Genomic DNA, 113,855 nt, shown 5'->3' with positions numbered 1-113,855 from the left:
TTGCAAGCGCCGAAAAGCGTGAGTCCTCGATTAAGGCGGAGCGGCCGATTGCGTGGCAGAAGCGCGGCCAATCGCGTTCCTCCTGCACCAGACTGATCATGAACCAGCGGTCGTCAGCGCACCGATAGAAGCACGTCAAAGCGTTCCGGGTGGCCTTTCGGGGGAGGCGGTACTGGATCTCGCCACCGCACAGGACCGCCTGGATCGATGCCGCATTCGACCAGACTCCGTTGGCGAGCAGCGATGACGTGACGCAGCTCCCCCGGCCCGTGCGCTCCCGGTAAAGGAGCGCCGTGACAATCCCGGCGTAGAGGGTGACCGCTGTCGGCTGATCGCCCATCCCCATAGTGGGTGCCGCAGGAGAGCTCTCGGGGTCGGGGCGTACGCTATCGGCCAATCCCGATCGAGCCCAATAGGCATGGGCATCGAAGCCCGGTCTTTCAGCTTCGGGGCCTGTCTCCCCGTAGCCGGTGAGCGCCGCATAGACGAGACGCGGATTGATTTCCGAAAGCTGCTCATAGCTGATCCCGAGCCGAGTGCGTGAAGCCGGAGACTGGTTGGTAACGAAAACATCGGCGGAACGCACGAGCTGCCCCAGGATGGTTCGACCAGTCTCGGTCTTGAGGTCCAACCCCAGCGTACGCTTGTTGCGCGCGGCAACTGTCCACGCGTAGTTATGGTCGGCTTTTGGCAGGTTAGGAAGACGACCGAGGACCCGCTGCGGATCGCCGGCGCCGACCGGCTCGATCTTGACGACGTCCGCACCGAAGTCCGCGAGGATCACGGCCGCCGCCGGGCCGGCGACAAAGGTGGCGCTGTCAATGACTTTCAGACCCTGGAACACGCCAGCCACCAGATCCTCCCTGCCGCCAAGCAGACTTGTTGCCGGCCATCCAGATGACAGCCAGATCTTTTGATTGGCATCTACCTAACACTCTTGACGCAAAGGTTCAACCATTCATAATTGGGACCTGGAGAGCAGAATGCCCTACGGCCCCGTCCATTCGATTTCCGCGATGCACCGGCGCTTCACGTCGCCGGACGAATGGCACTCCGCTATCGAGCCGCACTTCGCGGGAAGCTGCTACACGAGGCGGGCGCATTCGTTCTCTGTGTGGGGACGACTTGAGCGACTGGGCGATGCACTGCTGGTTGACAACTATGTTGCCGCATCTGGACTGGGCCGCGCCAACGACACGTACGGATTTTCGATCGATCCGACCGAGACGGGAAGCTGCTTTATTTTGCTGCAGCGATTCGGAAGCGCATTCGTGAAGCAGTCTGATCGTGCGACGGAACTCCGGGCCGGCGAATGGGCCATCTTTGACGCTTCCGTGCCGACTTCATTTCTGATTCCGGACGGCAGTCGAACGATCGGGGTGACCGTTAGTCATCGATACTGCGAACATTGGCCGCGCTCTCAGCTTGGCGGAACCCGCCTCGCGAGGTCGGCTGAGAGCCGGGTTGCACTCTCAATGATTTCCGAGGCCCTGGGGTCTCCCGAATGGCCGAATTTGCGGGTTCAGGCTTCGATGGAAGTTCTGTTTATGGATGCTGTGGAAGCAAGTCTGCCTGCGAGCGCTGCCAAACGGAGCGCCTTCATCCCGAACGCTGCGAAAATCGACCAAGTGAGACAGGCCATTGAGGTTCAGTTGAGTAATCCCGATCTCAGCCCCGACGGCATCGGCCGATCTGTCGGCCTGTCCCGCCGCTCGCTGTACCGGCTCGTCCGCCGGATCAATCAGACGCCTATGGGGTTGGTCCAAGAGCTACGTCTCGCGCGAGCTGCGCGATTGTTGCGAGATCGCGCGGAGGAACCTCAGAGCATCACCGACGTGTCGTACGTCGTCGGCTTCGTCGACCCCGCGCATTTCAGCCGGGTGTTTCGGGCACGGTACGGTCAATCGCCCAGGCAATGGTCGTCGTCCCGCACCGACGGGCAGGCCGCTGCGAGATAAACTTGGCACCGTGCGTCACGTGCCTGGCGCTGTGAGGCAGGTTTGATTTTCGTGCCGATGTTAGGGTGTCAGAAAATAATCAAACATCTGGAGGAGACCGATGGTCGAACGGATCGATGACCAGGTCGTAGACCCTGTCACATACGGAACGCCCCGCAAGTACGACGAAATCTTCGCCGAACTGCGGCGAAGCGACCCCGTGCGATGGACAGAACCTGCCGGCTATCGGCCATTCTGGACCATCGCGAAGCACAGCGACATCCTCGAAATCGAGCGGCAGAACGACAAATTCATCAACGATCCGCGTAATAGCCTCGTGCCGATCGAGGAGGAAGAAAGACGAGTCCGCGCGGGGAACGCGAAATTAGTCAGGACGCTCATCACCATGGACGAGCCCGACCATCGTGCTTACCGCGGCATCACACAGGCGTGGTTCATGCCGGTGAACCTGCGCAAGATCGAGGGGGAGATCAAGAATCTTGCCGGAGAGTTTGTCGCTTTGATGGACGAGCGCGGTGGCCGGTGCGATTTCGTCAACGACGTCGCGCTTTGGTACCCGCTGCGGATCATCATGACGATCCTCGGCGTTCCGCGCGAAGACGACGCCAAGATGCTCAAGTTCACGCAAGCTCTGCTCGCTTCGTCTGACAAGGATTTGTCGGGAGGAAGCAACAACTTCCAAAGCCGCCAAGTCGCGGCTCAGGAGTTTTTTGCTTACTTCGGCGCTATCGCGGAGGACCGTCGCAGGAACCCGAAGGACGATCTCGCCTCGGTAATCGCCAATGCGTCGGTCGGCGGCAATCCGGCCGGAGTCTTCGAGAGCCTCTCGTACTACCTGGTCATTGCGACCGCGGGCCATGATACGACAAGTTCGGCGATGGCCGGTGGATTGCATGCGTTGATCGAGCATCCGGCGGAGTTCCGTCGGTTGCGCGAGTCGCCGGAGCTGCTGAATTCCGCAGTCGAAGAGATGTTGCGCTGGACCTCGCCGGTGAAGCACTTCTTCCGCACGGCGACTCAGGACTATCAGCTTCGGGGCAAGCAGATCCGTGCCGGCGATTCGCTCATGATGTGCTTTCCATCCGGCAATCGCGACGAGGAGGTTTTCGTCGATCCTTTCGCGTTCCGTGTCGATCGGACGCCCAACCGCCATATCGCTTTCGGGCACGGCGTGCACCAGTGCCTTGGCCTCAACCTTGCGCGGATGGAGATGAAAGCGCTGTTCACGGAAATTGTTGCTCGGGTGGACTCGATCGAACTGGCGGGGGAGCCCGCGTGGATTGAGGCCAATCTGGTCAGTGGCCCGAAGCGGTTGCCGATCACGTACCGTATGAAGAGCTGCCCGGTGCAGTGATCAAGCCATCGCGTGCCGGATGGTCGAGGTGCCGTGCGTTGCCGCGGGGGCGCTCCGACATCATCTTTCAGACCGACTTCAGGAATCAGAAATGAGTGAAGCGATTATCTTCGATGCGATCCGCACGCCGCGAGGCAAGGGAAGGAGGGACGGCGCGCTGTACGAAGTGGGGCCGGTTCAACTCCTGGCCGGGCTGATGCAAGAGCTGGAGCGGCGGACTGAAATCGACACCGCGCTGATCAACGATGTTCTGATCGGCTGCGTGCAGCCGTATGGCGAGCAGGGTGGCGTGATCGCCAAGACCGCCGCGCTCGCCGCTGGATGGTCCTGGACGGGGCCGGGCCTTCAGCTCAACCGTTATTGCGGCTCGGGCCTCGATGCTGTGAATCTGGCAGCGCAGAAGATCCGTTCCGGGTGGGACGACTTGATCGTCGCCGGCGGCGTCGAATCGATGTCGCGCATGGGCATCGGCGCAGCACCGAGTGTGCGTGATCATCAGCCGCGGTTGTCGTTCGAGCTAAAGATGATTCCGCAGGGTGTGAGCGCGGACTTGCTGGCCACGCTCGATGGTCGGACGCGCGAGGATGTCGATGCCTACGCGCTGCGCTCGCAACAACTGGCGGCGCAAGCGCGCGCCGAAGGCCGCTTCGATGGATCTCTTGTGCCGGTGCGCGATATCAATGGCGTCGTCCTGCTTGCGGCGGACGAGGCAATCAGGGCAGATGCGACCGTGGAGGGGCTGGCGAAGCTCATGCCGTCCTTTGCCGAGATGGGCGAGTTCGGCGGTTTCGACGCCATCGCAATGTCGAAATATCCTCAGGTCGAGGAGATCAGGCACGTTCATACGGCCGGGAATTCCTCGGGCATCGTCGACGGCGCTGCGCTCATGCTGATCGGCAGCGCCGAAAAGGGGAGCGAACTCGGCCTGAGGCAACGCGCGCGGATCATCGCGACGGCCGCGCTCGGCGTCGAACCGACGATCATGCTCACTGGGCCTGCACCGGTCGCGGAAGCGGCGCTCCGCAAGGCGGGGTTGAGCTTCGAAGACATTGATCTCTACGAGGTCAACGAGGCGTTTGCGAGCGTAGTGTTGCGCTTCCTGGATGAAACGAAGGTGCCGCTGGCGAAAGTCAACGTCAACGGCGGCGCGATCGCGCTTGGGCATCCGTTGGGCGCAAGCGGATGCGTGCTGGTTGGGACGTTGCTCGACGAGTTGGAGCGGCGCGAGCTGAAGCGGGGCCTTGTCACATTGTGCGCAGCTGACGGCATGGGCGTCGCAACTGTCATTGAACGTGTTTGATTGGGGATTCGGAATGACCGCCATCGACTATGCCAGGGATGATCAGGGCATCGTCACGCTGACCATGGACATGCCAGGTCAGGCCGTGAACACCATGACCCAGGCGTTCCGTGATGCTTACCGCGGGACGGTTGAGCGGATCGAGCAGGAACGCGAGATGATCATCGGGGTCATCCTCACCTCGAACAAGCCGACGTTCTTTGCCGGCGGAGATCTCAAGGGGCTGCTCGCCGCCGATGACGCCGCGGCGCTCTTTGCCCGTGCCGAAGCCACCAAGGCGACGATGCGTCGGCTGGAGAAGCTGGGAAAGCCCGTGGTCGCGGCCATCAATGGTGCTGCGCTCGGCGGCGGTTTCGAGCTCGGCCTCGCCTGTCATGCGCGGTTCGCCATCAACGACGGAGGCCTTCAACTCGGTCTTCCGGAGACCACTCTCGGGCTCATTCCGGGTGCCGGAGGTATCGTGCGCCTGGTCTGCATGCTGGGGCTCGAAGCTGCGATGCCGCTCGTCCTCGACGGCGTAGTCTTCGGTGCGGAACGCGCCCTTGAACTGAAATTGCTGAATGGGCTCGCGCGGGACAAAGACGAGTTGCTCGCGCAGGCGCGCAGTTGGATCTTGGACAATCCCGAGGCGAGCCAGCCGTGGGATAGCAAAGGCTTTCGCATTCCAGGATCGACGCCCAATGCCGCGGCGCCGCTGGCTTGGCTGCGAACCGCGCCCACGCTGCTGATGAAGAAGCACCGCCTGCGTTACCCGGCCCTGGAAGCCGCGATGTCTGCGGCGGTCGAAGGGGCTGCCCTCGATTTTGACACGGCATCTCGGATCGAGAGCCGTTACCTCGCGAACGTCGCGGTTGGTAGCGTTGCCAAGAACATGATCCGGACGTCCTTCTTCCAGATGAACGAAATCAAGGCCAGGAAGAGCCGGCCGGAAGGCATTCCCGACGCCAGTTTCGCGCGAATCGGAGTGTTGGGTGCCGGACTGATGGGCCGTGGCATCGCCCAGGTCGCCGCTCAACGGGACATCTCCGTCGTGTTGAAGGACGTTACCCGGGAGCAGGCGGAAAAGGCAAAATCGCAGATCCAGAGCGGACTTGAGAGACAGGTCGAGAAAGGCCGACTGTCCGCGGATCGCATGAGCGCTGCGCTGGCCTTGATCAAGCCGACCGGGAGCCCGAGCGATCTCGCAGGATCGGAATTGATCATCGAGGCGGTGTTAGAAGATCGTGACCTCAAGCGAAGCGTCACTCAGGAGGCCGAGCCATATTTGGCGCACGGGGGAATTTTTGCGTCCAACACGTCGACGCTTCCGATCACGGGGCTCGCACAAGCCTCGGCTAGACCGGCGAACTACGTCGGATTGCATTTCTTCTCGCCGGTCGATCGGATGCCGCTCGTCGAGATCATCAAGGGAGCAGCGACCTCGGCGGAGACCTTGGCCCGGGCCTACGACTTCGTGCGGCAGATCAACAAGACGCCGATCGTGGTGAATGACAGCCGCGGCTTCTTCACGAGCCGCGTGTTCGGAACCTTCACACGCGAGGCAGGCGCGATGCTGGCCGAGGGCGTGGATCCTGCAGCAATCGAAAACGCGGCGATCTGGGCCGGAATGCCCGTCGGCCCTCTCGCCGTCATGGATGAAACCTCTCTTGCGCTGGCTTGGAGTGTTCGCCTCCAGACCGTCGCTGACCTCCAGGCCGCGGGTAAGTCTGCGCCTGCCCATCCACATTGGGCCGTTGTCGACAGAATGGTCAACGGGTTGAAGCGGCCCGGTCGAGCCGGTGGCGGCGGCTTCTATGAATATCCCGCCGGTGGCAAGAAACGAATCTGGCCCGGCTTGCGTGACCACTTTCCGCCGCGTTCGGCACAAATTCCTCTCGAAGAGTTGTCCGACCGTTTTCTCTTTATCCAAGCCGTCGAAGCCGTGCGCTGCCTCGAGGAAAACGTCATCGAATCTTCCCGGGACGCAAACATCGGTGCGGTGCTAGGCATCGGTTATCCACGGTGGACCGGCGGACCTCTTCAATACATCGACATGATTGGCCCGAAGGCGTTCGCTCTACGTGCCTCCGAACTCGCTACGAAATACGGCGACCGCTTTCTTCCACCGCGCATGCTGGTTCAGATGGCCGACGGTGACCGCCGATTCTGCGCCTGACGAGGGCGGGCCGGGAGCGGAGAACCTTGCGTCGTATCGATTGTGGGTGCGGCCTGCCCAAAGGCCGGGAATAGGCCGATTGCGAGCGAGTCTCTCTTCCCTTCTCGTCCGGCGGAGGCTGGCAAAGGACTCGTTGGACCGAACAGGGCTTGCGGCCATCACAGTCACAATGTATCAATGGTCCAACCAATAAAGGGGAGGGCAGTGGTCATGGCAGGACGAGTTGTCGCCGCGGTACTGTGCTTGTTCCTGTGCAGCGGTTTGGCGGTTGGCGAGCCGCTGAAGATCGGTGTCTTGACTGACATGTCGGGCGTCATCGCCGATACGGTCGGTCGCGGCTCGGTCCTTGCCGCGGAGCTGGCGGTCAGCGACGCCGGCGGCACCGTCCTTGGCCGACCGATCGAGATCGTTTCGGCCGACCACCAATTGAAGCCGGACGTTGGCCTGACCATCGCCCGACGGTGGTTCGACGAGGAGCATGTTGACGCGATTGCCGACGTTCCCGTGTCCACCATCGCTCTCGGAATCCAGAATCTCGCCCATGCGAAGGGAAAGATCGCCCTCATCTCGGGCGCCGGGACAATCGATCTCTATGGCAAATCGTGCTCGCCGACAGGCTTCGTGTGGACATTCGATACCAGCGTTTTGCCGCGCGCCACCGTTCTGAGCGCAGCCGAGTCCGGCGTGAAGAAGTGGTTCGTAGTCGGGCCCGACTATTCCTTCGGACACCAGATGGAGCGGGCGGTTGCCGACGTCGTGAAGGAGACCGGGGGACAACTGGTCGGCACGCGGCGCGCGGCGATAGGTACGTCGGATTATGCCTCGCTCCTCCTGGCGGCGCAGGAAGCGCGACCGGACGCGATTGCCTCGTCCTTTGCCGGCCACGACGGCGTCCTTCTCATCGAGAACGCTGTTGAATTCGGCCTGCTGCAGAAGGGAATGCGCATAGCGAGCCTGATGTTGTTCGACTCCGACGTGCACAGCCTCGGCTTGGACCGCATGAAAGGCATCTATACGACGACAGCATTTTACTGGGATACGGACGACAACACCCGCAGCTTTGCGAAGCGGTTCAGCGAGAAAATGGGACGACCGCCGTCCGCCCTTCAGGCCGGAGTCTATAGCTCGGTCACGCACTACCTGAAGGCCGTCAAGGCTGCGGGCTCGACATCCGGACCGGAGGTCGCAAAGAAGATGCACGAGCTGCCGATCTCGGACCTCACGACCCCTTCGGCCAGGATCCGGGCAGATGGCCGCGTGATGCGCGACATGCTGCTGGTCCAGGTCAAATCGCCGGAGGAATCAAAGGCCCCGTGGGACTATTTCAAGATCGTCCGGCGCATGAAAGCCGAAGAGTTGATGCCGGAGGCGCCCAATCCGGACTGCAAACTGGCAACGCAGTAGCCGATCGGTTTCCAGAACGATCGGGCAGGCGGCCGCGAGAAGTCGAGCGCTTCACCAAACGTGCTCCCACGCCCCGGACAGAACATTGTTAGAGGGATGATGACATCGCCACTGATTTTTCTCGATGGAACGGCTCGCGCGCGCGAAGAGGTGCTGAGCAATGCCGCACGTGCGGCCAGCGGGCTGCATGCTTGCGGAGTCTCCGAGGGCGACACTGTTGCGGTCCTGCTGCGCAACGACTTCGCTTTTGTCGAGGCGACCCACGCCGCTGCGTTGATCGGCGCCTATTGCGTGCCGATCAATTGGCACGGCCGGGCGCAGGAGGTCGGTTATATCCTCAGGGATGCGAAGCCCAAGGTCCTGGTGGCTCATGCCGATCTGCTCGCGGCGGTGCGCAGCGAACTCGGGGAGGCCTTGCGCGGCATTCTGGTGCTGAGCGTACCGACGCCGCCCGAGCTCGTTCGGCAATTCGGCGTTCCACCAGGTGCCGAGGAGCCGGTGGGATCGGACCGCTGCTGGCCGGCTTGGCTGGCGGATTTCCAGCCCTGGAGCGGTGCCCCGCCGCGCAGCCGCGCGACGCTGATCTACACGTCCGGTACGACGGGGAACCCGAAAGGCGTGAAGCGCGAGCCTGCGACGGTTGAGCAGGCCAAGGCGTATGGAGAGCTGATGCGCGCCGTCTACGGCATCGCGCCCGGCGTGCGCGTGTTGATCGGGGGTCCACTCTACCATGCGTCACCGAACGCCTGTTTGCGTCAGGCCATCGCACAGGCCGAGATCATCGCGTTCCAATCCAAATTCGAGCCGGAAGAAACGCTGGCGCTGATCGAGCGGGAAAGGATCACGCATGCGGTGATGGTTCCCACCATGTTCGTCCGCCTGATGCGTCTGCCGGAACAGACCCGCCGCCGATACGATGTGAGCTCTCTGCGATGGGTGATCCACACGGGCGCGCCCTGTGCGCCGGAGATCAAGCAGGCCCTGATGGACTGGTGGGGGCCGGTCATCTACGAGACCTATGGCGGAACGGAGGTCGGAGCGGTGATGCTGAGCACGCCGGACGATTGGCTGGCTCACCCCGGCAGCGTCGGGCGGCTCACGCCGGGCGCCCGGATTGCGCTGTACGGAGAAAACGGTAAGCCGGTCGCGCCGGGCGAGGTGGGCGAGATCTACGTTCGTCAGGACTCGCTGGCGGATTTCGTCTACCTCAACGACGAGGCCAAGCGAAAATCGGTCGAGCGCGACGGGCTGATCAGTGTCGGCGACGTCGGCTATCTCAAGAACGATCGGCTGTATCTGTGCGATCGGCGGTCGGACATGGTGATTTCGGCGGGCGTCAATATCTATCCGGCGGAGATCGAATCGGCTCTGATTCAGTGTCCTGGAGTGCGCGATTGTGCTGTGTTCGGCATTCCCGACGATGAGTTCGGCGAGTCGCTGGCTGCCGCGATCGAGCCTGAACCGGGAAGCGAACTCACGACCGAGCAGGTTCGCGCCTATTTGGCCGAACGTATCGCGAAATACAAGGTGCCGCGCCGGATCGATTTCCATGGAGCGCTTCCGCGCGAGGAAAGCGGGAAGATCTTCAAGCGTCGGCTCAAGGAGCCCTTCTGGAAGGACACGGGCCGGCGCATCTGACCGCTATTTTTCCGTCGCGCGCGGGGGCGCAGCACGCTGCGGCGGCAATCCCTTTCTTGGATATTGACGTTTCGGCCGGATGTGAGCGGACGTCATCGCGCGTCGGCGAGAGCGGGTCAGCCTGACGATCCGAATGCGCCCGCCGTTCTCAGTTCAGCAATGCGTTCGGGCCCATAACCGAGAACGTGCTCCAGCACCTCGGTCGTATGCTGCCCGAGAGTCGGGGCAGCGATCGGGTCGAGAACAGGCGTTTCGCTGAAACGCAATGGGGATCCGATGTTCGGTATGTCGCCTGCTGTCGGATGCGGAATGGACGACGCGAGCGCACGCTCGGCCATTTCGAAAGAGCTGAAAGCGTCTTCGATCGTTCTGACGACGCCGGCCGGCACGCCCGCGGCCTGCATCTTGGCAGCCCACCGTTCGCTGGAGTGGCCGGCAAGAATCCCTTCGATGATGGCGGTCAACTCGTCGCGATGCGCCATCCGGTCGCGGTTGCTTACGAAGCGAGGATCCTCGGCCAGGTCAGGCCGCTCCAGCACGTTCGTGACAAGGCGACGAAAGGTTCGATCATTCGCGCAGGTGACATAGAGCGGGCCGTCTGCCGTCTGGAAGGTGCCCGTCGGCGTGCTATCGGCGCTGCGGTTGCCGGCGCGAGTCGGATTGCGACCCGTCGCAAGATAGTTCATCGCGTGAAAGCCCAGCATCAGCGCAGCGGTATCGAACAACGCTGTCTCGACACGCTGCCCCAGCCCAGTGTTCTGGCGTGCGGTCAAGGCGCCGAGCACGGCAATCGCGGCCGTCATGCCAGTGGAGATGTCCATGATCGCGGGGCCGGTGCGGACACCTGGCTGGTCCGAAAAACCGTTCATCGACATGAAGCCGGTCTCGGCCTGGATCACCGGATCGAAGCCCAGACGATCAGCCATTGCGCCGTCGCGGCCATAGGCCGAGACGCTGCAATAAATCAGGCGAGGGTTGAGCTGATGCATCGCATCGTAGCCGAGGCCGAACCGTTCCATCACCCCGCACGAGAAATTCTCCACCAGGATATCGGCTGATGCGACGAGTTCAATTGCGATTTTTTGCGCAGCTTGGCTCGCAAGATCGAGCGCAATGCCTTTCTTGTTCCGATTGACCCAGAGGAACGGCACGCCTTCACCGCCGAGGTGAGGTTGGAAACGACGAAAATCGTCCCCGTTCGCCGCGTTCTCGATCTTGATCACGTCGGCGCCCATATCCGCTAGAAAGAGCGTGCACATGGGTCCCGCGATGAAGTGCGAGAAGTCGATGACACGCAATCCTTGAAGCGCGGAGGGCGCGCCAGGCGTTCTCGGGCGCGGCGGCGGAAGCTGCGGACGGCCTGTCGTGGTCATGTCACCTCCCGGGGCAAACAGCTATCGCGGCAGTCCCAGCCCGCGTTGGGCGATCAGGCTGCGCTGGATTTCGTTGGTGCCGATGCTGATGACCCACATCAGCGAATGCCGGAGCATCTGTTCAATGCGCCCGCGCAGGACCGCGCCTGGGCTGTGTTCGCTGAGCAGCGCCTCCGGCCCCAGCAGGTCCAGCGCGGTCTCGCCGAAACGCTCCATCAGTTCGCCGGAATAGACCTTGCTAACGGCAGCCTCGTCCGGGGGCGTCTCGCCCTTGTCCACCTGCTCGGCACAATAGACCATCATGCGCCGCCCGGCTTCGATCTCGGCCGCGAGCGCGCCGATCCTGGCGCGCACGAGCGGATCGTGCCGCATCGGGATGCCGTGGCGCTTGGCGGTCCGGAGATGCTCGCACAGCAGTTCGAACATGTGGGCGACCTTCAAGACGATGCCGCCGCCGATGAAGCCGCGTTCGGTCGCCAATGCCCCGGTCAGGACCTTCCATCCTTCCCCCTCGGCACCGATCCGATTTTCGGCAGGTACCCGCACGTCGTCATAGAAGATGTTGGCGAAGGTGCCGCCATACATCGTCTCTGAGGGGCGGATCGCAATCCCGGGCGTCGTCATCGGAACGATGAACATCGTGATGCCCGCATGAGGCGGGGTCGCGTTCGGATCGGTCCGGGTCGCGAGCAGCATATACTCGCCCCAATAGGTCGTGGTCCAGATCTTCTGTCCGTTGATCACATAGTGCTCGCCGTCGCGGACCGCGCGCGTCTTCAGCGACGCGAGATCGGAGCCAGCCTGGGGCTCGCTGTAGCCCATGCCGTAGATGGCCTCCCCGCGCAGGATTTCCGGCAGGTAGCGCTGCTGCTGCTCCGGCGTGCCGTAGACCTGAAGCATGGCCGCCTGCACGGGCGCGCCGGCACGCGGGGCTTCGGCGTGCTCCATCTCCTCCATGAAGGCGATCTGCTCGAAGGCGCCACGCTCCTGTCCGCCGAACCGCTTCGGCCAATTCAGTCCGATCCAGCCGGTCATGCCGAGCGCCCTGGCGAACTCGCGGTCATATTCGCGTTCGCGAAAGGAGAGCTGCTCGTGCCGCGCACGGCGCTCGCCCGACCAATACGCGTCGAGCCAGGCTCGCACCTCACGGCGGAAGGCATTGCCGGCCGGTCCCAGATCGTAGTCCGGAAACCGGATTTTCCCGTCCCCGTCGAGAAAATGGCTCGCGAGTCGTTCGGCCGGCGGGCGTTGGCCGCCATGGCGAAGCATGCTGACATGGACCTGTCGGAAGTGCCGCGGAGCCTCATGCTCCTCGCTATAGCCAATCGCGCCGAAGGCGTGCTGGGTCTCGAGCGACACCTGGCGAAGAGAACCGCTAGCCGTCGCCAGGGCTGCGGCTGCGAACCAGCGCCATTGCGCGGCTTCCAAGTCATATTGAGCTGCGGCATTCGCGATCGTGAGCTGAACCGCGCGCAAGGCGATGTGGCAGTTCGCGAGCTTGTGCTGAATGGCCTGGAAGCGCCCGATGGGTTGCCCGAACTGCCGACGTTCGCCGGCATAGGCAACGGCCTGCTCGAATGCGCGCTGGGCTGCACCGAACGCCCGCGCGGTCTCCGCCACGGCCGCGACTGTGAGCAGGTCTCGGACCTCGGCAGCCGTGGACGGCACCAGGACGACTGGAACCGCATCGATCCGTACCCGCCACCAACCAGCCTTTCCCATCATCGGGCTCGGCTCAGCGGCGACACCTTCGCTGGTGTTGATGATGGCCAGAGCTGGGCCGGGCACGAATATGGCCAGATGCGTAACGATGTCGGCGGATTCGACGAAGCCCAAGTCCGCAATCAGGCGGCCTGCTTCCATTTTCGCCCAACCTGCGGCTCCCTCATGATCGAAGCCTGCGAAAGACACGGCGACTACCGCGTCACCGCTACGGAGGTCATCTACAAGCGAACTGAGAGCGTGGGCATCGCCGCGGGCTCGAAGCTGCATGAGGTTGATCAAGGCTGCATCCGCGAGCGGTGCACGGCAGCTGGCACGGCCGGCCTCTTCCTGGACCAGCACGATCTCGCGCAAGCCGCCTTCGGCGGGAGAGGCCGCAATCTGGGTCAAGCCCTGAGCGGCCAGTTGCTTCCAGAGCCTTGGGGGCACCTGAGCAGCCTTGTCCCACAAGTCCTCGAAGAATCCCCGGACGGCTTCTTGCAGGATCCGGCGATCCTCGTCCGACGGCAACTCCCGCAGCATTCTGGTGGCTACTCCCCGTTTGGTCCTACCATTCTACATTTGTGAGAAGTCTGGGTCAACGCCAACGCGCTATGGCGAGAATCGTCAGCTTCGCCTATATTTCCTTGCAGCTTCGAACCATCGGGTGGATATGAGCGCTTCACAATTGCCGGCCAAATCCAACGCAGAGGCTGCGCCGATTGCGCAGTTCCAACGAATTAAATCGTCCCGCGCGTTCGATGAGATTGCCGCTCAGATCCGAACGGAGCTTTCCTCCGGCAGACTTACGGTCGGCAACCGTCTGCCTTCCGAGCGTGCGCTGTCGGAGCAATTTGGCGTCTCTCGCAATACCCTTCGTGAGGCCTTGCGTTCGCTCGAGCATGCCGGTCTCATCCGCCTGCAGAAGGGCGCCCGCGGGGGCGCATTCATCAGCCAGCACAGCGGCGAAGCCATCGCGACCGGGTTGATGGACATGTACCACGTCGGTACCATCCAGCCCGCACAGTTGACCGAGGCCCGCATCTGGCTCGAATCGGTCGTTGTCCGAGAAGCGTGCCGGCGCGCAACGGCCGCAGACATCGAGATGCTGAACCGTAATATCGATGAAGCGCAGGAAGCGCGCCGCCGGGGCGACTTCGCAGGCCGCGCGGAGAGGCACATCGAATTCCACAGAATGCTAGCGCGTCTCACGGACAATCCGATCATGGTCATCGTCATGAACGGGGTGCTCGATGTGCTCACTCATTTCGTGCAGCGGATCGGCGAGTATGACAACAGCTTCGTGTTGCCGTCGCGGCGCCGCTTCATGGATCATTTTGCTGCAGGCGACGCTGAAGCTGCCGTGGCCGAGATGGAATCCTGCCTGAAGCGGCTGCAGCGAAGCTATATGTCGCGCATTCAGGCCGCGGAAGGTGTGTCAGGTGTGTCGGCTACCAAGGCCGCTCCACGCGCCCGCCGGTCTCCGCCGGCCGCCCAGCGCTAAATCCACTTACTGCGCAACGCGACCCTCGTCTGTCGAGCAGCCGATGCGTCCACTCCGGATGGCATGCGGACACGCGTGGCTGGCCGACCCCCGATCACGTCCGAATTGTCCGGCACGAATCCGCGCGGTCTCGTCGCCGCCGGCCGTGGGTCCGTTGACACGGCATCCGACCCTCGCTAAATTGCCAATGGTTCAACCAATAGGTCGCGGACAAATGGCTGCAAATCCCTCCCTCGGAGAGACGCTGGCGGTGTTGCTGGCGCGCGATATCGCCGATGGCGAGAAGGTCATCATCGGAACCAATTCCGACATTCAGCTTGCCGCCTGCAATCTCGCGCGCCGCCTGCAGGCGCCGCGCTTGTGGTGGATCTCCGGTCCGGGCGGAATGGTCAATCCGACGCGCGATCATCTGCTGTCGACGGCCGACTACGAGAACCTCGAGTCGGCGGAGTCCTGGATGGATCTGCCGGTCATGATCGACTTCATCGACTGGAAGATCCACTTCTTCGATTTCGCCATCCTGTCGGCGCTGCAGGTCGACCGCTTCGGCAACATCAACACGGTGGTGGTCGGTGATCAGCGTAAGCCGCGCGTACGCGGGCCGGGAACCGTCGGCATCAGTGCGCTTTGCGGTCTCGCCAAGCGGTTCTATGTGTGCCTGACGCGTCACGACCGCAGCGCGTTCGTGCCGCGGGTCGATTTCCTGTGCGGAGCCGGTCACATGGAAGGCGGTGATTCCCGCGAGCGCACGGGATTGCCGCCTGGCGGCCCCAGACTGGTGCTGTCCCCGCTTGGAGTTTTCGATTTCGTGCCGGACAGCAAGGCCATGCGCGTGAGGTCGATCAGCCCCGGCGTGACGCTCGAGCAGATCCGCGACTCCACGGCCTTCGACATCGTCGTCGAGGGCATGCCCCCTGTGACGACCATGCCCACCGATCAGGAGCTCGCGCTGCTGCGCGAACATGTCGATCGGCGCGGCGATCTCCGGCGCAAGTTTCCCTGACCGTGCGGCGGATCTCCTTCCATCAGACTGACAGGCAAGCCGAAGTCCCATGACAAAGAGCAAGATCGTTTCCGTCGATGAGGCCGTAGCCGAGATCCCGGACGGAGCCAAAGTTGCCCTTGGCGGTTGGATATTCAATTCGCAGCCGATGGCGCTCGTACGCGCGTTGATCCGCAAAGGAGCTCGCGACCTGCATTTGATCCCTGCGCCCGGCTCGATCGCGCCGGACATGCTGATCGGTGCGGGATGTGTTGCCTCCACCGTCTGCGTCTTCATCAGCTTTGAGCAGTTCGGTCTGGCGCCGCATTTCCGTCGTCAATCGGAGAACGGCACGCTCAAGGTCTACGATCTGGACGGTCCTGCTATTGCGGGCGGATTGCGCGCGGGAATTTGCGATTTGCCCTACATGCCCGTGCCGGACCTCTGCACCGACCTGCCGAAATTTGCGCCGGAGCATTATTGGCCGCTCCCGTCCAAGCCTGGCGAGCGCAGGATGCTCGCCGTCGCGGCCGTCAAGCCGGATGTCTGCCTGCTGCACGCGCAGCAAGCCGACGAGCACGGCAACGTTCAGCACCTTGGGCCGCCGTTCTTCGACGCGATGATCGCCCAGGCGTCCCGGCGGGTCATCGTCTCGGTCGATCGCATCGTGTCGACCGACACGATCAGGCGCAGCAATCATCTGACCAAGCTGCCGAGCGCCATGGTCGACGCGGTCGTCGAGGCGCCATTCGGCGCGCATCCGACCGCTTCACCTTCGCTCTATCGCTCCGATGAAGCGCATCTGAAGGACTATGTGAAGAGCAGCGCCAGTGCCGAGACATTCAGCGCCTATCTCGATCGCTACGTGCGGAGCGCCTCGTCCAGCGTTTATCTCGATACGATCGGTGGCAGCCGGCTGGCGGCGCTTGCCGTATCAGAAACCAATCTGAAATGAGCGTCGATATGGCAATCGGACCGGCCCGGCCAGGAATCCTCGACGGAATCCGCGTCCTCGACTTCACCGCGATGATGTCCGGCCCTTATTGCACGCGGTTGATGGCGGACATGGGCGCAGAAGTAATCAAGGTGGAGCCCCCGGAGGGCGATCACATCCGGTTGCGTCCGCCGCTGCGGGATGGGCGAAGCGCCTATTTCTCCCAGCTCAATGCCGGCAAGAGCAGCATCGCCCTGGATCTCAAGCAGCCCGCGGCCCGCAAGCTGATCTACGATCTGGTGCCCCGGTGCGATGTGCTCGTGGAGAACTACCGCCCCGGCGTCATGCAGCGGCTCGCGCTGGACTACGAAACCCTTGCGAAGATCAATCCCAAGCTCGTGTACTGCTCGATCTCGGGGTTCGGCCAGGAGGGCTCGTGGTCCGGACGGAGCGCGTATGCGCCGGTGCTGCACGCAACCTCGGGCTACGACATGGCGAACCTCGACTATCAGGAGGGGAATGTCGAGCGTCCGCTGAAGAACGGAATCTTCATCGCTGATGTTCTCGGTGGCTCGACGGCATTCGGAGCCATTCAAGCCGCACTGTTTCGGACGCTCAAGACCGGGCAGGGCGACTATATCGACGTATCGCTGCTCGACGCCATGGTCGGCATGCTGGTGTACGAGTGCCAGGAAGCGCAATTCCCGGCCGAGCGCCGCCGGCCGGTCTATCGACCCACGCAGGCGAGCGATGGCTTCCTGCTCGTCGCCCCCGTGAGCCAGAACAACTTCGAGGCTTTGGCGCGCGGCGTCGGTCATCCGGAATGGATCACCGATGCGCGCTTCGCAACCAGCAGCGCCCGCGAGCATCACTGGTCCGAATTGATGAACCTGCTCGACGGCTGGGCGGCATCGCGAGCTTCAGCGGAATGCGAGGCGACCCTAACCGAAGCCGGCGTGCCGTGTTCTCAATACCGGACCATCCGTGAGACGATGGCGCTGCCGCCTATCCAGGAGCGCGGCGTCTTTGAGGAGATCGATGACGGCGCCGGGCCGCTGCTCATTCCAAACCCCGCATTCCGGTTCGCGCAGAGCGCGGCCAATGTCCGGAACAAGGTGCCTGCGCTCGGCGAGGATGGGCCAAGGTTGTTGCAGAGCCTTTTGGGACTGAGCCCGCAGGAGATCGCGGCGCTGCGCGAGGGCAAAGTTCTTCGAGGCGCGGAAGAGAGGATCGTCGCGGCAGCCGAGTAGCCGCGACGGCGCATCAGGAATGTCGAAGTCGTCGATCGCCTGCCGCTGGGCTTCCTTCCTGAACCCGCGAGCACTGCGACATGAAGGAGGGACCGGGGTTGAGCGCTGCGAATTTTCCAATCCCCGACAACATCGTCGCCGTGCTGACGGACCCTTCAGCCTACGGCACTCAACGCATCTTCGATGCCTATCGCTGGCTGCGCGTCAATCAACCGCTCGGGAAGGCCAGTCCGCGCGGGTTCAACCCTTTCTGGGTCGTGACGCGCCACGCGGACATTCAGACCATTAGCCAGCAGAGCCAGCTGTTTCGCAGCAGTGATCGCCCGGTGGCGTTGCTGAGCAGCAAAGCCGAAGCCAAGATCGAGGCGGCGACGGGGGGCAACGGCCTCCTCCGCACCCTGGTGCAGATGGATGCTCCCGATCATCCCAAGTTCCGTGCATTGACGCAGAAATGGTTCACGCCGGGTAATCTGCGTTCGATCGAAGGCAGGATTCGCGACATCGCAAGAAGCTATGCGGACCGCCTCACCGCGTCCGGCCAGCATTGCGACTTCGTGTCCGAAATCGCGCTCGGGTTTCCGCTGCGGGTGGTCATGGCGATTCTGGGCGTCGATCCGGATCATGAGCCCAAGATGTTGCGCTTGACGCAGGAGTTCTTCGGCACCAAGGACCCGGATAACGCGCGCAAGGGTCGAAACGACGGTGCCACGGCTCTATCGGATGTCGTATTGGAGTTCGGCGAGTTCTTCTCGTCTGTGGTTGCGGACCGGCGCGCCAACCCGTCCGATGATCTTGCAAGCGTCATCGCCAACGCGCAGATCGACGGCGAATCGATCTCGGACCTGGATGCGCTCAGCTATTTCGTGACCATCGCGACCGCCGGCCACGACACCACATCGTCCTCGAGTGCAGGCGGGATGTGGGCGCTTTGCGAACATCCGCAGCAGTTCGAAAGGCTGAAAGCCGATCCTGGCCTGATCCCCGGCTTCGTCGACGAGGCGATCCGCTGGACCACGCCGGTCAAGCATTTCATGCGCACGGCCGCCGAGGACACCGAACTGGACGGCCGCTCCATCAGGCGCGGCGATTGGCTCATGCTGTGCTACGCCTCTGCGAATCGCGACGAGGCCGTCTTCCAGGATCCCGACACGTTTCGGATCGATCGCTCGCCGAACCGCCATCTCGCCTTCGGCTACGGAGCCCATCTGTGTCTGGGGCAATATCTTGCCAAGCTCGAGATGCGGATCCTCTTCGAAGAATTGTTGCAGCGGATTTCCTGCGTTGAGCTCGACGGCGAAGGAGCAACGACCGTGTCCTGGTTCGTCAACGGGCCCAAGCGCCTCCCGATCCGCTTCCAACTCCGTTGATCCATCCCCTACATCTCGCTTCCGCATGATTTGACGGCACTGCGCAATCTGTAACGGAGAAGACGAGCATGAAGATCACAGCCGCAGTTGCAGTTGCGCCGGAGCGACCGTTCGAACTGATCAGCTGCGATCTGTCGGATGATCTTGCGCCCGGAGAGCTGCTCGTACGGGTCGAGGCTTGCGGCATCTGCCATACCGATCTCGCGGTGAAACTGCAGCACCTCCCCGTGCCGCTCCCCAAAATTCTCGGTCATGAGGGCGCGGGCGTGATCGAACGCGTCGGTCCGGGCGTGGTCGGGCTGGCCGAGGGCGATCACGTGCTGATGAGCTTTGGCTCGTGCGGCGCATGCGGACAGTGCCAACTCGGCGCGCCCGGCTATTGTGATGAGTTCGGGATGATCAACCTGTTCGGTCAGCGGCGCGGTGGCTCAGGCCTCCGCTACCGCGGCGCTGAGCTTAGCGGCTACTTCTTTGCGCAATCGGCGTTCGCAACCCATGCCATTGCCACGGCCCGAAACGTGGTGAAGGTCGGCAACGATCTGCCGCTCGCGCTGCTCGCGCCGATGGGCTGCGGGATCCAGACCGGCGCGGGTGCGGTAATGAACGTGCTGACCCCTCGGGCTGGTGCGTCGATCGCCGTGTTCGGCGTCGGCGCGGTCGGGATGGCGGCGATCATGGCCGCCAAGCTGGCGGGCTGCGGCACGATCGTTGCCGTCGACATCCGCGATGAACGTCTTGCCCGTGCGCGTGACATCGGAGCAACCCACATCGTGGATGGCCGGACACCCGATCTGGCCAAGGCCGTTGCCGCGCTCGGCCGTGGCCGCGGCGTCGATCACTCGCTCGACACCACGGGCGTGCCCGAGGTGGTCGCCGCTTCGATCGCGTGCCTGCGGCAGCGGGGCTCATCCGCCCAGGTGGCCGCGCCGCCGCGCGGGACGCGGTTTCCCGTGGAGGCAAGCGTTCTGGTCGGCGGAGGTCTGACGGTCCGGGGCGTCGTCGAGGGTGATGCCGTGCCCACGATCTTCCTGCCGAGGCTCGTTGATTTTTTCCGCCAGGGGCGGCTGCCGCTCGACAGGATCGTCAGCTTCTATCCGTTCGAAAAGATAAACCAGGCGGTCGAAGACATGGAAGCCGGCGCAACCGTCAAGCCAGTGCTGCGGATGAACTGAACAAGAAGCGAGGGGAGGACGCGATGCAAGAAACGAGTTTAGACCAAGCGATCGTCGACCACGAAACCTACGGGGCTCTCGACAGGCAGCATGCCCTGTTCTCGACCCTTCGCAAGCAGGATCCCGTACATTGGACTGAACCTCCGGGCTTCCGTCCGTTCTGGACCATCAGCAAGCATCAGGACGTCATCGAGATCGAACGGCAGAACGAGAAGTTCATCAACGCGCCCCGCACCAAGCTGTTGTCCATCGATTTCGAGACAAAGGTCCGGGACGCGATGGCAGGCCGACCAATGCTGGTCCGCGCGATCAATCAGATGGATAATCCGGACCATGCCAAGTACAAGAAGATTACGCATGCCTGGTTTCAGCCGCGTGAAGTGCGCCATCTGGAAGACAGGATCGCCGTGATCGCACGGACCAGTGTCGACCAGATGCTTGGAAAGGGGACCGAGTGCGACTTCTATAAAGATGTCGCAGGGTGGTATCCGCTCAGGGTCATCATGCTGATTCTCGGAATCCCGGATGAGCATGGCCCGCGATTGCTCGATATCACTCGAGCTTATTTCGGCGGTGGCGATGCGGAGGTGCAGCGCGGCAACGACCTGATCGATGCCACCTTCGCCTATGTGAACTTCTTCAAGGAAGTGGCGCGGGAACGACGGCGGAACCCCACCGACGACCTCGCGAGCATCATTGCGACGGCCGAGGTCGACGGCGAGCCGATAGGCGAGTTCGAGACCTCGTCCTATTATGTGGCGCTCGCCAGTGCTGGTCACGACACGATCAGCGCAACTCTCTCCGGCGGTCTGCTCGCCTTGATCGAGAATCCCGGAGAAATGCGAAAGCTGAAGCAAAATCCCGATCTTATTCCTGCCGCTGTCGAGGAAATGGTGCGCTGGGTATCTCCGGTGAAGCATTTCTTCCGGACCGCGACGGAGACCTATACGTTGCGCGGCAGGACCATCAAACAAGGCGATCATCTGCTGCTGGCCTATCCCTCTGCAAATCGGGATGAGGATGCCTTCGAGTCTCCCTTCGCATTCGTCGCCGACCGGACCCCGAACCGCCACGTCGGCTTCGGTTTCGGCATTCACGCCTGCCTCGGACTATATCTCGCCAAGGTCGAAATGATCGCCTTCATGCGCGAACTGCTCTCGCGCGTCGACGGGATCGAACTTGCTGGCGAGCCGGCCTGGACCGAGACATCCTTCGTCGGCGGTTTGAAGCGGCTTCCGATCCGCTTCTCGCGACTTTATTAGGCGATGGTCGATCTGCGCGCCCGGAAACCGAGATTGGCGGGCGACATGAATGGAGCTCAAGGATGGATCTGACGCCGAGCGAAGCGCAGCAGATGCTGCGCCATAGCGCCGAGCGGTTTATCGCTGAACAGTACGACCAGGCGGCACGTCGCTATGCGATGCAGGATCCTATGGGATTCAAGCGCGAGAACTGGCGCAAGTTCGCCGATCTGGGCTGGCTCGGGCTTCCGTTTGCGGAGGAGGTTGGCGGCTTTGGCGCAGGACCCGTCGAGGTCGCGATCCTGATGGAGGAGTTCGGCCGCGGGCTTGCGACCGAGCCTTATCTCTCGACGGTGCTGCTGGCTGGGACCCTGATTGCGGAATGCGGCACGGACGGGCAGCGGACAAGCCTGCTGCCGTCCATCATCAACGGCGAGCGTCTGCTATCGTTCGCTCACTACGAGTCGGATGCAAGGGCAGGCCTTTCCGAGGTCCACACTGTGGCGCAGACCGACAAGCAGGGTTGGATGCTCCACGGCCGCAAGATCGCCGTGCTCGACGCAGCGTCTGCGGACGCCCATATCGTGTCGGCGCGCTTGCCCGATGCGCAGGGGGCTGGAATTGTTCTGTTCCTGGTGCCGAAGGATGCCGCGGGGCTGAGGCTGCGCGATGCACCACGGCTAGGTGGGGGCCGCGTCGCGGAGCTGACATTCGAACAGGCTCGGCTTCCGCCGGATGCGCGGCTTGGAGGGGGCGGGGATGCGCTGCCGGCGATCGAAGGTGTCGTCGATCGGGCGATTGCCGCACTCTGCGCCGAGGCCGTCGGCATGATGCGAAGCATGTTCGACGCCACGCTCGACTACACGAAGGTGCGCAAGCAATTCGGTCGGCCGCTCGGGGCCAACCAGGTGATCCGTCACAGGCTGGCCGACATGTATGTGCAATGCGAGGAAGCCCGAGCGATGGCGTCGCGCGCGGCTCTTTTCGTGGGTGCCGATGCCGGTCCGACGCAGCGATCGCTCGCCGCATCCGGAGCCAAGGCCAAAATCGGCCGCTGCGCACGGAGTGTCGCGGAGCAGGCGGTGCAACTTCACGGTGCGATGGGCGTCACGGACGAGCTCGACCTCGGACTCTATTTCAAACGGCTGTTGGCGTTCGAAGCGCTTTTTGGCAGCGTGGACTACCATCTGCAGCGTCACGCCAAGCTGTTTGGCAACTCCCGATCTGAATGAGATCAGTCATGTCGATATTGCTCAAGCCCGATGAGTTGTGCTTCAGAGATGAGGTGCGGGCATTCATCGCGGCCCGTCTTTCGCCCGAACTGCGGCGGGCCAGTTCTCTCAATGTCTCCTTCTTCTCCGATCCCGACATCGTCGCGCCATGGCAAACGGCTTTGCACGAGCGGGGCTGGGTCGCACCCGGTTGGCCTAAGGAGCATGGCGGCCCCGGCTGGACCGCGAGGCAGCGATGGATCTTCGAATCCGAGTGTGCCGCAGCAGGCGCGCCGCAGCTATCTCCCATGGGCATCAAGATGGTCGGACCCGTCTTGATGCGCTTCGGGACCCCGGAGCAAAAGAAGTTCTACCTGCCCCGCATCCTCAGCGGCGAAGATCGATGGTGCCAGGGCTATTCGGAGCCTGGCTCGGGATCTGACCTTGCCTCGCTGACGACACGCGCCGTTCGCCATGGCGATCATTACATCGTCAACGGCACCAAGATTTGGACAACGCACGCGCACTTCGCAAACCGCATGTTCGCGCTGGTTCGAACCAGCGATGAACCGCGGCAACAGGACGGCATCAGCTTCCTGCTCATCGACATGGCGTCGCCCGACATCACGATTCGCCCGATCACGATGATCAGCGGCGACCATGACGTCAATCAGGTGTTCTTCGACGGTGTGGAAGTTCCGGTGACCAATCTCGTCGGCGAGGAGGGACGGGGCTGGACGTGCGGCAAGTATCTGCTGGAATTCGAGCGGGGCGGCGGAATCAACTCGCCGAAACTGAGACATGCGCTTGAGAAGGTGCGGGAACTGGCCAACTCCGACCTGTCTTGCAAGGCGATATCGCACCCGGAGATCGCGACCAAACTGTCGGACATCGAACTCGACGTCCAGACATTGGAGTTCCTCGAGCTGCGGGTGTTGTCAGCCTTGCAGAGAGGCGAAAATCCAGGACCGGTGTCGTCGGTCCTCAAGCTGCGTGCGAGCGAGATCCACCAGGCCATCTCGCGCGTGGGAGTTGAAATGATCGGGCAAAATGCACTGGTGGAGGAAAGGCGCCGTCCTCTCCATGCTCTCAATGACGAGCCGATCATCCCAGAAGAATTGCTAAGCGTGGTGGCACGTCATCTCAACGGCCGCGCCAACACGATCTTCGGCGGGAGTTCGGAAATCCAGCGCGACATCATCGCCAAGCAGGTGCTCGGGCTTTGAGGAAATCACCATAAGAGGTGATGCGGCCGCCCGGAGATCGTCCTGCAAGGTACCTCAGACCATGGCGGGGATCTGGCAAGCTTCCGCATATTCCCGCTTCAGCTTCACAATCAGATCCGCGACGGTCGGAATCTCGTCGATCAAATCGATTCCTTGACCTGCGCTCCACAGGTTCTTCCAGGGCTTTGCGCTCTCAGGCAGATGGTCGTGCCGCATGCCCTTGCCCATCGGGTCGGGCAAGGCGTCCGGATCGAGGCCCGCAGCGCGCAACGACGCGGCCAGCCAGTTCGCGGCGACGCCGGCAACCTTCTCCGTATAAATCAGGTCTGCGGACGTCTGCGATACGATCATGCGCTTGTATTCGTCGGGCGCCAGCGACTCCTTCGTAGCGATGAACCTGGTCCCGAGATAAGCTAGGTCGGCACCGAGCACTTCTGCCGCGCGTATGGTGGCGCCGTCGGAAATGGCGCCGGCCATGACGATCGTTCCGTTGAAGATCGAGCGGACCTTGCGGACCAATGCGAGGTGGCTGATCGTGCCGGAGTGGCCACCGCCTCCAGCGCCGATGCAGATCAGGCCATCGACGCCGGCGGCCATGGCGCGCTCGGCGAACGGGATGCTGGTGATGTCGTGGAAGACCTTTATCCCACGATCATGCGCCTGTTGCACGATGATCTTGGGATTGCCGCCGACGGTGATGACGATGTCGACATTTTGTTCGACGCACAGATCGAGGTGACTCCCGATCTGGTCTTCCGGCGTCTTTGCAGACAGGTTCACGGCGAGCGGACCGACCGGTCCCGGCGCCTGCGCGGCGTGTTCGCGCAAATCCGCGGAGATCGTGCGCAGCCACTCAGCGAATTCGTCGAACGAGCGGGCGTTTTGGCGTGGCAGGGCGCCAATCACGCCCGCCTTGCAGGCCTCGCGGACGAGATCAGGGCCGCTGACAAGGAACATCGGTGCGCAAACGGCGGGCAACGAAAGCGTTCGCCGAAGCTTTGGGTCAAGCGCCATGAAGCTGCTCCTGGGCCGTTCGTCAGCCCTGTTCCGGGGCGAACATCGGGATCATCGTCCCGTCCTCCGCGGGCTTGAATACGACGTGGACACGTTGCCCGATGCGCAGCGAATCGAGATTGCAATCGACGATATTGCTCAACATCGTGATGCCCTCGTCGAGCCGCACATAGGCGATCGCGTAGGGTGTGGGGCCGGCACGGCGGGTGACGCTGACGCTATAGATCTCACCCTTGCCGGTGACATCGCTCCATTCGGTGTCTCCGAGACAATAGGGACAAAGCGGCCGCGGATACCAATGCGGCTTGCGGCAGGAAACGCAGACCTTCACGCGGAACGCCCCGACTGCCGTTGCGGCAAAGAATGGCGCGGTTGCGGGGTCGTGCACCGCTAGGCCGAGCGGGCGGTCCTGATACATCGTCGTCATCTCACGCGCGCTCCATGATCAGGGTGGCACTGCCATGGCGCGAGCCGAGCAAGCCGCCTGTGCCTTGGGCGAGGGCAAGGTTGCAATCCGGGACCTGCACTTTGGCGTGGGTTTCGCCGCGCAGTTGGCGGACGGCCTCGATGACCTTGGTGATGCCCCCGCGATTGGCGGGATGGTTGTTGCAAAGTCCGCCGCCGTCGGTGTTGAACGGCAGCTTGCCTACTCCGGAAATCAGATTGCCATCCGCAACGAAAGCTCCGCCCTTGCCTTTCTCACAGAACCCGAGATCTTCGATCTGCATCAGCACGGTGATGGTGAAGCTGTCGTAGATCGAGGCATAGTCGATGTCGGAAGGCTTGACACCGGCTTCCTCGAACGCGCGAGGACCGGACCATGCTGCTCCCGAAAACGTCAAGTCGACCTGCCCGTTCAACTGACCCTTGATCGCTTCGCCAGCGCCGAGAATATTGACGACGGGTCGCTTGAGCGAGCGCGCGATCTCCGGGCGGACGACGACCAGGGCACCACCGCCGTCACTGACGACGCAGCAGTCGAGGCGATGCAAGGGATCGGAAATCATCGGCGAGGCGAGGACATCGTCGACCGAGACCTGATCGCGCAACATCGCATTCGGATTATACTGCGCGTGGGTTGCGGCCGCGACCTTGATCCATGCCAGCTGTTCGCTGGTCGTGCCGTACTCGTACATGTGCCGGGCCGCCGCCAGCGCATACATGTTGACCGTCACGGGAGCATAAGGCGCCTCCCAGGGCACGTCGGGTGTTCCCGCGCCGACGAGTCGTGGCGCTACGCCGCTTGATCCCTCGCTTCGCGGCCGCCCCGCGAGCGTGATCAGAGCCACGTTACACTTGCCCATGGCAATCGCCTGGGCGGCATGCGAGACGTGAATCAAATAGGCGGACCCGCCGGTGTCGGTGCTGTCCACATGGCGGGGCCGCAGTCCCAGATAATCCGCCATGCTGTTCGCGCCGAGTCCTGGCGCGTCGCCTGCGCAGAAATAGCCATCGACATCCTCGAGGCGCAGGCCAGCATCTTCCAGGGCTCCGCGCGCACATTCAGCGTGCAACTGGGCGACCGTCTTATCCGGTGCTTTTCGGGTCGGGTGCTCATAGGCGCCTGCTATGCAGGCCTTTCTTCGAATACTCATCAGGTCTCTCGCGCTCGCGTCAGCCCGTGGCCGCTCATCTGCATAGGGCATCGTTGACCACGACCGGCGGGCTGTATATCATTGGTTCAACCAAAGACCAAGGCTGTATCTGTTTCTTGGCGGGGGACCAGACCCGGGGGAGCGATGGTTGATTATGCAAAGACGCGGGCTTGGCGTTCCAGCGAGGTCCGCCACGTCTACACGGCGAGAGACACCATTCTCTACGCGCTCGGTGTCGGTGCCGCGAGCGGCCCATTGGACGAGCGGCAACTGCGCCTCGTCTACGAGAAGGATCTCGTGCCACTTCCGACCATGGCGACCGTTCTAGCCTCGCCGGGTGCCTGGATGAGGGACAATGCGGAGCTCGGAATCAATTTCGCGAAAATGGTGCATGGCGAGCAATCCGTGCAGATGCATGCTGCGCTTCCTTCGAGCGGAATTCTGGTCGGCAAGAGTCGTGTCGCGCGGCTCGTCGACAAGGGCGAGGGCAAGGGCGCCATCATGTACGTCGAGAAGGAACTGTGGGACGAAACGGACAAACGATTGGTGGCCGTCAGTGAGCAGGTGCTCTTGCTGCGCGGCGATGGCGGCTTCTCACAAGTTTCCGGCGGCGATGAACCCGCCGCCGCTCCGCCGCCCGTCCCGGATCGTACGCCGGACCGCGTCGTCACCTTGCCTACGCGCCCGGACCAGGCGGTACTTTATCGTCTGTCGGGAGACCTCAACCCTCTGCATATAGACCCCGCGGTTGCCAGCAAGGCCGGTTTCCAGAAGCCCATCCTGCACGGGCTTGCGAGCTATGGATTTGCCTGTCGCGGCCTGGTGGAGAGCTTCTGCGACGGAGATCCCGCACGGCTGAAGACGATCCGGGCGCGCATGTCTGCGCCGGTCTTTCCTGGGGACACGATCCGGCTCGAATGCTGGCGCCTCGACGACCGCATCGCATTTCAGGCGCGGGTCGTCGAGCGCGACGCGCTGGTCCTCAGCCATGGCTGGGCCACGACCTGATACGGCCGGACGGCACGTACAAGATGATGGACTTCACCGGAGACTAAGGAACTGCGAATGACGAAGAACATGGTGTCGCTACAAGGCCGGACGATCGTCGTCACCGGCGCCGCGCAGGGGATCGGCAAGGCAACGACAGACTTGGCCATCGAACTTGGGGCAAATGTCGTGGCCGTCGATCTCAACGGCGAGGCGCTAGGGCCGGCTTTGGCGGGCTTTCCTGCGGAGCGGGTGATGAAGGTCGTCGGCAGCGTCACCGACGCTGAGCTGGCGGCAAGCACCGTCGCAGATGCCGTCGACAGGTTCGGTTCGGTGAACGGACTGGTCAACAATGCCGGCATCATTCGCCCCGCGCTGATCGAAAAGATGAGCATGCATCAATGGCAGGAGGTCATCGACGTTCATCTCACCGGCGCGTTCCTCTGGTTGCAGGCGGTGGGACGCCATCTGGTGCAGCGCGCGAAGGACGGCGACGCCTCGGGAGGAGCCATCGTCAACGTCTCGTCTGACGCGGGGCGAAAGGGATCGGTGGGCCAGATCAACTATGCCGCCGCCAAGGCCGGACTGCTCGCCATGACCATGACCGCAGCCCGGGAGTGGGGCAAATACAACATCCGGGCCAATTCGATCTGCTTTGGCGTGGTCGAAACGCCGATGACCGAGGTCGTGCGCGGCGAGAAATTCCGCGATGGTATCTTGGGGCAGATCCCGCTTGCACGCTGGGCAACACCGGACGAAGTGGTGCGGACCGTATGCTTCCTGCTCTCCGATGCGTCCTCGTACACGACAGGCCAGCACATCGGAGTCAACGGCGGCTTCCACATCAGTCTTTGACCTTACGCCTTCGTCGCTCCCTTGGCGTCTCTGCATTCAGGGGGGCCGAAAGACGAAGGCGAAACTTGCGGTGGGGCGCGCACGAGACGCGACCCACCGGCTTTTAATCCGCCGTCATCGGCTCGCCGGACAAGGTCCAACTGGTCCCATCGAAAACGGCGATGCGCAGAGTCCTGAACGGCGTGTAGTCGCCGGGCTTGGTGCCGATGGTGATGCCCGGCAGCATCATCGGCAACCGTTCGCCGTGCAGGGATGTTGCCTGCCTGATCAGATTTTCCCGGGTCAACTGGTCGCCGCATGCCTTCAGGACGGCCTCTAGCGCGTTGACGTTCATGTAGGCGACGAGCACCGAGTAATCGTCGGGATTGACGGACGGCGCATACTTCTTCAGGAAATTCTTATAGGCCTTGACCTCATCGTCGTCTGTCCAAGCCGGATCGCCCGGCTGCTTGAGAAATTGCGTGGTGACCAGACCGCGGGAGGCGTCGAGGCCGGCCGGCTTCAGCACGGTCTCGACTGAGGCTGTCGAGCCACCGATGATGTGCAGCGGATGCCAGTCCAGTTCATGCACCTTGCGGATCGACTGCGCCGCGGCCTTGGCCGACGACTGTTCGATCAGCGTGTCGACGCCGGCGGATTTCAACTGAACGACCTGGGAATCGATGGTTGGGTCGGAAACTTCGTAGGACACCTGGGTAACGATCAGAGACGCCTTTGCGCCGAGTCCCGCGCGCAGACCCTTGAGATAGTCCCTCCCGAAATCGTCGTTCTGGTAGAGAACGCCGATCTTTGCCTCCGGCTTCGCTGTGAGGATGTATTTGGCCATGACGCGGCCTTCGGTCTCGAAGTCTGGATAGAGCGGAACGGTCCAGGGAAATTGATTCGGATCGTTGAAGCGGCGTCCGCCCGCCGTGATGAAGAGTTGCGGCACCTTCTTGGAGTTGAGATATTTCTGGATGGCGACGTTCGGCGCGGTCCCGATCGTACCGACCTCGGCAAGGACGCCGATATCCTCGATCAACTTTCGGGATTGCTCGACGGCTTTCGGCGCACTGTAGGCGTTGTCGAGTTGGGTGAAGCTGATCTTGCGTCCATTGATCCCGCCACGCTCATTGAGCATCTCGAAATAGCCGAGCACCGCCCGTCCAGCCCCTGCGCCAAACGCGGAGGCCGGGCCGCTGAGCGGCGTCGATTGACCGAGCTTGATCTCGGTGTCGCTGGCTCCCGGATCATAAGTCTTCTGGGCATGCGCGGCAGAGAGCGACAGGAGAGTGACTACGATCAGAGAGCACGATGTCAGGACCGATGCGCGGCTCAAGGGTGTTCCTCCAGGTCTGCGTTTCCTAATTTGGCGGCTATCGAAGCAGTTCGCGCGCGATCACGAGGCGCTGGATCTGGTTCGTTCCCTCGAAGATCTGGGTCAGCTTGGCATCACGCATCATCCGTTCGACCGGATAATCCATGGTGTAGCCATAGCCGCCGAAGACCTGCACCGCGTCGGTCGTCACCTTCATCGCCATGTCGCTGCTGAAGCACTTGGCCATGCTCGCGAGCACGTTGAGGCGTTTCCAGTCGCCGGCGTCTCCGGCGCGGGCGCATTCGTAGACCAGCGCACGCGCCGCCTCGATCTGCATGGCCATGTCTGCCAGGATGAACTGGACGCCCTGGAATTCGGAGATGCTCTTCTTGAACTGCTTTCGTTCCTTGGCGTAGGCGAGGCTCGCTTCGAATGCGCCTTGCGCAAGGCCGACGCATTGGGCGCCGATCGTCGGCCGATTGAGGTCGAGCGCGCGCATCGAGGCCTTGAAGCCCTTGCCTTCCTCGCCGACGAGGTTTTCGACGGGTACGCGGACGTTGTCCAGGAAGATCGGCGTATTTGGCGCCCCGCGGAAACCCATCTTGCGTTCATGGCGACCGAAGCTGATGCCCGGCATTTTCTTCGGCTCGAGAATGAATGCGCTGATGCCGTCCGAGCCGGGGCTGTCGCTGGTGCGCGCCATCAGCACGATGTAGTCGGCGGCAACGCCGTAGCTACACCACTGTTTCCTGCCGTTAATGACGTAGCTGTCGCCGTCCTTGCGAGCCCGCGTATTGAGGGCGGAGACGTCCGATCCCGCCTGGGGCTCGGAAATGGCGATGGCCGTGACGACGCCGCCCTCCGCAATGATGGGGAGGAATCGCTTGCGCTGCTCTTCTGAGCCGAAGTGCAGCAACGGCATGATGAACATCGTGTTGAGGCCGGCAATCGACGCGCAGGCCGGCGAGACTTTCGCGATCTCCTCCCGTGCGATGCACATCATGGTGAGATTGCCGTTGGGACCGCCATACTGCTCGGGCACCCAGAGCTGCATCAGCCCCATTTCACCAAAAATCTTGACGATCTCCTCGGGGAAGCGATCGGTCTCGTCGATCTCGGCCGCGATCGGGGCCACATGCCTGGCAACGACTTTCTGCACGCTGTCGCGAAAGGCGACCTGCTCCTCGGTGAAGGTCACGATAGCGGTTCTCCCTCAGGTTAAACTCAATGGTTGGACCAATATATCCACCAGACGTCATTATGACAAGTCGGACCGTGGAGCGGACGCTTGGGGCTCGGCAGGTTGTGCCGTAGCGACGCGTCCCCGCCCGCAAGAAGCTCAGGAGACCCGAGTCACCACAAACGGCGCCAGACCCATGCCGGCGATTGTCGCGGGGGCACGTCAATATCCTAAGCCGAGCGTACACATCAGCGCGGAGAGGCGCAGCCACCGCAATCTGAGCAGCCGGCACGGCAATGGTCGCTCCGAAAGTGATCTGCGGCTCAGCGGCTCAGGGTGGCAACCACTGCTTTGGAGCCCTGTATTGCGGAGCGCCTGTGGTAGAAGTTGAGCGCACGCGCGCCGCCGAGCTCTTCGCCGCCTCCAGCGCGCCCTGGGCCGCCATGCAGGGATTGAGGCATGACGTTTCCGTGGCCTGTGTGAGCCTCGGCGACGTCCGGACTGACGACGTGAACACGGCCGTGGCTGTCTGCGAGCTCGGTCGCAAGACACGACAGTCTGGTCACGTCGGAGCCATACAAAGAAACGACCAGGGAGCCTTGCCCTCTCCGCACGAGGCTCAAGGCGTGAGCCTCGTCTCGGTAAGGTATCAAGGTCGCCACCGGTCCGAACACCTCGAGCTCATGCACGAGATTGGCCGCGTCCGCATCGCCTGAGCCTAGCAAGGTCGGGCCGACGCAGCATGCCACGGCCGGATCGACATCGATCAGCTCGTGAGTCTCCCCGTCGTACAGCACCTTGGCTTCCTGGCGCAAACGATCAAGCCCGTGCCGCACAGCAGCAAGTTGGGTTCGGCTGACAAGCGCGCCCATCCGTACCGAAGCGTTGCGGGGATTGCCAACAGTAATCTTGCTCAATCGTTGCGAAATGGCGTCAGCCGCGGGCTTATATTGCCGCTCTGGCACAAAAATGCGACGAATCGCCGTGCATTTCTGTCCCGACTTCTGGGTCATCTCCCGAACGACCTCCTTGACCAGAAGATCGAATGCGGCATCTCCGCATGCGCCTCCTTCGGCGAGGACGGCGGAATTGACGCTGTCCGCCTCGACGTTGATCCGGACCGACCGCTCTGAGATTGCCGGATGCAAGCGAATGACAGACGCAGTCTCCGCCGATCCCGTGAAAGAGACGATATCGAACGGATCGACTGCGTCCAGGAGCCCTGTAGATCCACCGCAAATGATCGAGAGCGCTCCCGGCGGGAGGATATTGGCTTCAACGACGTCCTTCACCATCACCTGTGCGAGCCATGCCGTCGCGGTGGCCGGCTTCACGACGACGGGGACGCCTGAGAGAAGGGCGGGAGCAGCCTTCTCCCACATACCCCAGGCCGGAAAGTTGAACGCATTGATGAGGAGAGCGAGTCCCCGTGTTGGCACGAGGATGTGACGGCTCTGGAAGGTCGCATCTTTGGCGAGCGAGGCAGCGTCCCCATCAAGCAGAAATCTTTCATCACCGAGGGATGCTGCCAGCTTCGCATAGGTCGAGACCGTGTAGATCGCTCCATCGATGTCAATTGCCGAATCGCTTCTTACCGTGCCGCTGTTGGCTTGTGCGATCTCGTAATATGCGTCTCGATTGCGCTGAAGCGTATTGACGATGCCTTCGAGCAATCCGCCGCGTTCGCGATAGGTGAGGCTGCGCAGTGCGGCGGCACCGGTGTCGCGGGCAAATTGAAAGCCGTCAGCGACGTCAAGTCCAGTATTGCCGACCCGCGCAAGCTCGGTACCCCGGATCGGATCGTACAGTGACGCTCCGCCTTGGCTGCCGCTCCGCCAACGTCCGCCGAGGTAACTCTGGAGATTTTCAGTCATCATTGCTCCTTGCTGCTCGAACAGAGCAGGCCAACTAATAGGTCTCGACGTGATAACGCCCCTCGGTACGCATCGCGTCGCGCAACTCGCGCCAGCGCAGATTGGCGGTGCGGCAGATGTCGTCGAGCGCGGCATCGACGCCCTGTTCCATGCCCTTGAGACCGCAGACATAGATATGGGTCGCGGTTGAGCAGAGCAGGGCTACCAGAGACGCTCCTTCCTGCCGGATGAGATCCTGCACATAGACCTTCTCTTCACTCGGAATGCGCGAATATGCGAAGCGCTTGCCTAGCAGGCTCTCCGGCACGTTCTGCAATGGGCCGAAATACGGCAGGTCCTGCGGCCGCCGCGCTCCGAAGAACAGCAGCATGCGGCCAGGAGCGCTGGGCATGGATCGGCGCCGCCACTCCGTGAAGCCGCGAAACGGGGCCGAGCCGGTGCCGGTGCAGATCATGATGATGTTGGCGGAGGGATCGTTCGGCATGAGGAAGGTTGCGCCGAACGGTCCAGTCACGTTGACCTGATCGCCCTTCTTGAGATCGCTGATGTAATTCGAGCAGAGCCCATTCGGCTCGCGCTTGACGGTCAGCGCGAGATTGTTGGTGTTCGGCCGCTCGCCGTGCCGCGGGCTCGCGATGGAATAGAGCCGCACGCGATGTGGCTTGCCTTCTTCATCCACGCCTGGAGGCACGATACCGATCGATTGACCTTCCAGAACCGGAAACGCCACCTCGCCGAAGTCGAGGATCACGTGATGGACGTCGACATCGGAATCCTGGTGCGTAAGGCGAAAATTGCCCGTGACGGTCGCAACAGCAGCGTGGTTCCTCTGGTAAAGATTGACCGCGGGCTTGGCTGCGCTTGCGGGAGGGACGGACTTGCCGCCAACGCCAGTATGGGCCTGGTCGAGCAGGGCCAACACCTCGGAGTCGATTGCCTCGCCGTCGTCGCCGCCGGTCAGCTCCCCTTGCTTCGGCAGCTCGCCCCATGAATATTGCTCATCGAGCGAGTAGGGCGACCTGACGATGCGCCAATTGTCGATCGAGCCGGTCGGACACGGCTGGATGCAATCCATGCACAAATTGCACTTCGTCGCATCAACCACGTAGTTGTTGTTGTCATGAGTGATCGCGTCTTCCGGACAGGTCTCTTCGCAGGTGTTGCAGCGAATGCAGATTTCCGGATCGATCAAATGCTGTTTGAGCGGCGCATTCATGGTGGCCCGAGCAGGAAATAGGACCGTCCGCATGGCGCGGGACGGCCGGGTTGAACGGATCAAGCGGCGATCTGGACGTATTCGAAGTCGCCCGGCTTGTTGTCGATGCCAACCTTCGGCGGCGCGATCCAGCTTGCGAACTGGCCTGGCTCAAAGGCAGGCTCCATCAGCGACGCGATGAACGCGCCGTCTGAGTCCGAGGGCAGATACTCCTTGTGTGCCTTCGCCCAATCTGCGTCCGACATGATCACCCCTCTGGGCGAGACATGGACGTCGCGGAACTCGCCGATCTTGCGATGGAATGCCACGTGCGGCAGTTCGAGACGGAACTTGATGCCTTCCTTCTCCATGATCTTGTTCCAGCGCCCGACGCCGCCGGCGCAATCCCGGCTGTAGTCGTCACGCAGCCGCATGTTGAGCGCGGTGAGCGCGGCCTCGTCCACGTTGGAGATCCGCCCGTCGACCAGCTTCAGCACCGGGTAGGTTGCGTTCGTGAGCTGGTGATCGTCGTCAATCCTCGTCTCCTGGAAGCGGCCCTTCAGCCCGGCATTGTAGAAATTGGCCGAATTAGTCGATATCTCGGCGCCGAACAGATCCAGCGTAAGCGAGTAGTGCAGGTTGAGCTTCTTCTGGATCGTGGGCAGGTCGATGACGCCGAGCCTCCGAATCTTGGTGATGTCATGGGGATCTTGGATGCCGGCACTCTTCATGGCTTCGCAGGTGCGCTGGATCGTGCGGCCGACACCTGTCTCGCCGACGAACATGTGATGGGCCTCTTCCGTGAGCATGAAGCGGCAGGTGCGGGACAGCGGATCGAAGCCGGATTGCGCGAGGCTTTCGAGCTGCATCTTGCCGTCACGATCAGTGAAGAAGGTGAACATGAAGAACGACAGCCAGTCGGGTGTTGTCTCATTGAATGCACCCAGCATGCGCGGACTGTTGTCGTCGCCGGAGCGGCGGCGCAGCAACTCATCGGCCTCCTCGCGCCCGTCGCGGCCGAAATATTTGTGCAGAAGGTAGACCATCGCCCAGAGGTGTCGGCCCTCTTCGACGTTGACTTGAAACAGATTGCGCATGTCGTAGAGCGAGGGAGCGGTTGCGCCCAGGTGACGCTGCTGCTCGACGGAAGCCGGCTCGGTGTCACCCTGAATCACGATGAGGCGCCGCAGCATCGCTCGGTATTCCCCAGGCACCTCCTGCCAGGCCGATTCCCCCTTATGCTGGCCGAAGTTGACCTGCCGCCCCTCCTCCTTCGGCGCGAGCAGGATGCCCCAACGATATTCCGGCATTTTTACATAGTCGAACTTGGCCCAGCCTTTCGGGTCGACCGAGATCGCGGTCCGGAGATAGACCAGCGACTCCTGGAAGCCGGTCGGACCCATATCTTTCCACCAATCGATATAGCCAGGATGCCAGCCTTCGAGGGCGCGCAGCACAGTCCTGTCCTCGACAAGTCCGACGTTGTTGGGAATACGGGTGGAATAGTCCACGTTGAGGTTTTCGAGCACGAACGTCTCCTTTTTGGTTGATGAAAGCGGGCGGGTCAGACGCGCTGCATGCTGAAGGCCGGCCGGATCCCGGTGCCGTAACGCGCAAGTGCACCGTCTTCGCCGACCGCGTTGGGGCGTTGGAAGATCCAGTTCTGCCAAGCGGTCAGGCGAGCGAAGATCTTCGATTCCATCGTCTCTGGACCGGCAAAGCGCAGGTTCGCTTCCAGCCCGGTGAGCGCGTCCGGCGAAAAGCTCGCGCGTTCTTCCCGGAACACGCGCAGTTCGTCGCTCCAGTCGATGTCGTCGAGCGCAAAGGTTACGAGCCCGAGTGCTTCAGCCTCGTCTGCCTCGATTGGGCAGCCGGACTTCTGCTTGAGTTCGCAGATCTTGCCCGGCTCGGAGAGGAAGCGCGATTGCAGGCGTGTCAGACCGTGCGACATCGGATAGCAGCCGAAATTCGCGGCGGTGAGCTCTACCTTGGCGGACGTCCGGTTGTTGCCTTGAACCCGGCCCGCCAGCATGTATGAGCGATCAGCCGCGAAGACCAGTTCGGCCAGCGTGCCGACGAAGCAGGATCCAGGCTCGATCAGCGTGACCAACGTGCGCGAGGTCAGATCGATCCGCTTGAGCACGCGCTTCCAGTAGTGGCGTATCTCGTGAGCGTACCAATGCTCGTGGTATGCGTTGAGAAGGGCGTCATACGCGCGGACCGCGGCGGGATCACCTTCCGTCTTAAAGATGATCGTGCCGACCTCATAGGCGTTGTTGCGCAAGTGCAGGATCGCATCATCCAGCTCGCGCGCGATCTGCATTGGCCAGAAGCGCGCGCCGAGCTCGACCGTCTCCTCGGCCGCGGACGGCGGCGTCCCGTCGGGCGCGCGGATCGTGATGGTCGCGATTCGCTGGGCAGCGTCGATGTCGAGCTTGATGTGACCGTAGTCGATGCCGTCGGCGCGAAACTTACGCTCCAGCGCGACCAGCTTCACGCCGCCCTGAGTGGGGTTTGGCCGGGGCGATTGCGCGGCGAGCTCCATGGCCGCCGCTTGCACGCGTTCTTCGAGCTTCGACGGCGAGACAAGCTCATCGATGAGTCGCCATTGTACCGCGCGGCGGCCCTTGATGCCTTCTTCGATGGTGCAAAAGACATCTGCGTGGTCGCGGCGAACCATGCGCTTGTCGATGACACGGGTGAGCCCGCCGGTGCCCGGCAATACCGCCAGCAGCGGCACCTCCGGCAGCGACACCGCGGTCGAGCCGTCGTCGACCATAATGATGCGGTCGGTCGCCAGTGCGAGCTCGTAGCCGCCCCCTGCCGCCGTGCCATTGATGACGGTGATGAAGCGCTGGCCCGAGTGCTCGCTCGCATCCTCCATTGCGTTGCGGGTCTCGTTCGTGAACTTGCAGAAATTGACCTTGTGCGCGTGCTCCGAGCCGGCCAGCATCCGGATGTTTGCGCCGGCGCAGAAAACCCGGTCCTTGGCCGAGCGAAGCAGCACGACCCTGACATTGGGATGCTCGAACCGCAGCCGTGTCAGAGCGTCGGCCAACTCGATATCGACCCCGAGATCATAGGAGTTCAGCTTGAGTTGATAGCCCTCGTAGAGGCCCGCATTCTCATCGACATCCATCGCAAGCGTCGCGACTTCGCCGTCCACCGAAAGCTTCCAATGGCGGTACCGGGACGGCTCCGTCTGGAAATCGATGAAATCCTTTCCGTTCGCAAGCTTTCGGGTGATGGCCGCCATAGACGCTCCCTACGCATTGAATCAATGGTTGGACCATAATAGCTGCACAATGATGCATTGTCTAGGAGGAGGTGGGCCGCTGGTTAGGCGCCAAGCTCACATAACGTGCATTATATTGCCAACTTGCAGCCTGCAGACCGGGAGCCAAAGCCGGAACGTCGGCGGCTCTGCGCTCTCCAAAGTTTTCCGAATGCGCACGCATTGCCCGGAAAAGGCTCACCTGCGGTGCTTCTCCTGATCACTCGCAGCGGCACGGCCACCGTTGACACCTGCTGGAGCGCGAGACCATCACACGCGCTGCGGACGACGGGCAGCCGTACGGCGCGCCCTGTCGAGCGGACGTCCGGCGATGCTCGATGTCGGCCCGGATCCGGCATGCACCCAACCACGCATAAACGTCATGCTCAAAGCCGGAGCAGCGGGTGGTGAGTCATCCTTGTTACGTGAGCAGACCGGTTTGCCGATCATCGCAGGCGGGCCTCCTCGCGAACGCGTCGCTGTAGCCTGACGCACGCGGTGTATGCGTGCAAAACTCAATCATCCGACGTCGACGAACAGGCAGGCGCCTGAACTTTGGCAATGGCCAGCATGCATTTCAGGAAGTGTGCGCGGTCTTTCTTGCTCAGAGGCGCAAGCACGATGTCCTGCAGCTCGGCCGCCGCCGGGACGACCGCAAGCAAAGCTTCCTCACCCTTGGCGGTAATCTGGATCTGAATAGAACGGCGATCTTCCGGATTGGTCTTCTTCGAGACCAGCCGCCGCCCGGCCATGCGCTTGAGCATCTCGCTGAGGGTATTCCGGTCGCAACTGATGCGGTCGGCGAGAACCGACGCCGTCATCGGCCCCTGTTGATAGAGCGCCATGAGCACGCCGAACTGCCGCGGCGTGATGTCGCTCTGCCGGGTCAGGCTCTGATAAAGACCGTCATACCGGGCCTCAAGCAGCCGCAACAGAAAGCCGATGCCGCCTTCCAATTGCCAGGTGCGCGCAAGCTCCCCCGCCGAATCCTTTTCCATGCGTTTGCCTACGCTCATCCGGTTTCGATCTCGCTATGGCACCCGGCCGTGATCCAGCGGTTAACAGCTTGTTCCAATGAGCTCAACCCTGCCGCAATGCAGCGCAGGTTTTGAAATTCACACCATTGCAGAGAGATCGGATATTTAGTACGTATACGTATCAATTGAAAGGCGCGTGGCCGCAAACCAGGGAGGTCACTTTGCATCTGCGCGAATTGCTGGCGATCCCTTATCTCCTCGAAGCGGAAGCCGTGGAGAGGGAGCCCGGACAATGGCTGATCCGCCTCGCTTACCCGGAACTTCCGGGCTGCGCGGCGGAAGGCGCGGTGGTCGAACATGCGCTCCGGGATCTCGAACGGCGACGGATCGAAATCATCGTCAGCCTGGTCGAGCAGGGCCAGCAACCTCCGATACCGCGCCAACCGCTCGCGACATGCGATCCACTCTGGACCGTACACGATCTTGGCCTGTTGGAGCGCGTGACTCCGTTGCTCACCGCGGCAAACCCATAACGGCGACCTGATGCCATCGATTCGAATGGAGAACTGTCATGCTCTCACAAGAAGACAATGAGCGGCTGGTGAGAGTCGGAAAGGGCACGCCGCTTGGCGAACTCTTCCGTCTCTACTGGATTCCGTTTCTGCCTTCGGCCGATCTGACGCAGGACGGCCAGCCGCGGCGGATCCGGTTGCTCGGCGAGGATCTGGTCGCTTTCAGGGATTCCGAGGGGCGCGTGGGCCTTGTCGACCAGGCCTGCCCGCATCGGGGCGCTCCCCTGATCTTCGGCCGCAACGAGGATTGCGGGCTGCGATGCGTCTATCACGGCTGGAAGTTCGACGTGACGGGGGCCGTCACGGACATGCCGGCAGAGCCGGTGCGTAGCCGTCTCAAGGAGCGGGTGCGCATCAAGGCGTACCAATGCCGCGAGCGCAACGGCATGATCTGGACCTATATGGGCCCCGACCAGGCCGATCCGCCGCCGCTTCCGAACGTGGAATGGAACCTCCTGCCGCAGGAGCAGGTGCATGTCAGCCTGCGCGTCCAGGAGTGCAACTGGCTGCAGGCCGTGGAAGGCGAGATCGATTCGGCGCACGCGCCGTTGCTCCATGGCCGCCTGGACGCCCAAGGCACGACGAGTGCGTGGATCCAGAAGCGGGACCTTCGCCCAACCTTCGAATGCATCAAGCAGGATTTCGGGATGAGCATCGCTGCGCGTCGCAACTACGACGCCAACACGCTCTACTGGCGCGTGAACCAGTTCATGCTCCCGTTCTACACGCTTGTCCCGCCGCTGTCTCCGTTCCCGGATCTCAGCGGGCATGCCTGGGTGCCGATCGACGACGAGAACACGCTCTGCATCATGTTCTCATACCATCCTTCCGAGCCGCTCCGCCCCAAGACACGGCAGATCTTCACGGAAGGGCACAATGGCCGCGAAAGCGGACACGCCAGTCGCAACGCGCTCGTTCAGCATCCCGTGACGGTCCCCTATGCCGGATACTGGACCAGGTACAATCCGCAGAACGGCTTCCAATTCGACTACGAGTCCCAGCGCTCGACCTGGTTCTCGGGCTTGCCCGGGCTGTGGGTGCAGGACGGTGCCTGCCAGAGCGGCGTTTCACCGATCTTCGACCGGACAAAAGAAAATCTTTGCTCGAGCGATACCGGCATCGCGATGACGCGCCGCTTCATCCTCGAAGCGTTGGGCGCCTATCGCGATCATGGCACCAAGCCAAAGGGCGTGGCTGACCCCGACGTGTTCATGGTGCGAGCCGTGTCCTTGCGACTTCCTCCGGAGGATTCCTGGGTCGACGTCGGCGCGCCGTTCATGCAGGCCAGGCTCGGCGCCGATTTCGGATACGAGATGTGAGTAGGACGTCCTCTCAACTGGCGGAGGATGACGCCATGACCGAGCGTGTCATCCCGGTTCGCGTCAAGCGGATCACCTACGAGGCCGAACGCATCAATTCCTACGAGCTGGTGCCGCCGGACGGCGGCGAGCTCGATCCGTTCACGGCCGGCAGTCACATCGATCTGCACCTGCCGGACAAGATGATCCGGAGCTATTCGCTGTTGAACGACCAGCGCGAGCGGCATCGTTACGTGATCGCGGTCAACAAGGACGCCGCGAGCAGGGGCGGGTCGAGCTTCCTCCACGATCATGTCAGGGTCGGAGACGTTTTGACGGTTTCGGTTCCCAAGAACAATTTTCCGCTCCACGAAGATGCGGATTCATCGGTCCTGATCGCCGGGGGCATCGGCATCACGCCGTTGCTGTCGATGGTCCGCCGGCTCGAATGTCTGGGACGCCGCTGGGACCTGTTCTATGCCGCGAGGACGCGTGCTGCCGCGGCGTTTCTCGATGAAATCGGCAGCTTGCGGCCCAACGTCCATCTCAATCTGCATGTCGACGTCGACGACGAGCGATCGGGGCGGATGTTCGACCTAGCGTCGATCGTCGAACGAGTCCCCGCGCAAGCTCATCTGTACTGCTGTGGCCCCGCGCCGATGCTGAAGGCGTTCGAGGCCGCCGCTGCCGACCGTCCCCAAAATAGCGTCCACGTCGAGTATTTCCAGGCCAGGGAGACCCCGGTGCTCGAGGGTGGCTTCGAGGTCAGATTGGCCAGAAGCAATCGCACCATCGCAGTGGAAGCGGGTAAAACCATTCTGGATTCGCTCCTCGAAGCCGGCCTTGCACCCAACTACGCCTGCCGCGAGGGTGTCTGTGGCACCTGCGAGACGCGGGTGCTGGAAGGAATACCGGACCATCGCGACCAATATCTGAGCGAGGAAGAGCAGGCCTCCAACAAGGCGATCATGATCTGCTGCTCAGGCTCCAGGACGCGCACGCTCGTTCTGGACCTCTAGCCGCACTCGCAGTTGGAATTCTTCCCGTAAGCTATTGATCTGCAATGGCCGGAAACTGGCGCAGTTGGAAAAAATCTCTTGAGAAATCAATCGCGATAGCGTGTCTCTTAATCAGCGGGTCCTAGGTTCGAGCCCTAGTGCGCCCACCAAGCCTTTCAAGGACTTATGATAGAGTCGGCCAAGTCATTCCGACAAGCGGTCAGCGGCTATTCCGACAAACCGGCTGCTTTTGTTCGCTCCTCCCGGCGCTTTTTTGACCCCGAGATCAACTGTTTGCGGGTCCGCTTCGCATAGGTTGGCAGTTGTCGACTCGACCTGTGTCGGCCTGCGGCACGCAACTCAGCGTCTGTCAGGTCGCTGTCTGCCCCTTCCGTGAAGCCGCCGTGGCGGAATGAAGTGAAGGACAATTCGCTTCGCAGAGACGCGGCTCTGATGATCTTTTTGACCACGGCCCGCAGATACCGCAGATCTCGCCGCTGGGTGATCCAGGGCACGAGCGCGCTCCCTCGGCGACTTTGGTGATCGCGCCGAAACATCAGGCCCGCCGCCATTCTCGATTTGATCTCATCGAGCTCGGCCATCAACTCGGGGAACAGCGTCTCGCCTGCGTCGTCGAACAGAGGCCACCAAGCCTCCTCCCCATTCTTGGGGTGGACGACCTTGACACTGTTCGGACGCTCCTTTGGCCGGTAGTGGGAAATCTCGAACGCGCCGAAGACGTGCTCCTCGCGTTGCAGCCATTCCCAGCTGAGAAGAGCGGCGGTCGCAACCGAACGATAACCCATCTCGTTCGCCTTTCGACGAAAGGCGACGAGTTCTTCCCATGTGGCGGTTGGCGTCTCTCGTGCTGCTTGGTTTGGCGCACGAGCTTTCAGGCCCATGCGAGAGAACGGGTTGATGGCTGGGACGTCCTTCTCCCTGGCGCGGTGGCCAACGAACCAGGCTCGCCGACAAGCGACCATGGCGGCGTTCGCAAAACGCCGACGTTCGCGATGAATGATATTGCCGTCCTTGTCTCTTTCTTCAACAACGAGCAGCTTTGCATAGACAGCGTCCACGAAGCCCTTCGTGAATTGACCGATCTGCTTTGAGCCCGCTCGAGTCCCATCCTTGAGCATATGGTTGGCGAAGAGCGACAAGCCTTGATCATAAAGTCGTTGGGTCTTGTGATCGATCTCTTTCCATTTCTGGTGCGACTTGAAGATGCTCACCAGCCAATCAAACGTCCCTGGGACAAGCGAAGGCGGACCAAGGTCGGTCAGTCCTCGCGAGCGCCAGCTGTCGAATGCTGGAAGCAAGACCGTTTCGGCTCGCTCTACTGCAGCCGTGTAATCCTCGCCTAATGCCTCAGCTTTGATCTCGCAGCCCTGCTTGCGCGACCAGGTCGGTGGCTCGAAAAAGTAAGCCCATCGCCCATTCTTCAACGGCTTGCGCCGGCAATAGCGCGGCAACTTCAACGTGGTGCGAGGTGGTTTCATACAAGGGATGCCAAGTCTTCTCGACTAGGCGAATCGGAATCCGGCTTGATGAAATTGTCAATAGCTGTCTTTGACCAGATTGGCTCGCGAGCTCTTCCAGTGCCGTGGTAGCCCGTCGGACGAGGGGCTTCTCCTCGGAGCACAGCACGTGCGAGCTCTTTCGTGTCACCGTAGTCCAAGTACGCCGCCGTCATGTCCGCTCGCATGATTGCACGTCGAGCAGAACGTCTTCGCGTGGCAGATGATCGGGCAGCGGACGGCGTCGCGGCGAAGAGTTGGCTTCCGGTGTGACCTTCGGTTGCGCTTCTTCGACGCGGCCTCGACGATCCATCCCTGGGCCGACTCGCGGAGATGTAAGCATAGGGCTCGACGTCGTTCAGCTTGCACGTCGTGATCAGCGAGCTGACCACTGCCCATCGTTGGCCGCCACCATCGCTACCGGCGAACAGGTGGTTCTTGCGGCCGAGGGTGACGGGGCGGATGGCGCGCTCGACCGGATTGGTGTCGAGCTCGACGCGGCCATCGTTCAGGAAGCGAGTCAGGCCGTGCCAGCGCGAGAGCGCATAGCGGATCGCTTCAGCGAGCGTGCTGCGGCCGGAGACCAGGCGGAGCTGCGCATCGAGCCAGACGTTCAGCGCGTCGACGATCGGTTTGGAGAAGGTCCTGCGTTCGGCAAGACGGTAGTCAGGCGATTGGCCGCGGATGCGCGCCTCGATCGCATAGAGCTCGCCGATCCGGCGCAGGGCTTCTGTTGCCACGGGAGACGCGGTGGCTTCGGCCACATCGTAGAACTTGCGTCGCGAATGGCTCCAACACGCCGCGAGCGTGATGCCCTCCTTGTCGGCCAATTGCTCGAAGCCGGCATATCCGTCGACATGCAGGATGCCCTTGAAGGCGGCAAGATGTGCGACCGGTCGCTCGGCCTTGCGGTCGGGTGCGAACAGGTAGATGGCCGCCGGAGGTTCGGGTCCGCTCCACGGCCGTTGCTCGCGCGCGTACACCCAGAGCCGTCCCGTCTTGGTTCGCCCACGGCCAGGATCGAGTACCGGGATCGGCGTGTCATCGGCAAAGAGATGGTTGGAGGCGAACACGTTCTTGCACAACCGTTCGTGCAAGGCTTCGAGCCACCAGCATGCGCCGCCAACCCAGCCTGCAAGCGTCGAGCGGCAGAGATCGGCGCCATGACGGTCGAAGATCTGCGACTGCCGATAGAGCGGAAGGTGATCGCAGTACTTGCTAATCAACACCTGCGCGAGCAACGCCGGCGTCGCCAGACCGCCAGCGATCAACCGCTCCGGCGCGCCGGCTTGCACGACCTTGTTGCAGGCTCGGCAGGCGTATTTGGGTCTGGTTGTGCGCACGACGCGAAGCTGCGCCGGTACCCAATCCAGCATCTCGCTGACGCTCTCGCCGATCAGATGGAGAGCTCCACCACAGCAGCCACAAACCCGGTCTTGCACGTCGAGCAGAACGTCCTCGCGTGGCAGATGATCGGGCAGCGGACGGCGTCGCGGCGAAGAGTTGGCTTCCGGTGTGAACTTCGGCTGCGCTGCCTCGACGCGGCCAACGTCGCTGTCGAGATCCTCCAGACCGAGTGCAAGCTGGTCGGGGTCGATGCGCTCGGAGCTGCGGCCGAACTGCATTCGCTGCAGCTGTTTGATGATGGACTTGAGACGATCGATCTCGGTGTCGCGGTGATCGATGGCTGCCGCGATGTCACGCACCAGGCGCTGCAGAAGCTCAGGATCGGATGGGAGATTGGTGAGATCGAGCTGCATGTCCGATGGTACTCGAACATGCTGATTCGTAGAAGAATCGTAGCTCAGTTCATCACCAGTTTTTGTCGATCATCCTGCAATCGCAGGTTTCCAGATGCGCTCTGGCGCGCGCCAGTCGATGCCTTCGATCAGCATCGCGAGCTGCGCCGGCGTGAGCGTGATCGAGCCATCATAACCCGCCATCACCGGCCACACGAAGCCGCCCTGGTCGATGCGTTTGGTGAACAGACAAAGCCCGTTGCCGTCCCAGAACAGGACCTTCAGGATCGATGCCTTTTTGCCGCGGAAGGCAAACAGATGACCGGAGAACGGATCCTTCTTCAGCGTGTCCTGCACCAGCATTGCGAGGCCGTCCATGCCCTTCCGCATGTCGGTGTAGCCGAGGGCCAGGTGCACCTTCACGCCTGCAGGAACGAACATCATGATGCTGTCTCTCCGCTTTCGATCCGCGCCCGCACCGCATCCGGATCGCTGCCGGCGGGAGCGAAGACACGCCGTCCGTCAGCGAGGTCGACGGCCATCATGCCCTCCGGTGGACGCACGAGATCGCGCAGGGCGCGTGCGGCGGGCATGTCGTCGGGCAGCACAACACGGGCGAGCTTGGAGCGCTTCTTTTGCGCGATGCCGAACTGCGCGCGCCAGCGGAACAGCAGCCCGGTGACAATCCCATGCTTGCGAGCGACGGCAGAGACTTTGGCGCCTGGTAGCTCGGTTTCCCTGGCGATCGCGAGCTTCTCTTCGTCGCTGAAGAAGCGGCGGGCCGGCGTTTTGGTCGCGGCCGGATCGCCGATTTCAGCGGCTGTCAAGCGGCGTTCGGGCTGTGAGTTCCTAGCACTAGTGCTAACGGGCGGACGGGCGGAGGGATGAAGATGGGCGCGCCAGTCGATCGTGACCTCGCCGGTGGCCAGTCGGTCGCGCCATTTGTGCAGCGAATGCGGCGACAGCTGCATCGCCGCGGCGTAGGCGCGGAGTTCCATCCCGCTCCAGTTCAGCGCCTCGACATGCATCGCCCAGAACGCCGGGGACGCTCGATTGCGTACATCCGAGGTGATCGTGAACCTGCGCTGCTTCTGCTTTCGGAGCGCCTTTTCGCGCTCTTCCCGGGCGCGCTCGCGGCGCAATTCCGTCTGATATTTCTCAAGCTTAAGCGCAGTCTCGTTGCCGGCCAGCCGCTTCAGCCAACGCCGCAACGTGTTCTCGGTCAGACGTTGTTGCTGGCAGTATTTGCGGATCCCGAGACCGCTCCGACGCCACGCTTCGATGTGCAGCGACCACCATTCGCGGCGAGCTCTGTTCTCGAAATGTTTGGATCCCACCGGAGATTCTCCACAGCAGCAGAGAACTCGAAATGGAACGACAACACACGAGGGGGAAGGTGTGCAGACCGGACGGTTACATCCGGCCGATTAAAGCTGCAAGATAAAAGCGGCTCGCCGGTTGAACACCAAGCCATTGACATGGCTTACGTTCAACCGTGCCGGTCAGTCGAGCTGAGTGCCGCAATCGAGCTTTTTGTCAGCAAAGTCAAAGGCGATTTCGGCACTGATCGTAGTCTAGCGAACTCCGGCGAAGAACTCGGTTGAGCTACGCGCGAGTGCAGGATCTGCGACTCGGAGTGTGGGTTGACCGATCAATCGTGTTGCGCCGTCGTATCTCGGAGCCTTGGCCGATGCAGCCTGCATCAGCCCGGCATAGCCGGCAAGATGCGTCTCGGGATGTGCGCCGGTACGGTAGAGTACAGCTGCTGGCGGCGCGTGCCCGGCAAAGGGACGATCGTCGCGGACATAGGTCCACACCCAGCCGGTGCGCGTCTTGTCCTTGGCGAGAACTGGCACCGTGGTGTCGTCGGCATGGATGCGCTCACCTGCGAGCAGGTGCACCTTGATCGCATCGACCAGCGGCATCAAGGTCGCAGCCGCTGCACCGAGCCAGTCGGCGAGCGTGGAGACGTCGAGCGCCACACCCTCATGCGCAAAGGTCGTGCTCTGTCGGGTGAGCGGCAGGTGCGGCCCGTATTTGGCGAACAGGATGTGCGCCAGCAGGCGCGGTCCCGCGCGTCCGCGCGCGATCGGATGGAACGGTGCCGGCGGCTGCGTGATCGCCTCGCAGGCGCGGCAGGAGAACTTCTCACGGACATGCTGGATCACCTTCCACTGCCGTGGCACGAGCTCCAGCGTCTCGCTCACGTCCTCGCGGATCTTGCGCAGCCTGTCGCCGCCGCAGCACGGGCAATAGGCCGGCGCAGGATGCACGATGCGCTCGCGCGGCAAGTGCTCGGGCAACGGCCGCCGTGCCGGGCGCCGCCGCTCGAACGGACGTACGTCGACCCTCTCGGCCTTGGCCCGCTCGGCTGCCATCTGCGCCGCAGCCTCATCCTCGGCCTCCTCGAGATCGGCGAGTTCGAGCTCGAGCTGCTCGAGCACCGACGCGCGCTCCGACGACGGCCCGTACAGCTCGTGCCTGAGCTTGGCGATCGTGAACTTCATCTGCTCGATCAGCAGCGCCCGGGCACGGACCTCGGCTTCCAGATTGCGCGCCTTGGCTTCTGCCGCGAGTTGGGCCGTCGTCGCCTCGGTGAGCGCGGCCTGGCCAGCGAGCACCAGCGCCTTCAGCGTCGCGACATCATCGGGGAGTGAATCGGCTGTGATCATCGCAGGAGATGGAATCACAGCTCCGTCCTGCGTGCATCAGCCTCGTCACGTTCAAGCGCTCAGCCAACGGCTTCCGGCCGCCACGTCCGCTGCGGATGACGCCAGTCGATACCTTCGAGCAGATAGCCGAGCTGTGCCGGCGTGATCGCCACCGCTCCATCCACGGGCTGTGGCCAGATGAATCGGCCGCGCTCCAGCCGCTTGGCGAACAGGCACATGCCCTGGCCGTCGTGCCACAGCATCTTGATCAGCCCGCCGCTGCGGCCACGGAACACGAACAGATGGCCGCCATGCGGATCGCGATTCAGCGTCTCCTGGACCAGCAGCGCAAGACCGTCGAAGCTCTTGCGCATGTCGGTATGGCCGGTCGCCAGCCAGACCTGGGTGCCGGAGAGGATCGGGATCGTCATCGCGAGCCCGCCCGAAGCGCCGCGATCACCGCCGTCACCGTCGCGGCATCCGCCGCGTCGCTGATCCGGATCTTCGCCTCCGCCCCGATCTCGACCTCGATCAGCCCCTGCGTACGGGCAGCCGGCGCGTGCGGATCGGCAGTGATCGTCACGGCGGCAAAGCCGGGCGGCGGCGTCTCCTTCCCGCACAGCTGCTGGCGCCAGCGGAACACTTGGCTGGAATGCACCCCGAACGCTCGCGCCACTCGTAGGATCGTCGCGCCCGGCTGAAGCGCTGCAGCAACGACACGCTCCTTGTCGGCCCGCGACCAATGCCGCCGTCGCCGCTCCGACGTGATCACTTCCACTTCCGCTTTGGCCATAGGACTAGTTCCGGGACTAGTCCTATGGCTTCAACAAGCGTCAGCTCCGGCGCAAGGCGGCCGTCGCCGGGGACTCACGATGAACTCACAGATTCAAATGCGGAGACGTGCCCCTTCGCAGACAGCCGGCACCTTGACCTGAGTTGCCGGCAGCGGCTGATATCGCCCATCTGTGCGGAGCGCGCTTGTTTGCCAACCGGCAAAATAGCCGCTGTGCCTCAATGGAGGAGAAAACTGCACGCATTCCAGCTAAGAGGAAAGCTTGGTCAGCTTCTGCAGGCAGCGCAGCTCCCGCGGCGGCTCGAGTGGCGGCTTGATGGACGGCCAGACCGCATTCGACACCTCGGCAACGTAGATGTCTCCGTGAGAATCGACCGCAACACCATGCGGTGCGATGAACTGACCGGGCGCTTCGCCGGCATGCAAATGGCCGAGCCGGACGACAGTCCCGCCACGGTTGTCGACGATGGTCACGCGGGGTCCGAGATTCGGAGCATTCTTGTTGACAGGAAGCGAGGGGCCGAGCTCACCAACGTAGCAGAGCTGCTTCTTTCCCGGCGGCATGTAAAGTCCGCATGGGCGATGGAGATTGTTCCATTGAGTCTCGTAGCGACCGTTCGCATCGAACACTTGGATTCGGTGATTCTCCCGATCCGCAACATAGACCCATCCCTCCGCGTCGCAGCAGATGTTGTGCACGATGTTGAACTGACCCGGGTCGCTGCCGGATTCTCCCCATGACATGAGGTGTTTCCCCGATGGCGAGAACTTGTGGCAGCATGCGTTGCCGTAGCCGTCGGACACGTAGATGTCGCCGTTCGGCGAGTGAGCCGTGTGCGTACAACGATGGAACGGCTCTCCACTCATGTAAGGGGACGGCCGCATCGGAATTCCGATCGTGAGCATAACCTTCCCATCCAACGTGCACTGTCTGATGGTATGATCGCCGTCGTCGGTCAGGAAAATCGTGTCGTCCGGTCCCATGTGCAGCCCATGCGGACGCGAGAACAGGCCTTCACCCCAGGACCGGAGAAACCGGCCGTCCTGATCATAGACGATCACGGGATGCGCGCCGCGGTTGAAGACGTAGACGTGATCCTTCTGGTCGACGCCGACCGCGGCTACGTCGCCATAAGACCAGCCGTCCGGCAGTTCGCCCCACCCCTCGGTGACCATGTAGCGGAAATCGCCGCTGCCCAGGATGACTGACATTCGGTGCTTCCTCCATTGATATGCGTTCCCGGCTGCTATTTGCGTTCGGCCACCAAGGCCTGGCCGGCCGTTACGCCGCCATCGACCACCACGGTCTGCCCTGTCACATAGGAAGCCATGGGAGAGCAGAGCCAGAGAACAGCCTGTGCGATCTCGTCCGGTTGTCCGATCCGGCCGAGTGGCGCGCGTGATCCGCGAGCGCTCAGTTGCTCCTCGGTCGGGTAGATGCTCCTGAGCATCGGCGTGTCCGTGCTGCCAGGGCTCACTGCGTTGACCCGAATGCCGCGGCGCGCGTATTGAAGTGCGGCCGACTTGCTGAGGCCGATGACGCCATGTTTGGTTGCGCTGTAAATGGCACTCTGGGCGTGTCCGATATGCCCCGCGACCGATGCGCAATTGACGATCGCGCCACCGCCTGACTCCAGCATCGCGCGAATCTCATGCTTGGTGCAAAGCCATGTTCCGCGCAGATTGGTCCCGACGACCTGATCGAAATTGTCGCTATCGTCCTCGTGCAGCGGAACGAAATTGCCGAACGTGCCTGCGTTGTTGAACGCAGCGTCCAGCCGACCAAACCGGCGGACGGTCATGTCGACGAGACGCGCGACGCTCTGCTCGTCTCGCACGTCGGTCGGCACGATCATCGTTTGATCTGGCGGTAGCGCGGCCAACGCCTGTTCGCAGGAGCCGGTCTGCCGTCCCGCCAGGACGACACGAGCTCCGCAGGCCGCGAATGCCAGCGCGGCGGCGCGGCCGATGCCTTGGCTGGCGCCGGTGACGATGATGACCTTGCCGCCCAACCCGTAGTCCGCTGATGGGCCGGCGACCCGCTCGGCCGTCGTCGTTCGTTCCGTGGTCGTCCAGTTCATATGAACAGCCCCCCATTGATGTCGATCACCGTCCCGGTGGTGTAACCCGCCTCATGCGAACACAGATGGATCACAACGGCAGCTGCCTCGTCCACAGTGCCCAGTCGCCCGATCGGAATGCGTTCGGTAATCGCTCGCCGCCGTTCAGGGCTATGCTTCGCCCAGGCTGCCTGGATGCGGTCGGTGGCGATCGGGCCGTGCGCGACTGCATTGACGCAGACGCCGTCGGGGGCAAGCTCATAGGCCGTTTGCTTGGTGAGCCCGATGACGGCCGCCTTTGCCGCGACATAGGCGGCGTTGCTGAAGTAGGAGTAGGTGCGGCCGGCGATCGATGCAAAGTTGACGATGCGACCCCACCGTCGCTGACGCATCGCTGGCGCACATAGACGCGTCATGGTGAAGGCGCTCGTCAGATTGTGTCTCATCGAGGTCTCCAGGTACGTTTCATCGAGGTCCGCAAGCAGGATGGAGTTCGCATCTCCTCCGACGGCATTCACGAGGATGTCCGGACGCTGTGCGTCCGAGAGACATTGGATGGCGTCGCTGACGGCTGCGATATCGGTGACGTCGATCGGCAGGCACGCGGCACGGTGATCGCCGATTTGACGGCGAATGGAGTTGAGTGCGGTCGTGTCCTTGTCGACCAGCAGGAGCCGCGCTCCCGCATCTGCAAGGCGGCGCGCGACCTCTGCGCCGATGCCGGCGCCCGCACCGGTGACCAGGGCCATTTTGTGTTCGATCAACGATGTCGTCATCCCCGAGCCTCAGCGTTCCAAGTTGTGACGCGCCGTTCTGCCTCGACGAGAGCGGAACGAGGTGTTGTCGCGACATGCGAAAAGGCGTGCCTTGCGTGCGCCCACAACGCCGGTCCCGGAACGAGACCGTGTCCGTGGCCATACAGTGGCGGCGCAAGATAGGTTTTGCGATCGATCGGGAAGGGTGGGATCGTCGTGTCGCGAGGAAACCATTCGTCTGCGCGCCCAACCTCGCACGCGCTGGCGTTGCGTAGCGATGTCGCGAGCGCGCGTCCCGCGGCCCAGAGCGGACCATGTTCGCCAACCTGGACGCCGATCTGATAGCCGAGGCCGGAATGAAACGCCGTATCGGCCAGGCCTGCCGCTCGAAGTGGGCCACCACATTTCGACACGCGGATATTGACGAGGTCGCAGGCGCGCTGGTCGATCGCCGTGGCGAGATCGTTCTCGTCCACGAATGATTCATCCAGCATCAAAGGGATCCCAGCCTCTTCGCGCAATTGCCGGAGGCCCGCCCAGTCCCTGGGCCGCAGCGGTTCCTCGAGCCATGCCACGCCATGACCCTGCAACTGCCGGCAGGCGGCAATCGCCTGTGGCAGGGTCCAAGCCGCGTTCACATCCACCGAAAGCGAGATCGATGGCGCAATCAGGTCGCGAAACCGTCTCACGCGTTCCACTGCCTGATCGCCATCCGCTCCGACTTTCAGCTTGACGTGCTTGATGCCGTTCGCGAGCGCAAACTCGCGCGCGACCATCTCCTCCGGAGAGGTCGAGAGGTCGACGACCAGAGCGGCTGAAACGGCGCAAGGCACGGGTCGTAACATGTCTTCGCCGAGGCCCGCGGCGTGCAATGCAGAAGCCATCGGTCGGCCGTGGAGTCGGCAGGCCACGTCGAGAAGGGCGGTCTCCAAGGCGCAGGCTGCAGCGGGCGACAGCCGACCACCGACGGATAGCATCTTCGGCAGCGCCAGAGCCTTCAGGCTTGCGACGACGGTCTGAAGCGAACGCCAGTCGATCTGCGCATCGAGTTCGTTCAATGCGCAAGAGGCGAGGGCCTTCAGAACGGTCGCTGTGGTTTCGCCAGTGACATAGGGACGAGGAGCTGCTTCGCCATAGCCGGTTACGCCATCGACGTCGACGCAGACAAGAATGCCGTCGCTCTCGTGGCGTGCCATGGTTGCATGAACGAATGTCCGGCGCATCGGCATCGCAATCGCGTAGACGTCCATCAATTGTATCATTGCATCCGTCCGATCTGCTGAGATCAGGACATTGCCAAACTGCGAAGCGAAGGTCGTTTTAGAATTTCTAGAACCGGGACAGGAAATCTAAATTGACGCTTTGCGCGAGCCGTCAGTATCAATCCCTGCGAGACGGCGGTGATCTACAAATGAAGATAGGTCGGACATCATGCAGGACCTCTCCACAGAACAGAGTCGAGTTTCCCGCATCCAGCATGGTGGAACGGCCGGCGTCCGAACGACGAGCGTCGGAGGCGCCGCCGACGACGTGAGCCGCATGGCCCGCTTTTGCGCACAGAGTGAGGCGGCGCTCGATCGTCAGCGCCTGATCTGTCAATCTCCGCATGCGACCGTTGGGACCGTCTTCCACGATGTGTTGCGCGAACTGACTGGAACGGCATTCGAGCGGGAGCACGCGCTCGCAGGTGTGTGCAGCTTCGATGAATTCAGGCGGGCAGTGCCGATCCGCAGTTACGGCCAGCTCAGGGGGTATATCGATCGACAGCTTGCCCGAGAGCGAAAGGTACTGACGCGGGACGATCCCTATGCGTTCCTGAAGACGTCAGGAACCACCGGCCAAGCAAAGCTGGTTCCGACGACACGGCATTGGCGGCTCGCCTATCGCGGACCGGCGCTTTACGCGCAATGGGGCCTCTATTTCAGGATGCTCCGGCTCGATACGCCGAAGGTTGAGAACGTGCTGGATCTGTCATGGGAGCCGCAGACGGCGAGGCAGAGCATTCATGGATTTCCCGTCTACAGCATTACACAGCGGCCGGAGCCGCTCGGGGAATCCGACTGGTTGCCGCCATGGTACGGCGCGCCCTGGTTCTCATGCGAGAGCGATCCCGACGGATATGCCGAGCGGCTCTATCAGCGGCTGTGCATGCAGGCATTCTGTGACGTGCGGCTGATTGTTTCGGTGAACCCGAGCAAGATCATCATGTTGGCAGAGACGTTGCGGCAATTCGCAACGCGGCTGATCCGTGACGTCAGGGGCAGCGCCTCGGCTGCGGGCGGCCAGGACCTCGCGCGCCGCCTGGAAGGGCAGCTCAAATTGCGCGGCGGTGAGTTGCTTCTCTCGGATCTGTGGCCCAATCTGTCGCTCATCGTCTGCTGGAACAGCGCGTCGGCGCAACTCTACGAGAATTGGCTTGATCGCCTGGTCCCCGATGCCACGCGGCTTCCCTTCAGCACGACGGGCACCGAAGGCATCGTTACGCTCCCGGTCGACATGCACCGCAGTGCCGGCCCTCTCGCGGTGACCCAGGGACTCTACGAGTTCGTTCCGGTCGATGATATTTTGGAGAACGTCGCTCCATCGGAAAGTGCCGAAACGCTGACTTTCGAGGAACTGGAGGTCGGGCGCTGCTACAGGCTCGTGATGACCCAGGCCAACGGTCTCTATCGGTATGACGTCGGCGACGTGTATCGCGTCGTGGGCTGGGTTGGGGCGGTGCCAAGGCTCGAATTCATCGGAAGAAGCGGCGCATGTAGTTCGTTCACCGGCGAAAAGCTGACCGAAGCTGATGTGTTCTCGGCGGTGTCGCGTACGATCGAATCTGGGTCGGCCGGGACGCCGAACTTCTGCTGCTTCCCGGTCTGGGGCACGCCGCCTCACTACGCTGTCGCGCTCGAGTGGTCGCCGAAGCTCGAGCTGATGCAAGCGACACTGGCAACGCGCATCGATGCAGCGCTCAGCAGGGTCAATCTGGAATATGCCGACAAGCTGTCCAGCGGCCGGCTGGCGCCGCTGACGATAGTCAAGCTGGTCCCCGGCGCCTTCGCCAGGCTTGCCGAGCACAAGATCAGCGGTGGAGTGGCTTCGGCGCAGGTCAAGCATCATTGGCTTCAGCGCGACGCCTCGGGGCTGAAGATCCTTCGCGATATTGGCATGCTGCTCGACGGGGCAGGCTCGTTCATCCCGTCATCGACGTGAATCGATCCATAGATGGAGTTGGCCACCATGACCGTATCAGGTTCGCGCACGCCTGCGCTCGACGCAGCCGACGTCGCTCGCTTCCAAGAGCAGGGATATCTGGTTGTCCGAGGTGTTCTGGATGAGGCGGATTTCGTTCCCGTGAGACGTGAGTACGACGAGCTGCTGCGGGAGCGAGTCAGGACATGGCGCGCAAAGGGACTGTTCTCGGGCGGTGAGGATCATGGCGGGCTGCCGTTCCAGGAGCACCTCAGGCGGCTGGTCGAGCTTCCGGGATTTCCGCTTACGCTGCTTGCCGAGCTCGATATCACGTTGCCGCACATGCCGTTCTCGTTCATCCAGGATGACAGCGAGTTTCATGTCGGCCCCGGCGTGTTGTCGCTACTCCAGAATCCGAAGGTGTTGGATGTCGTCGAGTGCATTCTCGGATCCGAGATCAACGCAAGCCCGAATCAGCATTGCCGGATCAAGCTGCCGGCGCGAGAGGTCCAGCAGTTCGGCGGCCGGAAGGGCGAGACGATCTACGCGCCGACCCTCTGGCACCAGGACGCGATGGGCCAGCTCCCGCAGTCGAACGAAACGACCGTGCTGACGGTCTGGATTCCGACGACCGACGTCGACGAGGAAAACGGATGCCTGGCGGTCGTGGGAGGCGAGCACAATGACGACACGTTGCTGCCTTGGCCGATGGATGCCGCGCTGATCGATCGCCTTGAGAGGAACAGCATCCCGTTGCCGGTCAAGTTCGGCGATATCGTGCTGTTGCACAAGAAGGCGCCGCATGGCTCCAGGTTGAACAAGACGGCACAGGTGCGCTGGAGCTTCGACTTCCGCTACTACCCGGCGCATCAACCGACCGATCGGCCGTGGTTCCCGAATATCCGCGTGCGCAGCAAGGCAGATCCCGGTTCTGCTGTGGTCGACGCAGGAGCATGGCGGAAATCCTGGGAGGATGCCCGCGCGATGCTTGCGGGTCAGAAGCTGCCGCTACCAGGGCGGCGTGAGTTCGCACAGGTCGTCGCGGACGGAATGATTCGGCGGTGGGAGGCCGGCGAATATCCGAGCTTTCCAGTGAAGGACGTTGCCGCAGCTTCGACTCCCGCAGCCTGAGGCGTCTGAGATGGAGGGGACGGCGATCAAGTGGATACGGGCGGTGGATGGCACCGAGCTTGCCCTACATTACTGGGCGCCTGCCGAGCCCCGAGCTGCCCTGTTCTACATCCACGGCATCCAGAGCCATGCCGGATGGTTGTTCGAGACCGGGCCGCAACTGGCGGCCAGGGACGTGGCAGTTGTCGCGCTGGACCGTCGCGGATCGGGACGGAGTGGCGGCGAGCGTGGTCACGTCGCCACGCTCGAGCTTCTGCTGTCGGACTATCTGATGGGTATAAAGGCCGCGCGGGAAGTGGTGCCGGATGCGCCGCTGGCGGTGCTGGGCCAGAGCCTGGGCGGCAGCGTTCTCGCTGGATTATGCACCAGTGGGCAGTTGCGCGCGGAGGCATTGATTTTCTGCGCGCCGGCACTGGGGCAGCAGCGGGCTCGCCATGATCCGGAGAAGCTCGGCCGCTTCCGCGCGTGCAGAGGTCTTGGCCGAGTCGCGGTCACGCTCAAGGACGAGGACTACACGGAGGAGGAGGTCTATCTGCGCTTCATGTCGGCGGATGCCCTGATGCTTCGCGAGGTTACGGACAGCACGCGGTCGACGCTGGTGCATCTCGAAGACGCATACGCGGAGACCGGAGCGACGCTGAGGGTACCCACGTTCCTCGCGGCGCCGGAGCGTGATCCGATCATCGATCTCGCCGTTGCGCGCCGTTGGCTCGGCAGGCTGATCGGGCCCTATCGTGAAACGGTGTTCGCAACGAGGCATCACTATATCGAGTTCAGCCGGCAACAAGAGAGCTATTGGGACTGGCTTGCGGCTTGCGCGATTCCAGTCGAGGAGTTGCAGAGATGACCGACGGAGGACATCTTGCCGTATCCGGGTCGCCTCTGCACGATCGCCGCGTCGACATCGCCGTTCCGGATTGCGGCGGCAACCCGGTCATTGAAGCAGCTTTCCGGCGACACCTGCAGGGGCAGGCCGGCGTGCTCATACATCACGACCGTCCGGAGGACGCCGATGCGCTGGCACGGCGGATCGGCGACGTGACAACGGTGCTCCAGTTCTTCTCGGCGCGCCCGCTGTCTGCCGGGGTGCTCGAGGCGTCGTCGGCCAAGCGGATCATTGTGGCGGGCCCGATCGGCGCGAGCGTCGATCTCGATGCGGCCGGACGCAGGAACATGGCGGTGTACGAGACCCCCGGGCTGGCGTCAGCCTCGGTTGCCGAGTACACGATCGCGCTGGCGCTCGCCATTGGCAGGCGGATGACGGATGGGTGCCTGGAGCTGAGATCCGGACGATGGCATGCGAGCTTCGGCCGAGGGCTGTTCGGCAAGACGGTCGGTATCGTCGGGCTGGGCCGCGTCGGCGGCCGTGTCGCTGAACTGTGTAAGGCGTTCTCCGCGCGGGTTGTCGCCTGGAGTCCGTCGCTGACGGATGGACGAGCCGCGGAACTAGGTGTCCGGCGAACAGAGCTGGACGAGCTCGCAGCCAGCAGTGACGTGATCAGTCTGCATATGAGATTGAGCCCGACGACCAAAGGCCTGTTCGATGCGCGATTGATCGATCTGATGCGACCCACGGCGTTTCTGATCAACACCGCCCGCGCCGGTCTCGTGGATGGGGAAGCATTGCGGCAGGCGTTGAACGCGCGTCGGATCGCCGGTGCGGCACTCGACGTTTTTGAGGATGAGCCGATCGGACCGGGATCGCCCTGGCTCCAGACCGACAACGTCCTGCTGTCGCCGCACATGGCATGGATGAGCGAGGAGGCGCTGGAGGCGTTTGTCGGTGCCGCGGTCGATTTTGCCATTCGTGGAGACGACTCGCGTGTCCGTCGTGTTGTCTGAGCCGGCGCAAGCCCGAGTAGCTGGCGCCACGGTGTTCGTCGGCAGCGACCGGGTTCTCGGCGACACCTTGGACCACGCGGCCGCAGCCTTGGGAGCGGCAGGTTGCAATGTTATCCGCGGCCACGCCGAACCGCCGCCACACCGCACGCGCTACGCGCTTTCGACCGCCCGACGATACTTCGAGGCGGCATCAGTGCTCCTGATCAGCTCGCGGACCATCATCGACGCGGCGATGCTCGAGGTCGCGCCTCGGCTACACGCTGTTGTCTTTGCCTCGATAGGCACGGATTCGATCGATCTGCCGGCGGCGACCGATCGCGGCATCATCGTCGCAAACGGCGCGACGGCCGAAAACGTCGAAAGCCTGGCGGAGGCAACCGTGATGCTCATTGCGGCTCTCCTGCTGGACCTGCCGCGCAAGCAGCGCCAGTTCGCGTTGCGGTCCGCCCGTGCGCGGGCGGATGAACTGTCGGCGCGCATGGTGTCCGGCAAGACCATCGGGCTGATCGGGTTCGGCCGCATCGCGCGCTCCGTCACGCGACGGTTGCAAGGCTGGGGCACCGAGATTCTGGCTTATGACAGACATCCGGATGAGACGCCGGTCGCCGGCGTGCGTTTCGTCGAGCTTGACGAACTGCTGGCGCGCAGCGACGTCGTCAGCGTTCACTTGCCGCTGACCGCCGAGACGCGCGGGCTGCTCGGAGCTGCGGAGTTCGCGCGCATGAAGCGCGAGGCCTGCGTCATCAACACCTCGCGCGGTGGCATCGTCGACGAGGCGGCGTTGGCGCAGGCGCTTTCCGCCGGACGGATCGCTGGCGCGGCCATCGACGTCTTTGAGACGGAGCCTCCCCCTGTGGATCATCCGCTTCGCGGGCTGGAGAATGTCATCCTCACCGAGCATACGGTCGGCTGTACGCGGGAGCTGTTCGCCTCGCTCGCGCCGACCGCGGTTGAGAACGTCATGCGCGTGATCCAGGGGCGGGATCCGCTGCACATCCGCAATCCGGCCGCGCTGCTCCGCTGGCGCGAACGATTTCGGCGCCAGTCGGCGCAGCAGGCCTGGCCTGGCGGCGACACGAATCTGCAGTACGGGACAGGGGAGTACCGATGACCGCGATGCCGTCGAAGATTGCGGGCCGCACCGACGCGCTCGCCGAGGACACGGAGGTCGTCCTCATTCGTCAAACCGGGGGACCGGAGGTGCTCTCCGTGGAGCAGTCGAGGCTCGATCCGCCAGGGCCGGGCCAGGTGAGATTGCGGCAGACCGCCATCGGCCTGAACTATGTCGATACTTACTACCGCACCGGGCTCTACAAGACGCCGCTGCCCAGCGGCATCGGCTTCGAAGCCGCGGGGATCGTCGAATGCCTCGGAGAAGGGGTGGCCGGTCTGCGGCCCGGAGATCGCGTCGTCTACGCGATTGCAAGCCTGGGCGCCTACGCCCGACTGCGCAACGTTCCCGCTGAGCGGCTGGTGAAGGTGCCCGATGACATCACCGATCATCAAGCCGCCGCCATCGCGCTTCAGGGCATGACCGCGCACTATCTGCTTCGGCGCGCCTATTCCGTGCAGCCCGGCGACACGATCCTGGTGCACGCTGCCGCCGGCGGTGTCGGTCTCATTCTCTGCCAGTGGGCGGCAAGTCTCGGTGCGACCGTCATTGGAACCGTAGGCACGGAAGAGAAGGCCGAGCTCGCGCGCGCCAACGGATGCACCCATACGATCCTGTATCGGAGCGAGAATCTGGTCGAGCGTGTCTGCGACCTCACCAAGGGTGCGAAGCTACGCGTCGTTTACGACTCGGTTGGCCGCGATACTTTCGTGAGCTCGATGGATTGCCTTCAGCCGTTCGGGCTGCTGGTCTCGTTCGGCCAATCCTCCGGGGCGATCGGGCCCTTCGAGACGCGAATTCTCGCCGAAAAGGGCTCGCTATACCTGACGCGGCCGACGCTTTGGACGTACATCGCACGTCGCGAGGATCTCGTGGCGTCTGCTTCGGAGCTGATGGCTGCCGTCTCGCGAGGAACCATCAAGCCGAGGATCAGCCAGACCCTTCCCTTGATGGAGGCGGCCCAGGCGCACCGTGATCTTCACAGCCGCAAGACGGTCGGAAAGACGCTTCTCATCCCCTGAGCAGCATCTGCCGCGGCCCTTGCCGGATGATCGGCTATTTCCTGTCCATGGCACGGGCCTGGGCGGCAACGATGAGCACGCCGATCACGACCAGCAGGCCGCCGGCCGACTGAATCGGCGACATCCTCTCGTCCAGCCCTAGATATCCTGAAACGACGGTGGCCACAGGGCCGAGGGCGCTGATCATCGCGACGCGGCTTGCGCCGATCCGGCGCAGCGCCTCGGCCATCATGAAGACCGGCATCACGGTACTGAACAGCGCCATGCAGAGGGCGAGCAGGTAGACCCGGGTGGGCAGCACGAGCGCGCTCAGCGGGCGGAGTGCCATGAACTGAACGATGCAATACACGCTGGCCGTGGTCGTGGCATAGGCCGTGAAGCGTATCGAACCGAGCCTCGGCACGACTTCGCCGCTTCCAACGAGATAGACCGAGAAACTCACCGCGCTCAGCATGACGAGCAGCGCACCGAGCCAGAAATTTTCACTGCTCTTGTCGAGCTGCCCCGAAAGAACCAGCGCGACACCGATATATGTAATCGCCAGCGCGATCAGCTCGCGCCGGGTAATCGGCTTCCTGAGGACGACCGAGGAGATCACCACCACGATGGTCGGATACACGAACAGGATCAGCCGGCCGACGCCGGCGGCGACATATTGCAGCCCGATCATGTCGAGGAAGCTTGACAGATAGTAGCCGACGAAGCCCAGGGCGGCGAGCGCCATCGCGTCGTGTGCGGTGATTGACGGAAGCGTCCGGCCGCCGGAAGGCCCCCGATACAGGACAACCGCAATGACGAAGAAGGGCAGTGAGAAGATCATTCTCAGGGCCAGCAGCGTCACAGGATCGCTCATGTCCTCATAGGCGAGCTTGACGAATATCGCGCGAAGGGAAAACGCCACCGCCCCGATCGCCGCCAGCGCTACGCCGACAATATTGTGTGTCCTGGACACGGTCGTCGTTGACGCGCCGGGGCCGAGCGCCTCCGGCGCAGGCCCGAGCGGCCGCGAGATTGCGAGGTCATGTCTTTCGGAGATTCCGGCCATAGTCCGTCTCACTGACTCCCAGGTGGCGGCAGGATGATGAGCCCTGCCGGAGAGCGCCAACGCTTTTTAGGCAAGGCACCCTTCGCGTTCGACGAAGGTCCGCCGGCCGCTACGGCGAGACATCGGACATCGAAGATCACTCACGCCCAGGAGGGATTTACGGTCTCTTTCGACCTTGACCGGGGTGTGGTGGGTCAGGCTTACTTACGGTAGTGCCGCGCACTGGCTGCGCGGGGGGCGGAGATCGTCGGGAGGATCGCTCATGGCCCACGGGAATTGAAGGACTGATGCGACAAATCAACAATCTCATCCGGCGTATCGATCTGACGTCGCTCCAGCTCTTCGTCGCGGTGTGCGAGGAGGGGACGCTGACGCGCGCGGCGTCGCGGGAAAACATTGCCATGAGCGCGGTGAGCAAGCGCCTTGCGGAGCTTGAAGAGGCGCTTGGAACCGACCTCTTTGTCCGGCACTCCAAGGGCATGATGCTGGCTCCCGCCGGGGAATCCCTGCTGCATCACGCGCGATCGATGCTGACGAGCGTCGAGAAGATGGGCGCGGAGCTCGACGAATACCGCATGGGCATCAGGGGCCACATCCGGATGCTCGCGAACGTATCGGCCATCGTCGAATTCCTTCCCGACGACCTGCCGGCCTTCTTCGCGACCCACAGTCTGGTCAAGATCCACCTTGAGGAAAGACTGAGTGCGGGTGTCGTCAAGGCCGTCGAGGAAGGGTATGCGGAAGTGGGCATCTGTGTGTCCACGACCAACAGCCGTGACCTGTTTGCGCGTCCCTATCGCAGCGACCGGCTTGCGCTGGCGGTGCCGCAAGATCATCCGCTGGCCGATCGGGCATCGATCGATTTCGTGGAAAGCCTGGATTTTGATCATATCGGCTTTCACGCCGATAGCGCGATCTACACCCGTTCGCGCGCGGCAGCCGCGGAGGCTGGAAAGGCGGTCAATCTGCGGATCAACGTACCGAGCTTTGATGCCATTTGTCGGATGGTGCAGTGTGGCCTGGGTGTCGGGTTGATCCCGGATCGGGCATTCGAAGTGCTGGCTTCGGGCATGGGCATCAAGGCGATTCCGCTCAGGGACGACTGGGCCTATCGGGAATTGAAGATCGTGACCCGCGATCCCGCCGGGCTCTCGACCGTGACCAAGATGCTCGTTGAGCATCTGGCGCAATCGGGCGGCAATCGCGCGCCTGCGTCAACGGCGGCAGCTTCGGTGTCGGCGCCGAGCCCCCGCCACGGTCGATGACGCGGCGGGGACATCATCGTTGGTCCAGCCTGACCGTCGGGGCGGTCCGGCGAAGCCAGATCGCCGCGACGAGCGGGCCGAGCAGGCCCATGAAGAGCGACAGCGCGACAATGACCGTGCCGGCGCCGTAACGGCCGGCGAATACGCTGACCAGGAGGCCGGCGAGAGGTTGGGACAGGTTGTTCAGCATGATGATCAGGCCCGTCGTCTTGCCGAGATCTTCCCGGGGAATGATCTTCATGCGCAGGCTGCGAATGAAGACACTGAACATCTTGTCGAAACCGACAACGAGAACGAAGCCGAGCGCGTAGACGTGGGCGTGGGAAGCCAGTCCGGAGACGGCGCCGCCGGCAAAGATCATCGCATAGCTGATGACGCCCAAGACCTGCAGGGACGCAGGCGCATGCGCGGTGGCGAACAAGATGACCACGGTCGCGATCGCGCCTGCGGCCTGAAGAACGGCATAGTAGGAGTCTGTTTCTCCGTGGACACCGGTCACCATTGCCGCTGACGTTGCGAGGGTCACGCCAATGATGAGGTTGACGGCGGCTGCGAGAAGGACGGTCTCGACCAGGCCCGGTCGTCCGATGACGTGCCGAAGTGCGGTTTTCAGCGGCAGTGTCCAGCCGCTTGGCGCCGGCGTCGGTTCGGCCAATGTCGGCCGGACGAATCGCTGCCAGATGATCATGGCGCCGTCAGCCGCCATGAACAGGGCGGTCGTCGAGATCACCACGTATTCCCAGGACCATAGCTTGAGAAGACCGGCGGCGACCAGCGGCCCGAGCACCATGCCGAGCTGATCGGCAATCTGGGTGTAGGAGGCGACCTTCTCGAACCTGTGCCGATGAAAGACTTGAGGCAGCAGAACCTCGCGCGCCATCAGCCCCTGCGTCGTCAGAACGCCGCAGGCCACAGATATCCCGATCAGCCAGCCGATTCCGCCGAAGCCCGCGTAGGCGATCATGCCTGCGAAGCACGCCACGGCACGAAGCTGCTGACTAATGTGCAACAGCGCCAAAGGGGATTTTCGATCGCACAGCACCCCGCAGATCGGAAACGACAAATAGCGCGGCAATGTCTCGAGCAGGAATGCCGCTCCCGACCAGGCGACGCTGCCGGTCAACTGGAAGATGACGAGCGGGACCAGAAACAGAAGGATCTGGTCCGCGAGCCGTGAGAGGAAGAGAGAGTAGAAGAAGGCTTGATGCTTCAGTTCCAACGAGCAACCCCAACCAGCTGATGAACCGCCTTAGTAAGACGATCCGCTGTCGGCGTCGAGATTGTGCTGCTCGTGACCGGCAAGGGGCGGATTGAACACGCTCACCAGCACCAGATCCTGCGTCGGGCCGCCGCGCAGATAGTGTTCGTCATGTTCGTTGAGAACATAGATGCTGCCCGGGCGGAGCCGATACACATTGCCTTGCATGTCCTCGACTTCACCTTCCCCCGCGATGCAATAGCATGCTTCCAGGTGAGATCGGTATTGCAACCTTGATACTGTGCCGGCGCGAACCACGGTATGGCATACGGCGAAACCCATTCCATCGCTCGCCGTCAATAGCCGGTGGCTCGTGCCATTTCCCCACTCGACGAACCGGCCTGTTTTTTCGACTTCTTCGAGATCGCGTACAAACATGTTTCCTCAGTCATTTTGCACAACACGACGTGTAACGGAATTCTCCTACCATGAGCTGCGACTCTTTGTTATAAAAACTCATCCAGAGGTTGCGGGAGCTTCCGAGTGTGCCTTTTCCATCACTATATTGAACGCAGTGTTCGAGACTGCCCAGAGAAGATCGCGGTGAAGATCGATGGCGCGTGCGCGACCTATCGCGAGCTGGATGATATCGGCAATCAGGTCGCCGGTCGTCTCGTCGATGACGGCATCCGTGCTGGAGACAGGGTCGCGATCTATGGCGTGATTTCCATCCGTTTGCTCGGTGTTGTTCTCGGCATCTTCAAGGCGGGTGCAGTCCTCGTGGGAGTTCATCACACCTTCGGGCTCCGAAAGCTGATGTTCGAGCTTCGGGACTCCGGTGCTTGTGCGGTGATCACCGATCGGGCGGCCGAATTGCGGGAGCGCCAGTTAGATTATACAATCTATAGTTGTAACGATGATTTTTCTGCTGCCGTGCCAGAACGCGACTGCTCGTTTTTCCGGGAGGTGCGGGAAGAGGATATTTCAGTCATCTTCTATACGTCGGGCTCGACGTCGCGCCCGAAGGGCGTCGCCGTCAATCACAAGAATATGATTGCGGCGTTCGAATCGGTGACCGGCTATCTCAGGAACACGTCCGAGGATGTGGTTCTGAGCTATTCGACCTTGGGCTCCGACTACGGCTTCTATAATGTGATGATGCCGCTCATGTTCGGAGGGACCGCGCTCGTCGAGCGCGCGTTGCCGGACGATCCCGATGAGATCATCGATCTCATCGATGCCCACGGCGTGACTGGGCTGCAGGTGTTTCCTCCCTTCATCTTCCATCTGTTAAAGGCGAGCGCGCTGGGAAGGCGCGCGCCGAGATCGCTGCGTTATATCTCCACGAGCGGGCAGGCCCTGCCGGTGAAGCATATCCGCCGCTTGCGAGAGGCGTGGCCGGGCGTCCAGATCTTCTCGAATTATGGGCTCACGGAGTGCAAGCGCGTCTCGTTTCTGCCGCCCGACGAGATCGATCAACGGCCGCAGTCGGTCGGCCGGGCCATTCCCGGCGTGCGGACCTATCTGTTTGCCGAGGATCGCTCCCTCGTGACCGAGCCGGGGCAGGTCGGCGAGCTCGGTGTTGCCGGCGACCTGCTGATGCAGAAATATTGGAACATGCCGGACGAAACCTCCGCCCGAATGATTGAGGGGGCGGCCGGTGAAGCTCGGGTGTTCCTGACGGGCGACCTATTCCGCGTCGATGGCCAGGGGTATCTCTACTACGTCGCAAGGAAGGACGACGCTTTTGCGCGGAGCGGGTTCAAGGTCAATCCGCGAGAGATCGAGCAATTGCTGATGGCCCACCCCGCGGTTTCGGAAGCGGCTGTAGTCCCCGTCGCCGACGAATCCGTCGGACATCTCCCCAAGGCATTGATCGTTGCGGAGCAGGCGACGTCCATCACGAGCCACGAACTGGTCGAGTACTGCACGATGCATCTCGATTGGCACATGGTGCCCGCCTTCGTGGAGTTCGTACCGGCGCTGCCGCGGACCGCGTCGGGAAAGACCGCGACCCGCGCATTGTCCTGATCCCCATCCTCATCCTCATTCTCATCCTCGGCCCAGCATCAGTGGAGGTCTTCGGGCATGACCAATCGACCTGCGACCGACGTCGACGCCTATCTTCAGCAATCTTCGATGATCAGATTGGCGCAGCAATTCGAGCAGTTGGCGACCGGAGCGGCACAGGTGCCGCGGCAGCCAGTGCTGACGCGGATCCGCAACCGGATAGCGGATACCGACGTGCTGGAGTATCACGACCGGCTGGTACCGAAGGCGGGACCACTGTTCTCGCATTTCCTCGCCAGCATTCCAGGCATCCTCGAGGAAGTGTCGCGCGTGGGCGTGGCGCTGAGCCGTCTGTCGAGGCAGCGGGCCGAAAGCAGCGGTCGGCCCTGCCTGCTTTATGAGATCGATGCCTTCGACGGTTCCAACGGACGCACGCTTGCTGCGTTTTCCGGCGGCGCGGTCAAGACACTGACTTGTTCTCCGAACAGGGCGAACGAAGAGCATTTTGAGCGCTTTGCCGATCCGGCCCTGTCGAGATTCATTCCGACGTCGTTCCTCAAGCTCGACGGGGACGTACTTCGCACGCTGGTGGACGACGAGGATTTCCATGGCGGCTTTGACTATATCTACGAAACGGCCGCCTTTCAGTTTTACGGCAAGGACCGCGATTTCCAGATCGAGCAGGGCTGTCGCATGCTCAGGGACGACGGGCTGGTCTTCTTTCTCGAAAAGCTCGATCACACCGACCGCCTCGAGTACGAACGACGGGAGCGCGTCAAGGACGAGCAGCACAAGGCGCACTATTTTACGCCCGAAGAGATCGAGTGGAAACGGCAGCAGATGCTGCTGCGCATGTATGAGGGCGAGGTTCTCCTCGACGAGCTCGTGAGCTCGATTGGACGACACTTCTCGCACTGCTATCTGTTGTGGAATAGCACGAATTTCTACGAGTTCGTCGCCTCGAACGACGGGCAGCGCATCGAGGAGTTCGTCCGCCTTCTCGGCCCGCCCTTGATTGAAGATCAGTTCGTCTTCGAGCGGCCAATGTTGCGAAAGGTGCTGGAGCGTGCGCATGGATAGGCTGGACGGGACGGTCTATTGGGGAGCGGACCAGCCGTCGCTCGCGACGCTCTATGCGAGCGTCGAGGCGTTGTTGCCACGATGGCACAAACGTGCGGAGGAAGCCCGCAGGCTTGGGAAGCTGCCGCGCGAGTCCGTCGATGAGCTGTTCGACGCCGGATTGCTTCAGCTCGCGATGCCGAAGCGTTTCGGCGGCCTTGAATTGGATTGGCCTGTCCTTGCAGAAGTTGCAAGGCTCGCGGCGCGCGCGTGCCCTTCGACAGCATGGATCGTGGGCCTCGTTGGAGGACACATTCAGATCGTATCGCGATTTCCAGCGGAGGCGTTGAACGCGGTCTTCCGCGGCGGAGCTCGTCAACTTGTCACGACAGGATCGGCGACGGCGGCCGGCGGAATATCGCGGGACGGTGGCGCATATCGGGTCGATGGTCGCTGGCGGCTCGGCTCCGGCGTGGACTATGCGACATGGGTGATCGTGTCCGGCTCATGCCTGCATCCGTCTCGACGCGACGCCCGGACGGTTATGGCGCTGCTGCCAGCCATCGACATCGAGATCGGCGATGATTGGCAGGCCATCGGAATGGCAGGGACCGGGTCGCGCGACATCATTATCCGCGATCGTTCGCTTTCAGAAAGCTGGGCGCAGCCGCTGGACAATGTTCTCGGGCGTTCGGCGGAACGCGGCGGTCACTACTTGCAGTCGGTTTCTCTTATTCCCTATCTGACCAGCGTGATCGTCGGTCCTCTGCTCGGCTGTGCGGAGGGAGCGGTGGCGGCGGGACTTGCGATCATGCGAGAGCGGCATGGACGGCAGCCAAACGGGAACCAATGGGCGTTTGCCATGCGCGCCGGCGAGATCATCGCCGATATCGAATGCGCACGGCTTTTGTATCGCAGCATTTTATCGAGACTGCATGAGGCGGGCTGCAACGGCCGCGATCTCTCCGATAGAGACTACGCAGCGATCAAGCGCGACCGGGCCAGGCTGACCCGCTTATGCATGAACGCCGTGCAACAGCTGATGTCCCAGCTTGGAACTTCCGTCATCGCGCAGACGCACCCGGTGCAGCGCCACTGGTGCGATCTCCAGGTCATGGCTGCACACATGGATGTGAATTGGGATCGCGCGATGGCGGACTACGGCACGGCTCTTCTTGTGCAGCTCTGAAAACAAGTGATTGAATAGCGCCGTTGACCTAGGGATGGGATCGCCGGATGTATTTCTTGATCGCCTCCATCGTTTCGATACCTTCATTTACGATCCAGTCGCGAAAGCGTGCGATCTCGGGGCGCCGCGCGGCGGTGTCCTGACAGACCAGATAGTAGGACATTGGATTCGAGAGGCGCGCCGCAAATGGCGCCATCAGTCGTCCTGATGCGAGTGCAGAGATGACCAGCGGCGTTCGGCCGATGGCAAGTCCCAACCCATATTCGGCCATCTCGAGCGCGAGCGCAGAATTTTCGCAATGAAATCCTGAAGTGGTATCGAAATCCTCGAGTCCGGCCTCGACCTGCCAAGCTTGCCAGTCCGTCGGCCGAACGATGGTATGGACCAGTGAATGGCGACGAAGCAGGTCTGATCCAGCAGGAAGTGCGGCTTCGCGAAACAGGGTGGGCGAGCAAACGGGGAACAGCTCTTCGTTCATCACGAACGTCGAATGGAGCCCCGGCCAGGATCCGTAGCCTAGCCGCAAGGCGACATCGATATCCTCTCTCGTAAAATCGACCAGGCGGAACGACGTTGAGACGGCGACGGCGATATCCGGAAACTGTTGCCGAAAGCCGATCAACCTCGGCGCCAGCCATCTCTGTGCGACGGTCGCCAGAAAGCTGGTTCTAAGTTTCAACGCGCTATGCGACGTCAGCCCTGTGACTGCCGACGAAATATCTGAAAATGTTCGGCAAAGTACGGGAAAGAGTTGCTGGCCGTTTTCTGTCAACTCTACGCCGCGGCCAACGCGGCGGATCAGGCGACGACCAAGTGCGTCTTCCAGAATCTTGAGCTGCTGCGTCACCGCAGCTGGCGTTACGCAGAGCTCGTCGGCTGCTTTCGTGACACTGAGGTTGCGAGCTGCTGCTTCGAAGGCGCGAAGCGCGTTCAACGGGGGGAGGCGAGGGCGCATCTGCCAGACCATTCCGAGAAGGCTCGTCCAAAACTCAACGCAGATCGAAAGCCCGCTGCAGAAACGGGCTCTATTGCTTGGCTCTAGCGATGGGCGCCAGCGTTGACTCACGGTTCAGTTTCCGTTGGAGTCCATTGTACGGCGAGTGCCCTCACCTTTCAATTGTGTGGTAATAGAATACAATCTTAAGATGGAATCAAGAGTTTCAAGTGAGGTGGCTTCATAAGACGCCAGTTTTGTTTTCGCGAGCTGCGCTGCCGTGGCCGATGCGCCTGTCCATCTGATCAAGGCGTATTGTTTCCTTCCAACAAACATCTGTTTCGGATCGATGCCCTCCGCGGCAAGGGCCGCCGCGGCTTCGAACAAGTGATGGAAGCCGCGGTTGGGGTGCTGGTGGTGTCGACGATTGCGAAGATCCGTCGCGCCTATTTTGTTCATGGTCAACCGGTCAAGGCGATCTGCCGCGAGCTTGGCGTATCGTGCAAAGTAGTACGCGAGGTCATCGGTTCCGAGGCAACGAAGTCCGATACGAGCGAGAGACGCAGCCGCTTCCGAAGATGAGCCTCTGGAGTGACGAGCTTGACCGGTTTCTGGTGAACGGCTGTTCGCCCCGGTGCGGCGCGTCACGGTGAAGGCGCGGATCGCTAGGCACAAGGGCCGGGCGTCCAGGTCAGCGCCCCTGGCGGCGCATCTCACCTATCTCAAGAGGGACGGGGTCACTCGCGATGGCCAGCCGGCACGGATGTTCGACGCCGCGGGCGATCAGGCGAATGAGGCTGCGTTCGAGGCGCTGGGCAGGGGTGACCGGCATCATTTCCGGTTCATTGTCTCTCCCTAGGACGCAGCCGACATGGAGAACCTCAGAGCGTTTACCCGCGATTTGATGCGGCAGATGGAGGCCGATCTCGCGACCAGGCTTGAGAGTCGGGTCTCTGGGGAATTGGTCTCCTCGGCTGACAACGCTTGTCCAAATTATCCTGGGATCAAGCGAGCCGATGTTCGTAGCTTATAGGCCAGGGCGCTCGGTTCTCTACAAGGATCCGTACGCTGAGGTCTTGGCAAGCAAGCATCCGGCACTCGGACGGGTGACCTGCCAATCATGCGCGGTTTCCTCCCTTGGAGGCTTTCGGGCGCAAGCCGCCCGCATATTCCACACCGTCACCGCTGCGGCCGGCATCCGCAATCCTTCACAAGAGCTGACGTCCCGCGGGACATCGGGAGCACAAGGTCTGGCTATTCGCATGCGTTATTTTCGATGGCCGCGCTCATTCGTGCCGAATCCTGAGCTACGATCCGAAAAGCTCAGGCGGGGCCTTCTCCTTCAAGGCTCCGCCGATATGCTTGTCGAGAAGCTTGGCGGCGCCTTCGAGCGAGCCCTTCTCCAGCAGATCGATGATGGCTAGGTGCTCGCCTGGTTGCCGCCATACCCGATCGCGGTCGAGCGTCTGACGGTATTCGATCAGGCGCCGCAATTCGTTCTGACGGGCGACGGTCTGGGCCAAGAACCTGTTACCCGACATAAGGGCGAGCGCCTCGTGGAAGTCGCTGTTCGACTTGAACAGCTCAACTTGGCCAAGCGTCTTGAACCCCGCGCTATGGAGAAATTCCTGCCGCTTGCGCTGCTCCGAAAGGACGGGACGATCGAGCTTGAAGGTCGAGGATCGCAAGCCTTGAGGCTCTAGGAGATTGAGGCCGGGCTGATTAACCTCACACTCGACAACATCCAAGCCCTGGCCGTCGCGCTAGGCGTTGAGCCCTCTGATGCTTGTGGCATCTATGGCACGGCATTTGAGATGGTTCCGCGCCTTCCCCGTGAGCGTGGGTGTGATCCGAGGCCGTCACTCTGGCAGGCCTTCGAGGTCGTCCCAGCCGAGCCCCACCTTTGGAGGGTGCGGGCGCCGCCAAAAATTCTCATTTGAAATCAAGGCGCCTTAAAAGTAGGTAGGGGGCCATAAGTCATTGATCTTGCTCTTGGCTTTCTCCCCTGTCGTACCCACCATCGAGTGCTGCGTGTGATTTGCCGTAATAGTGATCGCAGTACTGAAGGGGGTGTCGCTCCGCTTGTTTCCCCGGTTGGCAGCTTGAGAGGAGGCGGGCGGTCCATCGGGTCGGAGCAGCTATTTGAACTTCTCCGGCCAAAGCCCTGGTGCGATCGACTAGCTCTGCCGGGAGCTGCCAATGCTGTTGACGGGCGCAGATGTCGTTGCAGCGAATTGCTCAGGTGCAAGCCGAAGCTGGCCACCGGTTGACCACCGAAACCCCGTGAACAAACGGCGATAAAGGACGTCAATCGCGAGCAAACTTCATTGTTTTTGTTGATCTTTTCGCATGCTACTTACGTTCGGGACGCAGGGGTCGCAGGTTCGAATCCTGCCGCTCCGACCATTTTTTCAGGCGCCTAGCTTTTCATCTCCCGAGAAGCGCAACGAAATCACACGGCGCCACCCTGCACCATCCGGCTATTCGTGAGCATTTCGCCGCGGCAGACGACAGCGCTTCATCGAGCGTCCAATTCCTTCAGCTTCCGGTAAAGCGTGCGCAGGCTGATGCCGAGGGATTCTGCAAGCGATTCTCGATTGCCGCGATGCGTCAACAGGGCGGTCCGAAGCGCTCGCGCCTCGCGCTCCTTCGATGACGGCGGGTTCTCACCGTCAGCAGGCGCCAGCTTTGTTGCGGTTCGCTGCACCCGGTCGCGTCCCTCAATGTCCGGCGATCGCAGCGTCAGAGCACGCTCGATCGTCGCGGCTGAGATGACATCGTCATCGCAGAGCAGGGCCGCGCGCTCCAACACGTTGCGCAACTCGCGAACATTGCCCGGAAAGGCGTAGCCCCCGAGCCGCTCGAGTGCCGGCTGGGACAAGGTGGGCCTTCGCTCCGGCGCCACGCGGGCAAGCAGCGCTGCGGCGAGAAGCGGTAGATCAGCGGCGCGGTCGCGCAATGCCGGCAGAAGGATCGGAAAGGTCGACAGTCGGTCGTAAAGATCGCTTCTCGACAATGCGAGACGCGTGCGCGCGATCAATTCCGGGGACCAGCAGAGCGCGATCAGGAAGGCCGGTGCGCGACCATTCCGATCAGCGCAGAGCGGCCGTGATGGCCGCTGCCTTCGCTGAGCTCCGTCTCGTATTCGCGCAGTTCGATGATCTCCAACTCACGGAACGCCTCTCGGAGCATGGTTTCCGTATAGAGGTGCGAGAGGGCGGAAGGGCCGCCCGTCTTGTACTCCAACTGCTTGGGCGTATAGCCCTGCAGGATCAGCGTCCCGCCCGGCTTCAGGCTTGCGATCATGCGCGCGAACAGCCGTTTCCTCAAATCTGGGGCGGCGAACTGCACAAAAATCGCTGCGATGCCGTCATACGCCGCACTTGGCCACGCGAAGCCGTCGCAATCGGCAAGCTGGTAGTTCACGCTGACTCCGGCTGACGCGGCAAGTTTGCTCGCTTTCGCCAGACCCACCTCCGAGATGTCGAAGGCGTCGACCTGAAATCCCTGCCGGGCGAGCCAGACGCTGTTGCGGCCTTCTCCGTCGGCGACGCAGAGAATGCGACTGCGGTACGGGAACGTGCCGACATGGCCGCGCAGCCGTTGATTGGGTTCGGTTCCGAAAACGAAATCATCGCCTTCGAACCGTCGGTTCCAGCGGCCGGCGCCGGTGTCTGGCGGTACCTTCGTGACCATCGGCAGTCCCACTTTGAAGATGACAAGCGTGTTTGTTGGCAGCCGCAAGGAGCTTGCGAACTCCTCGGTATCAGCTTGCGAACCCTTGATCGCAAGTTAGGTGAACTGGAAGCCGGATCGTAGTTCATCAGCCCGTCAGACGCGGCAGGCGCGTGAGCAGGGGACGATCGCGCCGGCGGCTCGATACCGTCTCGCACGAACCGCGCTGGGACAGGCTCGACCGCCTGTTTGTTATCGTCTCGCCAAAGTGATAGCAACACGGGACGGCCTTGCGGCATGACGCCGTGGCCGCCGATGTAACGGACCGAATTGGTCGATTGAGGAATATGCGGACGAATATGGCAACCAAGCGTGCACGCAGCAGGTCTTCGCTCGAGCCTGACGCGCTGCTCGAGAAGGCTCACAAGGCAAGCGAATTCCTCAAGGCGCTGTCGCACGAAGCGCGGCTTGCCATTCTGTGTCTGCTGCTTGACGGAGAGAAGTCCGTCAGCAGCATTGAGGATTCGCTGCAACTCCGCCAGCCGACGGTGTCGCAGCAACTTGCCCGGCTGCGCGCGGACGATCTCGTCAAGGTGCGCCGGGACGGCAGGAACGTGTATTATTCGGTCTCGCGGCCGGAAGTGATCGAGGTCATGTCCGCTCTCTATCGCGCTTTCTGCTAAGTGGTGCTGATGGAGTCTCGCTGCCCGCGGAGATCGTCCGTCAGGCGGAGCCGGGGACGGCGGCGACCGTGTTTCCTGCGGTCACTCGATCGATGAACCCGGCTGCCGCGGCTATCACCGCGGAGGTCGCCTGTTGGTGGGGTGCATGTCCACAGCCTTCCAGCACGCAGGTCTCGATCCGGGCTGGCACGAGGGCGCGGAGCGTCTCAAGCTGAATATGCGTGAAGAACTCGTCTTCGCTGCCCTGAACAGCCAGCACCGGGGCGCGAACCCGTCCAACGTAGGGCTTGATCCCCCAGTCGCGCGCTTCTTCCCCAGTCCAAGCATCGACCAGCCGGCCAAAAAGATGATCGGTTCTGCTGCCATGATACCGTGCGAGCCGCGCCCTCAGGTCGCCGTGCTCGAAGTCCCTGATCTGGGCGGCGATGCCGTCAACTGTCCGCTGTTCGCGGAAGAGATGAGGGGCGATCGCGACGACCCCGCTGACCTCATCGGGAAACGCGCCGGCAAACGTCAACGCGATCGCAGCACCGTCGGAGTGTCCGACCAGGATCGGACGCCGCGCTCCGGTCGTCCGTAGCACTTCGGGCAGGGCGTCGAGAGCCTCAGCGAGCAGATATTGCCGCGAATGGGGCGGCTCGAGCGGCTCAGAGTCACCCGAGCCCCAGCGGTCGAACACCAGGACGGAGCAGCCGGTCGCAGCCGCAAGCCGCTCGGGAAAATCGCGCCAGAGCCGGGCGCAGCCCAAGGCGTCATGCAGCAGGACGAGCGGCGGACGTTCCGGTCGCGTCGCCGCGAGCCAATGGCCGCGAAGCCTCCGGCCGGCCGCAACGAAGCTGAGCTGCCGCGCCGCCGCGACGACCACGTCGCGAATGTCCGGCGGGCCGAGATTGACGAAGTCGGCCGACGTGCGCGAGAAGAAGTCCTCAACGAGGGATCCGGCATCAGCCAGTTCGGCGCCGCGCAGCGCTGCCTCGAGATCAAAGATGACGCGTGGCGGTGTAACGAAGAAATCGCCGGTGATCAGAGCTTCGCGAATTCGCCTGCGGTCTGGCCCCTCGAGGCGGATATCGGCGCGCAGGCTGCCGCCGCGCCGCGTCAGAGTGGCACTGACCAGCGAGCTGTCCACCTCGGGAGCGTCGACCATCTCGACGAAGTCGTCGCGGCCGATCTCGTCGCGATACAACTGGTCGGCGAGCTCTTCTTCGTGCATCGACGCCTGGCCCCATTGCGGAACAATGCCGAGGCCTTCCGCCAGGCCGTCGAGCAAGCCTCGCTGGATGGTGGCCAGATCAGGGAGCTTGTCGCCGAGGATCTCGCGCATGCTGACGACGCGCTGGTGGGCCGAGGCGAGGTCGCGCTTGGCGAGCTTTTCCACCGGCACTTTGAGCGCAGCGATCATCTGCTCGGGGTCGAAGTCGATCAGCAGTGTTCCCTGGTAGAACAGAGTATCGCCGTCAAAGAAGCCGCCGGTGCCGCTGATCTTGCGGCCGTCGACGTCGATGTCGTTGCGCGGGCGGTAGCGCGCGGGGACGCCGAGCTTGTTGAGCCCGAGTGCGACGCTTTCGCAGATCCGGCGTGTCGTTTCGGTGAGATTCATGGCGCCGAGGCTGGAGCGGCCGAACACGAGCTCCCATCCGATCTGACCCTCGTCGAGATAAAGACCTCCGCCTCCCGTGATCCGCCGGCCGATCTCGATTCCCTTGCTCCGGCAATAGTCGAGCCGGACCTCATGGCTCAGGATCTGATGGATTCCGACCAGCGCCGACGGACGAAACCGCAGGAAGCGGATGGTATCGGGAATCCGCCGTGCCTTGTGAGCGTCGATGAGCGCCTGGTCGAAGGCGATATTGGCGCGTCCGCCCCGAATCCCGGTGTCGATGACCCGAAATGACTTGGCGCTGCTGGCCATCGCATCTTCCTCCCGGTTATTTGGGTAGTCCGCGCCGGAGTTGGCTGCGCACGTGGCGAATGTCGCGGCGATCGGGCTTGAAAGGGTATGAAGCAATGTCGCGCGGCGGCGAGTCGCCATAGGGGCGGTCGCAGGCGGACACATCGGCGGCCTCCTTGCCCGGGCAGCCGGACGTGCGGAAGGCCACGCCCGCGTCGATGATCGCGTCGACTTCGTCCTGCGGCAGACCAAAATCGACGAGTTGACCGCGCTCGTCGAAACGCATGCGCTGCAGGGAGTGGCTTCGATAGTCGATGAGATAGCGGGCGAGCTGGATGCGTCGCCATTGCGGGCGCAGCGCCGGCGGGAGATGATCCATCAACGAGCCTTGTTCGGGAAAGAACGCGAACAGGTGGCTGTGGCCGCCGAGGTCGCGAATTCTCTGCACCTGCGAGAGAACGTCGTGGTCGCTCTCGCCCATCCCGACGATGAGATGGGCGCCGAAACGTTCCGGGCCAAATATCTCGGCGGCGGCCAGCAGGATCTCCCAATATTTGTCCCAGCTATGCGGCGATTGAACCCCGCGGCCGCGGGTGCGGTCAAAGATGACCGGGTTGGCTGCATCGAGCGCGACCGTAAATATCTCGGCGCCGAGATCCTTGAGCTCCTGCACATCCAGTCGCGTCATCGTCGTCGGGTTGGACAGGATGGACACGGGTACGTGCCTGATGCGTTCAACCCATTTCCGCAGGACAATGCGGGTGTCCTGGTCCGACCGCGGATGCGTGATCATGCTGATACACATGCGATGGAAGCGCCCGCCGTCGCCGCCCGATGCAACGATGTCAATCACCTGGTCGTAGGGCACCGCAGGCCAGTCGACCCGAATGAAGTTGCGGTCGGCATAGTTGCGCTCCGCTTCGCGATGGCGCGCAAGCCCGCAATAGGCGCAGTTGGCGCGGCAGCCCTCCGGGTAGGTCAGCAGCAGGTTCAGGCAACGGGTGCAACTGGTGCGATGCATGTAGCCGTTCATGATGCCGAGGGTGATGGCCGCTGCCGTCGACATTTGCACGTACTCGGGCGACCGCATGTTCGGCGTCAGAACATTGTCGTTCGGCAGGTACGTGCCGACCGGCCGCACATCCTGCGCCCTCACGCGCCCGCCGTTGCGCGCTTCCGCCGGCACGGCGCCCGGCGCGCGCGGCCGCATGGCTTCTGCCGCGTTGAAGGTGCGCGTCTCCCCGGTGAGGAAATCCGGTACCGGATGCGTCGGTCCTTCGAGACAGCTCATGACGTCCTCCCCTGATCCTGCATCTTCACGCCCAATAGTTCGGCGAACTGATCCATCCCTCGGCGAGCGCAGTCGCGTCGGGGCGACGGCCGTCGCCATAGTGCGCCAGCACTTGCCGTCGTCGCAGCAATGCCCGGCTCAAGGCTGCATCGAAAATGTCGCCGAGCTCTTCGTCATAGTCATCGAGGGCGCCGCTGCGGCCGGACAGCATGTCTGCCGCGGCGTGCCCGGCGAGCGCCCCCGATTGCACGGCGGAGGCGATGCCGGCGCCGGTCACGGGGTTGGTCAGGCCTGCCGCATCGCCGGCCAGCAACACCTGGGTTGCGCCGAGCCGGCCTGTCGAACCCACCCTGCCGCCCACGGGTATCGCCCCGCCCGTCAACGCGAACGGGCGCGTTCCGATGCGGCGCGATGCCGACAGCGAGGCGAAGAGCGCGGCGAGCATCGGTTTCAGTCGCCGCCGGTCCTCTATCATGACGCCGACGCCGATATTGGCCACGGCGCCCTTGGGAAACAGCCAGCCATAGCCGCCGCGGTAGTCGGCGCTCAGGAAGATATCCGTGGCATCGTGCGGCACGATCAGCGGCGTGGTCAGTTGCCTCGTATCGACAAGCGCGCGATTGATCTGGCCGATGGCCGCGCCGACCCGCGAGCGAGGGCCGTCGCAGCCGATGAGGACGCGCGGTTTCAGGGCAAGACCATCGGACGTATGAACTGTGCCGTCGAAATCGATGGCAACCACGGAGGTGCCGTATCGGCACGCGGTTCCCGCGTTCGCCGCCTCATCAGCGAGCATTCGATCGAAGGCGGCGCGATCGATCATCCAGCCGCGGAAGTCCCGCGTTTCCTCGCAATCCGTCGCTTCGGTGAAGGTCAGCATGCGGGTGATCTTCTGTTGGGCGACGGTCGTGACGTTCGGAACGTCCCGCTCGATCATGGCGGGCACGAATTCGGCACACTGGACCGGGCGACCCGCCTCGAGCCGGCGGTCGACGGCGACGACGCGGTAGCCGGCCTTCGCGGCAATCGCAGCCGCACGACTCCCGGCCGGTCCAAGCCCGACGACGACGATATCCGCTGCCTCGGCGTTCATGGTGCACCTCAGGCTGCGCAAGCCCGCCGTCCGGCGAGGCCGTCAAGCGCGATCGAGCAGCAGGCATGCTCCTGCTCGACCGGCCGGCCGATGGCGCGGGCGAGAGCTACGATGCCGTCCGCGGGATAGGCGATACCGTCAAATCCCGCCATGACGGCGTATGCGTCGGTCATCAGCTTATGGCGGCCCGCGGGGCGGATACAGCCAAGCTGAACCGGCGCGTGATTGATCCGTTGCCGCGCGGCGACCAGCACCTTCGCCACGTCGTCGGTGGATGTCGTGGCGAAGGGCCGATCCGGCGGCGCATAGATCGGGGTCACCACCACCAGGATCAAGGCGGCAACCGGGTGGCGCGAAACGATGTCCAGCGCGGTTGCTTCGCCGAGTAGCCGGCCATAGTGCAGACCGATGACGATGTGTGGCACGACCTGCATCTTGGTGCCTGAGAGCGCGGCGAGCGTCGCCTCGAAATCCGCGACAGGACGGTCGAGGTGATAGACTTCGCGGATCGTCTGCTCCGAGCCGATCACGTCGAGCATCGCGACGTCGACCCCGGCGGCCTCCATGGATCTGGCGCGCCGTTCGTCGAGCAACGCGGAATGGACGGCGATGCGCAGATGGGGAAAGTCGCGCTTGAGCCTTTCGATGGTCGGATAGAAGCGATCGTACGGAACCTCGTTGCGGCGGTTGGATCCGCCTGAAAGCAGGAACCCGCGCAGATCCTTGAGCAGAATGAGGTCGCGCACCTTGCGGTCGAGTTCGTCCGGTGTCGTTGCCGCGATCATCGGTTCGAGGATCTTCGCCTGACAGTGATCGCAATTCAGCGCGCAGGCGCCGCCCGTGATGGAAAAGGCGGGAAAACTCGCCTTGCCGCAGCCCTTGAGTTCCTCGCTGGCATAGGCGCGGAACGTCGGCGTGTAGAACCGCATCGGTCCGAGTGCGCGCTCGCGGGCTGCCGCCTCGAGTGCATCGACGAGCCCACGATCAAAACGCAGGTCGTCGAGCGGTTCGATCTCCTGCAGCTTCTCATACCACGCCATTGCGTTCCTCGCTTTTCATATGCGAAAAAACATATATATTGTCGGTCCGCCGTCGGCTTCGGCCGTCATTGATGCCTCATCAGTTGTCGCGGTTCGCCATGAAGACACTCTGCGTCTTGCAGCATTTTGAGGCGGACTATCTCGGCTTGATGGAAGACCAGTTCGAAGGACGCAACGTCGGCTTTCGCTATTGCCGGCCGTTTACGGCCGGAGGATCGATACCTGCGACGGCCGGGGACTTTGACGGCCTCGTTGTTCTTGGCGCCGGACCGCTCGGAGTCGTCAGCGGCAACCTGCTTCCGAGCCTTGGGCCCGAGTTGCGGTTGGTACAGGATTTCCTGGCGCGCGACCTGCCCGTCATCGGCATCGGAGCTGGCAGCTGCATAGTTGCGACCGCGTGCGGCGGCGGCACTCAGGAAGCTCCGCTCCGCTTCGTTGTGGAGACGGCCCGACGGGTCGATCCCGCGGCGCTCGGCGGTCATCTGCCGCAATCCTTTCCCGTCGCGATCTACATGCGCGATCGCCCGGTGCTGCCGGCCGATGCCCGTGTTCTCGCGATCGACGCTGCGGGGGAGCCGGCGGTGTTTCAGCTTCGTGATAACTGCTTCGGGTTCCTCGGCCATCCCGGAATCAAGTCGGCCATGATCGAGGATCTGATCATGGAATCCGAAGAATGTCCTGATCGCACGGCGGAAACGCTCGCCGACCTGCGCGTGGTGCAGCGCGAGATCGCTGCGGCGCTCGGACCGCTGATGATTGGTTTGATCGAGTCGACGCATTTGATGCGGCCGCTCCCGTAGGACCGTTCTCCCGAGCAACGAATTATTTTCTTCAGCCTATAGATGTCATTCAAAAAATGGAATATGTTTTGTGCGCTCGTCCGACGGATTGGATGAATTCGATGTGAGCTTGTTGTTCACCCAGGACTTCGGTTCTTGGGCATGTTGATCTTCATCAACTCCAAGGTGATGCGCCTCAAGATAAACTTATTGTGCACGCTCGTGTGTCGATGTGCGTTGCGCACGCTCAATAGCAGATGATCGGGAGGACATCGTAAGAATGGCCAAAAAGCTCATCATCATCATGGTCAATACCGATCCTCGCAACGGCGAGGAACTGGGCGCGCCGTTCTTCCAGGCCACCGTTGCCGCGGCGATGGACTACGAGGTGGAGGTCGTCTGTACCGCGACGTCGGGGCAGCTCATGAAAAAGGGCGTGGCAGAGAAGCTCGTGGTCAAGCCCGGGTCTCCGAAAACCGTCTATGACTTCATCAAGGACGCGCACGGAGCGGGAGTGAAGTTCTATTGCTGCTCTCCGAACCTCGATCTGTTCGACATGACCGAGCAGGACCTGATCCCTGAATGCGAGGGTATCGTCGGGGGTGCAAAGGTCATCGAAGAGGTGATGGAAAACGATAATGCCAAGGTGCTGACCTACTGAGGAGAGCCGCCAGATGACGAGCGGAGCTTCAATGGAGCTGACCTCTATCGGCGACCCGGTCTCCGAGGCGCCGGTCGTTCCCTACGAGAAGCTGGAAGAGGTGTTCGACGACATTCGCTCGCACGTCCTCTACGATCATGAGCTGCATGGCTGTCTCAATTGCGGCATCTGCACCGCGACCTGTCCCTCGGCGCACTACTACGATTATTCACCCCGCGAGATCGTCCAGCTGCTGTGGACCGAAAATCTCGAAGGCATCTACGACGCGATGCAGGAGAAGATCTGGTCCTGCGCGCAGTGCTACACCTGTGCGGCCCGCTGTCCGTTCGAAAATTCGCCGGGCGGGCTCGTCATGATCATGCGTGAGGTCGCGATCAAGCACGGCATGCAGTCGGCGAAGGATGTACTGCGACCGTTCTCGCGGGTGCTTCTGAAGGTCATTTCCACGGGAAACCAGCTCGCGCCGAACATGATCACGCGCGATGCGTTTCCCGACTGGGGCCCGAACGTCGCCAAGGTCGACGCCCCGCTCAATATCCTGCGCAAGGCCATTCCGGTCCCGACCATGCACACCATGGACACGGCCTGGGAGGTCAACCTGAAGACGTCCGTCGAACTCTACACCATTTGGGAGGCGACCGGCGTGCTCGATCAGCTCGAGACGATCGACGAGAATTTGTTCGATGTCGTCAGTGACGTGATGGATGAGAAGCGCGAGGAGTACAACGAGTGGCTAGAAGAGCATCAGGAAGAATAGGCCGCTGAGATGACCACAACAGACGGCGAGATCAATCGCTGCGGTGGACGACGGAGGAAACGATGGACGAAAAGCGCAGTGACAGTCAGTCGGCTTACGCCGGCTTTGGCGCGGAGTGGCGCCCTTCCAATCTGACGCCGGGCGAGGCGCAGACAGCGACGGCCTGGGTGGAAACCCGGATCGACCGTCGCTCGATGCTGACCAACAAGGAGCGTGTCCACGACATCCGCGACGCGATGTGGGAGTTGGAGAAGGACGGCGAAATCGTCGTCCATCGGATCGACGAGCGCCACGAGCCGGTGGTGGCGCGCACGCTGTACGGCTGGGACAAGCGCATTCCCACCACCAACCTCTGGCAGCACAAGTCCTGCGGACAGTGCGGCAATATCCCCGGCTATCCGTCGAGCGTGATGTGGCTGATGAACCAGCTCGGCGTGCGCTATCTCGACGAGACCGATCAAACCTCTTGCACCGCCTGGAATTATCACGGCTCCGGGGTCGGCAATGTCGTCAGTCTGGCCGCCGTCTTCCTGCGCAACTTCCACCAGGCATACATGTCGGCCAAGGCGCAGGGGCTGCCGGTCGGAACCTACTTCCCGCTGGTCCACTGTGGCACGTCGTTCGGCAATTACAAGGAGATGCGCATCTTCTTGATGCATTCGGCTGAACTGCGCGAGCAGGTGAAGAAGATTCTCGGCAAGCTGGGCCGCCTGGTCGACGGCAAGCTGCTGATCCCCGAGGAGATCGTGCACTATTCCGAATGGCTGCACGTCATGCGTCACCGCATCCGGGAGCGGCAGGTCATAGACGTGAGCAGCCTTCGCGCCACCGTTCATCCGGCTTGTCACGTCTACAAGATGGTTCCGGAAGACGTGATCTATGACGACACCGTCATGGATGGCAATCGCGTCGCGGTATCGACCGGCCTGATGCAGGCGCTGGGTGCACAGGTGATCGACTACTCCACTTGGTACGACTGCTGCGGCTTCGGTTTTCGTCATATCATTGGCGAGCGTGAGTTCACCCGCTCCTTCGCCATCGACCGCAAGATCAGGGTCGCGGTCGAGGAGGCGCGGGCGGACGTCATGATCGGCCACGATACGGGTTGCATCACCACGCTCGACAAGAACCAGTGGATCGGCAAAGCCGTCGACAAGGTCTACGCGCTGCCAGTCATGGCCGATTGCCAGTTCGCGGCGCTCGCCCTCGGTGCGCATCCATACAAGCTCGCGCAGCTTCATTGGCACGCCTCGCCGTTCGAGGGGATGCTCGAGAAGCTCGGCATCGACTGGCAGAAAGCCAAAGCCGAATTCGAGGCCTACCTCGATGAAGTGAAGGCCGGCCGCATCGAGACGCTCTACGACCCCAAACGCGCGATTACGTCGGGCCCAGGCTATGTCAAGCCGACGGCGACCTTGTCAGGAGCCGCATCATGACCTGTCCCGTTCTCATCGTTGGCGGTGGGCCGTCGGGGCTTTCCGCCGCACATGCGCTGGCCGCGGCCGGCCAGCGCGTCGTTCTCGTCGAGAAGGCGGAGCAGCTCGGCGGCGCGCCGATCCAGTCGGGCTATGCCAAGCTGGTGCCGTCCGGCGAATGGGCCAAGGACGCCATCGGTGGCATGGTGCGCCGGGTCGAAACCGACAGCCGTATCGAGATCCGAAGGCGCGTCACGGTGAAGGCCTTCTCGGGCAGCCCAGGCGACTTTCGCGTGACGCTGTCGGATGGCACGGTGCTGGAGGCGGGGGCGGCGATCCTGTGCACCGGCTTCACGCATTTCGATTCCGTCAACAAGCCGGAATGGGGTTTCGGTACCTACCCTGATGTGGTCACGACGACCCAGGTCGAGCAGATGCTCTCCTCCGGCAGGGGCGTGCGCCGTCCGTCCGACGGACGCGAGCCGGAGCGGGTCGCGATCCTGCTATGCGTCGGCTCGCGCGACCGCCAGATCGGTCGCGAGTGGTGCTCGAAGATCTGCTGCACGGTCTCCGCCAACATTGCCATGGAGATCCGCGAGGCGGTGCCACGGTGCAACGTGTATATCTACTACATGGATATCCGCACCTTCGGCCTCTACGAAGATCTCTACTACTGGGAAAGCCAGGAGAAGCATCGGGTCAAATACATCAAGGCGCGGATCGCCGAAGTGACATCGGACGGCAGGCGGCTGATCGTGAAGGGCGAGGACACGCTGGTGAAGCGGCCGATCTCGATTCCGTTCGACATGGTGGTGCACGCCATCGGCATGGATCCCAATGTTGACAACATGACGTTGTCGGCGGTGTTCGACGTCAAACTGCAGAAGCACGGCCATATCCAGAAGGCATCGGTCTATTCCAACACATCGGCGACCTCGCGGCCCGGCGTCTTCGTCGCCGGCGCGGCGACCGGGCCCGAGACCATCGACGATTCCATCGCACAGGGCCAGTCGGCAGCGATGGCCGCGCTGACCCTGGTCCGCGGCGCCATGATGGAAGCGGCCGAGTGATGTGGCCGATCACCAGCCATAGAGGCAAGGCGGTGGCCGAGCCGACGCGGCCGGTGCTTGATCTGTCCGGCCCCAGGCTGCGGCGGGCGTTCGAGAACCTCGTGGAATCCGCCGACGACGCCGGTGGCGTCGAGCGTTATGTCGGAGCGCTCGCGCTCAAGGCCTCGCTGTTCGAGGAGGTGCTGGGCAAGGGGCGGGTCAGCGAGCTGACGGAGGCCGAATTCTGCGACCTCGCCACGTTCATCACGCCGGTGCGCCGGCGTGTGGGTGCGTGGCTCGGCCGCAACGGATTCGCGGCGATGCGCAGCAGGCTCGAGGTCCTGCTGTGCGGATGGTCCGATCTCGGCACCACCGACCAGCGCGTCGCCGCGTTCGTCACGAGCTTTCCAGCCGATCGCAAGCACCGCTGGTCGCGCGATCTTGCCGCCGAGCTCCTTCATTTCACCGCGCCCGACCGCTATCCGCTGATGACGCGCTGGATGTGGGACGCCAGGGTCAATACCGGCGTGTTGCGCGAGATATGGTACGACGAGGATGCCGAGGCCGGTACGATCGCCGTCGGCGACGGCCTCGCCACTTTCACGATGCTACGCGAGGAGCTCGAAGGATTCCTGCAGGCGAACGGTGTCTTCCGCGATCTGGCCTTCTACGTCGATCTGCTCTGCGCCCACACCTATGCAAACTATATCAACGACAAGGGCGGCCAGTTCCTGCACGCGGACTTCTGCGGCGGCTTCAAAGCAGACGCGATGGCGCATACTCGGCGTCTCCTGGGACTCGATGCGGTCGATACCGAGTCGGGGCGCACCCGCCTGAAGCTGATCGATGGCAGGGCCTATGTGCTCGGGCAGCCTCGCCTGCTGAGCGAATGAGGGAACATCCATGCCGATTCACGAAAAATCGCTGATCCGGCCCGAGAATCTCGTCACGCATGAGCACCTGGAAATCGATGGCGTCGATGTCTCCGGGCACTGGAGCACGTTCATCACCTCGCGCGCCATCACCGACTACAACGAGCAGATGCAGGAGGAGATCGCGGCGCTCCCGGGGGGCGAGTTCATCCACCGCTGCTGGCAATGCGGCTCATGCACCAACGCCTGCACGATCAACGCCGTGAATCCCGACTTCAACCCGCGCTATTGGATCTACCTGATCCGCATGGGCTTCGAAAGCGAGCTGCTGCGTGACAAGGACATCATCTGGCAGTGCGTCTCCTGCAACAAGTGCACCTATGCCTGTCCGCGCGACGTCAGTCCCGAAGGCGTGATGAAGGCCACGGCACATTGGCTGGAGCTGAAGGGCTATACGGAGAAGAAGCCGTCCACCGCGTTCGATGAGGTCTTCTCCGAGCAGGTCTTCGCCACCGGCAAGATCGAGGAAGGCCGCGTGTTGCGCCGGTTCTTCGCGCGGACCGGGCAGTCCCTGTCGCAGGGCTGGCTTGTCGAACTGATACGCAGTCTCGCCAGCCGATTGCCGGTCGGCCTCCTGGTGAAGTTGGGACTTGCCAGCGTGATCCGTCCCCGCACGCGCGGATGGCGGGGCGCCAGCCTCGCGATCGACGAGTATGTCCGTGAGTGCGAAGCAGCTGCCCGCAAGGCGCTTCGGCTGGACGTTCAGGGAGCTGAGTGATGAGCGACAAACACAAGCAGGTCGCCTACTATCCGGGCTGCGCGCTCGAAGGCACCGGGCACGCCTACAACCGCTCGACCAAGGAGGTCGGCAAGGCACTCGGCCTCGACCTGGTCGAGCTCAAGAACTGGAACTGCTGCGGGGCCATGGAGGTCAAGAACATCGATCCCAAGCTGCAGACCTATCTGTCGGCCCGCAACCTCTCGATCGCCGATGCGATGGGGTTCGATACCGTGATGGCGCCGTGCAATGGCTGCTATCACAATCTCAAGAAGGCCGAATACGACCTCGCCAAGGATCCCGCGTCGCGCGAGGTGACGGACCGACTGTCGCGCAAGGCCGGCCACGCAACCTACGAAGCGGGCAAGGTCACGACCATTCACGCGCTCGACTGGATCAAGGAATCGGTCGGCGAACAAGGCCTCAAGGCACGCGTGAAGAACTCGCTCAAGGGCCTGAAGGTCGCCAACTACTACGGCTGCATGTACACGCGGCCGCGTCACATCTTTCCGGAAAAGGACAAGGGGCCCGGCTCGGAATCGACCTCCAAGCCCCATTTCATGGACGACCTGCTGGCCGCGGCGGGGGCCGAAAATGTCGAGTACCCCCTCAAGACGGCATGCTGTGGCGGCGCTCACACGCTGTCCGACAGTGACACCTCGACCAAGCTCGTTCTCAACCTGCTCACGACGGCCGAGGCCTGCGGCGCGGACGTGATCGCCACCGAATGCCCGACCTGCCACACCGGGCTCGAAATGCATCAGGTGCGCGCCGAAAAGGTCTTCGGCCGCAAGACGAGCGTCAAGATCCTGTACTTCACCCAGCTCCTCGGCATGGCGCTCGGGCTGTCGGCGCGCAGGGTCGGCGTGCAGGAGAACTTCTCGGATTCGACCGGTCTGTTGCGTGCGCGGGGGCTCGGCTGATGGCGGATATCGGTATCACGAGCCTCGACAACGTCGCGATGCGGCTCGACGGCATGTTGGCCGCGTCCGATGCCGCACTCTCGGCGGCCGCCGCGCCGCTTGCCGAGGAGTTGCTGCAGCTCGGCGAAACGATTCTCGAAACATGGCTCGCTGCGCACGGCGAGATCGCGACCGATCGCAAGGTCGAGACGTTTCGCCTGTTGGCGCTGCATCGGCAGGGTGCGCGCGGCGATGCAAGCTTCAACGCATGCCGCGAAACATGCCGCGAGCTCGTCTATCATTATAATCTGGTGCGCCTCGAGCCAGGCCACGCGGAGGTCGCCCGGCGGCTGCGGCTGGGCACCATGGTCGCGCGGCACCTTATGCTGTTCATCGGAGGCAAGCTGGAGGTGGCCGGGCTCGGCGACTTCTGCTGCGCGTCCCGGCCGCTACGTCAACTCGATGCATCGATGCAGACCAACGAAACTGTTTGAGACAAGGAGAAGACGATGCCCATCGTCCGCGGCTGCAACCTTCCCGACGACCTCCTCTACGACGTCGAAAACAACATCTGGTATCGCGAGAACGCCGACGGCACCGTGACGCTCGGGATGACCGCCGTGGCAGCGGCCATGGCCGGTCAGCTTGTCGCCTTCACACCAAAGAAGGCCGGCCGGTTGGTCGATGCGGGCAAGTCCTGCGCCACGATCGAATCCGGCAAGTGGGTCGGCCCGGCAAAGGTCGCCTTCAATGCGGAAATCGTCGAGGTCAACGATGCAATGAGCGCAGCGCCCAAGCTCGCCAATACGGACCCATATGGCGAGGGATGGATGGTCAAGGTGCGCCCGAAGGACTGGGCTGCTGCCAAGGCCGGCCTCGTGCCGGGCACGGCGGCCGCCGCCCCTTACGAAGCGAAGATGGCTGCCGAGAATTTCGCTGGCTGCGCGTAAGGAAGTGGATAGGCCGTGACTGAGACCGTCGCAATCAGGACATCGATGATAAGTCGCGGCCTCGCGGCCTTCATGTCGCTGCCGACCTATTTCCCGGGTGTCCTGGCCAGTCTGATCATCGCGATCGCTGCAACCTTCCTGTCCGAGCACTATGGCGGGCCGGTCATGCTGTTCGCCTTGCTGCTTGGGATGGCCTTCTATTTCCTGTCGCAGGAGGGGCGCTGTGTTGCCGGCATCGAACTCGCCTCGAAGCACATCCTGCGCGTCGCCGTCGGCCTGCTCGGGGCGCAGATCACGATTGCCGAGATCATGAAGCTCGGTCCGACGCCCGTGATCACGGTCGTCGGCGCGGTGATCCTGACCATCCTGTTCGGCGCGCTGGCCTCCCGTGCCATGGGTTTGAGCCGGCGGTTCGGAATCCTCACCTCCGGGGCTGTGGCGATTTGCGGAGCGTCGGCGGCGCTCGCGATCTCGTCGGTGTTGCCCAAGGGGGAGCAGCACGAACGCGACACGGTCTTTACCGTGATCGGCGTGACCGCGCTCAGCACGATCGCGATGATCGTCTATCCGCTGGTGATCGCAGGATTCCATCTCGATCACGCTGCAGTCGGCATGTTTCTTGGCGGCACCATTCACGACGTTGCGCAAGTGGTTGGCGCCGGCTTCAGCGTGTCGGAGGAGACCGGAAACGTCGCGACCTTCACCAAGCTGCTCCGGGTTGCCATGCTGCTGCCTGTCGTGGTGATGCTGTCCTACGTGTTCCGCGCCCATCACGTCGGTAAGGCCGGGCGACAATTGCCGGGGTTCCTGGTGGTGTTCGCCGTTCTGGTGATGCTCAACAGCGCCGGCGTCATTCCCGCATTCCTGCTTGCCCTCATCAAGGACATTTCAAGGTGGTGCCTGGTGACGGCGATCGCAGCGCTCGGGATGAAGACGTCGCTCAAGGCGATGGCCGATGTCGGCGGCCGGGCGATCGCGCTGATCGTCGCCGAGACGTTGTTCCTCGCGGTCCTCGTGCTGATAGTCGTGCGTTGGAAAGCAGGAATCCAATGATGCGCGCGGTTGCGCCTGCGAGAGATCGAACGGAGAGATGCAATGGCCGATGATAACAATACCAAGCGCATGTCGATGATTGTCACCAAGGGCACGCTGGATTGGGCCTATCCGCCCTTTATCCTGGCCACGACAGCGGCGGCCATGGGCCTCGAAGTGACCATGTTCTTCACCTTCTACGGCTTGACGCTGCTCAAGAAGAATCTCGACCTGAAGATTTCGACGCTCGGCAATCCGGCCATGGAGATGCCGATGTTTGGAATGCACATCGGCATGCCGAATCTCGTATCGGCCATCCCCGGCGTCGACGCGGCGGCGACGACAATGATGAAGAACCTGATCAAGAAAAAGGGGGTCGCATCGATAGAGGAGTTGCGCACGATGGCCATCGAAGCCGAAGTCAAGATGATCGCCTGCCAGATGACCATGGATCTATTCGAGTACACCAAGGACGACATGATCGAGGGGCCGGTGCTCGGCGGCGCTGCGACCTACATCGAGACGGCGACCAAGAGCGACATCAACCTGTTCATTTGAATGTATCACGAAGCCAGCACCAGAAATTACGGAGAGACAGGATGGCTGACCAGGTTCTCGATGCCAAGGGACTGAACTGCCCGCTGCCGATCTTGCGCGCGAAGAAGGCACTCAAGGACGTGCCGATCGGTGGCACGCTTCAAGTGCTCGCCACCGATCCCGGCGCCGTGAAGGACTTCGAGGCGTTTTGTCGCACGACCGGAAATGATCTCTTGGAATCCAAGTCGGAAGGCAAGCAGTTCGAGTTCCTGATCAGGCGAACGTCCTGACGCTACGCAATCTCTGACAGGTTGGAGTGCCTTTCGGTTTGACCGAGAGCGGATCCGCAACCAACGGAGGCGACCGGTGCAGTCTGCACGCTCCGCCGCCGGCGTTTCGCCGCCGTTTGCCCACGCTGCAAGGCGTACGACTGTGAACCGTCACCCTTGCGTCTTCGCTGGGGCATCCTCGATCAGGTGGTCCGCAATGATCTCCACCAGGCTCGCGAGCCCGCCTTCCCATTTCCAGTGGGCCTTGCTCTCGTCCATGGTCAGCCGGCAGTTCGAGCATGCCGAGACCATGGTCTTTGCACCGGTCTTCTCCACCTGATCCATTTTGATCTTGAATACCTTGTGGCGAAGATCGGCAGCGCGCGCGATCGCCTGCACGCCGCCCCCGCCACCGCAGCACCAGTTGAGATTTCCGGTCGGGGTCATCTCGCGGAAGTCCTTCGCGAAATCCTGCAGGAGGAATCGCGCATCTTCGGTCGCGCCGCCACGACGGGAGATCTGACAGGGATCGTGATAGGTGATCGACTCCTCGATCGGCTTCAGCCTCAGTCTGCCGTCCCGCTTGAGTTGCGCCATGAATTCCGAAATGTGCACGACTGCGAAGGGCAGGGGGCGGCCGAGCATATTGGCGCCCGACCAGCGCAGCGCACCGAACGCGTGGCCGCACTCCGGAATCACCACCGTCTTGGCTCCCACCGCCTCGGCGGCCTCGGTGATCCGCTGAACCATGATCCTGGCGACGTCCGCCTTGCCGGCCAGATAGCCAAAATTCGTGGCTTCATAGCCCTTCGTGCTCAGCGTCCAGTCGACGCCCGCGTGGTTGAGCAGCTTGGCCATGGCCACCACGGAATCGGGGTATTTCATCGTCTCGACGGACGAGAGCGTCAGCAGAATGTCGGCCGTGTCCTTGTCGAGCGCGATGGGCACGTCGTGCTCATCTTCGAGCCATTCGATACGATCGCGCAGCTTTTCGGCCGTCACGCCCAGCGGGCTTCCATGATCGCGCGAATTGTCGGCGGCCTGCAGAAGGTCCTTCGGTCCAAGTCCCGCCTTGACGAAGGCCTGCCGCGCGCCGCCCACGATGGAAGCGATGTCGATCCCCATCGGACAGATCGTGGTGCAGCGACCGCACATGGTGCAGGTATCGAACAGCAGTTCCTCCCATTCCCTGAGGTCCTCTTCCGTGACGCGGGGGGCGAAGAGCGAGAGCGGGAATTTCTGCCGGCGATACGCCTTGGCAATCGGAAACAGCTTGTAGGCGGGCGTGTGCCGCGGATCTCCGGAGGCCTGATAGAAGTGGCAGGCTTCGGCACAGTTCCCGCAATGGACGCAAGCCTCGAGATAGCTGACCAGATGTCCCTCGGTTCGCGCCAGGAACGTCCTGCTGGCTGCTTCGACGTCGATTTCGCCGCCCATCGCCTTACCTCACCCGCAATTGTATCAGCTCTTCGCCTTCCGGATCGATCACATGCACCGCGCACGCAATGCACGGATCGAAGCTGTGTATCGTGCGCTGGATCTCGAGCGGCTGCCGAGGATCGTGGAGTGTGTGGCGATCCATCAATGCCGCTTCGTAAGGTCCGGGCTGGCCCTTGGAATCACGCGGTCCCGCGTTCCAGGTCGAGGGCACCACGGCCTGATAATTATCGATGCGCTTGTTCTTGATCACCACCCAATGCGCCAGCGCCCCACGCGGCGCTTCCATGAAGCCGACACCCTTGGCTTCGGTGGGCCAAGTTGAGGGATCCCACTTGTTCGAATTGTGAACGTTCAGATCACCCGCGCGGATGTTGGAAAGAAGACGGTCGTACCAAGTCGACATCTGGTCGACGACGATCTTGCTTTCCAGGGCGCGCGCCGCAGTGCGTCCCATGGTCGAGAACATCGCCGTCAGGGGCAGTTCGAGCTTGCCCAGCGCGTAACCGGCCAGTTCGCGCGTCGGCTCGTGACCTTTGGCATGGAGCATCAGCACGCGCGCGAGCGGGCCGACCTCCATGACATGGCCCTTCCAGCGAGGCGCCTTCAGCCAGGAATAGCTCGCACCGACATCGAGCTGCTCGAAGGGAGGCTTGGGACCGGTGTAATGCAGATTGGTCTCGCCCTCGTAAGGATGCAGGCCTTTGTCCTTGCCGGTTGCATAGCCGTACCAGGAATGGGAGACGAACTCCTGGATTTCCTCCGAATTGTTCATGTCGACGGGATGGATCGTGGTCAGGTCGCGATTGAGGATGGCGCCCGCCGGGATCAGCCAACTGGCCGGGTCGTCCATGCCCTTTTCGGGGAAGTCACCGTAGGTCAGGAAGTTGCCCACGCCTTCGCCGCGCGCGAACCAGTCCTTGTAGAAGGACGCGATGGCCAGCGTGTCCGGCAGATAGACCTGCTCGACAAAATCCTTCATTCGGCCGATCACGGTCTTCACCGTCTGCAGACCGTCGATGCCGATGGCGGTGCCGCCGGTGTTCAGGCTGATCGCCGACGGGGCGCCGCCGACCAGGAAATTCGGATGCGGATTCTTGCCGCCGAAGACGGTGTGGAGCTGCACCACCTCGCGCTGCCAGGCGAGCGCTTCCAAATAGTGCGCGACCGCCATCAGGTTTGCTTCGGCCGGCAGCTTGAATCCGGGATGTCCCCAGAATCCACCTGCAAAGATGCCGAGCTGGCCGCCTTCGACGAAGGCTTTCAGTCTCTTCTGCGTGTCTGCGAAATAGCCCGGGCTCGACTTCGGAAAGCTCGAGATCGATTGCGCCAATTGCGACGTCGCCGCGGGATCGGCCTTCAACGCCGACACCACGTCGACCCAGTCGAGCGCGTGCAGATGATAGAAGTGCATGACATGGTCGTGCACATATTGTGCGGCAATCATCAGGTTGCGGATGAGTTGCGCGTTCGGCGGAATGGCGTATCCCAGCGCATTCTCCACGGCACGGACGCTGGCGATGCCGTGGACCAGCGTGCACACGCCGCATATGCGCTGCGCGAAAGCCCAGGCCTCGCGCGGATCGCGTCCTTTGAGGATCAGTTCGATGCCGCGCACCATCGTGCCGGAACTGTACGCGCCGGTGATGGCGCCCTGGGGATCTGTTTCCGCCTCGATCCGCAGGTGCCCTTCGATGCGCGTGATGGGATCGACCACGATGCGCTGGTTCATATCTCAACTCCCCGGCGGCTGTAGAAGATCCCGGTCTCGCTTCTGGTCAGGAAGACGAGGAAGGCATGCATGAGCTTTCCGAACGGGAACCAGATCAGGAACAGGCACACGGTCAGGATGTGCACGGACAAGAGCGTTTCATACGGCGCCCATAGGTGGCTCACCGTGATCAGCCCTGTCACGACCGGAAGGAACGTCACCAGCCAGCTGACGTAGTCGTCAAGCGTCGAAAGCAGTCTTAAGACCGGATTCGTCATCCGCCGCGCCAGCGCAGCCAGCAGCGACGCCAGCGTGAGCACCGACGCGGCCGAAATCACGCCGGTGGGCAAATTCGGCCATGAAAAGCCGAACAATCCGCGCAGGAATAGAATGTGCTGCGCCAGTCCGAACACGACGATGGCAAGGCCGACGTGAAAGACATAGCCGTTCACCGTGCTGAACAGCGACGCGCGCAGATGGGTGTTCGCGGGCCATAGGTGACGTACGAAGCCCCGGAACGCGCCAACCACGGCATGCGGTGCACCGGCTCGCTTCGCCGATCTGTCGTTGGTCCAGGGCAGGAGCAACAGTGACGCGAGCCGCCACACCACGCCGCCCACGAATATCGCGATTGCAATCTCGATCGCGGGCCCGCGCACGAAATCCAGCAGGCTCATGGCTGGGTCTCCCTCTCCGCTCGTTGTTTGCGTCGGCGCGCCAGCCGTGCGCTGGCAATCCCGACCGCCGCGCCCGCAGCTGCGGCGCCGCCGATGATCTCCGGATCATTCAACGTGTTTGAGGAAAGCGGCTGGTAGAAGCTGCCGCGATCCCAGAAATTCGGTTCGGAACACCCCAGACAGCCGTGCCCGGACTGGATCGGGAAGGAGACGCCACCATTCCATTTCACGGTCGCGCACGCATTGTAAGTCACGGGCCCCTTGCAACCGACTTCATAGAGGCACCAGCCCTTGCGTGCTCCCTCATCGTCGAACTGCTTGGCGAACTGCCCCTTGTCGTAGAACGGTCGGCGATAGCAGCGGTCATGAATCGTATCGCCGAAAAACGCTTTCGGCCTGCCCTTGTCGTCGAGCTCGGGAAGCTTGTTGAAAGTCACGAAATACGCAACCGTGCCAGCGATGGCTTCCGGAATGGGCGGGCAACCGGAGACATTGATCACCGGTTTGTCGGTGATGATGTCGCTGACAGGAACTGCGCCGGTGGGGTTGGGATTTGCGTGCGGAATGCCGCCAAAGGCCGCGCAGGTCCCGACGGAGATCACCGCGGCTGCCTCTGCCGCCGTCTCCTTCAGCACCTCGAGGTTGGTCTTGCCGGCGTTGGTGGAGTAGACCCCGCCATCTCTCGTCGAAACGGAGCCGTCGACCACGACGACATATTTGCCCTTGTTCTCCTTCATGGCAGCGAGGCGGGCCGCTTCCGCGGCAGCACCCGACACCGCCATCAGCGTTTCGTGATAGTCGAGCGAGATGAGATTGAAGATCATGTCCTCGATGGTCGGACCGAAAGAACGTGTCAGCGATTCCGTACAGCCCGTGCATTCCTGAAACGAGAGCCAGATCACGGATTGGCGCCGCGTATTCGCCAACGCCTCCGCCATGCCCTTCGCGGCCATCGGGGGCAACGCCAGCAGGCTGGCAAGATAGGTGGTATATTTCAGCAGGGCGCGGCGGGAGACGCCCCGGTGCGTCAAGAGCTCGCCGATCGTCTGGGTTTCATGCATCTTCGGCATCCTCTGAAGAGACGCGGTCGATCAGATCTTCAGACAGCTTGTTGCTGGCCGCAGCGATGTCGGCCGCATGGCTTGTCAGGATCTCCGGCGACGCCGTGATTTCGATGCGTTCGGCGGCGAGCTTGTCCCCGGCGCCCAAATGGCGAACCCACCACACGCCGGCATAGCGCGTTTCCCAGATTTCGCTGATGCCAGCTGCGGTCAAAACGGCCTCCAGGTCACCATGGCCCAACCGCTCTTCCAATTCGCTGCGGTCCGCAACCGTGAGAGGCAGGCTGCACAGATCGATCGCCGCGCAAGCGCCGGTTTTGGCAAGCACATCGAGGTGATGGGCGATCTCACGGAGCAGGCTGTCGATCATCCCGGTGCGGAACCCCGCTGCGGCATCCGCTTCAACTGTCATGGTGCCACCTGCTGAGGAGCGCTTTGATCTGCTGACATGCGGTGGGAATGGCCGCGCCAACCGCGGGCGTCAGCGACAGGCCCCATTGCGTGGATTCAGGTTGAACTGCGATGAGCGCCCGACGCGCCGGCTCGCAGCCGGTCAGCCGCGCCGCCGACATCAGGTCGGCAAGCGCGACCTCATGAGCCGTCCGCTTCTTTCCCGTCAGCTGCCGGTCCATCTCCGGACCTTGAAAGATCCTTACGGTGCCGGGCTTCGCGCCCAGTTCCACGGCGTCGACGGCGATGAGCGAGCCGAAATCTTCGATCTCCGAAAACAGGGACAGCCCGAGCGTCCCGCCATCCCGCAGAGCAACACGATGCGGTATCTCGCCCGCACATTCCAGTGCATCGAGGGCCCGAACGACCTGCACGCCAATGCCGTCATCGCTCAGCAGGATATTGCCGATTCCGAGCACCAGCGTGGTGGTCGCCGCGACATGCGTCCGCATAGGAGAACTCCTGCGAGATCAGGCGCCTCATATTCTATGCAGCGAATATGATGCTCTTATCTTGATCCACGTCAAATCGAGTTCATCGATCGGGCTATGATCTAGCACCCAAGTAATTGCGTGGAACCGACATGTGCCTTGGCATCCCGATGCGGGTCGTGGAGTGTGACGGAGTCATGGCGCGATGCGAGGCCAAAGGCATCGAGCGCATGGTGAGTCTGTTTTTGCTTCAGCATGAAACGATCGATCCCGGCGATCACGTCGTGGTTCATGTTGGTTACGCCATCCGGAAGATGTCAGAAGCCGAAGCGTCGAGTGCATGGGATCTCTTCGACGAACTGCTTGCGGCGGAAGACGCAATGCGCGGCAATGCATGAACGCGCCGTCGCGGAGGCCTGCGTCAGCCGGATGAACGTGAGGGGGGCGCGCCGTCAGCGACCGAAGTCGCGAGGCGCTGGTGGGTGCGATCCCCGGCATCGGCTTCGGGCTGGCCTCCGGCAAGCGGCTGGCGCGCTGGTCAGGTAATGACGAAGCATCGATCCGATGTCACCTTGCGCCTGCTACCCTGGCGCAGCGTAGCCGGATTCGACGAGGTGTTTTCCACATGACAGCGCGATCTCCACGCGAGGCGCCGCTTGCGCGACGAACCGGAACGGCATGGCGGCACGCCAATGTCGGCCGGCTGCTCAACAATGCGGTGCGCAGGTTCGAATCCCGGGTCCTCCAATTGATGGCCGAGGGCGGTCATGGCGGGACGCGGATCGCCCATGTCAGCCTCACCCGCAATCTCGACGTCGAGGGCACCCGGCTGACCGAGCTCGCGCGGCGGGCCTCGATGAGCAAGCAGGCGATGGGCGAGCTGGTCGATCAATGCGTCGAGCTGGGTCTGGTGTCGCGCGAGGCCGATCCGAGCGACCGTCGCGCCCGACTGGTCCGCTTCACGCCGGCCGGACTGAAATGGCTGGAGGCGTTCGGCGATGCCGTCGATGTGGCCGAAGCCGAGATGCGCAAGGAGATCGGCAAGGCCGTGATGGACGCGATCCTGCAAGGACTGTCGGCCTATGGCGCCCGCTTCGATACGCTCGACGATGTCAGATAGTCAGGTTACTTGACTATTGTGCCGGGCGCGGTAGCATTCCTCCGTTGCGAGGAGAATCGCCGTGATCGAACGTCTGAGCGCCTCGGTGCTGATCGTGGGCGGCGGTCCGTGCGGGCTGATGCTGGCCAACGAGCTTGGTCGCCGCGGCGTGTCCGCAATCCTGGTCGACGAGAAGCCGGGAACGGCCTTCAACCCGCAGGCCAACGCGACGCAGGCGCGGACGATGGAGCATTTCCGCCGGCTCGGCTTCGCCGACGAGGTCCGGCGCGCCGGTCTGCCCGCGGACTACCCGACCGACGTCGCCTATTTCACGCGCTACACGGCGCATGAGCTGACACGTTTTCAATTGCCGTCCGCAGCACGCGCGACGGAACTGGTGAAGGGTCTGTCCGGCTCGTGGAGCGCAGCAGAGCTGCCGCACCGGGTGTCGCAGAAATTCGTCGAGGCGATCCTGCGTAGGCACGCGGCGCAGCTTGCGGGCATTCAGTTGCGCTACGGACATCGGTTGATCGGCTACGTCGCGGATGACGGCGGCATTGCCGCCGACGTCGAGCGTGTCAGCGACGGCGCGCGCTGCGAGGTCGCGGCCGATTTCCTGATCGGCGCCGACGGTCCGCGCTCCCCGGTGCGACAATCGCTCGGGATCTCCTACGGCGGAACGACGGGAATACGGCGCGATTTCATGGGCGGCCGCATGCTCGCGGTCTATCTCCGCTCGCCGGAGTTCTACGCCAGTGTCCCGCATGCGCGGGCCTGGATGTATGTCTGCTTCAATCGAGACCGCCGCGCCTTCATGGCCGCAGTGAACGGACGCGACGAGTTTGCCTTCCACACCCAGCTGCGGCCCGGCGAGGACGAAAGCGCGATCACTGCCGATGATGCAAGGGCAGCGTTCCAGCGCGCCTGCGGTGCGCCCATTCCCTGCGAGGTGCTTTCGCACCTCACCTGGACTGCGGGTCATGCGCTGGTCGCCGAGCGCCTGCAGCGCGGCCGGGTCTTCCTTGGCGGCGATGCGGCGCATCTGTTCACGCCGACCGGCGGACTCGGCTACAACACTGCGATCGAGGACGCGGTCAATCTGGGCTGGAAGCTCGCGAGCGTCGTCAAGGGAACGAGCCCCGTCTCGCTGCTCGACAGCTATGAGGCCGAGCGCCGTCCGGTGGCGCTGCGCAACACCGACTACGCGCGCGGCTTTGCGGATTCGCTCGGCCTGTTTGCCGCGGCGCCCGAGATCGAGGACGCGACCGCGGCCGGCGACGAGGCACGGCGCATCGCCAGCGCCTATCTCGATCAGCATGCGCGCGCCGAGTTCAACATCCCCGGCGTCACCTTCGGCGGCCGCTATGATGGCTCACCGATCATCGTCCCCGATGGCACCCGGCCGCCGCCGGATGCGGCCAACGCCTACGTGCCGAGCGCCTGTCCCGGCGGCCGCGCGCCGCACGCCTGGCTGGAGCAAGGTATCTCGCTGTACGACCGCTTCGGCTTCGAATGGACGCTGCTGCGGTGTGAGGGCAGCGGCCTCGATGAGGATCAACTCCGTGAGGCCATGGGGCCGCTGCGTGCCGACGTCGAGATCGTCACCTTGCCGCGGGCCCTGCGCGATCTCTACGAGGCCGACCTCGCGTTGATCCGTCCCGATCAGATCGTGGCGTGGCGCGGGAGCGCGGCGGAGGCCGGCCTGCTTCGACGCGTGCTGGCTCGGGCGCTCGGAGGGGATGCAGGTCCTCACTGAGCGCTGCCTGGCGCGGGTCCGATACCGAGAAGTCATCGACGTCGTGCTGCAGGGGCGGTTGTGCCGCAGCATTTGGAACCCGTCGCGTAGTTGCGCGCGGAAGCATTCTGCAGGGCCGCCACGCGGGGCTTAGGAACGATCGTCGGGCGAGGCTCTTGCCGTCGGAACGATCAGGAGCCAACCCCTCGGAGATCAACGATGAGCAGGATGATCCACAACCATCAGACGAAAGCGATCCGAATTGCCATGGCCGCCTCTGCCGTGACCGTGTTGGTGGCCGGCGGCGCGGTCGCCGCTCCGAAAGGTCAGCCGCCCGCCAAGGATCAGCATTTCATGACCGAGGCGATCGAGGGCGACATGTCCGAGGTGAACATGGGCAAGCTGGCGCAGCAGAAGGGGCAGAGCGATCAGGTCAAGCAGTTCGGGCAGGCCTTGCAGCAGGACCATAGCGAGCATCTGCAGAAGGCGCAGCAGCTTGCGAGCCAGAACGGGATGAAGGTGCCGTCCGAGCCGAGCAAGAAGCAGAAGGCCATCTACAGCCGGTTGGAAGGCATGTCCGGCGGTCGGTTCGACCAGGCGTTCGCGCAGGCGATGGTTCGCGATCACCAGGAGGATATCAAGAAGTATCAGAAGCAGGCCGCGGCAAACTCACCGCTGTCGGACTTCGCCCAGCAGACCGTGCCGGTGCTGCAGAAGCACCTCGACATGGCGAAATCATTGGCGAAATGACATGGGCCAGAGCGACCACGATGCCTCAGCCTCGTCCAGGCGTCGTGATCGCCAATGATCGCGCCATCTGAAGAACAAGTTTGCCGGCCACGAGGCCAATGCAACACTGGCTGAGACGCTGGCGAAGCAGCCTCGCAAGATGGCCGAGCCGGGACCGGCGGAAAATCGCACGTCGGCACTGCGTGTTCGGCATCGGAGTGCCGTCTGCCCGAGCATTGCCCGACCTTCGTCCGACTGCTAGCGTTCTCCCATGAGGCACGGGCAAGCGATAAGACGATGACCGACGTGATGACCGAATCGGAAAAGGCGCAGCAGATCGTGGCTGCGCTGAGGGCGGCGGAGGCGAGCCCCCCGGAAGCGGCACTGCAGACGTTGAACGGCCTGATGGGCCTCGTCCGCAGCCCGAGCGCGGAGCAGCCGCTCGAGGTGGAGGAGGCGCGCTCGGCGGCCTTCATGTCGATCTGCGAGGTCGGCAAGGCACTGCATCGCGGGCAGCCGACGGAGGCGCTGTGGCCGACGGCGCTGTCGGCCAGCGAGCGCTGGCTGGCGCTTGCCAAGTGAGCAAGGGCGAGTGAGGAAGAACCAGACCGGTGCGGGCCGCATGAGTTGGCGTGCCATGGCGCCAAGCGATCTTGCTGATGTCGATGGGATCGCAGCCCGCGTGCACCCGGACTATCCCGAGGACAGGAGTGTTTTCGCGGAGCGCCTGCGTCTCCACCCTGATGGATGCCGCGTGCTGCGTGGGACCGGCGCCGGCATCGCCGGCTATGTGCTCAGCCATCCCTGGCATCTCGGCCGGCCGCCGGCCTTGAACCGGCTGATCGGAAGCATTCCGTCGGCTGCATCGACCTACTACATCCACGATCTCGCTTTGCTGCCCGGGGTTCGCGGCCGCGGCTCGGCGACCGTGATCGTCGAGGAACTGATCCGACACGCGCGTGCGCTCGGCCTGGAGTCGCTGTCGCTGATCGCCGTCAACGGCTCGACGCCATTCTGGGAGAGGCAAGGATTTGCGGTCGACAAGGCAGCCGCCGCGGATCCGACCGGCAGCTATGGCAGCGACGCGAACCTGATGATCCTGCGGCTCGCCTGAATTGCGCGCGCTTCTTTCGCGGCGGGGGTACAATGCGTAGCGGCCCGGCGATGGGCCGGGCCGCTCGCTGTTCTTGACGTGCTCTATTCCGGCATCGACATCGGCCGCCGCCACATGTCGCGCCGCCGGCTGAAGCGATTGGCGTGCAGCATCCATCCGGTGACAGGCTTGCCGTCGCGGTGACGGCCACCGCTCTCCGCAGCCGCCCAGGCGGCGACGGCGCCGAGCAGCAGCGCGGTGGCCACCGAGAACGCCAGGATGACGGTGCCGGCGCGCGTGCGCGAGATCGCGTTCTTGGCTTCTGCGATCACGCTGTCCACCCGCCGCTCGGCATCGGGAGCAGCGAGACCGGTCGTGCCGCTGACGAGCTGCACGAGATAGCTGCGATCCTCCGGGCTGACGCCATTGTGGCTCGACGCCGTGAGCAGGATGCGGCCGGCCTCGCCGCGTGCGGGGGCGAGATCCGGGCTGGGTGCTCGCCGCGGCGCGCGGAACAGATGGTCGAGCTCATAGCTCAGGATCGATGGTTCATTGGCCGTCGCCGGCGCAGTCAGTGGATTGGTCCGCGTCGCCGCGGACGCGCCGAGCACGGCCAGGATAGCGCCGAGCACGACTGCCAGCGCCCAGGCTGAGACGCCATGCAGGCCGTCGCGCTTTTCGATCTCTTCGCTTTCGGCAAGCCCGTGCGTTGCGCGCAAGCGGCCCGCCATGTAGCCGCCGCAGCCGAAGCTGATCAGCGCCTGCAGCACCAGATAGAGGCCGGACAGGAGCCAGAGCGCCACCGAGGCGTCGCGCCATGTCGGCGCGGTGGAGCTGACACCGAGGCCGACCGACATGGCAAAGCTGATCAGGATCGAAGAGACCGCGGCGGCGGTCAGGGCTCCTGCAACGACCGGCGTCCATTGCAGGGTCCAGCTATCGGCCGTCGCGCTTGAAAGGGGTGATGTGACGAGCGGCGCAGTTTCCATGGCCATGATGTCGTCTCAGCGCAGACCGAAGAACGACAGAACGGCCATGATGACCACGATCAACCCCACGAGATAAATCAGTCCGTCCATGATGATCCTCCTCCGGTTCGACATTGGTCGCCGTATAAGCAACAGCGAGGCGCAATGTTCCGTGCACGTATCAGCGGAGGAGGAGAGGACGCGTGACCGCCGGCCTCGGATGGGACTTGCCGCAACAGCTAACGGATCATGAGCCAAAGGATCATGGTGCCGTTGCGCGATGCAATAGAGCAGGGCCAGGGGGGCGTGGCGGCCAGAGATGTCGCCGCCAGCCATGTTTCAATTGTTGCCAGGTTTGGATGGATCGCGCGGCTCATTCCCCGCGCGAGGGCTGACGCAATGACCCGCGGTCAATAGCGTGGGTCGTAGCCGCGCTGCCGGGCATAGGCGTAAGCGGGGTTGATGCCGCAGCCCGCATCGGTCCCCGAGGCCGCCGCCTGGCACTGACGATAGGTGGAGAACTGACAGTTGCCCGGATAGCCCCACATCCTGCCCTGCAGGCAGAAGCGGTCTTGCGCGGCGGAAGCCGGTGAGATCGCGGCGAAGCTCGCGAGGACGGCGGTGGCAGACAGCGAGGCAAATAACAGGCGGCGCATGCGTTTATCCTTGCGTTGAAAAGTACTATTGCAACGCGAGGGGGCGCAGGCCCGTTCCTCGCGCGCAACATCAACTGTTTTGTGTCGGCGGCGCAGCGACGCGTTCACAGGCCGACGAAATTGTCTGGATGTTGGCGCTTGCCCGAGTTGGCCTTTTGAAGATCAGAGGACTCCACCGTTGCGGAGCTTGGCAACGCGCGTCATGGCGTGATGCCGGAACATTCGTCCACCGCTCCGGTTGCTTTTGGCCGCTGGTGATGGACCGATCCCATGTTTCGCCGATCCAAGACGTCAGACGCCGCACATCGCGACTCTTCGAGCGTTTTCGCGAGCCGCCCGCGCGCACCTGGCACCGGCGGGATGCTGGCTCTGCTCGGGTTCGCGTTCCTGATCCACTATTTCGATCAGCGGCCCGAACAGACGGAAGGCTCGGGAGGCGCGCGCCGGTCCGGCGCTGGACACGGCCGGCTGGCGCGTTCGCCCGCGGAGCTTCCCGCGCGCGGCTGGAAGGACGTCCTGTTCCGGGTCTATGAAAACGTCACCGAGCACAGGATCGTCGCGCTCGCCGCAGGCATGACGTTCTACACTCTGCTGGCGATCTTTCCGGCGCTGGCCGCGTTGGTGGCGATCTACGGCCTGTTCTCCGATCCGGCCAAAATCACCGGACATCTGGAACAGTTGCAGGGCGTGATGCCCGGCGGCGCCATCGACATCGCGCGCGACCAGTTGACGCGCGTCTCTGCCAACGGCCGTCAGGCGCTCGGCATCACCTTCCTCGTCAGCCTGGCGATCTCGCTGTGGAGCGCCAATGCTGCGATGAAGTCGCTGTTCGACACGCTCAACATCGTCTATCGCGAGCCCGAGAGGCGCGGCTTCATCAAGCTGAACGCGATTTCGCTGCTGTTCACCGGCGGCGCGATCCTGTTCGCGCTGCTTGCGATCGGCGCCGTCGTCGTGCTCCCGGTGCTGCTGAACTATCTCGGCATGTCCGGGGCCGGCGACCTGGTGCTGCGGATCGGCCGCTGGCCGGCGATCTTCATCTGCGTCGCGCTCGGACTGGCCCTGATCTATCGCTACGGGCCGGACCGCGAGGAGCCCAGATGGCGCTGGATCAGTTGGGGCAGCGCGCTGGCGGCGGCGCTGTGGCTCGCGGGCTCGGCGCTGTTTTCCTGGTATGCGGCGAATTTCGGCAGCTTCAACGCGACCTACGGCTCGCTCGGCGCCGCCATCGGCTTCATGACCTGGATCTGGATCTCCGCCATCGTGATCCTGATCGGTGCCGAGCTCGATGCCGAATTGGAGCATCAGACCCTGCGCGCTACCACCACCGGCGCCGCACAGCCACTTGGCACCCGCGGCGCCACGATGGCTGACACGGTGGGCCGTGGGAGCTGATCTGCCGTCGGCTGAGAATGCAGGTGCGATCGGCTCGGCCGTGCGAGATGCCGCACGGGGATCGCAACGCACGGGGCCCGCGCCACGGCGATCTCGTGGAACCGCCCGCCTGAGACGGAACCGGGGAACCCGAGGCGGATCCGCTGTGTTCCTATCGGGTCGTCGCGAAGCCCCGAATTGTCGGGTTCGCTGCGGCGTCGTCTCGATTGTCACGACGGAGCTTATGCATGACGGAGCAGCCTGTTCGCGGAAGCGACGAGGGTGGGCCCAGGGATCTGCCGCGCATTTCCACCGGAAGTGAAGGCCTCGACGACATTCTCGGCGGCGGCTTCGATCCCAATCGCCTGTATCTGTATGAAGGCCGTCCCGGCACCGGGAAAACCACCATCGCGCTGCAGTTCCTGCTCAAGGGCGCAAGTTGTGGCGAGCGCGTGCTGTACATCACGCTGTCGGAAACCCGGCGCGAGCTGGAGGTCGTGGCGCGGCGCCATGGCTGGTCGCTTGCCGGCGTCGACATGTTCGAGCTGGTGCCGCCGGAAACGACGCTCGACCCGGAGCGCGAGCTCACCGTGTTCCATCCGGCGGAGGTGGAGCTCAGCGAGACCACCGGTCTGATGTTCAACGAGGTCGAGCGCATCAATCCCAGCCGTGTTGTGATCGACAGCCTGTCGGAGCTCCGGCTGCTGGCCCAGAGTCCGCTGCGCTATCGCCGCCAGGTACTCGCGCTGAAGCACTTCTTCACCAAGCGCAACTGTACCGTCGTCCTGCTCGACGACCTGTCATCCTCGCAGGACGACCTGCAGCTCCACTCGGTCGCGCATGGTGTCGTGATGCTGGAGCAGCTCGCGATCGAATATGGCGCGGAGCGCCGCCGGCTGCGCGTGATCAAGATGCGCGGCATCTCGTTCCGGGGCGGCTTCCATGATTTCACGATCGCCTCGGGCGGGCTCAGGATCTTTCCGCGCCTGGTCGCCGCGGAGCATCACCGATCCTTCGCCGGCGATTTCACCTCGAGCGGCAACGCCGAGCTCGATCAGCTTCTGGGCGGCGGGCTGGAGCGCGGCACCAATGCGCTTCTCATCGGTGGGGCCGGTGTCGGCAAATCCTCGGTGGCGCTGATCTACGCAATCGCGGCGGCCCAGCGCGGCGAGCACGCCGTCTTCTTTGCATTCGACGAGGGCCGCGGCACCGTGGAAGCCCGTGCCCGGACGCTCGGCCTGCCGCTCGAGCGCCATATCGAATCCGGGCGCATCCATTTCCAGCAGATCGACCCGGCCGAGCTGTCGCCGGGTGAGTTCGGCGCCATCGTTCGGCAGAGCGTCGAGCAGGACGGTGCCCGCCTGGTCGTCATCGACAGCCTCAACGGCTATCTCAATGCGATGCCCGACGAGCGCTTTCTCATCCTGCAGATGCATGAGCTGCTGACCTATCTCGGCCAGCAGGGTGTGCTGACCATCCTGGTGCTCGCGCAGCACGGCCTGGTCGGGCCGTTGGATACGCCGCTGGACATCAGCTATCTCAGCGATGCCGTGCTGATGCTGCGCTATTTCGAGGTGGGAGGGGCGGTGCGACGCGCATTGTCGGTGGTCAAGAAGCGCAGCGGTCACCACGAGCACAGCATCCGCGAGTTTCGCCTGAGCAGCTCCGGCATCACCCTCGGCCCGCCGCTCAGGGAATTCAGCGGAATATTTTCCGGCAATCCGCGCTTCACCGGAACGGATATCCCCGACATGGACGTGCGGGATGGGCATTGAGCGAGATCACCGCGTCCTCGTCTTCGCGCCGATCGGGCGGGACGGACCGGCATCGGCAGAGCTGCTCCGCAGTGCAAGAATCGAGACGACCGTCTGCTCTGACCTCACGCAGCTGCTCAGTGAGTTGAGCGCAGGCGTGGGCACGGTCTTCGTTGCCGAGGAAGGGTTGTTCGCAAAGGACACCGCCGCCCTCACGCAATGGGTCGAGCGGCAGCCGGCCTGGTCCGATTTGCCCTTCATCGTGCTCACAAGTCACCGCGAGCAGAGTGCCGTCGTCACGTGGCGGCGCAATCTGGTAAGCGCGCTGCGCAATGTCTCGCTGCTCGAACGGCCGGTCCAGCCGATCACGCTCACCAGCGCCGTTCAATCCGCGCTGCGGGCGCGACGTCGTCAATACGAGATTCGCGCCCTCATCGAGGCGCGCGAGCAGGCGGCGCAGCAGCTCGAGCAACTCGTCGTCGAGCGGACGCGGGCGCTCGCGGAGTCGAACGAGCATCTTCGCATCGAGATGGCCGAGCGCGCGCGGGTCGAGGAGACCCTGCGCCAGACGCAGAAGATCGAGGCCATCGGCCGGCTGACCGGCGGCGTCGCGCACGACTTCAACAATCTGCTGATGGTGATCTCCGGCGGGCTCGACATGCTCGACCGCCAGAGCGATCCGGTGCGGCGTCGCCGCCTGATGGACGGCATGATCCAGGCGGCGCAGCGCGGCGCCAGCCTGACCCGCCAGCTGCTCGCGTTCTCGCGCCGGCAGGAGCTGCGGCCCGAGCCGGTCGACATCGCCCGCCAGATCGGCGGCATGCGCGAGCTGCTCGACCGCAGCCTGCGCGGCGACGTGCATGTCGAGTTCGATTTCCCCGATGCGCTCTGGCCCGTCGAGGTCGACCCCGGCGAGCTCGAGCTCGTCGTGCTGAATCTCGCCGTCAACGCTCGCGACGCGATGCCGACAGGCGGCACGATCGTGGTGCGGGCCGAGAACCTCCGCAACGTGCAAGACGATCAGATCGCCGGCGACTACGTCCGCCTGTCGGTGATCGACACCGGCACCGGCATGACGGAAGAGGTTCGCGTCCGGGTGTTCGAGCCGTTCTTCACGACCAAGGATGTCGGCAAAGGGTCCGGCCTCGGGCTGGCCCAGGTCTATGGATTCGTCACCCAGTCACGCGGCACTGTCCGCATCGACTCCGAGCCGGGCAAGGGGACGACGATTGCCCTCTACCTTCCGAGGTCAGAGCACGCGGCGTCCAGGGAGCCGCACCATCTCCTCGATCTGCAGCGGCCCCAGGCCCGCCGGCGCAACGAAGGCCGCGTGCTGCTGGTCGAGGATGACGATGAGGTCGCTGCGCTCGTCGGCGAGATGCTCCGCCAGCTCGGCTATGAGGTGACCCGCGCCTCCAGCGCCGCCGCGGCGCTCGGTGCGCTGGCCGACGGACGAATCGTCGATCTCGTGTTCTCCGATGTCATGATGCCGGGGGGCATGAACGGTGTCGAGCTGGCGCGCGAGATTCAGAAACGGCGCGGCGACATGCCGATCCTGCTGACCAGCGGCTATTCGGGCGCTGCCGTTCACGCCGCCAAGGAGGCGGGCGTCCGCATCCTGTCGAAGCCATATCGCATCGACGAACTGGCGACCGCACTCGATGCGGTGAAGATGGACCACGTCTGGTCGCAGGCGCGCATCTCGTGATACGGGGGCTGATAGGGAGCTGCTGCTAGCGAGCTGCGGTCTTGGACCTCTCCGGTTCACGATCAGCCGCGCTCGATCACCACCGAAACCGTGACATGCCCGACCTCGCCGTCATCGGAGCTGACCTTGAGGCTGACGTTCGTGGAGGAGGGATCGAGCCGGTCGCGCGCGATTGCAAGCGCGGTGTCCGCCGTCTGCATCAGCACCGTCTCGACATCATCGAGATCGACGCCATCGCCGCGCATTTCGCCAGGACTTGTCACATAGAAGCGCATCTCGTTCGTCCTGATCTGCCGTCACCCGAAGGCGGGAGCCGTCGATCTGGTGGAGATATGCGGGATCAAACCCTCCAGCAGTCACGACCATCTCAAAATCGAACATGGTGACAACGTTCCTGCGGATGTCCGCAACACCCTGACTGCGGACCTCCTGAGGCACCCGGTTCACATGCACCGTGCTGAGACCGAGGGCTTCGGCGAGCGCAGCATCTTAATCGGGAACTGATCCTCGTTGTCGGCGACGAGACCGACCTCCGCCAGGCGTTGCCGCAGCTCGGCGACGAGACGCGCCTCGCGTGCCGCTGCCGAGCGAACGCCGAGGTGCCGCGATGTCGATGGTGTTCAGCTCGTGCCGTCGCAACCGGCCGATCAGGATCGTCATGGGATGCCTGACCCGTTCGCGATGGCGAAGCTCGAGACCATCGGCTTGAGGCCGGGTCTGCAGGACCGGAGGCGAACATCGAAAACGGCCGAATGCGAGGTTTGTTCCTCGCGGATCAGTTTTTTGCCGGCAGCCAGCCGCGACCGAACCGGTACTCACCGCCGGTCGTCCATCCAATTGACAGATCCGCAGGCGGCACAATTGAACAGACGCGCCGCTTCGCCGGTTCGCGGGTTCAGGATGCTCTGAACCGCGCGCGCCGGTTGGCCGCAGCCGCGGCAGCGCGCCGGCTCGGTCCGACCGCTGTGGGAGTCACTGCTCTGATCCGACACGTCTGCCATGGCTGCCCCGAAACGGACGAGAGCGGGCGGTGGATCAGGTCGACCGCGCACGCCGGTCTGAGATGGGAGTGGGGGCGCCCGACGCTGGCCTTTTCCGGTCGATCCGCGGTTCCCCGGCACCCGGCCGCGCTGCGATGACCTGCCGAGAAAATAGATGGCTTCGGTGTCGGGCCGCCGAGCCTTGCATCGTCCTCTGCGAAGGACACGGAGGATTCCAGACATGACCCCCAGAATAGTCACCGCGGACGAATGGACCGAAGCGCATCGCGCCCACCTCGCCCAGGAGAAGGCCTTCATCAGGCAGCGCGATGCGCTGGCTGCCGCCCGCCGGGCGCTGCCGTGGGTGCGGGTCGAGAAGGACTACGTCTTCCAGGCGGGGGACGGACCCGTCAGCCTGGGCGATCTGTTTCAGGGACGGAGCCAGCTGATCGTCTATCATTTCATGATGGCGCCGGGCGATCCGCACCGCTGTCCCGGCTGCTCGTTTCTGTGCGACCACATCGACGGCGCCAACCAGCACCTCCGCCACCACGACGTCAGCCTGGTCGTCGTGTCGCGTGCGCCGCTCGCCGAGATCGCGCCGTTCAAGGCGCGCATGGGCTGGGCGTTCGACTGGGTGTCATCCGAGGGCAGTGATTTCAACTTCGACTTTCAGGTCTCGTTCTCGGACGAGCAGATCGCGACGGGCAAGGCCGCCTACAATTTCGCACCCTTGACGAGCAGGTCGCCCGAGCTCCCGGGCCTGACCGTGTTCACCAAGGACGACGCCGGCAACATCTTCTGCACGTTCCAGGTCCGCTCCCGCGGCGGCGATCCCCTGATCGGCGCCTATCACTATCTCGATCTCACGCCCAAGGGCCGCAACGAGACCGGCCGCGGCAACCTCTCCGATTGGGTGCGCCTGCACGATGAATATGAGGAAAGCGGCGCGCGAGACTGTCATTGCGGCCGGTAGATCGAAACGAGCAGGGCGGATCAGCGCAGCGTGATCCGCGGCGCCGTCAATGCCGCCATGCGGACACAGGAAATCGTGAAGGGTCCTCATAGGATCGATGCCCGGTCGGCGGACTTGTCGCGCGTGATGACGCATTCGAGGAGGCTTCCATGCGCCGAGCCATGTTGCGACTGACGATATCAGCCCTGGTTTTTGCCTGCGGCACCGCCGCCGCTCTGGCGCAAAGCCAGACCACGCCGGATCAGCAGAAGACGCAGCCGCCTGCGATGGCCCCGGGAACCGGCTCGCCGATGGGCGGCATGATGGGGCATATGCCCGGCCCGATGGGACGCGGCGGGATGGGCGGCGGCGTCATGGGCCCGGCATTGATGCGCATGGTGTTCGCACTTGTCGACGCCGACGGCGACGGCACGATCTCGCTGCAGGAATTCCAGGCGGCGCATGAGCGCATCTTCAAGGCCATGGACAGCAACAAGGACGGCAAGTTGACCCCGGAAGAGATGCAGGCGTTCATGCACGGGCCGCAATGACCGGCGTCAAACCGGCGTGATGGCCGGGCCTGCGCTGGCGCGAGTCCGGCAAGTGCGGCCATTTCGCTGATCTCGATCAAGTGCCCGCCGCACGGACGCGCAACAGTGCCGCCGTCAGATCCGATCGCCGCGTGCGACGAACTGCGTCGACGCGGCGGCAGACCAGCCGGAAAAGAGGCGAGCATGACCTACTATTTTGCCAAAGCGGTCAATCTATCGTTCGACGCGGCGATCGAGCGGGTGACGGCCGAGCTGAAGGCACGCGGCTTTGGCGTTCTGACCCGCATCGATGTGCAGGCGACGCTGCGCGAGAAGATCGGCGCCGACTTTCGGCCCTACACCATCCTGGGCGCCTGCAATCCGAAGCTGGCGCATGAAGCATTGCAGGCGGAGAGCCGGATCGGCACCATGCTTCCCTGCAATGTCATCGTCCAGGAGATCGGCGGGAGGGTCGAGGTCGCCGCCGTGAATCCCGTCGCCTCGATGCAGGCCATCGAGAACGCGGCGCTCGCGACGCTCGCCACAAAGGTTTCTGACGCCTTGAAAGCGGTGGTCGAGGCGGTCTAGCTCTGCCGTCCAACGGGACCACCGCTGATCGGAGGATCGCCGGCCCAGGTGCATGACGACACCAGGGATGATGGACCGCGGTGATCGCATGCTTCCGCAGCAGAGCTGCGGCAGGCATGCGATCGACCGACTTGACGCCCCACGATCTCCGCGCCACGCGCCCGATTGTCGACGCTCCGGGGGCCGCAGCGCAGCTTCCGCGCGACGTTATTGTATGTCGGACGTCATGTCACAGCGGTAGAACTACGGAAAAGCCGGAATTCTCAACGCGCTTTAACGAGAGTGGAACAAGTTGCATCAATTTTTGCGCAGACATGTCGCCGGGCGCGCGGGACGATCGTCGTCGCCGCCGACCATCTGCAAACGAACTATTCATCTGGAGGTTATCTTGTTGTTTCGATCGAACAGCCGCTCGGACGCGGAAGCACAGCTTGCAGCAATCAGTCGCGCGATGGCCGTGATCGAATTCCAGCTCGACGGCACGATCATCACCGCGAACAAGAACTTCCTGAACGCACTCGGCTATCAGCTAGAGGAAATCCAGGGCAGGCATCACAGCATGTTCGTGGAGCCTTCCGAACGCGACGGTGCCGCCTACCGCGAGTTCTGGGCGGCGCTGAGCCGCGGCGAGCTCAAGGCCGCCGAGTTCAAGCGCATCGGCAAGGGCGGTCGCGAAATCTGGATCGAAGCGTCCTATAATCCCGTCCTCGACAGCGCCGGCAAGCCGGTGAAGGTCGTCAAGTTCGCGACCGACATCACCGAGAAGAAGCTGCGCAGCATGGCCGACGGCTCCAAGCTTGCCGCCATCGATCGCGCGCAGGCCATGATCGAATTCAAGCTCGACGGCACCATCGTCAGTGCCAACAAGAATTTCCTGGATGCGCTGGGCTATCGCCTCGACGAGATCCAGGGCAAGCATCACAGCATGTTCGTCGAACCCGCGCTGCGCGACAGCGCGGCCTACCGCGAGTTCTGGGCAGCTCTCAATCGCGGCGAATATCAGGGCGGCGAATACAAGCGCATCGGCAAGGGCGGCAAGGAAGTGTGGATCCTTGCCACCTACAATCCGGTGCTGGATGCGACGGGCAGGCCAATCGGGGTCGTCAAGTTCGCAACCGATGTCACCGCGCAGAAGCTGACGAACGCCGACCTCGCCGGCCAGATCGAGGCCATCGGCAAGTCCCAGGCCGTGATCGAGTTCAACATGGACGGTACGGTCATCACCGCGAACGACAATTTCCTGCATGCGCTCGGCTACACGCTGGCCGAGATCCGGGGCAAGCATCACAGCATGTTCGTCGAACCGTCCGAGCGGGAGAGCGCCGCCTACCGCGACTTCTGGGCCAGCCTGAACCGTGGTCAGTACCAGTCGGCCGAATACAAGCGCATCGGCAAGGGCGGCCGGGAGGTCTATATCCAGGCCTCCTACAATCCGATCCTCGACCTCAACGGCAAGCCGTTCAAGGTGGTCAAATACGCGACCGACGTCACCCGGCAGGTCTTCGTTCGCATGGGCAACGAGCGCGTGCGCGCCATGATGGAATCGGTGGCGGCGGGCGCGGAGGAGCTCAACGCGTCCGTGCGGGAGATTTCCGAAGCCATGACGAAGTCGCGCGAGACCGCCATGGGCGCGGTGGACCGTGTCACCTCAGCCGATGCGCAGGCGCAGCGGCTCTCCGATGCCGCTCAGTCGATGAGCGGCATCGTCGAGATGATCCACAACATCACCGGCCAGATCAATCTGCTGGCGCTGAATGCCACCATCGAGTCCGCCAGGGCCGGCGAAGCTGGCAGGGGCTTTGCCGTCGTTGCCTCCGAGGTCAAGAACCTCGCCACCCAGGCGAAGACCGCCACCGACAAGATCGCGACCGAGATCGACAGTCTCAACAATATATCCGGGGGCGTCGTCACGTCTCTCGGCTCGATCAAGCAGGCGATCCAGAACGTCAGCGAGTATGTGACGTCGACGGCTGCCGCCGTCGAGGAGCAGAGCACCGTTACGAGCGAGATGTCGTCCAGCATGGCGCGCGCCGCGGCCGAGGCTCAGGCGCTGGCCGAGCGCGCCGCGGCTTGAGGTCGGACCGGAAAGCACCGATCGCGCGGCGGCCTGTCAATCCAGGCCGCCGCGCCGTTGCAGGCAATGTCGCCGCTTCGCACGTCATGCGCCTGTCGTCTTTCGCCGAATTCCACCTTTCTCATCGGGGCGATCCGTGGCTGATATCCTCGCATTTCCCGCCCGGGCCCCGTTGCGGATCATCGGCGCGAAAGCAGAACGGCGGCGCGATGCGGTGGTCGCCAGCGAGATCGGACGGCTGCGGCGCGAATTGGAGGCCTGGCGAAGCGCGGTCGACAATCTGGACCGGTGCATCAGGTCGGATCCGGCGCTCGCGTCGCTTGCGGCCGAGTGCGACAAGATCCGCGACCTGATCTCCGTCACCGCGGGCAAGCTTGAAACATTGCTGTAGAACCGGCCGCCCCAGGGGTCGCGAGGAGTCGTGGTCAGGCTGGGACCGGCTGCTCCGGGCAGTTCGTCAGCCGCGCCGGCGCGCCCACGGCGGTGCAGCCCGACGGCACATCGGTGGTGACGACGGCACCGGCGCCGATCTTGGCAAAATCACCGATCGCGACGTCGCCCAGCACGGTCGCGCCCGAGGCGAGCAGCACGCCGCGGCCGATCCGCGGGGCGCGGCCGGGCAGCGCGTCGGGTCGTCCGATCGTAACGTTCTGCAGAATGGTGACGTCGTGGCCGATGCTGCTGTGGGCGCCAATGACGATGCCGGTGGCATGATCGAGAAACACCGCGGTCCCGAGCCGCGCCGAGGGATGGATGCTCACCTGCAGGGATGTTGACGAGTCCGCCTGCATCAGGAGCGCCAGGTCGGGTTGCCCGTTGCTCCAGAGCCAGTGCGCGACGCGATGCGCCTGCAGCGCGACGTAGCCTTTGTAGTTCAGCAGCGGCGGCAGCAGCGCCGTCGTCGCTGGATCCTGCGCCGCGATCGCCCCGAGGTCGCGACCCGCCGCCTCGACGAGCTCAGGCGCGGCGGCATACGCCTCGCGCGCGACCGCGGCAAATCGGGCGCGCGCGGCATCGCCGCTGCCGAGGCGGATGCCAATCTGCTGCGCGACGGCGCTGCCGAGATCAGAATGATCGAGGATTGCAGCCGACAGGGCGAGGCTGAACACGGGATCGGCCGCGGCGATGCGCCGGGCCTCGTGCTGGATCGACGACCAGAGCTCGGGACTGGATAGGTGTGTGTCGGCCATGGCAAAGCCTGCTCGATAACAGGTGACGGCGACAATATAGCCTGACCTGCGCGTTGCAGAAACCTGGACGACGCCGCGCGGGCGTCGTCATCCGATGTGGCCGGCGACAATCCACGCCGAAGGTCGCAGCCCGTTCAGTTCTGCGCCGTCCGCGCCGCCGCGGCGGCGACGCCCGCACCGATCAGAAGGGTGCCGCCCGCCTTGTTGAAGATGCTGATCACCTTCGCGCTCCGTACGAGCGCGCGGGCGCGCGAGGCGATCAGCGCATAGCCGACGGCATTGGCGAAGGCGAGCACGACGAAGGTCGATTCGAACACCACCATCTGCGTGAGGAAGCTGCCGTTCGGACTGAGGAACTGCGGCAAGAACGCGACGAAGAAGGTGATGCTCTTCGGGTTCAGCGCCGTGACGATCCAGGCGTGACCGAGCATTTTCGGCGCCGAGGTCCTGTCGGTCCGCGGCACGGCGTTCAGCGCGCCGCCGGCCTGCCACAGCTTGATCCCGAGCCAGACGAGATAGGCCGCGCCGATCCATTTCAGCACGGTGAACAGCAGCGCCGACGTGGCCAGCAACGCACCGACGCCCAGCATGGACAAGGTCATGGCGGTGAAGTCGCCCAGCGCGACGCCGAGGGCCGTCGGCAGCGCGGTTCGCCACCCCTGGCCCAGCGCATAGGAGACCACCAGCAGAACCGTCGGCCCCGGGATCACCAGGAGGATGATGGACGTTCCCGCAAACGCGAACAAAGTCTCGATCGTCATGCTGATCGTCTCTCGCGAGGACATATGCGACGTTGGTATATCGAGGCGGATAGGGCCGCAATGATCTTTGTTGCGAGGGCCGCTTTGCTGTTTTCCTCGACGATCACAATCCGTCTGCCAACGCAAGGCGTGTCATGAACGACCTTCGGTCGCTGCGGCGCTCCAAAAGAAAGCGCTTTCGCTTTTCCAGAAAATGTGCTCTACTGCATCCATCCTGCTTCGCCACGAGGGGCGTATCGCGATCGTCACGACACGTGAGGCGGGGAGGCGATGGCCGCTTATCTGCCGCAGCGTGCTTGCACGCGGACGAACGGCAGCTGGCGGACGTGAAGTCGTGTGGTCCTGGCGCCGCGACGCTGGCGCTAAGCTTTCGGGCGATGAGTCCGAGGGCGACGGTGGCTAAAGAGCCGTACACCGGGGAGATCACGGTATAAGCGTGAAGACCATCGCGCGGGGAATGCCGGGATGTCTCGGCTGAACCTGTGGTTCCTGCCGCCTGCATTTTTTTCGCAGGCGGGCCATGGGGGCGGCCAGCTCCCGGCATTCCCCGCGCCCTCGTGTTTCGCGAGGGATCGTCGATCCCATCAGCCCGGGCGCGTTGCGTCGCGGGATCTCGCCGATGCGCGCCAGAAGGCTGAGCCGGCGCGCGCGAAACAGAACGAGCGGGAGGACGCCTCCGTGCGCCGACGAGCGACCTGCCCAGTGGCCGTTTGCCCAGCGCGCGGGTGCTCGCGCCGCAGCCGGATTTGATCTACACGGGGGCGTTTACGATGGACCATTCATGACGTCTCGCGTGCACCGGTGCGTGGGACAATCCGGAGTTGCATATGTCGCCCAGCCAAGCATCGCCCCTGACACTCGTTGTCGAAACGGCCGAGATCCTGACCTCGCTCGGCGTCGCGCCGGAGCGGCTGCGCGGTGGGACGCGCGCCGCCCGTTCGCCGGTGACCGGCGAGGTGTTGGCCCATGTGCATGACGACAGCAGGGCGGATGCGACCGCGGTGATCGCGCGCGCGCATGCCGCGTTCCTGCAGTGGCGGCTCAAGCCGGCACCGAAGCGCGGCGAACTGGTGCGGCTGTTCGGCGAGGAGCTGCGCGCCCACAAGGCCGCGCTCGGCCGCCTGGTCTCGATCGAGGCCGGCAAGATCGTCTCCGAGGGGCTCGGCGAGGTCCAGGAGATGATCGACATCTGCGACTTCGCCGTCGGCCTGTCACGCCAGCTCTATGGCCTGACCATCGCCACCGAGCGCGCCGAGCACCGGATGATGGAGACCTGGCATCCCCTGGGGGTCACCGGCGTGATCTCCGCCTTCAACTTCCCCGTGGCGGTGTGGGCCTGGAATGCGGCGCTGGCGCTGGTGTGCGGCAACAGCGTCGTCTGGAAGCCGTCGGAGAAGACGCCGCTCACCGCGCTCGCGACCGACGCGCTGCTGGCGCGTGCGCTGCAGCGTTATCGCCGCGAGGGCGGCGAGGCGCCGGAGGGGCTCGCCGGCCTGCTGCTCGGCGGCCGCGCGGTCGGCGAGATGCTGGTCGACGATGCCAGGGTGCCGCTGGTGTCGGCGACCGGATCGACCGCCATGGGGCGCGTCGTCGGCGCCTGTCTTGCCGGCCGCTTTGCCCGCGCCATCCTCGAGCTCGGCGGCAACAATGCCGCGATCGTCACGCCCACGGCCGATCTCGATCTCACCCTGCGCGCCGTGGCGTTCGCGGCGATGGGCACCGCGGGCCAGCGCTGCACCAGCCTGCGCCGCCTGTTCGTGCATGCCGACGTCTACACCCAGCTCGTGCCGCGGCTGAAGCAGGCCTACGCCTCGGTGGCGATCGGCAATCCGCTGGAGCAGGGCACCTTGATCGGCCCGCTGATCGATCGCGGCGCCTACGACGCCATGCAGGACGCGCTGAGCGCCGCGCGGGATCACGGCGGCCGCGTGTTCGGCGGCGAGCGCGTCGCGGTCGGCGGCTTCGCGGAGGCGTACTACGTGCGGCCGGCCCTGGTCGAGATCGAATCGCAATCCGGTCCGGTCGAGCGCGAGACGTTCGCGCCGATTCTCTACGTGATGCCGTATCGCGATCTCGATGCCGCGATCGAGCTGCACAATGCGGTGCCGCAGGGGCTGTCGTCGTCGATCTTCACCAATGATCTGCGCGAGGCCGAACTGTTCGTGTCGTCGCGCGGCTCCGATTGCGGCATCGCCAACGTCAATATCGGCCCCTCGGGCGCCGAGATCGGCGGCGCGTTCGGCGGCGAGAAGGAGACCGGCGGCGGCCGTGAGTCCGGCTCGGATTCATGGAAGGCCTATATGCGCCGGGCCACCAACACCGTGAACTACGGCCGCAGCCTGCCGCTGGCGCAGGGCGTCAAGTTCGACCTCGGCTGATCGATGCGATGGGGCTCCCTCATCGGCGGAACCGCTTCGCTGCGTCGTGCGTTGCGCGCTGATAAGGAGATGCACCATGGCAACGAAGAAGAAAGCCTCGACCGCAAAGTCAGCGCGCGGACGCAACCAGGATCGCGCCCGCGTCGCGGGTGGACAGGACCACGAAGTCCGCTACGAAGCCAAGAAGAGCGGCCGCTCGGCGTCCGCGGTGAAGAAGGCGGTCAAGAAGGTCGGCAACAGCCGCAAGAAAGTCGAGCGCAAGCTGACGCGCCAGTGACGTCAATGCTGCTTCGGCCGCTCCGGCGGCCGAAGCGATCCCCTCGCCCAGCGGAGCGCCTTGGGCGAGTGCAGCGGATCGGGCCCATCGCAGGTCGGACAAGCAAGCTCGCGGCGCCCGCCCTTGCCCTCGCGAACCGCGAGCGCACGGCCGCAGGTCGGGCATGGCTTGCGCAGCA

107 protein-coding genes and 3 pseudogenes (2 of these 110 only partly in view) are annotated in these 113,855 nt (G+C 63.2%); 61 read left to right on the top strand and 49 right to left on the bottom strand.

Annotation, left to right across the window (positions count from 1 at the left end; genetic code table 11):
- Positions 1–853, bottom strand: partial view of a CaiB/BaiF CoA-transferase family protein gene (locus QW861_RS19370; protein ID WP_315754092.1) — the 5' portion only. The gene continues 356 nt to the left of window position 1, outside the view; 853 of the gene's 1,209 nt are visible here — the first part of the coding sequence; the start codon lies at positions 851–853; the stop codon falls past the left edge of the window.
- A 130-nt stretch (positions 854–983) separates the two neighbouring features.
- On the opposite strand from QW861_RS19370, the gene QW861_RS19365 reads away from it, so the two are divergent.
- From QW861_RS19365 to QW861_RS19340, 6 genes are all read left to right on the top strand, one after another.
- Entirely contained in the window at positions 984–1,958 is a 975-nt protein-coding gene (locus QW861_RS19365) for a helix-turn-helix domain-containing protein (protein WP_315754094.1), read from the top strand.
- Positions 1,959–2,058: 100 nt separating this feature from the next.
- The gene (locus tag QW861_RS19360; RefSeq protein ID WP_315754096.1) at positions 2,059–3,312 is read left to right on the top strand and encodes a cytochrome P450; all 1,254 of its coding nucleotides are present in this window, start codon (positions 2,059–2,061) and stop codon (positions 3,310–3,312) included.
- Positions 3,313–3,403: 91 nt separating this feature from the next.
- A complete protein-coding gene (locus QW861_RS19355) occupies positions 3,404–4,612 on the top strand; it encodes an acetyl-CoA C-acetyltransferase (protein WP_315754098.1) in 1,209 nt (402 codons plus the stop codon).
- Positions 4,613–4,625: 13 nt separating this feature from the next.
- Entirely contained in the window at positions 4,626–6,767 is a 2,142-nt protein-coding gene (locus tag QW861_RS19350) for a 3-hydroxyacyl-CoA dehydrogenase NAD-binding domain-containing protein (protein ID WP_315754100.1), read from the top strand.
- Between the two features lie 210 nt (positions 6,768–6,977).
- Positions 6,978–8,171, top strand: coding sequence for an ABC transporter substrate-binding protein (locus tag QW861_RS19345; RefSeq protein WP_316193398.1), 1,194 nt, complete (start codon positions 6,978–6,980; stop codon positions 8,169–8,171).
- Positions 8,172–8,270: 99 nt separating this feature from the next.
- Entirely contained in the window at positions 8,271–9,809 is a 1,539-nt protein-coding gene (locus QW861_RS19340; protein WP_315754104.1) for an acyl-CoA synthetase, read from the top strand.
- A 116-nt stretch (positions 9,810–9,925) separates the two neighbouring features.
- Here the strand turns inward: QW861_RS19340 and QW861_RS19335 are convergent, their stop codons facing one another.
- Both QW861_RS19335 and QW861_RS19330 read right to left on the bottom strand, forming a co-directional pair.
- Complete coding sequence (locus tag QW861_RS19335; RefSeq protein ID WP_315754106.1) at positions 9,926–11,182, bottom strand: CoA transferase; 1,257 nt, start codon at positions 11,180–11,182, stop codon at positions 9,926–9,928.
- A 21-nt stretch (positions 11,183–11,203) separates the two neighbouring features.
- The gene (locus tag QW861_RS19330; protein WP_315754109.1) at positions 11,204–13,426 is read right to left on the bottom strand and encodes an acyl-CoA dehydrogenase; all 2,223 of its coding nucleotides are present in this window, start codon (positions 13,424–13,426) and stop codon (positions 11,204–11,206) included.
- A gap of 130 nt (positions 13,427–13,556) precedes the next feature.
- Here QW861_RS19330 and QW861_RS19325 point away from each other — a divergent pair, with 130 nt between their 5' ends.
- The 9 genes from QW861_RS19325 to QW861_RS19285 all read left to right on the top strand — a co-directional run bounded on the left by QW861_RS19325 (position 13,557) and on the right by QW861_RS19285 (position 23,770).
- A complete protein-coding gene (locus QW861_RS19325; protein ID WP_315754159.1) occupies positions 13,557–14,387 on the top strand; it encodes a FadR/GntR family transcriptional regulator in 831 nt (276 codons plus the stop codon).
- A gap of 214 nt (positions 14,388–14,601) precedes the next feature.
- The gene (locus QW861_RS19320) at positions 14,602–15,390 is read left to right on the top strand and encodes a CoA-transferase subunit beta (RefSeq protein ID WP_315754112.1); all 789 of its coding nucleotides are present in this window, start codon (positions 14,602–14,604) and stop codon (positions 15,388–15,390) included.
- Positions 15,391–15,439: 49 nt separating this feature from the next.
- Positions 15,440–16,324 carry a CoA transferase subunit A gene (locus QW861_RS19315; protein ID WP_315754114.1) on the top strand — a complete coding sequence of 295 codons (885 nt, stop codon included), beginning with the start codon at positions 15,440–15,442 and terminating at the stop codon, positions 16,322–16,324.
- Positions 16,321–17,553, top strand: coding sequence for a CoA transferase (locus QW861_RS19310; RefSeq protein WP_315754117.1), 1,233 nt, complete (start codon positions 16,321–16,323; stop codon positions 17,551–17,553). Before QW861_RS19315 ends, QW861_RS19310 begins: the two co-directional genes overlap by 4 nt.
- 80 nt (positions 17,554–17,633) lie before the next feature.
- Positions 17,634–18,920, top strand: coding sequence for a cytochrome P450 (locus QW861_RS19305; RefSeq protein ID WP_315754119.1), 1,287 nt, complete (start codon positions 17,634–17,636; stop codon positions 18,918–18,920).
- A gap of 68 nt (positions 18,921–18,988) precedes the next feature.
- Positions 18,989–20,092 (top strand): NAD(P)-dependent alcohol dehydrogenase, encoded by a 1,104-nt coding sequence (locus tag QW861_RS19300; protein WP_315754121.1) that lies wholly within the window; start codon positions 18,989–18,991, stop codon positions 20,090–20,092.
- 23 nt (positions 20,093–20,115) lie between these two features.
- A complete protein-coding gene (locus QW861_RS19295; RefSeq protein ID WP_315754124.1) occupies positions 20,116–21,354 on the top strand; it encodes a cytochrome P450 in 1,239 nt (412 codons plus the stop codon).
- Between the two features lie 62 nt (positions 21,355–21,416).
- Positions 21,417–22,565, top strand: coding sequence for an acyl-CoA dehydrogenase (locus QW861_RS19290; RefSeq protein ID WP_315754127.1), 1,149 nt, complete (start codon positions 21,417–21,419; stop codon positions 22,563–22,565).
- A gap of 8 nt (positions 22,566–22,573) precedes the next feature.
- A complete protein-coding gene (locus QW861_RS19285) occupies positions 22,574–23,770 on the top strand; it encodes an acyl-CoA dehydrogenase family protein (RefSeq protein WP_315754129.1) in 1,197 nt (398 codons plus the stop codon).
- A 54-nt stretch (positions 23,771–23,824) separates the two neighbouring features.
- On the opposite strand, the gene QW861_RS19280 is transcribed toward QW861_RS19285, so the two are convergent.
- The 3 genes from QW861_RS19280 to QW861_RS19270 are packed head-to-tail and all read right to left on the bottom strand — an operon-like array spanning position 23,825 to position 26,379.
- Positions 23,825–24,784: a nitronate monooxygenase gene (locus QW861_RS19280; RefSeq protein WP_315754131.1), complete on the bottom strand. Its 960-nt coding sequence runs from the start codon at positions 24,782–24,784 to the stop codon at positions 23,825–23,827.
- Between the two features lie 22 nt (positions 24,785–24,806).
- Entirely contained in the window at positions 24,807–25,211 is a 405-nt protein-coding gene (locus QW861_RS19275) for a Zn-ribbon domain-containing OB-fold protein (RefSeq protein ID WP_015665275.1), read from the bottom strand.
- 1 nt (position 25,212) lies between these two features.
- Positions 25,213–26,379: a thiolase domain-containing protein gene (locus QW861_RS19270; RefSeq protein ID WP_042339184.1), complete on the bottom strand. Its 1,167-nt coding sequence runs from the start codon at positions 26,377–26,379 to the stop codon at positions 25,213–25,215.
- 144 nt (positions 26,380–26,523) lie between these two features.
- Here QW861_RS19270 and QW861_RS19265 point away from each other — a divergent pair, with 144 nt between their 5' ends.
- Together QW861_RS19265 and QW861_RS19260 are read left to right on the top strand one after the other, a co-directional pair.
- Positions 26,524–27,387, top strand: a complete 864-nt coding sequence (locus QW861_RS19265; RefSeq protein WP_316171388.1) for a MaoC/PaaZ C-terminal domain-containing protein — start codon at positions 26,524–26,526, stop codon at positions 27,385–27,387.
- Positions 27,388–27,444: 57 nt separating this feature from the next.
- A complete protein-coding gene (locus QW861_RS19260) occupies positions 27,445–28,221 on the top strand; it encodes an SDR family NAD(P)-dependent oxidoreductase (protein WP_015665278.1) in 777 nt (258 codons plus the stop codon).
- Positions 28,222–28,324: 103 nt separating this feature from the next.
- On the opposite strand, the gene QW861_RS19255 is transcribed toward QW861_RS19260, so the two are convergent.
- The 8 genes from QW861_RS19255 to QW861_RS19220 all read right to left on the bottom strand — a co-directional run bounded on the left by QW861_RS19255 (position 28,325) and on the right by QW861_RS19220 (position 38,443).
- The gene (locus tag QW861_RS19255) at positions 28,325–29,539 is read right to left on the bottom strand and encodes an ABC transporter substrate-binding protein (protein ID WP_316168097.1); all 1,215 of its coding nucleotides are present in this window, start codon (positions 29,537–29,539) and stop codon (positions 28,325–28,327) included.
- Between the two features lie 37 nt (positions 29,540–29,576).
- Positions 29,577–30,716 (bottom strand): acyl-CoA dehydrogenase family protein, encoded by a 1,140-nt coding sequence (locus QW861_RS19250; RefSeq protein ID WP_315754137.1) that lies wholly within the window; start codon positions 30,714–30,716, stop codon positions 29,577–29,579.
- A gap of 305 nt (positions 30,717–31,021) precedes the next feature.
- Positions 31,022–32,572, bottom strand: coding sequence for a 3,4-dehydroadipyl-CoA semialdehyde dehydrogenase (locus tag QW861_RS19245; protein WP_315754139.1), 1,551 nt, complete (start codon positions 32,570–32,572; stop codon positions 31,022–31,024).
- Positions 32,573–32,606: 34 nt separating this feature from the next.
- The gene (boxA, locus tag QW861_RS19240; protein ID WP_315754140.1) at positions 32,607–33,788 is read right to left on the bottom strand and encodes a benzoyl-CoA 2,3-epoxidase subunit BoxA; all 1,182 of its coding nucleotides are present in this window, start codon (positions 33,786–33,788) and stop codon (positions 32,607–32,609) included.
- Between the two features lie 59 nt (positions 33,789–33,847).
- Positions 33,848–35,296, bottom strand: coding sequence for a benzoyl-CoA 2,3-epoxidase subunit BoxB (gene boxB, locus QW861_RS19235; protein ID WP_315754142.1), 1,449 nt, complete (start codon positions 35,294–35,296; stop codon positions 33,848–33,850).
- A 35-nt stretch (positions 35,297–35,331) separates the two neighbouring features.
- Complete coding sequence (gene boxC / locus QW861_RS19230) at positions 35,332–37,023, bottom strand: 2,3-epoxybenzoyl-CoA dihydrolase (protein WP_315754144.1); 1,692 nt, start codon at positions 37,021–37,023, stop codon at positions 35,332–35,334.
- Between the two features lie 533 nt (positions 37,024–37,556).
- Entirely contained in the window at positions 37,557–38,039 is a 483-nt protein-coding gene (locus QW861_RS19225; protein WP_315828355.1) for a MarR family winged helix-turn-helix transcriptional regulator, read from the bottom strand.
- Between the two features lie 14 nt (positions 38,040–38,053).
- Entirely contained in the window at positions 38,054–38,443 is a 390-nt protein-coding gene (locus QW861_RS19220; RefSeq protein ID WP_315754146.1) for a hypothetical protein, read from the bottom strand.
- Between the two features lie 146 nt (positions 38,444–38,589).
- Here QW861_RS19220 and QW861_RS19215 point away from each other — a divergent pair, with 146 nt between their 5' ends.
- Both QW861_RS19215 and QW861_RS19210 read left to right on the top strand, forming a co-directional pair.
- Positions 38,590–39,909 (top strand): Rieske 2Fe-2S domain-containing protein, encoded by a 1,320-nt coding sequence (locus tag QW861_RS19215; protein ID WP_315754148.1) that lies wholly within the window; start codon positions 38,590–38,592, stop codon positions 39,907–39,909.
- Positions 39,910–39,944: 35 nt separating this feature from the next.
- Positions 39,945–40,907 carry a PDR/VanB family oxidoreductase gene (locus QW861_RS19210; protein WP_315754150.1) on the top strand — a complete coding sequence of 321 codons (963 nt, stop codon included), beginning with the start codon at positions 39,945–39,947 and terminating at the stop codon, positions 40,905–40,907.
- 206 nt (positions 40,908–41,113) lie between these two features.
- Here the strand turns inward: QW861_RS19210 and QW861_RS19205 are convergent, their stop codons facing one another.
- From QW861_RS19205 to QW861_RS19155, 12 genes and pseudogenes are all read right to left on the bottom strand, one after another.
- The gene (locus tag QW861_RS19205; RefSeq protein WP_172179754.1) at positions 41,114–42,385 is read right to left on the bottom strand and encodes a hypothetical protein; all 1,272 of its coding nucleotides are present in this window, start codon (positions 42,383–42,385) and stop codon (positions 41,114–41,116) included.
- Between the two features lie 190 nt (positions 42,386–42,575).
- Positions 42,576–42,716 carry a hypothetical protein gene (locus QW861_RS34020; RefSeq protein WP_410051204.1) on the bottom strand — a complete coding sequence of 47 codons (141 nt, stop codon included), beginning with the start codon at positions 42,714–42,716 and terminating at the stop codon, positions 42,576–42,578.
- A pseudogene (gene tnpC, locus QW861_RS19200) lies at positions 42,691–44,163 on the bottom strand (IS66 family transposase); the annotation flags it as partial. The pseudogene tnpC (QW861_RS19200) and the gene QW861_RS34020, both read right to left, overlap by 26 nt.
- A gap of 69 nt (positions 44,164–44,232) precedes the next feature.
- A complete protein-coding gene (gene tnpB, locus QW861_RS19195) occupies positions 44,233–44,586 on the bottom strand; it encodes an IS66 family insertion sequence element accessory protein TnpB (RefSeq protein WP_315752137.1) in 354 nt (117 codons plus the stop codon).
- The gene (tnpA, locus tag QW861_RS19190; RefSeq protein ID WP_315752136.1) at positions 44,583–45,479 is read right to left on the bottom strand and encodes an IS66-like element accessory protein TnpA; all 897 of its coding nucleotides are present in this window, start codon (positions 45,477–45,479) and stop codon (positions 44,583–44,585) included. Before tnpA (QW861_RS19190) ends, tnpB (QW861_RS19195) begins: the two co-directional genes overlap by 4 nt.
- Positions 45,480–45,716: 237 nt before the next feature.
- Positions 45,717–46,814 carry an IS66 family transposase gene (gene tnpC / locus QW861_RS19185; RefSeq protein ID WP_315752135.1) on the bottom strand — a complete coding sequence of 366 codons (1,098 nt, stop codon included), beginning with the start codon at positions 46,812–46,814 and terminating at the stop codon, positions 45,717–45,719.
- 59 nt (positions 46,815–46,873) lie between these two features.
- Entirely contained in the window at positions 46,874–47,224 is a 351-nt protein-coding gene (gene tnpB / locus QW861_RS19180) for an IS66 family insertion sequence element accessory protein TnpB (protein ID WP_172179940.1), read from the bottom strand.
- Positions 47,221–47,586, bottom strand: coding sequence for an IS66-like element accessory protein TnpA (gene tnpA / locus QW861_RS19175; protein ID WP_172179942.1), 366 nt, complete (start codon positions 47,584–47,586; stop codon positions 47,221–47,223). The genes tnpB (QW861_RS19180) and tnpA (QW861_RS19175) overlap by 4 nt, the downstream gene beginning before the upstream one ends.
- A gap of 249 nt (positions 47,587–47,835) precedes the next feature.
- Positions 47,836–48,798: a peptidyl-alpha-hydroxyglycine alpha-amidating lyase family protein gene (locus tag QW861_RS19170; protein ID WP_172179944.1), complete on the bottom strand. Its 963-nt coding sequence runs from the start codon at positions 48,796–48,798 to the stop codon at positions 47,836–47,838.
- 35 nt (positions 48,799–48,833) lie between these two features.
- A complete protein-coding gene (locus QW861_RS19165) occupies positions 48,834–49,667 on the bottom strand; it encodes an SDR family NAD(P)-dependent oxidoreductase (protein WP_172179946.1) in 834 nt (277 codons plus the stop codon).
- Complete coding sequence (locus QW861_RS19160) at positions 49,664–50,422, bottom strand: SDR family NAD(P)-dependent oxidoreductase (RefSeq protein ID WP_172179948.1); 759 nt, start codon at positions 50,420–50,422, stop codon at positions 49,664–49,666. Before QW861_RS19160 ends, QW861_RS19165 begins: the two co-directional genes overlap by 4 nt.
- Positions 50,419–51,651 (bottom strand): enolase C-terminal domain-like protein, encoded by a 1,233-nt coding sequence (locus QW861_RS19155; protein WP_315752134.1) that lies wholly within the window; start codon positions 51,649–51,651, stop codon positions 50,419–50,421. The genes QW861_RS19160 and QW861_RS19155 overlap by 4 nt, the downstream gene beginning before the upstream one ends.
- A 181-nt stretch (positions 51,652–51,832) precedes the next feature.
- On the opposite strand from QW861_RS19155, the gene QW861_RS19150 reads away from it, so the two are divergent.
- From QW861_RS19150 to QW861_RS19125, 6 genes are read left to right on the top strand one after another with little or no spacing between them, the layout of a single operon-like run.
- On the top strand, positions 51,833–53,602 hold the full coding sequence (locus QW861_RS19150) for a GH3 auxin-responsive promoter family protein (RefSeq protein ID WP_210261705.1): 1,770 nt from the start codon (positions 51,833–51,835) through the stop codon (positions 53,600–53,602).
- A gap of 27 nt (positions 53,603–53,629) precedes the next feature.
- Positions 53,630–54,712 carry a phytanoyl-CoA dioxygenase family protein gene (locus QW861_RS19145; protein WP_315752133.1) on the top strand — a complete coding sequence of 361 codons (1,083 nt, stop codon included), beginning with the start codon at positions 53,630–53,632 and terminating at the stop codon, positions 54,710–54,712.
- 10 nt (positions 54,713–54,722) lie between these two features.
- A complete protein-coding gene (locus QW861_RS19140) occupies positions 54,723–55,559 on the top strand; it encodes an alpha/beta hydrolase (RefSeq protein WP_172179954.1) in 837 nt (278 codons plus the stop codon).
- A complete protein-coding gene (locus QW861_RS19135; RefSeq protein WP_172179956.1) occupies positions 55,556–56,554 on the top strand; it encodes an NAD(P)-dependent oxidoreductase in 999 nt (332 codons plus the stop codon). The genes QW861_RS19140 and QW861_RS19135 overlap by 4 nt, the downstream gene beginning before the upstream one ends.
- Positions 56,535–57,665, top strand: a complete 1,131-nt coding sequence (locus QW861_RS19130; RefSeq protein WP_172179958.1) for a 2-hydroxyacid dehydrogenase — start codon at positions 56,535–56,537, stop codon at positions 57,663–57,665. The genes QW861_RS19135 and QW861_RS19130 overlap by 20 nt, the downstream gene beginning before the upstream one ends.
- 5 nt (positions 57,666–57,670) lie before the next feature.
- The gene (locus QW861_RS19125) at positions 57,671–58,687 is read left to right on the top strand and encodes a quinone oxidoreductase family protein (RefSeq protein ID WP_172180200.1); all 1,017 of its coding nucleotides are present in this window, start codon (positions 57,671–57,673) and stop codon (positions 58,685–58,687) included.
- Between the two features lie 34 nt (positions 58,688–58,721).
- Here QW861_RS19125 and QW861_RS19120 read toward each other — a convergent pair whose 3' ends face one another.
- Positions 58,722–59,732 (bottom strand): DMT family transporter, encoded by a 1,011-nt coding sequence (locus tag QW861_RS19120; RefSeq protein WP_172179960.1) that lies wholly within the window; start codon positions 59,730–59,732, stop codon positions 58,722–58,724.
- Between the two features lie 287 nt (positions 59,733–60,019).
- Here QW861_RS19120 and QW861_RS19115 point away from each other — a divergent pair, with 287 nt between their 5' ends.
- Positions 60,020–60,997, top strand: coding sequence for a LysR family transcriptional regulator (locus QW861_RS19115; RefSeq protein ID WP_315752132.1), 978 nt, complete (start codon positions 60,020–60,022; stop codon positions 60,995–60,997).
- Positions 60,998–61,010: 13 nt separating this feature from the next.
- On the opposite strand, the gene QW861_RS19110 is transcribed toward QW861_RS19115, so the two are convergent.
- Complete coding sequence (locus QW861_RS19110) at positions 61,011–62,216, bottom strand: MFS transporter (protein ID WP_172179964.1); 1,206 nt, start codon at positions 62,214–62,216, stop codon at positions 61,011–61,013.
- 30 nt (positions 62,217–62,246) lie between these two features.
- Positions 62,247–62,633, bottom strand: a complete 387-nt coding sequence (locus tag QW861_RS19105; RefSeq protein WP_172179966.1) for an ectoine synthase — start codon at positions 62,631–62,633, stop codon at positions 62,247–62,249.
- Between the two features lie 105 nt (positions 62,634–62,738).
- On the opposite strand from QW861_RS19105, the gene QW861_RS19100 reads away from it, so the two are divergent.
- From QW861_RS19100 to QW861_RS19090, 3 genes are read left to right on the top strand one after another with little or no spacing between them, the layout of a single operon-like run.
- Entirely contained in the window at positions 62,739–64,226 is a 1,488-nt protein-coding gene (locus QW861_RS19100) for a class I adenylate-forming enzyme family protein (protein WP_315752131.1), read from the top strand.
- Positions 64,227–64,283: 57 nt separating this feature from the next.
- On the top strand, positions 64,284–65,285 hold the full coding sequence (locus QW861_RS19095) for a hypothetical protein (protein WP_315752130.1): 1,002 nt from the start codon (positions 64,284–64,286) through the stop codon (positions 65,283–65,285).
- Positions 65,278–66,453: an acyl-CoA dehydrogenase family protein gene (locus QW861_RS19090; protein WP_172179972.1), complete on the top strand. Its 1,176-nt coding sequence runs from the start codon at positions 65,278–65,280 to the stop codon at positions 66,451–66,453. The genes QW861_RS19095 and QW861_RS19090 overlap by 8 nt, the downstream gene beginning before the upstream one ends.
- A gap of 28 nt (positions 66,454–66,481) precedes the next feature.
- Here the strand turns inward: QW861_RS19090 and gcvA are convergent, their stop codons facing one another.
- Positions 66,482–67,420: a transcriptional regulator GcvA gene (gene gcvA, locus QW861_RS19085; protein WP_172179974.1), complete on the bottom strand. Its 939-nt coding sequence runs from the start codon at positions 67,418–67,420 to the stop codon at positions 66,482–66,484.
- 375 nt (positions 67,421–67,795) lie between these two features.
- Between gcvA and QW861_RS19080 the strand changes: the two are divergent.
- Positions 67,796–68,001 (top strand): annotated as a pseudogene (locus QW861_RS19080) (IS21 family transposase); the annotation flags it as partial.
- A pseudogene (locus tag QW861_RS19075) lies at positions 67,998–68,330 on the top strand (type VI secretion protein); the annotation flags it as partial. The pseudogenes QW861_RS19080 and QW861_RS19075, both read left to right, overlap by 4 nt.
- Before the next feature lie 364 nt (positions 68,331–68,694).
- Here QW861_RS19075 and QW861_RS19070 read toward each other — a convergent pair.
- The 3 genes from QW861_RS19070 to QW861_RS19060 all read right to left on the bottom strand — a co-directional run bounded on the left by QW861_RS19070 (position 68,695) and on the right by QW861_RS19060 (position 71,083).
- Positions 68,695–69,135 carry an FCD domain-containing protein gene (locus QW861_RS19070; protein WP_315715441.1) on the bottom strand — a complete coding sequence of 147 codons (441 nt, stop codon included), beginning with the start codon at positions 69,133–69,135 and terminating at the stop codon, positions 68,695–68,697.
- Between the two features lie 770 nt (positions 69,136–69,905).
- Positions 69,906–70,427, bottom strand: coding sequence for a helix-turn-helix domain-containing protein (locus QW861_RS19065; protein ID WP_316193397.1), 522 nt, complete (start codon positions 70,425–70,427; stop codon positions 69,906–69,908).
- 23 nt (positions 70,428–70,450) lie between these two features.
- Positions 70,451–71,083, bottom strand: coding sequence for a class I SAM-dependent methyltransferase (locus QW861_RS19060; protein WP_316193396.1), 633 nt, complete (start codon positions 71,081–71,083; stop codon positions 70,451–70,453).
- Between the two features lie 338 nt (positions 71,084–71,421).
- On the opposite strand from QW861_RS19060, the gene QW861_RS19055 reads away from it, so the two are divergent.
- Complete coding sequence (locus tag QW861_RS19055) at positions 71,422–71,745, top strand: metalloregulator ArsR/SmtB family transcription factor (RefSeq protein ID WP_315715794.1); 324 nt, start codon at positions 71,422–71,424, stop codon at positions 71,743–71,745.
- Positions 71,746–71,785: 40 nt separating this feature from the next.
- Here the strand turns inward: QW861_RS19055 and QW861_RS19050 are convergent, their stop codons facing one another.
- From QW861_RS19050 to QW861_RS19035, 4 genes are read right to left on the bottom strand one after another with little or no spacing between them, the layout of a single operon-like run.
- A complete protein-coding gene (locus QW861_RS19050) occupies positions 71,786–73,657 on the bottom strand; it encodes an alpha/beta fold hydrolase (protein ID WP_316172792.1) in 1,872 nt (623 codons plus the stop codon).
- Between the two features lie 16 nt (positions 73,658–73,673).
- On the bottom strand, positions 73,674–74,927 hold the full coding sequence (locus QW861_RS19045) for a radical SAM protein (RefSeq protein WP_316193395.1): 1,254 nt from the start codon (positions 74,925–74,927) through the stop codon (positions 73,674–73,676).
- 25 nt (positions 74,928–74,952) lie between these two features.
- Complete coding sequence (locus QW861_RS19040; RefSeq protein WP_315752126.1) at positions 74,953–76,020, bottom strand: NAD(P)/FAD-dependent oxidoreductase; 1,068 nt, start codon at positions 76,018–76,020, stop codon at positions 74,953–74,955.
- Positions 76,021–76,028: 8 nt separating this feature from the next.
- The gene (locus QW861_RS19035) at positions 76,029–77,060 is read right to left on the bottom strand and encodes a radical SAM protein (protein WP_315752125.1); all 1,032 of its coding nucleotides are present in this window, start codon (positions 77,058–77,060) and stop codon (positions 76,029–76,031) included.
- Between QW861_RS19035 and QW861_RS19030 the strand changes: the two genes are divergently transcribed.
- The 13 genes from QW861_RS19030 (at position 77,060) to QW861_RS18970 (ending at position 87,082) form a co-directional block, all read left to right on the top strand.
- On the top strand, positions 77,060–77,860 hold the full coding sequence (locus QW861_RS19030; RefSeq protein ID WP_316172791.1) for a hypothetical protein: 801 nt from the start codon (positions 77,060–77,062) through the stop codon (positions 77,858–77,860). The genes QW861_RS19035 and QW861_RS19030 overlap by 1 nt on opposite strands.
- Before the next feature lie 259 nt (positions 77,861–78,119).
- Entirely contained in the window at positions 78,120–78,500 is a 381-nt protein-coding gene (locus QW861_RS19025; protein ID WP_315752123.1) for a DsrE/DsrF/DrsH-like family protein, read from the top strand.
- Positions 78,501–78,531: 31 nt separating this feature from the next.
- Entirely contained in the window at positions 78,532–79,257 is a 726-nt protein-coding gene (locus QW861_RS19020) for a 4Fe-4S dicluster domain-containing protein (protein WP_315752122.1), read from the top strand.
- 62 nt (positions 79,258–79,319) lie between these two features.
- Complete coding sequence (locus tag QW861_RS19015) at positions 79,320–80,693, top strand: heterodisulfide reductase-related iron-sulfur binding cluster (protein WP_315752121.1); 1,374 nt, start codon at positions 79,320–79,322, stop codon at positions 80,691–80,693.
- Positions 80,690–81,742: an FAD-dependent oxidoreductase gene (locus tag QW861_RS19010; protein WP_315752120.1), complete on the top strand. Its 1,053-nt coding sequence runs from the start codon at positions 80,690–80,692 to the stop codon at positions 81,740–81,742. Before QW861_RS19015 ends, QW861_RS19010 begins: the two co-directional genes overlap by 4 nt.
- Positions 81,739–82,614 (top strand): hypothetical protein, encoded by an 876-nt coding sequence (locus QW861_RS19005; protein WP_316193394.1) that lies wholly within the window; start codon positions 81,739–81,741, stop codon positions 82,612–82,614. The genes QW861_RS19010 and QW861_RS19005 overlap by 4 nt, the downstream gene beginning before the upstream one ends.
- Positions 82,615–82,624: 10 nt before the next feature.
- Positions 82,625–83,371: a 4Fe-4S dicluster domain-containing protein gene (locus tag QW861_RS19000; RefSeq protein WP_315752118.1), complete on the top strand. Its 747-nt coding sequence runs from the start codon at positions 82,625–82,627 to the stop codon at positions 83,369–83,371.
- Positions 83,371–84,294, top strand: a complete 924-nt coding sequence (locus QW861_RS18995) for a CoB--CoM heterodisulfide reductase iron-sulfur subunit B family protein (RefSeq protein ID WP_315752117.1) — start codon at positions 83,371–83,373, stop codon at positions 84,292–84,294. Before QW861_RS19000 ends, QW861_RS18995 begins: the two co-directional genes overlap by 1 nt.
- Positions 84,295–84,332: 38 nt before the next feature.
- Complete coding sequence (locus QW861_RS18990) at positions 84,333–84,767, top strand: hypothetical protein (RefSeq protein ID WP_315752116.1); 435 nt, start codon at positions 84,333–84,335, stop codon at positions 84,765–84,767.
- Between the two features lie 15 nt (positions 84,768–84,782).
- Positions 84,783–85,223: a glycine cleavage system protein H gene (locus QW861_RS18985; RefSeq protein ID WP_315752115.1), complete on the top strand. Its 441-nt coding sequence runs from the start codon at positions 84,783–84,785 to the stop codon at positions 85,221–85,223.
- A 15-nt stretch (positions 85,224–85,238) separates the two neighbouring features.
- Complete coding sequence (locus QW861_RS18980; RefSeq protein WP_315752114.1) at positions 85,239–86,276, top strand: YeiH family protein; 1,038 nt, start codon at positions 85,239–85,241, stop codon at positions 86,274–86,276.
- A gap of 42 nt (positions 86,277–86,318) precedes the next feature.
- Positions 86,319–86,813, top strand: coding sequence for a sulfur carrier protein DsrE2 (gene dsrE2 / locus QW861_RS18975; protein ID WP_315715461.1), 495 nt, complete (start codon positions 86,319–86,321; stop codon positions 86,811–86,813).
- A 41-nt stretch (positions 86,814–86,854) separates the two neighbouring features.
- Complete coding sequence (locus tag QW861_RS18970) at positions 86,855–87,082, top strand: sulfurtransferase TusA family protein (RefSeq protein WP_315715462.1); 228 nt, start codon at positions 86,855–86,857, stop codon at positions 87,080–87,082.
- 150 nt (positions 87,083–87,232) lie between these two features.
- Here the strand turns inward: QW861_RS18970 and QW861_RS18965 are convergent, their stop codons facing one another.
- Genes QW861_RS18965 through QW861_RS18940 form a run of 6 tightly spaced genes read right to left on the bottom strand, consistent with a single transcriptional unit; the run spans position 87,233 to position 92,849 of the window.
- Positions 87,233–88,498, bottom strand: a complete 1,266-nt coding sequence (locus QW861_RS18965; protein WP_315752112.1) for a (Fe-S)-binding protein — start codon at positions 88,496–88,498, stop codon at positions 87,233–87,235.
- A 4-nt stretch (positions 88,499–88,502) separates the two neighbouring features.
- Entirely contained in the window at positions 88,503–90,230 is a 1,728-nt protein-coding gene (locus tag QW861_RS18960; protein ID WP_315752111.1) for a nickel-dependent hydrogenase large subunit, read from the bottom strand.
- Complete coding sequence (locus QW861_RS18955) at positions 90,227–90,886, bottom strand: hypothetical protein (RefSeq protein ID WP_315752110.1); 660 nt, start codon at positions 90,884–90,886, stop codon at positions 90,227–90,229. The genes QW861_RS18960 and QW861_RS18955 overlap by 4 nt, the downstream gene beginning before the upstream one ends.
- A complete protein-coding gene (locus QW861_RS18950) occupies positions 90,883–91,947 on the bottom strand; it encodes a hydrogenase small subunit (RefSeq protein ID WP_315752109.1) in 1,065 nt (354 codons plus the stop codon). Before QW861_RS18950 ends, QW861_RS18955 begins: the two co-directional genes overlap by 4 nt.
- Positions 91,940–92,359, bottom strand: a complete 420-nt coding sequence (locus tag QW861_RS18945; protein WP_315752108.1) for a hydrogenase expression/formation C-terminal domain-containing protein — start codon at positions 92,357–92,359, stop codon at positions 91,940–91,942. Before QW861_RS18945 ends, QW861_RS18950 begins: the two co-directional genes overlap by 8 nt.
- On the bottom strand, positions 92,349–92,849 hold the full coding sequence (locus tag QW861_RS18940) for a HyaD/HybD family hydrogenase maturation endopeptidase (protein WP_315752107.1): 501 nt from the start codon (positions 92,847–92,849) through the stop codon (positions 92,349–92,351). The genes QW861_RS18945 and QW861_RS18940 overlap by 11 nt, the downstream gene beginning before the upstream one ends.
- A 131-nt stretch (positions 92,850–92,980) precedes the next feature.
- On the opposite strand from QW861_RS18940, the gene QW861_RS18935 reads away from it, so the two are divergent.
- The 6 genes from QW861_RS18935 (at position 92,981) to QW861_RS18910 (ending at position 97,505) form a co-directional block, all read left to right on the top strand.
- Positions 92,981–93,226, top strand: coding sequence for a HypC/HybG/HupF family hydrogenase formation chaperone (locus QW861_RS18935; protein WP_315752106.1), 246 nt, complete (start codon positions 92,981–92,983; stop codon positions 93,224–93,226).
- A gap of 227 nt (positions 93,227–93,453) precedes the next feature.
- A complete protein-coding gene (locus QW861_RS18930; protein ID WP_315752105.1) occupies positions 93,454–93,948 on the top strand; it encodes a MarR family winged helix-turn-helix transcriptional regulator in 495 nt (164 codons plus the stop codon).
- Between the two features lie 61 nt (positions 93,949–94,009).
- Positions 94,010–95,683 carry an FAD-dependent oxidoreductase gene (locus QW861_RS18925; RefSeq protein WP_316172789.1) on the top strand — a complete coding sequence of 558 codons (1,674 nt, stop codon included), beginning with the start codon at positions 94,010–94,012 and terminating at the stop codon, positions 95,681–95,683.
- A gap of 198 nt (positions 95,684–95,881) precedes the next feature.
- Positions 95,882–96,412 (top strand): DUF4142 domain-containing protein, encoded by a 531-nt coding sequence (locus QW861_RS18920; RefSeq protein ID WP_409998660.1) that lies wholly within the window; start codon positions 95,882–95,884, stop codon positions 96,410–96,412.
- Between the two features lie 288 nt (positions 96,413–96,700).
- On the top strand, positions 96,701–96,973 hold the full coding sequence (locus QW861_RS18915) for a hypothetical protein (RefSeq protein ID WP_315715796.1): 273 nt from the start codon (positions 96,701–96,703) through the stop codon (positions 96,971–96,973).
- Positions 96,974–97,013: 40 nt separating this feature from the next.
- A complete protein-coding gene (locus QW861_RS18910) occupies positions 97,014–97,505 on the top strand; it encodes a GNAT family N-acetyltransferase (RefSeq protein WP_315752103.1) in 492 nt (163 codons plus the stop codon).
- Positions 97,506–97,588: 83 nt separating this feature from the next.
- Here QW861_RS18910 and QW861_RS18905 read toward each other — a convergent pair whose 3' ends face one another.
- Together QW861_RS18905 and QW861_RS18900 are read right to left on the bottom strand one after the other, a co-directional pair.
- On the bottom strand, positions 97,589–98,479 hold the full coding sequence (locus QW861_RS18905; protein ID WP_315752102.1) for a hypothetical protein: 891 nt from the start codon (positions 98,477–98,479) through the stop codon (positions 97,589–97,591).
- A 383-nt stretch (positions 98,480–98,862) separates the two neighbouring features.
- Positions 98,863–99,108, bottom strand: coding sequence for a DUF3551 domain-containing protein (locus QW861_RS18900; protein ID WP_315715474.1), 246 nt, complete (start codon positions 99,106–99,108; stop codon positions 98,863–98,865).
- A 360-nt stretch (positions 99,109–99,468) separates the two neighbouring features.
- On the opposite strand from QW861_RS18900, the gene QW861_RS18895 reads away from it, so the two are divergent.
- From QW861_RS18895 to QW861_RS18885, 3 genes are all read left to right on the top strand, one after another.
- A complete protein-coding gene (locus tag QW861_RS18895) occupies positions 99,469–100,503 on the top strand; it encodes a YihY/virulence factor BrkB family protein (protein ID WP_315752101.1) in 1,035 nt (344 codons plus the stop codon).
- A 227-nt stretch (positions 100,504–100,730) separates the two neighbouring features.
- Entirely contained in the window at positions 100,731–102,257 is a 1,527-nt protein-coding gene (locus QW861_RS18890) for an ATPase domain-containing protein (protein ID WP_316193393.1), read from the top strand.
- Positions 102,247–103,944, top strand: coding sequence for a response regulator (locus QW861_RS18885; protein ID WP_316193392.1), 1,698 nt, complete (start codon positions 102,247–102,249; stop codon positions 103,942–103,944). The genes QW861_RS18890 and QW861_RS18885 overlap by 11 nt, the downstream gene beginning before the upstream one ends.
- A 62-nt stretch (positions 103,945–104,006) precedes the next feature.
- On the opposite strand, the gene QW861_RS18880 is transcribed toward QW861_RS18885, so the two are convergent.
- The gene (locus QW861_RS18880) at positions 104,007–104,219 is read right to left on the bottom strand and encodes a hypothetical protein (protein ID WP_316171946.1); all 213 of its coding nucleotides are present in this window, start codon (positions 104,217–104,219) and stop codon (positions 104,007–104,009) included.
- Between the two features lie 946 nt (positions 104,220–105,165).
- Between QW861_RS18880 and QW861_RS18875 the strand changes: the two genes are divergently transcribed.
- From QW861_RS18875 to QW861_RS18855, 5 genes are all read left to right on the top strand, one after another.
- On the top strand, positions 105,166–105,900 hold the full coding sequence (locus tag QW861_RS18875; protein ID WP_316193391.1) for a thioredoxin family protein: 735 nt from the start codon (positions 105,166–105,168) through the stop codon (positions 105,898–105,900).
- Positions 105,901–106,049: 149 nt separating this feature from the next.
- Positions 106,050–106,430, top strand: coding sequence for an EF-hand domain-containing protein (locus QW861_RS18870; RefSeq protein ID WP_316193390.1), 381 nt, complete (start codon positions 106,050–106,052; stop codon positions 106,428–106,430).
- Positions 106,431–106,613: 183 nt separating this feature from the next.
- Positions 106,614–106,997 carry a DUF302 domain-containing protein gene (locus QW861_RS18865; RefSeq protein ID WP_316171943.1) on the top strand — a complete coding sequence of 128 codons (384 nt, stop codon included), beginning with the start codon at positions 106,614–106,616 and terminating at the stop codon, positions 106,995–106,997.
- A 451-nt stretch (positions 106,998–107,448) separates the two neighbouring features.
- Positions 107,449–109,071 (top strand): PAS domain-containing methyl-accepting chemotaxis protein, encoded by a 1,623-nt coding sequence (locus QW861_RS18860; protein ID WP_315715483.1) that lies wholly within the window; start codon positions 107,449–107,451, stop codon positions 109,069–109,071.
- Positions 109,072–109,207: 136 nt separating this feature from the next.
- Complete coding sequence (locus tag QW861_RS18855; protein ID WP_316185975.1) at positions 109,208–109,462, top strand: hypothetical protein; 255 nt, start codon at positions 109,208–109,210, stop codon at positions 109,460–109,462.
- 34 nt (positions 109,463–109,496) lie between these two features.
- Here QW861_RS18855 and QW861_RS18850 read toward each other — a convergent pair whose 3' ends face one another.
- A complete protein-coding gene (locus QW861_RS18850; protein ID WP_316193389.1) occupies positions 109,497–110,261 on the bottom strand; it encodes a serine O-acetyltransferase in 765 nt (254 codons plus the stop codon).
- A 134-nt stretch (positions 110,262–110,395) separates the two neighbouring features.
- A complete protein-coding gene (locus QW861_RS18845; RefSeq protein ID WP_316164231.1) occupies positions 110,396–111,022 on the bottom strand; it encodes a LysE family translocator in 627 nt (208 codons plus the stop codon).
- Positions 111,023–111,849: 827 nt separating this feature from the next.
- Here QW861_RS18845 and QW861_RS18840 point away from each other — a divergent pair.
- Entirely contained in the window at positions 111,850–113,400 is a 1,551-nt protein-coding gene (locus QW861_RS18840) for an aldehyde dehydrogenase family protein (RefSeq protein WP_315752091.1), read from the top strand.
- Positions 113,401–113,476: 76 nt separating this feature from the next.
- Positions 113,477–113,677, top strand: a complete 201-nt coding sequence (locus QW861_RS18835) for a DUF3606 domain-containing protein (protein ID WP_315715488.1) — start codon at positions 113,477–113,479, stop codon at positions 113,675–113,677.
- A 2-nt stretch (positions 113,678–113,679) separates the two neighbouring features.
- On the opposite strand, the gene QW861_RS18830 is transcribed toward QW861_RS18835, so the two are convergent.
- A protein-coding gene (locus QW861_RS18830; protein WP_315715489.1) for a hypothetical protein crosses the window boundary here: on the bottom strand, positions 113,680–113,855 show its 3' portion. Its footprint extends 25 nt past the window's final position; 176 of the gene's 201 nt are visible here — the last part of the coding sequence; the start codon falls outside the window, past its right edge — the gene reads right to left on this strand; its stop codon occupies positions 113,680–113,682.

Source organism: Bradyrhizobium sp. SZCCHNRI1029, assembly GCF_032487555.1.
Lineage (GTDB): Bacteria > Pseudomonadota > Alphaproteobacteria > Rhizobiales > Xanthobacteraceae > Bradyrhizobium.
This window is presented reverse-complemented; position numbering and strand designations above follow the sequence as displayed.

Coding starts and splice junctions, on each gene's coding strand:
- QW861_RS19280 (WP_315754131.1), bottom strand. CDS start 24,784: ATGGCGCTTGACCCAAAGCTTCGGCGAACGCTTTCGTTGCCCGCCGTT.
- QW861_RS19115 (WP_315752132.1), top strand. CDS start 60,020: ATGCGACAAATCAACAATCTCATCCGGCGTATCGATCTGACGTCGCTC.
- QW861_RS19260 (WP_015665278.1), top strand. CDS start 27,445: ATGACGAAGAACATGGTGTCGCTACAAGGCCGGACGATCGTCGTCACC.
- QW861_RS19210 (WP_315754150.1), top strand. CDS start 39,945: ATGACCGAGCGTGTCATCCCGGTTCGCGTCAAGCGGATCACCTACGAG.
- QW861_RS18990 (WP_315752116.1), top strand. CDS start 84,333: ATGCGGCTCGACGGCATGTTGGCCGCGTCCGATGCCGCACTCTCGGCG.
- QW861_RS18930 (WP_315752105.1), top strand. CDS start 93,454: ATGACAGCGCGATCTCCACGCGAGGCGCCGCTTGCGCGACGAACCGGA.
- QW861_RS18880 (WP_316171946.1), bottom strand. CDS start 104,219: ATGCGCTTCTATGTGACAAGTCCTGGCGAAATGCGCGGCGATGGCGTC.
- QW861_RS18835 (WP_315715488.1), top strand. CDS start 113,477: ATGGCAACGAAGAAGAAAGCCTCGACCGCAAAGTCAGCGCGCGGACGC.
- tnpA (WP_172179942.1), bottom strand. CDS start 47,586: ATGGCCAAAGCGGAAGTGGAAGTGATCACGTCGGAGCGGCGACGGCGG.
- QW861_RS19095 (WP_315752130.1), top strand. CDS start 64,284: ATGACCAATCGACCTGCGACCGACGTCGACGCCTATCTTCAGCAATCT.
- QW861_RS18995 (WP_315752117.1), top strand. CDS start 83,371: ATGAGCGACAAACACAAGCAGGTCGCCTACTATCCGGGCTGCGCGCTC.
- QW861_RS19155 (WP_315752134.1), bottom strand. CDS start 51,651: ATGGACGTCTACGCGATTGCGATGCCGATGCGCCGGACATTCGTTCAT.
- QW861_RS19035 (WP_315752125.1), bottom strand. CDS start 77,060: ATGGCGTGGTATGAGAAGCTGCAGGAGATCGAACCGCTCGACGACCTG.
- QW861_RS18945 (WP_315752108.1), bottom strand. CDS start 92,359: ATGACAGTTGAAGCGGATGCCGCAGCGGGGTTCCGCACCGGGATGATC.
- QW861_RS19170 (WP_172179944.1), bottom strand. CDS start 48,798: ATGTCAGTCATCCTGGGCAGCGGCGATTTCCGCTACATGGTCACCGAG.
- QW861_RS19355 (WP_315754098.1), top strand. CDS start 3,404: ATGAGTGAAGCGATTATCTTCGATGCGATCCGCACGCCGCGAGGCAAG.
- tnpB (WP_172179940.1), bottom strand. CDS start 47,224: ATGACGATCCCGATCCTCTCCGGCACCCAGGTCTGGCTGGCGACCGGC.
- QW861_RS19125 (WP_172180200.1), top strand. CDS start 57,671: ATGCCGTCGAAGATTGCGGGCCGCACCGACGCGCTCGCCGAGGACACG.
- QW861_RS19145 (WP_315752133.1), top strand. CDS start 53,630: ATGACCGTATCAGGTTCGCGCACGCCTGCGCTCGACGCAGCCGACGTC.
- QW861_RS19045 (WP_316193395.1), bottom strand. CDS start 74,927: ATGAGCTGTCTCGAAGGACCGACGCATCCGGTACCGGATTTCCTCACC.
- QW861_RS19320 (WP_315754112.1), top strand. CDS start 14,602: ATGGCTGCAAATCCCTCCCTCGGAGAGACGCTGGCGGTGTTGCTGGCG.
- QW861_RS19345 (WP_316193398.1), top strand. CDS start 6,978: ATGGCAGGACGAGTTGTCGCCGCGGTACTGTGCTTGTTCCTGTGCAGC.
- QW861_RS19140 (WP_172179954.1), top strand. CDS start 54,723: ATGGAGGGGACGGCGATCAAGTGGATACGGGCGGTGGATGGCACCGAG.
- QW861_RS18935 (WP_315752106.1), top strand. CDS start 92,981: ATGTGCCTTGGCATCCCGATGCGGGTCGTGGAGTGTGACGGAGTCATG.
- QW861_RS18895 (WP_315752101.1), top strand. CDS start 99,469: ATGCTGGCTCTGCTCGGGTTCGCGTTCCTGATCCACTATTTCGATCAG.
- QW861_RS19015 (WP_315752121.1), top strand. CDS start 79,320: ATGGACGAAAAGCGCAGTGACAGTCAGTCGGCTTACGCCGGCTTTGGC.
- QW861_RS19300 (WP_315754121.1), top strand. CDS start 18,989: ATGAAGATCACAGCCGCAGTTGCAGTTGCGCCGGAGCGACCGTTCGAA.
- QW861_RS19135 (WP_172179956.1), top strand. CDS start 55,556: ATGACCGACGGAGGACATCTTGCCGTATCCGGGTCGCCTCTGCACGAT.
- QW861_RS18955 (WP_315752110.1), bottom strand. CDS start 90,886: ATGAGCCTGCTGGATTTCGTGCGCGGGCCCGCGATCGAGATTGCAATC.
- QW861_RS19165 (WP_172179946.1), bottom strand. CDS start 49,667: ATGAACTGGACGACCACGGAACGAACGACGACGGCCGAGCGGGTCGCC.
- QW861_RS19055 (WP_315715794.1), top strand. CDS start 71,422: ATGGCAACCAAGCGTGCACGCAGCAGGTCTTCGCTCGAGCCTGACGCG.
- QW861_RS19350 (WP_315754100.1), top strand. CDS start 4,626: ATGACCGCCATCGACTATGCCAGGGATGATCAGGGCATCGTCACGCTG.
- QW861_RS19245 (WP_315754139.1), bottom strand. CDS start 32,572: ATGACTGAAAATCTCCAGAGTTACCTCGGCGGACGTTGGCGGAGCGGC.
- QW861_RS19090 (WP_172179972.1), top strand. CDS start 65,278: ATGGATAGGCTGGACGGGACGGTCTATTGGGGAGCGGACCAGCCGTCG.
- QW861_RS18985 (WP_315752115.1), top strand. CDS start 84,783: ATGCCCATCGTCCGCGGCTGCAACCTTCCCGACGACCTCCTCTACGAC.
- QW861_RS19290 (WP_315754127.1), top strand. CDS start 21,417: ATGGATCTGACGCCGAGCGAAGCGCAGCAGATGCTGCGCCATAGCGCC.
- QW861_RS19285 (WP_315754129.1), top strand. CDS start 22,574: ATGTCGATATTGCTCAAGCCCGATGAGTTGTGCTTCAGAGATGAGGTG.
- QW861_RS18940 (WP_315752107.1), bottom strand. CDS start 92,849: ATGCGGACGCATGTCGCGGCGACCACCACGCTGGTGCTCGGAATCGGC.
- QW861_RS18905 (WP_315752102.1), bottom strand. CDS start 98,479: ATGGCCATGGAAACTGCGCCGCTCGTCACATCACCCCTTTCAAGCGCG.
- QW861_RS19050 (WP_316172792.1), bottom strand. CDS start 73,657: ATGGCCAGCAGCGCCAAGTCATTTCGGGTCATCGACACCGGGATTCGG.
- QW861_RS19325 (WP_315754159.1), top strand. CDS start 13,557: ATGAGCGCTTCACAATTGCCGGCCAAATCCAACGCAGAGGCTGCGCCG.
- QW861_RS19335 (WP_315754106.1), bottom strand. CDS start 11,182: ATGACCACGACAGGCCGTCCGCAGCTTCCGCCGCCGCGCCCGAGAACG.
- QW861_RS18915 (WP_315715796.1), top strand. CDS start 96,701: ATGACCGAATCGGAAAAGGCGCAGCAGATCGTGGCTGCGCTGAGGGCG.
- QW861_RS19105 (WP_172179966.1), bottom strand. CDS start 62,633: ATGTTTGTACGCGATCTCGAAGAAGTCGAAAAAACAGGCCGGTTCGTC.
- gcvA (WP_172179974.1), bottom strand. CDS start 67,420: ATGGTCTGGCAGATGCGCCCTCGCCTCCCCCCGTTGAACGCGCTTCGC.
- QW861_RS18960 (WP_315752111.1), bottom strand. CDS start 90,230: ATGAACCAGCGCATCGTGGTCGATCCCATCACGCGCATCGAAGGGCAC.
- QW861_RS18850 (WP_316193389.1), bottom strand. CDS start 110,261: ATGGCCGACACACACCTATCCAGTCCCGAGCTCTGGTCGTCGATCCAG.
- QW861_RS19310 (WP_315754117.1), top strand. CDS start 16,321: ATGAGCGTCGATATGGCAATCGGACCGGCCCGGCCAGGAATCCTCGAC.
- QW861_RS19215 (WP_315754148.1), top strand. CDS start 38,590: ATGCTCTCACAAGAAGACAATGAGCGGCTGGTGAGAGTCGGAAAGGGC.
- QW861_RS19225 (WP_315828355.1), bottom strand. CDS start 38,039: ATGGAAAAGGATTCGGCGGGGGAGCTTGCGCGCACCTGGCAATTGGAA.
- boxA (WP_315754140.1), bottom strand. CDS start 33,788: ATGAATGCGCCGCTCAAACAGCATTTGATCGATCCGGAAATCTGCATT.
- QW861_RS18885 (WP_316193392.1), top strand. CDS start 102,247: ATGGGCATTGAGCGAGATCACCGCGTCCTCGTCTTCGCGCCGATCGGG.
- QW861_RS19160 (WP_172179948.1), bottom strand. CDS start 50,422: ATGACGACATCGTTGATCGAACACAAAATGGCCCTGGTCACCGGTGCG.
- QW861_RS19205 (WP_172179754.1), bottom strand. CDS start 42,385: ATGAAACCACCTCGCACCACGTTGAAGTTGCCGCGCTATTGCCGGCGC.
- QW861_RS18920 (WP_409998660.1), top strand. CDS start 95,882: ATGAGCAGGATGATCCACAACCATCAGACGAAAGCGATCCGAATTGCC.
- QW861_RS19060 (WP_316193396.1), bottom strand. CDS start 71,083: ATGGTCACGAAGGTACCGCCAGACACCGGCGCCGGCCGCTGGAACCGA.
- QW861_RS19340 (WP_315754104.1), top strand. CDS start 8,271: ATGACATCGCCACTGATTTTTCTCGATGGAACGGCTCGCGCGCGCGAA.
- QW861_RS19265 (WP_316171388.1), top strand. CDS start 26,524: ATGGTTGATTATGCAAAGACGCGGGCTTGGCGTTCCAGCGAGGTCCGC.
- QW861_RS19295 (WP_315754124.1), top strand. CDS start 20,116: ATGCAAGAAACGAGTTTAGACCAAGCGATCGTCGACCACGAAACCTAC.
- QW861_RS19120 (WP_172179960.1), bottom strand. CDS start 59,732: ATGGCCGGAATCTCCGAAAGACATGACCTCGCAATCTCGCGGCCGCTC.
- QW861_RS19330 (WP_315754109.1), bottom strand. CDS start 13,426: ATGCTGCGGGAGTTGCCGTCGGACGAGGATCGCCGGATCCTGCAAGAA.
- QW861_RS18970 (WP_315715462.1), top strand. CDS start 86,855: ATGGCTGACCAGGTTCTCGATGCCAAGGGACTGAACTGCCCGCTGCCG.
- QW861_RS18845 (WP_316164231.1), bottom strand. CDS start 111,022: ATGACGATCGAGACTTTGTTCGCGTTTGCGGGAACGTCCATCATCCTC.
- QW861_RS18965 (WP_315752112.1), bottom strand. CDS start 88,498: ATGGGCGGCGAAATCGACGTCGAAGCAGCCAGCAGGACGTTCCTGGCG.
- QW861_RS19010 (WP_315752120.1), top strand. CDS start 80,690: ATGACCTGTCCCGTTCTCATCGTTGGCGGTGGGCCGTCGGGGCTTTCC.
- QW861_RS18870 (WP_316193390.1), top strand. CDS start 106,050: ATGCGCCGAGCCATGTTGCGACTGACGATATCAGCCCTGGTTTTTGCC.
- boxC (WP_315754144.1), bottom strand. CDS start 37,023: ATGGCGGCCATCACCCGAAAGCTTGCGAACGGAAAGGATTTCATCGAT.
- QW861_RS19000 (WP_315752118.1), top strand. CDS start 82,625: ATGCCGATTCACGAAAAATCGCTGATCCGGCCCGAGAATCTCGTCACG.
- QW861_RS19020 (WP_315752122.1), top strand. CDS start 78,532: ATGGAGCTGACCTCTATCGGCGACCCGGTCTCCGAGGCGCCGGTCGTT.
- QW861_RS19315 (WP_315754114.1), top strand. CDS start 15,440: ATGACAAAGAGCAAGATCGTTTCCGTCGATGAGGCCGTAGCCGAGATC.
- QW861_RS19270 (WP_042339184.1), bottom strand. CDS start 26,379: ATGAGTATTCGAAGAAAGGCCTGCATAGCAGGCGCCTATGAGCACCCG.
- QW861_RS18890 (WP_316193393.1), top strand. CDS start 100,731: ATGACGGAGCAGCCTGTTCGCGGAAGCGACGAGGGTGGGCCCAGGGAT.
- QW861_RS18840 (WP_315752091.1), top strand. CDS start 111,850: ATGTCGCCCAGCCAAGCATCGCCCCTGACACTCGTTGTCGAAACGGCC.
- tnpC (WP_315752135.1), bottom strand. CDS start 46,814: ATGATCACAGCCGATTCACTCCCCGATGATGTCGCGACGCTGAAGGCG.
- dsrE2 (WP_315715461.1), top strand. CDS start 86,319: ATGGCCGATGATAACAATACCAAGCGCATGTCGATGATTGTCACCAAG.
- QW861_RS19360 (WP_315754096.1), top strand. CDS start 2,059: ATGGTCGAACGGATCGATGACCAGGTCGTAGACCCTGTCACATACGGA.
- tnpB (WP_315752137.1), bottom strand. CDS start 44,586: ATGATGTTCGTTCCTGCAGGCGTGAAGGTGCACCTGGCCCTCGGCTAC.
- QW861_RS19305 (WP_315754119.1), top strand. CDS start 17,634: ATGAAGGAGGGACCGGGGTTGAGCGCTGCGAATTTTCCAATCCCCGAC.
- QW861_RS18950 (WP_315752109.1), bottom strand. CDS start 91,947: ATGCATGAAACCCAGACGATCGGCGAGCTCTTGACGCACCGGGGCGTC.
- QW861_RS34020 (WP_410051204.1), bottom strand. CDS start 42,716: ATGGATCGTCGAGGCCGCGTCGAAGAAGCGCAACCGAAGGTCACACCG.
- QW861_RS18875 (WP_316193391.1), top strand. CDS start 105,166: ATGACCCCCAGAATAGTCACCGCGGACGAATGGACCGAAGCGCATCGC.
- QW861_RS18865 (WP_316171943.1), top strand. CDS start 106,614: ATGACCTACTATTTTGCCAAAGCGGTCAATCTATCGTTCGACGCGGCG.
- QW861_RS18910 (WP_315752103.1), top strand. CDS start 97,014: ATGAGTTGGCGTGCCATGGCGCCAAGCGATCTTGCTGATGTCGATGGG.
- QW861_RS19275 (WP_015665275.1), bottom strand. CDS start 25,211: ATGACGACGATGTATCAGGACCGCCCGCTCGGCCTAGCGGTGCACGAC.
- QW861_RS19150 (WP_210261705.1), top strand. CDS start 51,833: ATGCAGGACCTCTCCACAGAACAGAGTCGAGTTTCCCGCATCCAGCAT.
- QW861_RS19040 (WP_315752126.1), bottom strand. CDS start 76,020: ATGAACGCCGAGGCAGCGGATATCGTCGTCGTCGGGCTTGGACCGGCC.
- QW861_RS19365 (WP_315754094.1), top strand. CDS start 984: ATGCCCTACGGCCCCGTCCATTCGATTTCCGCGATGCACCGGCGCTTC.
- QW861_RS19025 (WP_315752123.1), top strand. CDS start 78,120: ATGGCCAAAAAGCTCATCATCATCATGGTCAATACCGATCCTCGCAAC.
- QW861_RS18900 (WP_315715474.1), bottom strand. CDS start 99,108: ATGCGCCGCCTGTTATTTGCCTCGCTGTCTGCCACCGCCGTCCTCGCG.
- QW861_RS18860 (WP_315715483.1), top strand. CDS start 107,449: ATGGCCGTGATCGAATTCCAGCTCGACGGCACGATCATCACCGCGAAC.